Genomic DNA, 115343 nt, shown 5'->3' with positions numbered 1-115343 from the left:
CCCCGGGAAAAAACGAAGATGTTGAGGTTATCCCATCAACTAATTTCGATCATGCGATTGATGGCATCCTTAATGAGGCAGGTAAAAGCATCTGGATGTTTGGCGGGGCCAGTTTACTCTCGGCCTTTATAAAAAAGAACCTGGTTGCAGAAGTTTTGCTGTCCGTTCATCCCGTGATACTTGGGTCGGGAAAGCCACTGTTCGGCAACCTTGAGCAAAAGCTTGACCTGGAACTTATCAGCCAGCAAACGTACAACACTGGCCTTGTGCAATTACGTTATAGCATTAAGCCAAGGTTTAACATGGATATGCTTAACCTGCTTTAGTGCTTATCGCCAAAGCCAAACTCTTTGTAGGTATTTGGTAGCTCGTCGCGGTTGCTGAATGCAAAGGAGTAAGTTGCGCACCAGGTATCAAAATCGGCATCGTTTGTTTTAGAAGGGGCTATCTGTACGCAGCGGATCATGTAAATACCATCCCGGCTCGGGGTAAAGTTAAATACACCATCGGCATCTGTTTTAAACAAATCCTTGTGCACATTACCTGATGCCGATTTTATGTAAAGGCTCACATTGCCTTCCTTAAGCGGTTTCCCCTGGAAGTTTACAACAGCTGTAATATCGTCGCCGTAGCTTTTCTTGTAGGGGTTTTGTTTAAGCACAATTTCCAGTTCATCGCCGGTAACTTTGTTGTAATTACTGCCGCCGCCGTTATCAACACTAACCAGCGTCTTCAGGAAATAGCGGTATTTTTCAACCAGGTTAAGGCGAGTATCATCTTTTATTTTATCGGCAAGGTTATCGTACCCCTGCTTTTGCAGGTAAGCCACAAAGTCCTCGTGAGGTAATTCGTTCACTTCGGGTTTAAGCGTCATGCCGATAAGTACCAGCCCGTTGTTTGCAGGAGTATAGCTAAGTACCGGGGCAGCGCTGTCTTTAGCAACTTTTAGCAAGTCGGTAGGTTTAGAGCCGTCGTATATATTAAATTTGATCGTCTTTTTGGAATTGTAGCGGTCCTCGCCTTCTTTGGTAAAGTCGTCACCGCTAAGCAGGTGCACGCTTAATTTATCGCCTTTATGCAGGTAAAAGTTCTCAGGGAGCAGAAAGCTGTCAGGCGAGAATGCAACAAGGCCCGAGCCAACAAATAATACCAGCAGGATAACGTACAATTGCTTCATAGTAAATAGGAATGTTCAAACATACAAAGTTTTAAAAACTTCTTAGATTAGGGGTATGATTTTCGACCGTAAAAATATCGATAATGACGGTTTAATAACGTTTTACAAGAAACTATTATTGCCGCGTTTGGTCGAAGAGAAGATGCTGATCCTGCTGCGCCAGGGCCGCATATCCAAATGGTTCTCGGGTATTGGGCAGGAAGCTATTGCTGTAGGCAGTACGCTGGCCATGCAGCCTGATGAATACATCCTGCCCATGCACCGCAACTTGGGCGTATTTACCGCCCGAAATATCCCTATATCACGTTTAATGGCACAGTGGCAGGGCAAGATGTCCGGCTTTACACGGGGCCGCGATCGGTCTTTTCATTTTGGCACCCAGGAGTATAAGATAGTCGGGATGATCTCGCATTTGGGGCCGCAACTTGCCTTAGCTGACGGTATAGCACTGGCTGATAAACTTAGCGGGCAGCAGAAAGTGACATTGGTATACACCGGAGAAGGTGCCACCAGCGAAGGTGATTTCCACGAAGCACTTAATATCGCAGCGGTGTGGGATCTGCCCGTCATTTTTCTCGTAGAAAACAACGGCTATGCACTATCTACCCCTACTAACGAGCAATATCGGTGTGAAGCGTTAGCAGACCGGGCAATTGGTTATGGCATAGAGGGACGACGAATTAACGGTAACAACATATTGGAAGTTTATGATACTGTGAACGAACTGGCGCAGGATATGCGCCGGAAGCCGCGGCCGGCGTTGCTGGAGTGTATGACCTTCAGGATGCGCGGGCATGAAGAGGCATCCGGAACCAAGTATGTACCCCAGCACTTGTTTGAAGAGTGGCGGCAACATGATCCGCTGGATAATTTTGAGCAATACCTGCTGGATGAACAGGTACTCCGTAAGGAATGGGTGCCTTACCTGCGTGAGGAGTTCACAAAATTGATAGATATTGAGATAGAAAAGGTTTTTAACGAGCCTGATATTGTACCCCATGCTCAAACGGAGCTGAACTCAGTTTATCGTACGTATCACAAACCGGAACCTAAGCCGTATGAGGTACTATCAGGTAAAAGGTACATAGACGCTATTAGTGATGGACTAAGGCAAAGTATGCGGAAATACAGCAACCTGGTAATTATGGGGCAGGACATTGCTGAGTATGGTGGCGCATTTAAAATCACTCAGGGCTTTGTTGAAGAGTTTGGAAAAGAGCGGGTACGCAATACGCCAATCTGCGAGTCGGGTATTGTAGGTGCTGCCATGGGGCTTGCGCTAAATGGCTATAAGGCCGTGGTTGAAATGCAGTTTGCCGATTTTGTAAGCAGTGGGTTTAATCAGGTAGTAAACAATCTGGCAAAGACATACTATCGCTGGGGGCAGCATGTAGACGTGGTAATACGTATGCCTACCGGGGCGGGCACTGGTGCAGGGCCGTTTCATTCGCAATCCAACGAAGCCTGGTTTACTAAAACTCCCGGATTAAAAGTGGTATACCCGGCATTTCCTGATGATGCCAAAGGGCTGCTTATGTCGGCTATTGAAGATCCTAACCCGGTTATGTATTTTGAACATAAATATCTGTACCGTAGTACTACCGGCAATGTTCCGGACGATGATCACTATGTGGAGATAGGTAAGGCCAATATTGTAAGGAAGGGCACTAAAGCCAGTATTATCACCTACGGACTTGGCGTGCACTGGGCTATGGAGTATGCAGACAATCATCCGGAACAATCTATAGAGATATTGGATCTGCGGAGCTTGCAGCCGTGGGACAAAGAGGCGGTTGAAAAAACAGTAATGAAGACATCCAAAGTGCTGATATTGCATGAAGACACACTCACCAGCGGGTTCGGTGGTGAATTAGCTGCTTACATCGGTGAGCACTTGTTTAAATATCTTGACGCTCCTGTTATGCGCTGCGGAAGTCTTGACACGCCTATCCCTATGAACAAGGCACTGGAAGATCAATTCCTGGCAAAGGCCCGGTTGGAAGAGTTTATGGCCAGGTTACTCAGTTTTTAAGACCAGGGCCACTTTAGGCGCTTTAACCATCAATTAATTCCACCTCGGCAACAGGGCTGAACAGGTATACCCGCTTGCTGCTTACCTCTACGCATTTAAACCGTTTGCGCAGCTTTTCTCCCTTGCGAAATACCCTGCCGTCCTTCAACTTGAAAACGGCATTTACCCGCAGCTTTTCTACGGTATGTACATCTTCCTTCGGAGCGTCGTATTTTCTTAAGGAGCGATAAAGTGTAAGGTCTGAACAGCTGGACGCAGCCGGATTGTTAAGGTAACTTGTGATCGCTTGCTTAATATCGGCTGGGAAGACATCCTTTTCAAAAAAAGGCTGCATCATCCGCTTAAAGTTGCTTTTCCATTCGGTGCCGTGTGGCTTTGCTTTTTGCTTATGCTCGTTCCAGGTATGCAAATGCGCAAACTCGTGTACAGTTGTTACCAGGAAAGCGTAGGGATTAAGATCATAATTTACAGATATGCGGTGACCCTTACCACCGTAAGGTGCACGGTAATCGCCAAATTTGCTGTTACGGTTACGGGAGATCTTAAACTCACATTTAAAGTAATCTATCCAGCGGCCAATAAGAGGGGCCGCATCCGGTGGAAGATACTTTTCCAGAACTTTTACTTTATCCAATGTCTACCTCAGTATCAAAGATAATTAGAATAGCTTACAGACAAAAGCCCTGCGTTATTTTAGAAGGGTATATACCAAAAATGCAGCCCCATAAGCCAATACGGTCATGTACAGGAACTGTGCGGCCGGCCAGCGCCAGTTTTTTGTTTCGCGGTAAACCACGGCAACTGTGCTGGCACATTGCATGGCAAAAGCATAAAACATCATCAGGGAGAACGCTACTGCCATTGTAAACACCGGTTTGCCTGTTTGCGGATTACGGGCGTTCCGCATTTTGTCCTGTACAGAATCTATTCGGTCGGCATCACCTTCCACACTGTAAATGGTAGCCATTGTTCCTACGAAAACCTCGCGTGCCGCAAATGATGTAATTAGCGATATGCCTATTTTCCAGTCGAAGCCAAGCGGCTTTATTGCCGGCTCTATTGCATGCCCTAATACGCCGGCATAAGAGTTTTCGAGTTTTTCTGATGAGATAATCCGGTTCAGTTCGTCAGGTTTCACGTTGCCGGTATATTTGGGCGCGCTGTACTTTTGTTCAATCTTTTGGAAGCGGTCGCCCGGTCCGTAAGAAGATAATACCCAAAGGATAACAGATACTGCAATTATAACTTTGCCGGCTTCTAGCACAAAGGTCTTAGCACGATCGTACATAGAAAGCAACACGTTGTTCCACCGCGGCATACGATACACGGGCAGCTCCATAATAAAGTATCCACGCTCACGCGCTTTTAAAATATACTTCATTACAAATGCTACTACTATAGCCGATACCAGGCTGAGCAGGTACATGCCTGTTAGCGCAAGCCCTTGTAAGTTAAACAACCACCAAATGTTTCGGTTTGGCACTACAAGAGATATCAGCAATACGTAAACTGGCAAGCGTGCCGAGCAGGTTATAAGCGGCGTAACCATTATGGTTATCATCCTGTCTTTCCAGTTCTCTATTGTACGCGTACTCATAATAGAAGGCACCGCACAGGCAAAGCCTCCTATTAACGGCACAACAGATTTGCCATTAAGGCCTACCTTACGCATGATCTTATCCATCATGAACGTTACGCGGGCCATATAGCCGGTGTCCTCAAGGATAGAGATAAATGCAAACAGTATAGCTATCTGGGGAATAAATACCAGTACTCCGCTTAAACCGGCAACTACACCGTCTATAAGCAAATCCGCTACCGGGCCTGCTGGTAAAACGTTCCGCAGTATGCCTTCTAACCACACAAATAGATCTTCGATGAGCGACATGGGATAAGCCGACCACGCAAAGATGGACTGGAACATGAACAGCAGTACCCCAATGAATATTAAAAAGCCGAAAACTTTGTGTGTGAGTACACGGTCTATTTTATTGCTTATGCTTTCTTCGTGAGCTGTTTCGGGTGTTTTAACGGTATCGTACAGTACATCGTTGATGTAGTTGTACCGCGCTATGGTTTCAGTTGCCTGAGCTTTTTGCGAATGGAAATTATGTTTTTTCTCCAGTTCCTCTATCCGGTCGCTCTGCTGCGGTTTAAGAAACTTCAGCGTTTCGTGCTGGTGCGCCAGCTGCAAAGCAAAGTAGGGGTTGTCTGTATTTATCTCCTCAGCTATATCATCAATTAATGCTGGTGCCAGCGCGCGTACATCAATAGTATCTACCTGTAGTGCAAACTTGCTTACATATGAGATTGCTTTTTTCAGTTCATCTATGCCTTCGCTTTTACGTGCAGAAACCGGTACAACAGGCACTCCAAGCCTTGCCGACAGTAGATTAATATCAATCTGGATATTAGCTTTCTTTGCCATATCCATCATGTTAAGCGCGATTATTACAGGTATTTTAAGGTCAGCTACCTGCGTATATAGCAGCAGGTTACGTTTAAGATTGGTAGCATCAAGGATGATGACCACCATGTCAGGCGTTAATTCCGAATCTTTATCAGCTAAAACGCTAAATACAATAGATTCGTCGCGGCTTTTGGGATAAAGACTGTATGTTCCGGGAAGATCTACTATTTCGGCCTTGCGGCCATCAGGCAATTGAGAAAAGCCCACTTTCTTATCAACAGTAACGCCAGGGAAATTGCCTATTTTTTGGTTAAGGCCCGTTAGGGCGTTAAAAAGTGTTGATTTACCGGTATTGGGATTGCCTACGAGCGCTACTCTTATATCAACTTTCAATGGGCCAAAAGAACTACTGCAAAATTATTGTTGACGCTTCGAATTTGCGCAAACTTAATTGATAGCCGGAAACGTGAATAGCAATAGGGTCACCAAGTGGAGCTACCCGTGCTACAGTTATCTTTTCTCCGGGCAGGCAGCCCATTTCCATTAGTTTAACAGACATTTCAAGGTCAGTAAACTCTTTTACTGTACCTGCTTCTCCTACTGAAAGTTCTGATAAATTCATTCGCGTAAATTTGTACACAAATGTAAGCTTATTTAAAATAAATCCAAATAAGATTAGGGGGATTTTTTTAGATGATCGTCTACGATCTGTAAACTTTTTGGGTAGGCTTACGGGCGCCGAAATGCGGGCAACCACAATCTTTCTTAAAGATGCCGCATGACGAAACAACAACAGTGGCAAGTATGCCGAGCAGTATAATTTTAGCTGTTTTCATGATTTAATGCAGTTGCAGTTACCAATACGGCAAATATGCCCATGCAAGCACCAACAGTGTCGGCAAACAAGTCGGTAGCATCGCCGGTGCGCCAGGTAAATATATACATTTGTAATACTTCTATTAATGCACCATAGCTAATCAGCACAATGGTGTTCTTTATTGCTATCTCTATTCTCAAGCCCCGGGTTTTAAACCGCCTGATGCTGCCGAAGCAATAAAGCGTGGCGAGTACAAAGAACAATCCGCAATGCACCAGTTTATCAAACCCGGGAAAAAACCTTGGCGACTTATCTATCCCGCCCATAGGCAGGCTGCAAATAATCAAAATAAAGAGGGCCCACAAAATAGCGGGCCCGTAATATTTAAGCTTTCCGGTCATTAAACGCCAATTACGCCTTTATAATCGTCTGCTGATAATAACTCCTCAACCTCGGCAACGTTACTCAGTGTAATTTTTACCATCCAGCCGTCACCGTAAGGGTCGCTGTTTACCAATTCTGGCTGAGTATCTAACAGCGGGTTAATTTCAGCTACTGTACCATTTACCGGCATGAATAAGTCAGATACGGTTTTTACAGCCTCAACGGTGCCAAAAACAGCCTCTTTGGCAACATCCTGCCCAACAGTATTAATATCGATGTAAACAATGTCACCCAATTCGCCCTGAGCAAATTCGGTAATTCCTATAGTAGCAGTGTTGCCTTCAACCCTAATCCACTCGTGATCTTTCGTATACTTTAACTCGGCAGGAAAATTCATAATGTTGATTTTATATGTGTCAAAAATAACAAAACTTTGGCTATAACAATACTGCTGTTTAACAAGAATAAGCCGCCCGAAAACTAATTGTGCGAAAAAGTGTTAACTAAAAAACAAATACATAACCTACAAAATGAAAAAGATCAGTTTAGTGGCAATGATAGGGCTTGCAGCCTTGTCGTTCCAGGCATGTAACAATGCCGCAAAAGACAGTAAAGAAAGTGCCGATAGCGTTAACCAGGTTAAGGATACAACTACTACCGGTGCTACCGGTATTGCAGTTGACGAAATGGACGCTAAGTTTGCTACTGACGTAGCTAATGGCGGCCTTGCAGAAGTTGCATTGGGCAAATTGGCAGCTGAAAAAGCAACAAACCCGCAAGTAAAAGAATTTGCCAACATGATGGTAATGGACCACGGTAAAGCAAACGAAGAACTGATGGCGATTGCTAAAACCAAGAATATTACATTACCGGTTGCACCTGATGAAGAGCACCAGAAAAAAGCTACTGAGCTTGCAGGCAAATCAGGCAAAGAGTTTGATAAAGCTTATGTAGACGCAATGGTTGATGGCCATAAAAAAACTGTATCGTTACTTGAAGACGGTTCTAAAAACTGCAAAGACAAGGAACTCATGGCATTTGCTACCAAAACCTTGCCCGTGGTACAAGCACACCTGGCTAAAATAGAAGCCATCCAAAAATCGATGAAATAATCGGGTATTTAAATAAGAGAGAAAAGGGGAACGGGCGCTGCTTGTTCCCCTTTTTTGTTTATTATTTATTGCCGCGTGTATTAATAATGATAATTTTACCATTATGTCAGCACCTATTGTAACCGGTTTAATGGCCTACGGCATGTCCGGTAGAATTTTTCATGCGCCTTTCATCCATACCAACCCCAATTTTAGGTTGAAGGCGATAGTAGAACGCAGCCAGAAAAAGGCAGCGGAAATTTATCCGGATATCATCAGCTATAATTCAATAGACGATTTATTAAACGACGATGAAATTGAACTGGTTATTGTAAATACACCCAGCAACCTGCACCTGGAGCATGCCATTAAGGCCATGGAGGCCGGCAAGCATGTGCTGATTGAAAAGCCTGCTGCTGCTACAGCAGAGGAGGTAAAGTATTTGTTTGATAAAGGCCGCGAGCTGCAAAAGCATGTGATGATATACCAGAACCGGAGGTACGACAGTGGTTTTCTTTCGGTGAAAGAAGTTATCGAAAGCGGCCGTTTGGGTACTTTGCAGGAGGTGATCTTCAGGATGGACAGGTACAAAGCACAGATAGGGGTTAAAGCCTTTAAAGAAACCAAAGACGTGCCCGCAAACGGCCTGGTGTATGATTTAGGTGCACACCTGGTAGATAACACTATTGCTTTGTTTGGAAGACCGTTATCTTTTGAAAAAACCACGGGTATCTATCGTGAGGGATCAGAAGTTCCTGATTATTTCCATTTTCATCTGAAGTATCCTAATCAGCTTAATGTTTACCTAACCTCGGGCTTGCTGATAGCTGAGGAACAGCCCGGGTTTATTGTTAACGGGACCGCGGGCAGCTTTGTTAAAAACCGCACCGATGTGCAGGAAGCACAGTTGGACAAAGGCATGATGCCCGATAATGGCGAGTATGGTGTAGAACCGGCAGGAAACGAAGGTAAGCTGGTGATAATGGATATTGACAACCGCAAGTGTGTAGAAGCGGTACCATCACATAAAGGCAATTATATGCAGATATTTGATGCTGTGTATCATACCGTGCGCGAAAACGCGTTATTCCCTGTAACTGAAGAGCACATTTACTGGCAGCTGGAGCTGCTGGAAGCTTAGCATAAAGATGTTATACCAAAAGATGAAAAGACTTTTATTTGCTCTTAGCCTTATTATGGCTACCGGCTGCATTAAAGCGCAGCCACCCGTTATAGCACCTTATAAGATGCTTAAAATGGATAATACCTATACTACCAATGCAGACCTGCAAAAGAATAAGCCGGTGATGCTTATCTATTTTGCGCCGGATTGCAGCCATTGCCAAAAGCTGATCTACGACATGAAGCCGAAGATGAACAGCTTTAAGGATTTACAGGTGGTAATGATAACTTTTACGGACATTAAGATGGTTAAAGCCTTTGACCATGACTTTAACATATCGGCCTACAAGAACTTTACTATGGGCACCGAAGGTTACGGCGGCAGTGTGCAGAAGTACTACCAGATAACCACAACGCCTTTTGTAGCCGTATACGACAGGAATGGCTTCCTGGTGAAATCCTTTACGAAAGTTCCCAAGATACCCGAACTGATTGAAGCTGTAAAGAAAGTTTAAACCGAAATAACCATCAAAAGAAAAGCCCTGATCACTAATGTGATCAGGGCTTTTTTATTAAGAGCGTAAAATTAATTTTCTCCGCCGGTGTGCTCGTGAGCGCGTTCTTCACGGAACAGTTTTGCACTGTAATAATCATTGTTCATACGGCCAATGTTCATCAGCGTGATCTCTTTAGGGCACTCGGCTTCGCAGGCACCGGTATTGGTACAGTTGCCAAAGCCTTCAGCATCCATTTGCGCCACCATAGATTGTACACGGCTATAGCGCTCTGGCTGGCCTTGCGGCAATAAACCCAGCTGAGTAATTTTTGCAGATACAAACAGCATTGCCGATGCATTCTTACATGCTGCAACGCAGGCACCACACTGGATACAAGTAGCAGAGTTGAAAGCTTCGTCGGCTACTACTTTAGGGATTAGTATAGCATTGGCATCTTGCGCACCACCGGTATTTACCGAGATGAAGCCACCCGCTTGCTGTATCCTGTCGAATGCAGAACGATCTGTACCGAGGTCTTTTATTACCGGGAACGCAGCCGAACGCCATGGCTCAATGGTGATAGTTTCGCCATCGCTAAAGCTGCGCATATGTAACTGGCAGGTTGTAATAGCTCTTTTAGGGCCATGAGGACGACCGTTAATATACAATGAACACGATCCGCAAATACCTTCGCGGCAGTCATGATCAAAATAAATCGGCTCATCGCCTTTCCTGGTGAGACTTTCATTCACTACGTCCAGCATCTCCAGGAAGGACATGTCCGGAGAAATACCTTCGGCCTTATAGGTCACAAACTTACCTGATGTTTGTGAGTTTTTTTGGCGCCATACTTTCAGCGTCAGGTTCATATTTCCTTGACTCATCTTTATTGAGATTAGTGATTAAGTTGATCATTCTTCAGCAACAAAACGTCGCCTGCAGCCTGATCTGCTTACTCTTACTTGTAACTTCTTTGTGTTAACTTAACGTTTTCAAATACCAGCTCTTCTTTGTGCAGCACTTCTTCCTGGTCTTCTCCTCTAAATTCCCAGGCAGCTACATAAGCGTAATTTTCATCATCGCGCAATGCTTCACCTTCTTCTGTCTGAGACTCCAGACGGAAGTGGCCGCCGCATGATTCGTTGCGGTTAAGCGCATCGGTAACCATAAGTTCGCCCAGTTCAATAAAGTCAGCAACACGGCCGGCTCTTTCAAGCGCAGCGTTCACTTCATCGTTTTCACCGGTCAAAATCGCGTTCTTCCAGAAGTCAGCTTTTAAAGCTTTGATCATCGCTTTCGCTTTGGTCAGGCCTTCTGCGGTACGTGCCATTCCACAATACTCCCACATGATGTGGCCAAGTTCGCGATGGTATTCTACTACGGTTTTATTGCCTTTTAATGCAAGCAGCTTATTGTTGTATGCAATTACGTCCTGCTTGGTTTTTTCAAATGCAGGGTGGTTTTTATCAACTGGTTTAGGGCCGATGGTAGCCAGGTAGTCGCCCAGGGTGTAAGGGATGACAAAGTACCCGTCGCTCAGTCCCTGCATTAATGCAGATGCACCCAAACGGTTAGCACCGTGGTCGCTAAAATTACACTCGCCCATTGCATATAATCCCGGTACATTAGTGCTCAGGTTATAATCCACCCAAAGGCCACCCATAGTATAGTGCACTGCAGGATAAATACGCATTGGCTGTTTGTAAGGGTTTTCATCGGTAATTTGATAGTACATATCAAACAAGTTACCATATTTAGCCCTTACAGTGTCCTCGCCCATTCGTTCGATTGCTTCTGCAAAGTCAAGATAAACAGCCAGACCGGATGTACCAACACCTTTGCCTTCATCAGCCATTTCCTTGGCATTACGTGAAGCCACGTCACGCGGAACAAGGTTACCAAATGATGGATATTTCCTTTCCAGGAAGTAATCTCTCTCATCTTCTTTAACCTGTGCAGCGGTTATTTCTTTTTTGCGAAGTTTCTCCGCAATCTCTTTAGTTTTTGGAGCCCAAACACGCCCGTCATTACGTAACGATTCAGACATCAGCGTAAGCTTACTCTGGTGGTCGCCAGTAACCGGTATACAAGTTGGGTGTATTTGTGTGTAGCATGGGTTAGCAAAATAAGCGCCGCGCTTGTGTGCACGCCATGCAGCAGTTACGTTAGAACCGATAGCGTTTGTAGAAAGGTAGAACACGTTGCCATAGCCGCCTGTAGCTAGCAGAACCGCGTGTCCGGAGTGTGTTTCTATTGCGCCGGTGATCAGGTTGCGTGTAACGATACCTTTAGCATGTCCGTCAATAATTACCACATCCAGCATTTCGGTACGGGTGTACATTTTAACTTTACCCAAGTTTATCTGGCGGTTAAGTGCTGAAAAGGCTCCCAACAGCAATTGCTGGCCTGTTTGGCCACGGGCGTAAAAAGTACGTGATACCTGTGAACCACCAAATGAACGGTTATCCAGCAAGCCGCCATACTCGCGGGCAAATGGTACACCCTGTGCTACACACTGGTCAATAATATTAACGGAAACTTCCGCTAAACGGTAAACATTTCCTTCACGGGCGCGGTAGTCTCCACCTTTAATGGTATCATAAAACAAACGGTAAACGCTGTCGCCATCATTCTGGTAGTTTTTAGCGGCGTTTATACCACCTTGTGCAGCAATTGAGTGCGCACGGCGCGGGCTGTCCTGAAAGCAGAATGACTTAACATTGTAACCAAGCTCGGCCAGGGATGCCGCTGCTGAAGCGCCTGCCAGGCCGGTACCTACAACTATTACATCGTATTTACGCTTGTTAGCAGGGTTAACCAGCTTTAAGTTAAATTTATGCTTGCTCCATTTTTCGGCCAGCGGGCCCTGCGGAATTTTAGCATCTAAACTCATATTCTTCTTTAGATTAAAGAGGTGAGATTTTAAGCCTTTAACAGCTGTATTTCTTTCCTCTGTCGGTATTATTGTTGTCTTGAATCGTGATTTTTACCTCCCGATCCTTCTCAAGTATTATTTACTTAAACTCTGAAAGTAGTATACCACTGGCATCAACGCGAACCCTAACGGTATGATCACCGCGAACAACCAGGTACCGATAAAGTAAATGATAGGTTTATACTTCCTGTGCATCCAACCAAAAGTTTGGAAAGCACTCTGGAAACCATGCAGCAGGTGAAACGATAATGCGCCCATTGCAATTACATAGAAGGCCACATACCAAAGGTGGCTAAAGCTCCACTGTATACGGGAATGCAAATCTTTAACACGCATGATCTCGATATCGCCATCAGTAGTGAAAGAACGTTCGAACTCCTGATTAGGCGGGTTAAAGTCAACAACGGTGCGCTCGCCGGTAACCTGGTTAGTACGGTATTCTTTAAAACCAAGAATGTGCTTGTACTTATAAGTAAGCCAGAAATCGCCCATATGGATTACAATGAACAATAACAGGATAGAACCCAACAGCCCCATGTTCTTGGATGACCATGATGCAGGTGACTTTGTACGTACGGCATATTCTATGGGCCTGGCGCGGCGGTTTTTTACAGTAAGCACCAATGCATAAATGGCATGCAGGATAATAGCCAAATACAAAATGTAAGCTATTACTTCTATTGGAGGGAAGTGTGTCAGGAAGTTTGCATAGGCGTTAAAAGAGTACCCTTGGTCGTGTTTAAACAACAGCAAGTTACCACCTAAGTGCACAATTAAAAAAGTACACAAAAACAAGCCTGTTAAAGCCATGATAAGCTTCTTTCCCAGCGAGGAGTTAAAGGTTTGTTTGAATTCGCTCATTATTCGGTCATATTAATTTAGGCAAAAGTATTTATTAAAAACTAAATGATATAAATGGTTTCGGCTTAATACAGAACAATCGGTTATTTAGAAACAATCTAAAATTGCGATTCTGGATGTGTCAGTTAGATTAGCAGTAAGTTTATTTACAAGGCCGGTTCAACAACTGGTAAATTATTCTTTAATTAGGTTTACAAACCAGTATATGAAACTACACTCTGCCGCAGCCCTAATTTTGCTGCTTTTAGCCTGTAATAAACCATCCGGATTGAAGTTGACTGTCAAAGCGCCTGAGATTGCTAACGGAATTGTAATCATCAAACAGAATGGTCAGGAGGTAATAAATGAACCATTTAAGAACGGACAACTTAACCTTGCCCCGCAACTACAGTCACCCGGCTATTATACCTTAACCTTATTTAACACTGATAAGGCTATTAAGAACAACATGAGCTATGACATCTATTTAGATAATAGCGAGTATAACATAGAAGTAAATACAGCTAATCCGGACACCTATCCTAAAATAGAGACAGCATCAGCTACGCAGAGAGAACTGAGCGAGTATTATGCCGGGGAATACAAAGCTACATCCCGCATAGTTGAGCAGATAGATTCTGCAAAACGTCGGTTGGCTACAAACGAGGTTTCCCGGTTGTCTAAATCAGAGCGGAACAAGTTGTACGAGAGCGCCCGTGCGCTACAAAAGAAACAACGGGAATTACAATTAGATGTACTTAAGCAGTATGTAGATAAGCACCCAAAAACAGCAATAGGCGCGCACATTATGGCAAACCAATACTTTGTTGAGGATCCGGCGGCTTACTATGCTATCTTTCAGAAGCTAAGTGATAGTATAAAGAACAGCGACGACGGACTTAACATCAGTAACAAACTGATGCCGCTGGTTAACATGATTGCCGGAGCTGAGGCGCCGCAGATTACAGGCAACACCCCGGATGGCAAGCCGTTTAACAAAAAACAGGTTGGCAACAAAGTTATACTTGTTGAATTCTGGGAGCCCGACAACGACATGAGCCAACTGACGCACGAGCGTATTGTTCCCGGCATAATACTTACACCAGCGGATCGAAAGTATTTCAGTGTTGTAAGTGTATCGGTGGGGGACGACGCTGCTGCCTGGAAAAAAGCGATAAAAGGTAATCATGTAGCCTGGGTACAAGTGTCAGATAATAAAGGTGATGCTTCACCTAATGTAAGCAGCTGGGGTATAAAAAAGCTACCGGCGTTTTTCTTGTTAGATAAGAATTGGAAGATACTTAAACCAAATATCGCCTTTGAAGAAGTAGACACAGAAGTGCACGAGTATCTAAAAACTCACTAACTAATTGCGATCACTTTATCTTTAAGCACACCAAAAATATTGTCACTCTTTAGACTACGGATTGCAACCTTACCGGTAAACTTGCCAAATGAAGGTAGTATAGCCTGATTTTTGCCAAAAGCAAAGCAGGGTAAAGTAACGCTCTGCCGTCCGCGGCCTACAAGGCTAACGCCGGGGTGTATATGGCCGCAAAGCACATAGCCGCCGTCCTGCCTTTTGGTTGGGTCGGTTAGCGGGTGGTGCAGCATCAGGAAAGGTCCTACGCTCAGGTGCTCTGTTAATACAATATCCAGCTCCAGGTAATGCCTGTCATGTATAATGTCGTGATTGCCTTTAACTAGTATGATCTGCAGTTTGGGGAACTGCTTGCGCCATAGTACAAACCAGTCCCAATCGGCATTCATGTCGCTGTGAAAGAGGTCTCCCAGGAAGATGATCTTCTCCGGACGGTGTTCAGCAATAAGGTCCGACAGTACGGCAAGGTCATCCTGCTCCATACTTAATGGCACCGCTATGCCTGCCTTGCGAAAGTGCCCCACTTTTCCCAGATGCACATCCGCAGCTATCAGCGCTTTCTCCTGTTCCCAGTAAATAGCTTTTTGCGGCAGCAGTAAAAGATCCTGGTCTAAAAATTTAAAAGGGGTACCCGCACTCATCTTCATATCGGCGGCAAAGATACACGCCACAAGGCGGTCTCCAAAAAAGAAGATGTTCAAAAGTGTTCAGCTTTTTTTGAGCCGACGCATTTTGAACACTTTTTTAACCGCATAGAAAAGCTTTATAAAAACACCGAAATAACAGCAATAAGGCTGTTTTCTGACCATTTTTTATGCAGTCACCTTCAAAAACCGCACGTTTTTACAACGCTATTTTCACATAAATTTGCAAGTAATAGTATAAATTACAGGTTAAAAGCACCTCAATTTGGGTACAAAAAAGGCCACCTTTTGGGTGGCCTTTTATATTCAAAATTGCTCAATTACTGAACTTCAAAAACGTTGTTAAAGCTTCCGCCGTTAGGGTAAACACCGCTGATGATCAGTCGGCCGTTACGCAGGTTGGTGATCACTTTATCCATATCATCAATGCTACTGATTGGCTGCCTGTTGATAGAGGTGATAACAGAACCTACCGGAATTTCGGTATCATCGAATATACCGCCAGTACGAACCTGGGTAACCACTACACCATTGCTCACATGGAACTTAGCTTTTTGAGCCGCACTTATTGGCGCAAAGCTTGCACCCAGTTTATTGAACAGTTCTGATGCTGATTTTGACAGCGCCGCTGTTTTAGCTACAGGTGCTTCTTCTTTCAGCGTAACATCAAAGTTCTTTTCAGTACCATTTCTAAGTACGGTAACGTTAATCTTATCGCCTGGCTGTAAACGTGCAACACGCTCCTGCAGGTCTGATGATTCGTATACGGTATTACCTTCTACCTTGGTGATAATGTCGCCCGGCAGTATGCCTGCTTTTTCGGCGCCACCACCCGGTACAGTACTGTTTACGTACAAGCCATTGGTTTTGTCGGTTTTTATGCCTTGAGACTGTTCAGGGTCCGCAAGGTCGGCAAAGCCTATACCCATATAACCACGTTTTACTGATCCGTACTTTTTAATGTCATTCAACACCTTTTTAGCAAGGTTAATCGGGATAGCAAAGCCGTAACCTTCGTATGAGCCGGTGTGTGAAGCAATAGCGGCATTGATGCCTATAAGCTCACCATTGGTGTTTATAAGCGCACCGCCACTGTTACCCGGGTTAATGGCCGCATCTGTCTGGATAAAGGATTCAATACCTTTTCTTAGGGTTGGGGTTTGCTGCCTAACCGGGCCAAACGGATTCTGGTTATCGTCGTCCTCATCGTTATTGCCAATGATGTTAATGCTGCGGCCTTTCGCGCTCACGATACCGGCAGTAACAGTTGAGGTAAGTTTAAAAGGGTTACCTACAGCAAGCACCCACTCGCCAACGCGCACCGCGTCAGAGTTGCCCAATTTTACAATAGGCAAGTTGGTTGCGTTGATCTTGATCAGGGCAAGGTCGGTGTTAGGGTCGGTACCAATAACTTTGGCTTCAAACTGGCGGTGGTCGTTAGTGGTGATCTGTATCTTCTCGGCCTTAGCTACCACGTGGTTGTTGGTAACAATGTAACCGTCGGTAGAAATGATCACGCCCGAACCTGAAGCCATTTGCGGGCCCTGAGGGCGCATACGCTGGCCAAACATCTGGCCGAACATCTGTTCAAACTGGTCTTGGTCGCCGCCGGATTTTGACGCATAAGTTGTGCGGATGTAAACCACAGCCGGTGTAGCTTCTGCAGCGGCTTGGGTAAAGTCTACCGTACCGGCAGATGATGTAATAGGTGCAGCAGAACGGTTGTTAGCAAAATATACCTTTTGCTTATCTTCAAAAGACATGCCCTGGTCGTACTTGTTTTCGGCATATTTGTATACGCCTAACGCCATGGCACCGCCTGCGAAAGCGGTAAGTAGTGTTAAACCAAATCTTTTCATATTCATATATACTTTCTCTTTTATGTTACGGTTATGTATACCGTAGTGTCAAATTTAATACCATATAGACGACATAAACAATGATAAGTTATGTGCAATTTTGTTAAAAATTGTTAAATAGACCTTTACAGTTGCTTACGTTTGTTACATGTGGTTGGTCTTAAAGGAACAACAGTAATCAAAAATAGATTTTTGTGAACGCTAAATTTTATAAATACCAGGGTGCCGGCAACGATTTTATATTGATCGACAACAGGCAAAATGCTGTAAAACAGCTTGATGATGAAACTGTTGCCCGGCTTTGCGACCGCCGTTTTGGTATTGGCGCCGACGGACTTATGCTGCTGGAGAACCTGGAAGGGTACGACTTTAAGATGGTGTATTACAATGCTGATGGAAATGAAGGCAGCATGTGCGGCAATGGCGGCAGATGTATTGTGGCCTTTGCCAAGTACCTGGGCGTAATAAATGACACGACAAAATTTCTTGCCACCGATGGGGTTCATCATGCCAAAATTTCAGATGCGGGTAACTGGGTGAGTTTGCAGATGATAGATGTGGACACGATTGAGAACGATGGCAGCGCCTACGTACTTAACACAGGCTCGCCGCATTACGTAAAACAGGCTACAGAACTTAAGGTAAAAGACGTATACAACGAAGGTTACGCCATACGCAACAATGCCACTTACAAAGCTGAAGGCATTAACGTGAACTTTGTTGAGAAAGAAGGCGACGGCTATTTTGTGCGTACTTTCGAACGCGGTGTAGAGAACGAGACCTACGCCTGCGGTACCGGTGTTACCGCGGTAGCGCTTGCTATGGCCAAACATAACCAGCAGTATGGCACCATCAACACACCTATTAAAGTATTAGGCGGCGATTTGAACATCCGTTTTGATCATGACGGCGAAAAGTTTAGTAACATTTTTCTGGAAGGACCTGCCGAGTTGGTGTTTACGGGAGAGATAGCGATATAGCAGATGTTACTTCTTATGATATAATTTGTAAATTTGATATATGGAGCGGTTGATTATTAATGTACCAGAAAGTAAAAGCACCTTGGTTAAGCAAATACTTGAGGGCTTGGGCGTGGTTGTGCAAAAGGATGTTCCTGCAAAATCTGATTACAAAACGAAACTGGCGGGTATATCACCCTGGTCAGAAGACGATCTTAAGGTCTTTTCATCCTTGTTGGTGTTGTCACCAACAAGTTAAGGAACTTTTCATTTTGCTACCTGGCAGCGGTTCGTTGTTGACAACACCAACGAAGGCGGAATTATGAGGTGCTGAAACAAGTTCAGCATGACAGGATAAATGGGTCTCTGCCCAATTGTTAATAAAAATCCTGCTAAAGAATTTGGTTTCCTATAATTTCTGTTTACGTTTGAATTTTTTCTGATCGTAGCTTGCATTAATTTTTTACCTGTGATTAATGTTACGCGTCGATAGTACCAAACCCTGCCAGATAATTTATGCCATTGCCCGGCATGATTTCCTGTCCTATGTTATCGAACCGCACATTGTTCAGCTGAACCCTAACGGCGAATTTTCATTTACACATCAGCGCCTTTTTAGTAACACTGCCGAGGAGTTTACCCACTGTATAGATGATACCGACCGTAAGCTGATCAAGATACTGGAGGATATTGAGCAGGGTAACATTATTAAACGCTTCTATAAAAAACCTATTCGCCCGTTTGAATTTTTTGCGAAGGTTTTTAACGAACAGCTTTTTGAGACCATCCGCCCTAAAATAGAAAAGAAGATTGTGGAAGCGCTGGGCCTTTTAGGCAGTAGCAAAAAGCAATTATACCTCATGAGCAAAGAGGGGTACCCGGCAGGCCGGCAGGTGCACATTGCCGATGAGGCGGCAACTGTATTGTTCCACTTCAGGAGGAACGAGGAGGAGATACGTTATTTCCCCACCATTAAGTACCAGAACCTGCGGATAGAGTTCATGTTTAAGGATGCGGAGATTATTTGCAACCACCCTGCATGGATGCTGCTTGATGATACCCTTTACTATTTCGATAAAGATATTGAGGGTAAAAAGCTGCAGCCTTTCCTTAACAAACGGTACATCTCTATTCCAAAATCTTCAGAACATTCTTACTTCGAAAAGTTTGTTGCGCCACTAATAGAGAAGCACAATGTATATGCGGAGGGATTTACCATTAATACCGAAAAGTACGATGCGGTAGCGGTTGTAAAACCTATTTATGTAGAAGGCGGCACATCGCAGCTGCAATTGTATTTTAAATATGCCGGCTATGTGTTCCCTTACGGTGACGGCAGGAATGTATCTGTCCGAATGGAAAAGAACGGCGACGACTACCTTTTTCACCGCATCCGTCGCTCGGTAAGCTGGGAAAAAGGGAAGCTGTATCAGCTGGAGGGTATGGGCCTTAAAACCACATCGTCGCTGTTCCAGAACCTTGAGGTTGCAGCAAGTGACGAAGAGGGGGACCGCTCGTTCCCCATATTCGAATGGCTCAACCAGCATCATGATGAACTGGTTGAAAAAGGATTTGAAATAGAGCAGCCGGACGGCCAAAAGCGCTACGTATTCGGTGCCACCAAAATAGACCTCCAGGTAAAAGAGAACAACGATTGGTTCGACATTAATGCGGTAGTTTACTTTGGTCCGTACGCTATACCGTTCATCCAGCTAAAGAATCATATTTTAAGTCGTAAGAAAGAGTTTGTTTTGCCTTCGGGCGAGATAGCGGTAATACCCGAGCACTGGTTCTCGCAATTTGGTAACCTGCTGCATTTTTCAGAGTCAGGCGAAGACATAAAGCTTCGGCGCCACCACCTTGGTTTGGTGAGTGACCTGGGTGGAGAAATGGCAGAAACCGCCATGAACCGCAAACTGCAAAAGCTCACAGACTTTGAGGAGACAGAAGATGTTCCTATGCCTCAAAATTTTGCCGGCAGCCTGCGCCCTTACCAAAAGGCAGGCTACAACTGGTTCCACTTTTTAAAAGATTTCCATTTCGGCGGCTGTTTGGCGGACGATATGGGCTTAGGTAAAACCATACAAACACTGGCGCTGCTGCAAAAACATAAAGAAGATACCGAGGCAAATGGTGGCAAAGGCACTTCGCTGGTAATAATGCCCACATCACTGATATACAACTGGCTTAACGAGGCGAAAAAGTTTGCACCTCAGCTGCGTATTATGGTACATACCGGTGCGTTCAGGTACAAATCTGCCGATGTATTTGCCAACTACGATGCCGTGATAACTACTTATGGCATCAGCCGGATAGACATAGAAATGTTTAAAGCATTCTTTTTTGAGTATGTGATACTCGATGAGAGCCAGAACATCAAAAACCCATCTTCCAAATCGTACCAGGCCGTAAGGCAATTGAAGTCGAGGTATAAACTTATACTCAGCGGTACACCGGTAGAGAACTCGGTAAACGACTTGTGGACGCAAATGTCGTTTATCAACCCCGGCTTGCTCGGTTCTCAGCAATATTTTCACAATGAGTTTGTGGCGCCGATAGAAAAGAAGAAAGATGAGGAGAAAGCACGCAAGCTGCAGGCCATTATAAAGCCCTTTGTACTGCGCCGCACCAAAGAACAGGTGGCTACCGAGCTGCCGCCAAAAACAGAGAACCTGTTTTACTGCCAGATGAGCGAAGAGCAAACTGAGGTGTATGAGAAAGTACGATCGGAATACCGGAACGAGTTACTCCGCAGCCTGGAAGATGGGACTTACGCCAAAACGCAGATACAGGTATTACAGGGATTGATTAAGCTAAGGCAAATAGCTAATCATCCTGCCATGATAGACGCCGAATACGAAGGTGATTCGGGCAAATTTGAGAACGTAGTGCACACGCTTGCCAACGTGCTGGATGGCGGGCATAAGGTGCTTATCTTCTCGCAGTTTGTAAAACAGCTAAACATTTACCGCGAACACGTAGAGAAGGAGGGTATCCCTTACGTTTACCTGGATGGAAGCACCCAAAACCGTGGCGACGTGGTAAGGCAGTTCCAGGAAGATAAAAAGACAAGGGTGTTCCTGATCTCGATAAAAGCAGGAGGTGTAGGCCTCAACTTAACCGAAGCCGACTATGTGTTTATCCTTGATCCATGGTGGAACCCGGCTGTAGAGCAGCAGGCTATAGACCGTACGCACCGTATTGGCCAAACCAAAAACGTGTTCATATACAAGTTCATCACAAAAGACACGGTGGAGGAAAAGATACTTGCGCTGCAGCAACGTAAGCTAAGCGTTGCCCGCTCGCTGATCACTACAGAAGAAAGCTTTATTAAATCGTTATCTGCAGATGATATCCGGGAGATATTAGGGTAGGCATGCCGGTACAAAACAAAACATATACAACATTGTCTTACCAAAGCCAAATTGCTGCCATACCTCTACATTATGGGCAGACAAGCGCACGGCTTGCTGCGGCTTTTTGTAACATTGCAACAAATTCTATTTAATTGACCGCGTACGCTAAAAAGTTTCTCTCGTACCTGCTTAAAGCGGGCATACTGTTCCTGGCGGCGCTGTTCATCTACCACAAGTTCCTAACCAAAAATACCGATCTTAAACAGTTCGAGCTGTTGATATCAAAAATAAGCAGGCAGCAGGTATTGGTAACGCTTAGTGCAATAGTGCTGCTCATGTTCCTGAACTGGCTGCTGGAAAGTTTAAAATGGCAGTACCTGGCAAAGCGGCTGGTTGCAATATCTGTATGGGAAGCTATAGAAGCGGTTTTTTGCGGTCTGACCTGGGCGGTGTTCACTCCAAACCGTATAGGCGAATATGGCGGAAGGGTAATGTTCCTGCCGAGCCGAAAACGTATACATGGAGTGTTTGCAATGGCTGTTGGTGCTTTCGCACAAAACGTGGTCACCAACTTAACGGGCATTCTGGCTGGGTTGATATTCATCTATACCTATCTTAAGCTAGACCCCTGGTTATTTGCAGGGATCACAATATTATCGCTTATCGTTCTGGGTTTGTTCCTGGTGTTCTATTTTCATATCAGCTGGCTGGTTGCCCTGCTGGATCGCATTAAGTTCCTGCGCAAGTATCACCGCTTCTTTTACATAATGGGCCGCTATAACAAACGCGAATTGATAGTGGTAATGGCATACAGCATAGCCAGGTTCGCGGTGTTTACGTTCCAGTACTATTTGGTTATACATCTGTTGCTGCCCGTTATCCCATTTGGTCCAATGATGCTGACTGTAATCGTTTTTATTTTCATTCAGTCGGCCCTGCCCTCATTGGACCTTTTAGATATAGGTGTGCGCAGCTTTACTGCAGCGCATTTGTTTCTGTACATTACCACCCAGCAAATAGCTATTATTGCAGCTGTTTCGTCTATTTGGCTTATTAATCTCATTATCCCTGCGATACTGGGTTCTGTGTTTGTTCTTAAATTAAAATTCTTTGATCGTACCTAGTATCATTTCCCTTCTGCTCACCGCTGTTTATCTGGTGGTTGTAGCCTATCTTATAAAAGGATGGAGCAACTTAAAACGCCCGAAAACAGATGGCGCGCCGCTTAATACAAAAGTAACCATCCTGATAGCGGCCCGCAACGAAGAGGAGCGCATTCGATATACTATTGAGGACATCCTGGCGCAGGATTACCCCAAACACCTTACCGAAGTGATCATAGTAGATGACCATTCAACCGATAGCACTGCCGAGATCATCCGCAGCTATGCCGGCCAGGGCATTAAGCTGATGCAGCTGCAGGAGGATGAACCGCTTAATTCATACAAGAAAAAGGCCATTGCCGAAGCCATAAGCCGCTCTACCGGCGACCTGATGGTTGCAACGGACGCTGATTGCCGTATGGGTACCAAATGGCTGAGTTCTGTAGTTGCTTATTACGAGACGCATGATCTGGTGATAATATCCTCACCCGTAACTTATTTTGAAGAACGCAGCCTGTTTGAACGCTTGCAGACGTTGGAGTTTGCTTACCTGATTGGCATAGGCGGTGCATTCATCGGCAACGGTCGGGCATCTAACTGCAACGGGGCTAACCTGGCTTACCGTAAAGATGTTTTCCATGAAGTTGGCGGCTTTAAAGGTATAGATGACCTTGCCTCTGGCGACGACGAACTGCTGCTGCAGAAAATAGCCGTAGTGTACCCAAATCGCATAGGCTTTCTTAAAAACACCGATGCGGTGGTTTATACCCATGCCAAGCACACCCTGGGGGAATTTGTGCAGCAACGCAGGCGATGGGCATCAAAGTCTACCCGGTATAAGGACAAAAAGATAGTTGCGCTCGCGGTTGCTATCTGGCTCTTTAACCTTTCTATGCTGGTGAATGCATTGTTGGGTTTTTACAATATCTCGTTCCTGGTGTTATTCCTGGTGCAGTACCTGCTAAAGTATTTGTTCGAGGCAGCATACCTGTTACCGATCACCTCATTTTTTAAGCGCAGCAGCCTGGTCGGTTTGCTGGCGATACTTATTCCTGTTCATATTATCTACTTTGTGTACATAGGTTTAATGGGGAACACGCGTAAATACTCCTGGAAAGGCCGTGTAGTGCGATAGCAGCACGAAATTTGTTCTGCATAAGCAGCTAAATAATTCCGTTTGAATTAAATTTCATTACTTTAGACTGCCTAACAAATAATGCAAAATCTACAGGGTAACTCGGGAGAGGAAGAATTAATCCGGCTGCTGCTTAAACGGCAAACGGAGCTAAACTCTTTGCTCGAAATTACTAGAGCGATCAACAAGAACGCCTCTACACCCGACCTTATACGGATGCTGGAGGTAATTTTGCAGCGCTACCTGCAGGTGGGCAAGTTCAGGTTTTTGATAGAGAAGGAGGGTGTTTACAGCTGTATTTCTAAATATGGCGGACAAATAGAACGTGCCAACGTACTCAATAACACCTGGAAACACCTTAGCAAGTTAAAGGCACCCTCGGCTTTAAACAACCATAGCGACCCTATTTTAGGCACGTACAACTATTTTATCCCTATTTACCACAAAAACAAGGCACTGGCATACGCACTTATCGGTGATTTTAACACCAGCGGCGAAATGCTCAACAATGACCTGACCTTCATTCAAACGCTTATAAACGTTATTGTAGTAGCGCTGGAAAATAAAAGGTTGTTCCGCGAACGCCTCCAGACCGAACGTTTAACGCGCGAAATGGAGCTGGCAGTAGAGGTGCAAAATATGCTTATTCCTATGCGGGTGTATAAGGAAAATGGAGTTGAGGTTGGGGCTAAATACCTGCCGCACCAAACCATCGGCGGGGATTACTTCGATTTTATCAGGTTAAATGAAGACGAGTTTTTGTGGTGCATTGCCGATGTGTCGGGCAAGGGAATATCCGCGGCTTTGCTGATGGCCAACTTCCAGGCAAGCTTGCAGGGGCTGGCTGCCATTGAAGACGACCTTACCACCATAATAGAACGCCTTAACAAATTGGTTATCCAAAATACAAAAGGCGAACGTTTTATTACCATGTTCCTGGCCCGGTTTAACCAAAAAACACGGAAGCTTAATTACGTTAACGCCGGGCACAATCCAACCATCCTGTATTGCCAGGGTGAGGCGGTTCCGTTGAAGCTAGGAACAACCATGATCGGCGCGTTCGAAGAGCTGCCTTTTCTGAACGAAGGTGAGATTGATATAGAGCCGGACAGCTTATTCTTTAACTACACAGATGGCCTGATGGATCATGAACTACAGAATTATGAGGCCTGGAGCGAGGAAAAACTGCTGGAGTTTGTGATAGAAAACGGCGAACTCTCCCCCGACAACTTTAACAACGCGATGATGGAACACATCAACAACGTTATAAAAGGAAAACCTATTGATGATATTACGCTGCTTGCGGTAAAGATCACGTAAAAGCGGGGGCTTTCTTACCCAAACAGCAACCCAAACACTTCCTCTATTCTGCCTACTGGCTTTACATCTATAGTATAGCGCGTCAGGTCCAACCGCTTTTTATCTTTAGCAGCTGAAGGCATATTGTACTTAGAAATAAAGATCTGCTCAAATCCAAGCTTTTGCGCTTCCGCTATACGTTGTTCTATGCGGTTAACCGCGCGGATCTCACCCGAAAGCCCTATCTCGCCCGCAAAGCAGGTTTTTGCAGGGATGGGGATGTCCTGGTAAGAGGAAACAATGGCAGCTGCAAGGCCAAGGTCAATAGCAGGGTCTTCCACCCGTATACCACCTGTAATGTTCAGGAACACGTCCTGCGTGCCCAGTTTAAAGCCACAGCGCTTCTCTAACACCGCCAGTAGCATGCTCATCCGTTTAGTATCAAAACCGGTTGCTGTACGTTGTGGTGTGCCGTATGCAGATGTACTCACCAGCGCTTGCGTTTCAATCAGCATCGGGCGCATACCCTCTAGTGTTACTGATATCGTAATGCCGCTTAACGGTTCATCCCGTTGTGATAACAATATCTCTGATGGGTTAGATACTTCGCGTAAGCCCTCGCCAAGCATTTCGTATATACCTAGTTCTGATGCGGAGCCGAAACGATTTTTAATGGTGCGCAATATGCGGTAAACATGGTGCCTGTCGCCCTCAAACTGCAAAACAGTATCAACCATGTGTTCCAGTATTTTTGGGCCGGCTATCATACCGTCCTTAGTTATGTGGCCGATAAGGAACACCGGTGTAGCGGTCTCTTTAGCAAATCGAAGCAATTCGGCCGTACATTCCCGTACCTGCGACACACTCCCGGGAGTAGACTCTACATGCGCGGAATGCAAAGTCTGGATAGAATCAATTACTACCAGGTCCGGCTGCAGTTCTTCTATTTGTTTAAATATGTTTTGCGTGGAAGTTTCGGTAAGGATGAAAGCCCCCCAGCCCCCTGAAGGGGGTGTAGATGTCCCATTAACTCTAAAAACTCCCTCTTCAGGGGGAGGGGGGGCCAACCTCTCCGCCCGCATCTTTATCTGGTGATCGCTTTCCTCTCCGGAAACATACAACACCTTTATATTGGGCATTGTTAGCGCTATCTGCAGCATCAGGGTAGATTTACCTATGCCCGGTTCCCCACCCATCAGCACCAGCGATCCGGCGACAATGCCGCCGCCTAGCACCCGGTTAAATTCTTTATCTGGAGTAAGCAGGCGGTGCTCCTCTTTAAACACAATGTCTGCTACAGGCACTGGCTTGTTGGCCCGTTGAGATGATGTAGGCGTAGCCTTCCACGTAGGAACCGCCGCTGCCGATTTCTCAAGTATCTCTTCTACAAATGTGTTCCATTGCTGGCAGCTTGGGCATTTCCCCAGCCATTTAGGAGATTCATAGCCGCAGCTTTGGCAGAAATATGCTATTTTGGTTTTAGCCATTGTTTATATGCGCAGATTAAGATGTGCAAATATGCAGCTATTTTGCCAATAAAATTAGCAATCTTAATTGATATATAGTTTACCTGACAACAAAAGCGGAGATGCTACATTAACATCTCCGCTTTCCTTCATCCGCATGTGTTGCAATACTATAGAAAAGTTTTATCTCTTCATCGTTATTTAAGAAAAAGTGGAATCCGGTACTCTGACAGGCGGGTTGGGCTTTTGTTAGTGTTATCACCACAAATCAACCGGCAGGTTTTTCCTCGTGCTGACAATGAAAACATACTAGCAATAATGCTTACACTGGCAGATGAATACGCATGTTAAATTATTATGTGACAACAACAACAATGGCGAAAACATTATTTTGAGTTAATCGCAGCCATTAGGGCATTTATTAACGATTGATAGAAGTCGTCTCTTAATCTGGAAAGATTTATTTCACTCTCCGGGCTTTCGTATTTAATGTTCCAAAGACTTTCCTCCGGTGACATAAATGGGATAACTACAGCGTACACAACGCGCCTTATGTTGAGCGGGTGGCGAATACTAATCAGGTCTTGAGCAGAAAATATATCCTCGGGCTGCGTAGAACTTAAAGCTCGCAAAGCTACACTACACACTTGGGACCAGCCCAAAAAATCATTGTCCATCGTAAACTGAACGCACTCACTAAGTACTGCTTTAAGTTTTATAGCAGCCTCGCTAAAATTTGGTGTTGCATTAACTGTATCTTCAAAACGGAAAGGCAAATAATATCGGACATTCCACTTATATTCACTCGTGGGTACTTGTTTTGGGTACCATAAGCAATGCCAAAAATTTGAGTAGCTTTTGTATATGGCTTCTATATAGATAGTGCCAATTATATAAGACGAAATTTTTTCACTATCGTTTTTTTTCTCACGCTGTGTATTATAATTTATTGCTAACTTAAGACAGCCATCCTTTTCCAGATACTTAAACCATCTAATTGGGTTGTTTCCCACCAGATCCCCGTGTAGGCCGCTGCGTGTTACATAGTTGCGTAAAAGAATAAAGCCGACAGTTTCACAACCATTAAAAACGGTACTTTCTAAATAATTGCGTGGCACTTCTCCTGAGGCAATATAGTCGTTATAACTTGTCACTAACGACACCATTTGAGCGATAACGAGGTTCATGGGCCTTAAATATAACACAAGTTGTGAATCCGTTGGCGTTAAATAAAAAAGAGCGGCCGTTTTTATAAACGGCCGCTCTCTCCTTTATCTGCAGATAGAAAAATCCGCACTATCGGCTAAAGTTTTATCTCTTCGTCTTTACTGGAGAAAAAGTGGAACTCGGTAATCTGATAGGCAGGGTTGCTTTTTATTTTAATCCACTGGTTGTACTTAAAGTACCATTTCAGCTGGCGGTTAAAAAAGCCCTTTTTAATGTAAGCTTCTATGTACGGGTGTACACAAAGCGTAATGTTTTTCTCATTCTGCTCCTCCAGTATGTAATTGAAGTTATTCTCAATATCATCCAGCAGCAGTATGGTTGGCCGTATAGTTCCGGTTCCGTTACAGGTAGGGCAAACTTCCGTAGTTACAATGTTCATCTCCGGGCGTACGCGCTGCCGGGTAATTTGCACTAAACCAAATTTACTAGGAGGCAGTATGGTGTGCTTAGCACGGTCATGCGCCATCTCGGCCCTAAGGTGGTCAAACAAATCCTTACGGTTGGTTGGCTTGTGCATGTCAATAAAATCGACCACTACAATGCCGCCCATATCCCTAAGGCGCAACTGGCGGGCAATTTCGCGCGCAGCTTCCTTATTTACCTGGAAAGCGTTCTCCTCCTGGTTCTCCTTGTTGGCAGTGCGGTTGCCGCTGTTCACGTCTATAACGTGCAGCGCTTCAGTATGCTCAATCACCAGGTAAGCACCCCCGGCCAGATTAACCGTTTTGCCAAAGGCTCCTTTTATTTGCTTTTCGATACCATGAAACTCAAACAACGGATCCTTGTGCTTGTGCAGGCGCACAATACTTTCCATCTCGGGCGATATCTCGTGTATATACGAGCGCACCTCATCATACATCCCCTGTTCGTTGGTGTATATATGCTGAAAGTCCGGGTTTAAAATATCCCTCAGGATGGTTGATGTGCGGCCAATTTCGCCAAGCACTTTCTTAGCAGGCTCGGTGCCGGGTAGCTTGGTAACAAAGGTTTCCCATTTGGCTATCAGGTCCAGCAGGTCCTTTTGCAGTTCCTGTACACCTTTACCCTCAGATACCGTACGTATAATTACCCCGAAGTGCTGCGGCTTAATGCTTTCAACCACTTTACGGAGGCGTGTACGCTCGGTATTGCTTTTTATCTTCTTAGAGATAGAGATAACTTCCGAAAAAGGCACCAGTACAACATAACGGCCTGCTATTGAAAGATCTGAACTAAGGCGCGGGCCTTTGGTAGAGATAGGTTCTTTGGCAATTTGTACAGGTATAAGCCCGCCTTTCGCTAAAACATCAGAGATCTTGCCTCCTTTATTTATATCGGCTTCGAGCTTAAAGTTATCTAAAAGCTTTGATTGGTATCCCCCGCTACGTACCTGTTTGGTAAGCTTAAGCAGGCTTTGTACCTGCGGCCCCAAATCAAGGTAATGCAAAAAGGCATCCTTCTCATAACCTACATCCACAAAAGCAGCGTTCAGGCTCGGCATAATTTTTTTAATGCGGCCTAAATAAATATCTCCAACAGTATAATTATTGGTGATCTGCTCTTTATGGAGTTCTACAAGTTGTTTGTCCTGTAATAATGCAATAGTAGCCCCGTTGGGGGATGAATCGATAATTAATTCTTTTATCAATTGCTACTCCATTTCTTAAAATGGCGCGTTGGAGCGCCATATGTTATAAGTGGACAAAAACATACATAAAAGCCCCCTAAACGGGGGCATAAACTACTTAAAGCAGCTTATTTTTTCTTATGCCTGTTTTTTCTTAAACGCTTTTTACGTTTGTGGGTAGCCATTTTATGTCTTTTACGTTTTTTACCGCTCGGCATGATAATAATTTTTAAGTGTTAATGTTATTTTTTTAATTCCTTTATATACTCGTCAATGCGCTGCCCGGCAACCGGGTCGTCCATTAATTTTTTGCACCTTTCGTAAGCTTCAATAGCGTCCTGCTTTTGGCCAAGCTGCTTATAGCTTTCTGCCAGGTAAAACAATGGCTCCACTTCTTCTTTGGTTTGCAGCATGGTTTTAAACCTGCCTACTGCTTTGTCATACTGCCCGCTCTTCATGGCAAACATGCCAAGGTTAAGCAATGCCGCATGATTTTTTGGGTCTTGCTTTACTACATCAAGCAGTAAAGTAATACCTTGCATAGGCATACCGCCACCATTTACAAGAGCCACCCCTAAGCCGGTTTTAGCTTCAAGATCATCAGGCTTTTGTTTGGTAGCAATTTGGAAAGCTTCGGCGGCATTAGCGGCAAGGCCTGCTTGCTGCGCCTGGTCTTCAGTTGCTTTTGTTGCTTCGTTAAAACGGTTACCTGTGTTAATCCAGTCGGCAAATTCGTTGTTCTTACGGGCAAGCGACTGGTAGTAAAACGCAGCCGGTGCAGGTTGCTGTGCCTGGTCCCACAAGGTGGCCAACTGGCGCTGAAGGGCAGGCTTGTCGGCCTCGCCCGCTGCTTTCAGCTTTTCTTCCAGCGTATTTATTTGCTGAAGTTGTTCCTGCGATAGTCCTGGTTTTGCAAGTGCTGCAGCTGCTTCCTCGGTAACATTGGCAGCTTGCTGCTGTGCCGGTGCAACGCCGGCAGTGCTGTTGCTTGTTTCTTTTGGCTTTACAAGGCCCTTAACAGGCAATACATACAAATAGCCCATAGTAGCAACTACTATCGCACTTACGACTATTTGTTTTTTGTTCATACTTATTATTTGCTTGCTTTAGCAGATTTGTTGCCTGTGCGTACTTTCTCTACAAAAGTTTTAGCTGGCTTAAAGCTGGGTACAAAATGCTCAGGGATAATAATGGCAGTGTTCTTTGAAATGTTACGCGCGGTCTTTTTAGCTCTTTTCTTTACCACAAAGCTACCGAAACCTCTTACGTAAACATTCTCGCCACCTACCATTGAGCTTTTCACTACCTTGAAAAACGCTTCAACAGTTTCCTGCACGTCCACCTTCTCGATACCTGTTTTAGAAGAGATTTCAGCTATAATTTCTGCCTTGGTCATATCCTGTTTTCTTTTATTTAATTGTATAAATACTTAACTGTTTTGGGGTTGCAAAAGTATCGCTTTAAAATTAAAGATTAAAATAAATGGCGCATTTTTTTTGGAAGCGCCATCAAACACGTTTTCTGAGTTAAAATTATGATACTAAAATGGATAATGTATTTTTGTATTGAATGGATCTATCCTCCAAACTCATCACCTGGTATACCGAAAATAAACGTGATCTTCCGTGGCGAAATACAACAGATGCTTACACCATTTGGCTGTCTGAAATTATACTGCAGCAAACGCGCGTAGAGCAGGGCTTGCCTTACTTTAACCGCTTTTTAGAACGCTACTCTACCGTTACTGATTTTGCGGCTGCACCCGAAGACGATATATTAAAACTTTGGCAAGGCCTGGGGTATTACTCCCGCGGACGCAATATGCTTAAAACGGCGCAGCTGGTGCAGGAGCATTATAATGGTGTGTTCCCCGTGAAGTACGAGCAGCTGTTAAGGCTGAAAGGAATAGGCGAGTATACAGCAGCAGCTGTCTCGTCCTTTGCAGCTAATGAAGCCAAGGCCGTGGTTGACGGAAATGTTTACCGGGTGCTGGCACGCTATTATGGTATAGATGAACCCATAAATTTACCTAAGGGGAAAAAGCTGTTCCAGCAATTAGCTGATGAGGTACTTGACCAGGAGCGACCCGGATTGCACAACCAGGCAATGATGGAGTTTGGGGCAATGCTGTGTAAACCCCGTAATCCGGCATGTGGTATTTGCCCGGTAAGGCTTAGCTGTGTTGCATTTAAATTAAACTCGACAACCGCACTTCCTGTAAAAGTGAACAAGATCAAGAAGCGGGTAAGATTTTTTAACTATTTGTTAAATATAGCAGATGATAAGCTTGTACTTAATAAGCGCGACGAAAGTGGTATTTGGGCAAATATGTATGATTTACCCCTGTTTGAAAGTGACAGGCAGTTAACGCCATACGAAGTTTTAGATATAGCTGAAGTACAGGAATATTTTGGAGAAAAATTAAAAATTAAGTATAATTCGCCTGTTGTGAAACATGTTTTGACACACCAGGGGCTGTTTATACAGTTTATAGTAATTGAAGAGAAACCTATAAAAATGAAGCCGGAATGGTTTTTTACCAATGTTGCCGATTTGGAAAAATTAGCCTTGCCAAAACCGATTTTTATATTTATAAAATATTTTTTTAATTTCTAAATAATTCTCCGTTAATTTATGCCATGTCTGGAATTAATAAAGTAATACTTGTTGGTCATTTAGGAAAGGACCCTGAGGTAAGGCATTTGGAGGGCGGCGTTGCCGTTGCTAGTTTTCCTTTGGCTACTTCTGAAACATTTAATAAAGAAGGCAGAAAAGTAGAGCAGACAGAGTGGCACAACATCGTAATGTGGCGCGGTCTTGCTGATGTTGCTGCAAAATTTTTACAAAAAGGAAAACTTGTTTATATAGAAGGAAAATTACGCACCCGTTCCTTTGAAGATAAAGAGGGAATAAAAAAATACACAACAGAAGTAGTGGCTGAGAACTTTACCATGCTTGGCCGTAAAACTGACTTTGAAAGCGGCGAAAGCCGCGTTGCCAGAGCTGTAGAAAACGAAAATTTTAAGGGTGGCGACAGTGACGACCTCCCGTACTAACCAATAATTAACCTAATTAAAAGCCCTGCTATCTGCTGGGCTTTTTTATGCCGTAAAGTTTGTAACAGGGGTGTAACACTTGTTACAGTGTAAAAAAGAGAGGGGTATATGTAAATTACTGTATTTCAGTAGATTATTCTATAAGCTGCTTTGGGTAAACTGTATCACCATTTTAAAACTGTAACATGGGATTTTGTTAAATAGCTCACCAATAAGTTCTTAGATGTTTTTAAAGCCAACAAATTGTAACAGGTGTAACACGCGCGCGTGTTACACCTGTTCAAAACTAAGCCCAAACACCGAAAGGTATTTGGGCTTAATTCTTACGGCAGAGCGCGTAAGCTCATCCTGATGGTTACCGTGCACCCGGGGCGCAATGTTCCCGCAGGTAATTGGTGTACAATGTGCGCAAGTGCTGGGTAGTGCCCGGGCCTTCAGATATGCCGTGGGTACGGTTAGGATAGCTCATCAATTCAAACTGGCGGTTATACTTCACCAGCTCATTTATCAGCTGCTCGGCATTGTTGTAATGTACGTTATCATCGCCGGTACCATGTATATAAAGCAGGTTGCCTTTCAAGTTTTTGGCATAAGTTATCGGCGAACCTTTGCGGTACGCTTCGCGGCCGGCTTCGTCAACAGGTACGCCGGTATAGCGTTCCTGGTAAATGTTGTCATAATTGAGCTGGTTACCTACTGCAGCAACAGCTATGCCCGTTTTAAATATCTCCGGATATTGGAACATCAGGTTAAGTGTTGATGATCCGCCACCGCTCCATCCCCAAACGGCTACGCGGGAAGTGTCCATATAAGCACGGTCTTTAAGCATTTGTTTCATACCCAAAGCAAGGTCGCGGATGTTAAGCGTGCCTATGCCCTTGTATATAGATTTACGCCACTCGCGGCCTTTAGGTACCGGGGTTCCCCTGTTGTCTATAGAAACATATATATAGCCGTCTTTCGCCATGTTACCGGTGTACAAAAAGTTGTAAGTAGCACCAAACGCGTCTTTAACATTTTGTCCCCATGGCTCTCCGTAAACGTAAAGTACAACAGGGTATTTCTTTTTAGGGTCGAAGTTATCAGGCTTTTGCATCCAGCCGTCCATTTCAACGCCTTCTTCGTCTTTAACTTTAAAGAATTCAATATTAGAACGTGTTTTAGCAGATGCCGAGCCAGCAACAGCTTTGGCTACTTCTTCGGCACCACTAAAGGTTTTGTGCTCGGGCAGGGACACTACTTCGTTAGCTTCCTGGGTGTAATAGTTGGAGAAGGAATGTGTTGCCGCTTTACCATTCGGCGATACGTCGTAGCTGTGTGTGCCGGGCTGGCTCATTGGAGTAAGGCGCTCTGCAACTCCGCTACCATCCAGCTTTGTGCGGTAAAGATATTTTTGAGTAGCATTTTGTGGTGATGCAGAAAAATACACGTAGCCCGATTTCTCATCTACCGCGTTGATCTGCATTACATCATAGTTGCCCTTAGTGATAAGCTTCTCTTTTTTACCATCGTGGCTGATGCGGTACAAGTGGCGCCATCCGTCCTTTTCACTGGCCCACATAAATTCCTTACCATTATTAAACCAATCCCAACCGCCGTAGTAATAATGCTCCTCCCATTCAGGCAAAATGTCCAGCCAGGCTGCGTCTTTTTCCTCGTAAATGGTTTTTGCAGCGCCTGTGCTTACGTTGCACAGCATTATCTCGGTTTGGTTCTGCGCGCGGTTAAGGTGTTGGATGATTAGTTCCGAACTGTTTGCTGCCCACTCCATGCGGGGCACGTATGATTGCAGCACAGGATCGGTTGGTATATCCATCCATTTAGTACTGCCGCCTGCAGCGCTTACTACACCAATTTTGAACGGAGAAGGGGCTTCACCAGCTACCGGGTATTCAACAGGTTTAACAAACGGGTAAATCGAATCAGTAGTGTTCAGCATCAGATAGTTTCTGGTCTTGCTGGCGTCTATTTGCCAGTAAGCTATCTGTTTGCTGTCCGGGCTCCAGCGGAAACCATCTCGGCAAAAGAATTCTTCTTCGTACGCCCAGTCAAACGTACCATTTATCAGCTTTTCGGTTCCGTCAGTAGTTAGTTGTTTTATGCTGTTATCTGCAAGTGTTTCTACGTAGATGTTGTGGCCACTAACATAGCCTACCTTGGCGCCATCAGGTGAAAATTTGCCAAACATTAATGATGATGCAGGCAACTGCCCACCAAGTTTGGTGAGCTTTTTAGCAGTCATGTCATAAACCCAATAATCTCCGCGGGTTGCAAAGCGCCAAACACGTTTTGCTTTCGTATAGATGAGCGCTTTCTGTCCGTCTTCAGAAAGGTAGAAATTACGCACCGCAACAGGCTCCTGGCCGGCTGGTGTTAGCATGGCACGATTCAGTACAACCGTTTTCTTGGACGCATCACGCGCGTCCAGCATCACTACTTCGCCGTTTTGCACTTTGTAGTACTGATAGCCATCTTTGGCCCAATGAGTAGACGGAATTTGCGCAAAAGCAGTTTGCATGCTTAGTGCCATTAACAATAAAAGGAATACCCTGCCCCAATTAAGATTTTTCATCATCACTAATTTCTAATTATGGGCTGAAGATACTGAAATGAGGTATTATTTCAATACCTCACCTATCGGAGTTCCTATATTACCGCTGGGTGCCTGTATGTGCAACAGCGCTGCAAGGGTAGCTGCTATATCCGTCATGTGCGTTTCACGAACAAGGCTTCCATGTTTAATACCCCAACCCATAAACACTAATGGAATATGTGCATCGTAAGGGTTCCAGGTGCCGTGCGTGGTACCGGTGCCACCATGGCCGCCATACCAACCGGGTTTAAGTACTATTTGTACAGCCCCGCTGCGCTCGGCATTGTAGCCGTTTATAATACGTGTACGTAAATCCTGGGGAATATTTGCTGTTTGCGCCCGCTGCATATCTACTACGTAAGCAACGCCAGCCTGTTTTTGCAATAACTGGATACAATCTGCCTTAACAGCTTCTTCGCTTATCTTTTCCTTGTTTAGCGATGTATAATTAAGGTTTACCTGATAATTAGATAGTGATCTTACAAGCCCCTTCGTTTTATACTTGTTTTCCAGGGCAGTATTAAGTTGTGTTAATGCAGCGCTTTCGTCCCAATAACCTGCAGGAATGTTGTGGTCTATAAGAAAGTTGGGGTTATGAGCTGCACCGTGGTCGGCGCTCAGGAATACGCTGTAATTACCTTTGCCAAGCTTGCTGTCGAGAAAAGTAAAAAATGCCGAAAGATCTTTATCCAGGCGAAGGTAAGTGTCTTCAACCTCTATAGAGTTAGGCCCAAATTGGTGGCCAATATAATCGGTAGACGACAGGCTCACCGCCAGGAAGTCTGTTACCGTGTTCTGTCCCATTTTCTCGTTATCTACCGCGGCGCGGGCGAGGTCCAGAGTCATGGAGTTGCCGTACGGTGTATTGCGGATCATGCCCATTCGGCCTTTATATAACTCCGAAGTTTTTACCGGGAAGGTAGGCGTTTCGGCTCCTGCAAATTTGCCTTCGTATTTAGGGCTATTGTCTGCAGCGCTTTGTAAATAGGTGTTTACAGGGTAAAGTGTGTTCCAGTCCTGCTTTAGGTACTTTTCTGCAGGCTTGCCCGCATTAAAGGTATTTACCCATGCCGGAAGCGCATTCATGTAGAACGTGCTTGTTATCCAGTTGCCGCTTGCATCGTCAAACCAGTAGGCAGCGTTTGCTGCATGCCCTGCTGGCAGTATGCCGCCACGGTCTTTCAACGCTATACCGATAACTTTGGAGCGGAAGTTGGTGGCAAGCTTCAACTCGTCTGTAATGGTGCTGGCCTGCAAATTTTTGGGAGACATTTTGCCAGCTATGGAGGTGCTGCCAACAGTACTAACCGTAGTGTCTTCAGTGCAGTACATTGATCTTCCGGTAGCCTGTACAATAAAGTCGTTACCGGCAATGCCATGAATAGCAGGAACTGAGCCGGTATAAATAGAGCTATGGCCAATAGCTGTTACTGTTGGTATATAAGGTATAAGGGTATTCTCGCATGTAAATCCCTCATTAAGCATGCGCTTAAAACCACCCGCCTGGTAGCGGTCATAATATCGGTACAAGTAATCCCATCGCATCTGGTCTACAACTATCCCAACCACGAGCTTGGGCCTTGGTAAAGTAGTTTGTATTGCTGGAGATGTTTTTTTGTTTTGTGCGAAACTACCGGCTGAATACAATAGCGCGGCTAAGAGAAGATACTTAACTTTCATTGGGTAAATGTTAACAAAACGCAAATATGGGTAATGCGTTTTACATCCAATGTGATATTTATGTTATATAACCGTTTAGTAGAAAACAGCACCTCGGTTAAAAGATAAAGGCTGCCGTATGTGGGCAGCCTTTATTATGAAATTGAGTTTATGTTATTTATTAAATGCGTCGTACAAGGTTTTGGCTATCAACTCTCCACCCTTTTCTCCAGGATGCTTGCCATCAGCATTCATGTAACCCTGGTCGATAGATGCCTGGCTGAAATGAGGGAAAACGGCGGCGAGATTTACAAATGCGGTATTGTTTTCTAAAGCAAGCTGGTATAGTACGGCACCGTAGTCGGCAATCTTGTAAGCCTTTGGCTCAAGTTTTTCGTACTTTGTTTCCGGCGGGCACATTAACAATATATCACAATTAGGATGAGCCTCTCTCACCCTGTTTATTATGTATTGTACATTCACCCGCAAGTTTTCCGGTTCAATACCTAGTTCCATTTCGTTCGTGCCAAAACTTATGATCACGCCTTTCGGATTCAACACTTTTACCGCGTCTCTCCACTGATCATTTTGACCAAAGAACACAGCAATACCACCAGACATACCCGCCTTGTGAACTGTTAAATTGCCGCTTTTTCTACCCACTACGCCGCAAAAACGCTGCCCTGCTTTAAGTGACTCGATATCAAGGTTAATAACGGATCCGGCTGCTGATGTATTTACAATAACATTTGCTATGGTACTATTTGCCGCTTCGGCACTTACGGTTGTCCAGTCCCCGCCATTTACCCTGTACCGGAAACTTCCTGCACCAGGGTGTTGCTCATAGATGATGGTCATTGTATTGAGAGGGATAGTAGAAACAACATTTATAGGAGCATTGTCGATATTGCTTTTTACATCTCCGCATGGGCCAATTGCATCTGCCTGGTTAAGTGCCCACTGCAGTGCGCTATAAGTAAACGTTAGTTGAGATGGATCGATAGAACTGTCTATAGAGTTAGAGTCGCTTTCATCAAAACGGCCGAAACTGCAATAACCCGGCCCACCGTCTGAAAGGCCACTATTTATCAATTTGCCTTTCAAATTTAGGGTGTAGTAATCACCTTGAATGTAAGAGTCGCCAATTGCAACAAGGTCATAACCGATAGATGGTGTTTTCTTAAAATTTTTAAACGCTACTATCTTATCAAGATTTGCAGTTGCCGGTACACCACCACTGCCTTCATTTTTTATAATTGGCTCACCAGCTTTTTTACAACCAGTTGCAAGTAGTAAAACGGCAATAAGGGTTAAAGCCCCTGCACGGCTGCTCCATTTTTTTAATCCTTTTGTATTTAAATCAGCGCTAAATATCATTTTCATAAGTGTAAATAGTACCAGTAGATAATGAACCTATCTTGCAACAAGGGTGCGGTTAACAAAATATTTCGTCAATAAAAATAAAAAAAATTAAACGAAACCCCGGTTTAAATAATTATTTGGCAAAACTTGACAGTCGTTATCATACCACAACTTGTAATCCATTCATCTTTAAACAACAAAAGGCAGCTTATCTGTTAAATAAGCTGCCTTTGTAGGTTGTTGTATCTGATCAGAAACTTAAGGTTACAGAAGCCAGGAAGTTTCGTGTTGCCTGTGGAAAGTAGTAGTTGTAATTAACTACTTGTCCACCTTCAATATCGGGATATGTTGCGCCATTTGCCTCGTACTTTTTGCTGAATACGTTGCTAACCAGCAGGCCTAAACCAATATTTTTCACTGAGTGTACGCTGAAATTGTAACGAAGCCTTACATCATTCACAAAATAGCTGTTTAGCTTTCGGTCGGTTATAAAGCGGTTATCACCGGTCACCGGGAAACCAGCAGGGTTGGTGTTCATAGTATTATCTAAATACTGGCTGCCCACGTATTTGCTTACAAAAGCGATCTCGCTGCCTTTGAATGGAGCATAACTTAATTCGCTATAACCGGTAAACGACGGCGAGAAAGCAATATCAGTTTTCTTAAATGTTTGCCCTACCAGCGTGTTATCATCGTAGTTTGAAAAGAACTGGCCGTAATTTTTAATTTTATTGGTGCTGATGGTTGCATTAGCCGCCCAGCTAAAGTTGTCGGTAATCTTAACGCGGCCATCAAGCTCGATACCGGCGCGGTAGCTATCCTTAACATTTTGCCGTATTGGCTCGCCTACATCGTTTAAAGCACCTGTTAATATTAGCTGGTTACTGTACAACATGTAAAACAGGTTAATGCCACCTTTGAAAATCTCACTTGTAGTACGGTAGCCCGCTTCAAAGTCTTTAAGGCTTTCTGCTTTGGGCCTTGTTACCGGCGTGGAGTTAACATAGTCGTCACGGTTAGGTTCGTGGTGGCCTACGGCAAATGAAGCATAAATGTTGTTGTCGGCATTAAACTGGTAAGTTAAACCAACTTTAGGGTTGAAAAAGTTAAGTGTTGCTTCTTGCTGTGCGTTGTTTAAGTTACGGTCGAGGCCGAAGAAAGAATAAGCTACCCTCCGGTACTGCAGGTCACCATATAAAGTCACGTCTCCCGCCTTATATTCACCACGGGTAAAAATATTGAAGTCGTTCTTTTTGGCATCATCACGATAGTACTCGTAATTTGGTGTAATACCTGCGCTTTGCGCGGTATATATAATATTGCCAAAATGCGCGCCTGTGTAACGGTTGTAAGCGCCACCCAGTGTTAAGTTAAGTGCGTCTGTTGGCACATACTTAAGGGCATATGTCACGCCATAAAAATCATTATCCAACCAACGGCGACGGGCAAGGTCGGTGTTGCTTATAGTATCTGTGCCGATAACAACCGGTGTTAAGCCATAGTTAGCTACGGCTGCATCAGTCTTAAATTCCTCATAATAACCTTTGCCCTTGGTATAGTGCAACGCGCCGCTGAAGGATAGTTTGTCACTTAATTTTTGATCGTACAACAGTTGGTAATGATTCTGTGTATAATCATCTACCTGGTCTTTGTAGTATTGCCCGTCAGGCATCAACCCCAATTCGTTATACGTGCGGTTGTTGGGAATAGTATTATCACCAATAATGTAATCCGGCACGCCGTTCCAGGCCTGGTAAGTACGTTCGTAGCCCGAGAAAACATTAGCCCTCAAAGTGCTAGATTTGCCATAGTAGGCACCGCTTACGAAGAATGACTTCAAATTTGAAGAGGCCCTGTCTATATATCCGTCGCTGCGAATGCGTGATAAACGGCCATCTACACTAAAATGACCGCCCAATAATCCGGTACCCAGGTTCACAGTGTTTTTAACAGTACCGAACGAACCTGCCGATGTGCTGATATCTGCATAACCGGTGTCCCTGCGTGTTGTGGTCTGGATGTTTATACTGCCACCAAATGCACCTGCGCCGTTGGTAGATGTACCTACGCCACGCTGCACCTGGATGTTGTTGATAGAGGATGCAATATCCGGAAGGTCAACAAAGTATGAGCCCTGGCTTTCTGAATCGTTGTAGGGGATACCGTTTATGGTAACGTTTACCCTGGTAGCATCGCTGCCACGGATGCGGATACCTGTGTAACCAACTCCTGCACCTGCATCTGATGTTGTAACTACCGACGGTGTTTGGTTGAGCAGGTACGGAAGGTCCTGCCCAAAGTTGCGCTTTTGCAACTCCTGCCTGCTTACGTTTGTGAAAGCGGTGGGCGAATTTTTGCCCGCCCTTGTCGCGGTAACCGTAACCTCTTCAATACTCGTTGCGTTAGCGCTAAGTATAAAGTTGATGGTTTGGCTACCTTTTAAAACAACAGATTTGCTGTTGATAGTGTAGCCTACGTAGCTGGCTTCAATGGTGTAAGTGCCGTTAGCAAGATTGTTGAACTGATACTTGCCTGCCGCGTCCGTTACGGTGGACGAAGCAGTTTGTTTTAAGGTGATGGTTGCGCCCGGCAGTGCTTCGCCGGTTTGATTAGTAACCTTTCCGCTGATGGAAAGTTGGGCTGATGCCAGGACAGGCAGCAGCAGGGCGATAAGCGCCGCAAAAAAGTTTTTCAAAATGTTTGAACAATAAATGAGTTAAACCATCTGCTCGCCGGGATAAAACGGCAGTACACTTAACTTGTTACCTCTCCCTACGCCGGCATTACCCGGATCAGGTGTCACTCCCCGGCCCTGTGTTAGCGGAGCTACTTACTTAGTCGACTTAAGTTAATAGCTCCTCTTCAGGGGGATGGGGGGTATGGGTTTGATCTCAGCCTGTCTTTCAGTTTGATTGCTCAAAGCAAGGCACCCCTTGAGAATTATGCGGCAAAGATATATTTTTTTGTGGCCGTATGTCAAAAAAGTCAGTAAAGTCTGAAGATAAGTATGCACTTTTTACACTTAGCCCGACTTTCGGACCCCCAGACTCTCTGACTTTCCGACTAAAACCATACTTTTGCAGACTTTTTAACAAGGAAACTATGCTACGTACACACACTTGCGGACAATTAAATATCAGCAATTTAGGCGAGACAGTAACCCTCTGCGGATGGGTGCAAAAATCGCGGGACCTGGGCGGCACTACCTTTATTGATGTGCGCGACCGTTATGGTTTAACCCAATTGATATTTAATACCGATAGCGACGCGCAGCTGCGTGAAACCAGCCGCGGTCTTGGCCGCGAGTTTGTGATAAAAGTTACCGGTAAGGTGCTTGAGCGTACCAACAAGAACTTAAAAATTTCTACCGGCGAAATTGAGATACAGGTAACCGAACTTGAGGTACTTAACGCTGCAAAGATCCCTCCTTTCCTGATAGAGGATGAGACTGATGGTGGTGAGGAACTGCGTGCTAAATACCGCTACCTGGACCTGCGCCGCAACCCTATACGTAACAACCTGGTGCTTCGCCACAAAATGGCACAGGAGATACGCCGTTATTTATCTGACCTTGAATTTATAGAGGTAGAAACCCCGGTGCTTATTAAATCTACACCGGAAGGCGCGCGCGACTTTGTGGTGCCCAGCCGCATGAACCCGGGTGAATTTTACGCGCTGCCGCAATCACCGCAAACTTTTAAGCAGTTGCTGATGGTAAGCGGGTTTGACCGTTACTTCCAGATTGTTAAGTGTTTTAGGGACGAGGACCTGCGCGCAGACCGCCAGCCGGAGTTTACCCAGATAGACTGCGAGATGTCGTTCATCACACAGGAAGATATCCTGAATATTTTTGAGGGGTTAACCCGTCATCTGTTCCGCCATGTAAAAGGTGTGGAATTTGAAGATTTCCCGCGTATGCAGTACGCAGATGCTATGCGCCTGTACGGTTCCGATAAGCCTGACACCCGTTTCGGGATGCAGTTTGTTGAACTGACTGACGTTGTAAAAGGCAAAGGTTTTGGTGTCTTTGATAATGCCGAACTGGTAGTAGCTATTAATGCTAAAGGCTGCGCAAGCTATACCCGCAAGCAAATAGATGAATTAACCGAATGGTTAAAGCGTCCGCAAATCGGTGCAACAGGTTTGATCTACGCCCGTCACAATGAGGATGGCACCATCAAATCATCTGTAGATAAGTTTTATAATGAAGAAGAGCTGGCCAAATGGTCGGCAGCTTTGGAAACCGAAAAGGGCGACCTTATCCTGGTCCTTGCCGGCCAAACCGACAAAGTACGCAAGCAAATGAACGAGCTGCGCCTGGAAATAGGCGGCCGTGTAGGTTTACGCGATAAAAATAAGTTCTCGCCGCTTTGGGTGGTCGATTTTCCGCTGCTGGAATGGGATGAAGAATCTGGCCGCTATCACGCCATGCACCACCCGTTCACGTCGCCTAAGCCGGAAGATATTGCCTTACTGGACACAGCCCCCGGTGATGTACGCGCCAACGCTTATGACCTTGTAATTAACGGTACCGAAATAGGTGGTGGTTCAATACGTATCCACGACCGTGGTTTGCAATCGCTTATGTTTAAACACCTGGGCTTTTCTGCAGACGAAGCACAAAAGCAATTTGGCTTTTTGATGGATGCTTTTGAGTTTGGCGCACCTCCGCATGGTGGTATTGCATTCGGTTTTGACAGGCTGGCCTCCATATTCGCTGGCTTAGATTCTATACGCGATGTGATCGCCTTCCCTAAAAATAATTCTGGCCGTGATGTAATGATAGACTCGCCATCCACTATCGCCGAAGCGCAAATGAACGAACTAAAAATAAAAACAACTGTATCGTAACGTACAGTTTTGCCGTTACCACTCATATGAAGAAAGTTTTATTTATTCTGAGTTTCGTAATTGTTGGCTTATCTGCCTGCAAGAAAGACAAGACTATTAGCGCCAGCGAGCAAGCTGCCATTGATGATGCCGCTATTCAAACTTACCTGGCTGCTAACCCAAGCATCAATGCAACAAAAGATCCTTCTGGTGTATATTACCAGGTGCTTACTGAGGGTAATGGTACAAATCCAACATTAAGTTCTACTGTTACAGTTAATTACGTTGGTAAACTATTGGATGGTACACAGTTTGAGAGTGGCAATATTACATATGCGCTAACATCTTTAATTAAAGGGTGGCAATTTGGGGTGCCACATGTAAAATCAGGTGGCCGTATATTGCTTATCATTCCATCTGGGTTGGCTTACGGACCAAATGGATCAGGCAAAATTCCAGGTAATGCTAATCTGATATTTACCATCGACTTGCTAAGTTTTAAGTAAAAGATATTAATCCAGCATAATTAAAAGCGACGGCACCTCACCGTCGCTTTTTTGTTATTCCGAGTTTGTGCAAGGCCAATGAATTTTCGACACATTTAGCTTAACTTATGCTGCCAAATCCCTCAATATGAAAAAGCGGTATACTTTGTTACTTTCCCTGTCGGTTCTTTATGCTAACGCACAAACCTCCCAATACCTAAAAGCTGTTGCAACAAAAGCTGATGCCATGCAAACTCAAATTGTGTCCTGGCGGCGTGACTTTCACGAACACCCGGAACTAGGCAACCGAGAGGTACGCACATCCGGCATTATTTCTAAATATTTAACCTCGCTGGGTATGGAAGTGAAAACCGGTATAGCAACTACCGGAGTCGTAGGGATATTAAAAGGTGCAAAGCCCGGGCCGGTTGTTGCTTTGCGTGCAGATATGGATGGCCTGCCCGTAACGGAGCGGAATAATTTACCTTTTAAATCAACTGTGACTACCGAGTACAATGGGCAGCAGGTGGGCGTTATGCACGCTTGCGGGCACGACTCGCACATGGCAATATTAATGGGCGTAGCCAAAGTGCTGTCTGATATGAAGGGCGATTTACACGGAACAGTGAAATTTATCTTCCAGCCTGCCGAAGAAGGTGCCCCGGCAGGTGAAAAAGGTGGTGCTGAGCAAATGGTTGCCGAAGGCGTAATGCAGAACCCTAAAGTGGATGTGGTATTTGGTTTGCACATCAACTCTCAGACAGAAGTAGGTAAGATCACTTATCGTCCGGGCGGCACCATGGCAGGGGTAAGCGATATGCGCATTACAGTAAAAGGCCGCTCAGCACATGGCGCCTACCCATGGAGCAGTGTTGACCCGGTAGTTGTTTCAGCGCAGATCATAAACTGCCTGCAAAGCATTGTAAGCCGCAATGTTAATATTACGGAGAACCCGGCGGTTGTAACCGTAGGAGCGATAAAAGGTGGTACCCGCTTTAATATAATTCCGGAAAGTGTGCAGATGGATGGTACGTTACGCTATTTTACAGAAGTCGACCACAAGTTACTTACGGAGAATGTGCGGCGTATTGCCATTAAAACCGCAGAGGCTTATGGTGCAACCGCCGAGGTGCAAATACCCTATAGCAACCAATACCCGGTAACTTTTAACGATGTTGCTCTTACCCAGAAAATTCTTCCTACACTACAGACAACAGCGGGCAAAAACAACGTGCTGCTGGTACCGCCCGTAACCGGCGCGGAGGATTTTAGCTTCTTTCAGCAAAAGGTTCCGGGCATATTTTTCTTTCTGGGAGGGATGCCTAAAGGAGGGAACTCTTTAACAGCCCCCTCTCACCACACGCCGGACTTTTACATAGATGAAAGCGGATTTACCCTCGGCGTTAAAGCACTGTGTAATTTAACGCTGGATTATATGGCATCGAGCAAAAAGAAATAACACTTAGCGACATAAAAGTAAAACACGATGGCGTTTTTCAAGTACCTTAGAAGTAGCTCTCTTGATAATACAGAGATGTTTATGTCGGCAAATGAAGTCGATTATTTCCCCTTTCATATGCACGATTACTACTGCGTTTCTGTTATCACCGATGGAACGGAGGTGCTGCAAACCCGGCAATCAACCTATTACGCCACTAGTGGTTCCATTTCTATTACTCAGGCTAATGAGGCGCATAAAAACTTCTCATTAGATGAGAGTGGTTACAGCTACAAAACACTTTACGTAAATCCGGAAGTACTAAAATATTTCAATAAAGGAAAGGCTGTAAATAAACTGGAAAGAGTTATAGAAGACCAATGTATTACTAACGCTATTAATGCTTTATTTGATGGTAGTGTTATCTGCAATGCACACCTTGATGGGATAATTAAAAATCTGGCGAAATATTCAACTGGTCCTGGCGAACAAAATATAGATGTATTTACACGTATTGATGAAATGATATCTGAAGCAGGTTTTGAAAAAGTAACCTTAGATTGGCTAGCCCGCAGTTTTTGCATGAGTAAGTATCATTTTATCAGGAGGTTTAAAGCTGCAAAAGGCATTACACCTCAGGCCTATGTAACAATAAGCAGGTTAAAGGCAGCCAAGAGTTTGCTGCTAAATGGAGCGCCTGTAAAAGATGTTGCATTTGCCACCGGGTTCTACGACAGTACCCATCTGAATACTGCTTTAAAAAAGTTTTTCGGAGTAAACGCCTGTGCGATAAAAAATAGCAATATTATACATTGTACCTGAGTTGGTTAGGCCTAAATTTATAACAAAAAGTAAATGAAGGGTCTGTTGATGCTTATGTTATTGGTAAAATGTTGCTGGGCACAAACCAATAATCACCTCCGCTCTAAGGTAACTGTTGCGTATAACGTTAACCTTGAAACTTATTTTTTTGCTGAAAAGCTTGCAGTAGAACGCATTAATGATTTTGTGTTCGATCATAAAGATTGGAACTATGCACACCAGCCAATAGTTTACTATGGGTATTTACAATTTAAGAATCATGCGAATGATTCGACCGTTTTGCGGATAGCTCAATTGATCAAACAAGTTAAAGATACCTATCAGGACAACTCGCCTATAATGGACTACCTTGTCAATCAGAAAGAGTTCCCCGCTACAGGCCCGCTTTATAACTCACCACTGGTTGATGGTGATGGTAACCATCCGGAAATGACTCAGGTGCTTGCTGAACTTACCGACAGCCTAAGAAAGTTTTACTACCAAGCCAATGTTGCTTTGTTTCTTGAACAAAATAAGGCATTCTATCAAGGAACAATAGCTGAGGTGACGAAAGATGTCGATGTGGCATCATTTCCGGCATTGGAAAAGTGGTATGGCAAGAAGTTTCCTGCTTATAAGATTTTTGTGGTTCCTTCTATGCCAATTACAGCCGGCGCAGATAATTATCGCGGTACCAGTCCGCGTATCGTTTCGCCGCAGGGTTTTATACCGTCAATAGTGATGAGTTCGAACCGGATGCTTCCGATGCAAAACAGTTTGCGTGCCTATAAAAAATTCGGATTTGATAATCCGGAGGTCACTCACCTGCTAACCAAACATGAGATCGGACATACATTCGTAAACCCCGAGGTTGAGAAGTTGGCGGATCAGATCAAAAAGGACTCTGCCTTGTTTACGGTCGCACTCCAAAAATCATTAGCACCGCACTACATCAATAACTGGTACATATGTGTAGTGGAGCATTTAGTGCGGCTTGGAGAAATAAGGACTGCCGTTGCGATGGGCAACAGCAAGGAAGCAAAACGCCTGAGGAAAGTTCATATTGGTGAATATAAATGCGTGCTTTTGCCACTACTTGAAACTCAGGCGAAGAAGTATGAAGCCAATCGGCAACACTATCATAACTTTAAACAGTACCTGCCAAAGATGCTGGCTTACCTTCACTCGTTAACGCCGGTAATTATTGATCAACAGGTAAAAAAGTACGATGAGCTAAAGGAATAACAAAGACTTATTTAAACAATTATGAATTGCCTGGATGATCCGGACCATCCAGGTATAACAATAAAGCTCTCAGGTTCAAACAGAGCGCTCTAATTCACCTTCTTAAAATCATACGGGTTGTACTCCACGAAGTCGGCTACTTTTACTCTTACTCCCGTAACTTTATTATCCTGAACAAAAAACGGAAATATGGCTTTACCGAATGTTGGGTCGCTAAAGGTTACATAGAAGCGGTTGCCGCCGAGCGGCTGTAATTTGGCAAACATCTTTTGATGATGTTCAAAGCGCATTTCAAGTGTGTTGTTTTCGCCTTGTATCACTTCCATGTTGCCGTATAGCTCGTTGCTGTATTTGCCGGTGTATTTGTCCATGGAAAGCTGTGGTTTCCGCATCATAGCAACGGTATCACGCAGTTTACGGTTAGCTTCAAGGCTTGCCGCCGACTCTGCTTTGCTTTGTGCCAGGTAAACCTCGCTATAGTTGCGGAAGCGCTGTTTAAAGTATGCATCCATTATTTCCCAGCGCAGTGCATCAAAAAAGGCATTCTTGTCGGTATTGGTTAGGATAACTATGCCAAGCTTATCCTGCGGCACCAGGGTAACGGATGTAACGTAGCCGTTTACGCCACCATCATGCATCACAAGCCGGTGATTGCTGTAGTCTTGTATCATCCAGCCCAGTCCATAAAGCACATAGTTGGTCTCGCCGTTCAGGTGTCGGGTACTTCCCACTATATCCTGCGGCTGGCGGGTGGCCTGTATGGCTGCTGCGGGAATTACCTGGCGGTTCCCCACCTTGCCATCGTTAAGCAGTGCCATTACCCACTTGCCCATGTCCGCGGCAGACGAGCTGATTGACCCTGCGGGCGCCAGTCCGTCGAGGTTGGCGTAAGGGATAGCCATTAGCCGGCCGTCAACCAAAGTGTGAGGAACGGTTCTGTTCAGCGCCTTTGGCATGTCTGCGCTTAAAGCAAGGGTGTTGGTCATCCCCAGAGGAGCAAAGATGTTCTCTTTTAAATAGGCCTCCCACTGTTTACCCGTCACCCTCGGGATGATCTCTCCGGCAGTTAAAAATGCTGAGTTGGTATATCCCCAGGTAGTTCGGAAGGGGTAGGTTGCTTTCATTTGCCCCAACTTATCTATTACCTCGTGCCGGGTAAGGTTGGAGTTGTAAAAAGTAAAGTCACCCTGGAAGGTTCTAAATCCAAGCCGGTGAGAAAGGAGGTCCTTTATAATGGCCAGCTCCGCGGCAGGTTTGTTATCCAGCTTGAATTCAGGTATGTATTTGGTCACTTTATCATCTAAAGAAAGCTTTTTATCTGCCTGCAGCATAGCCAGGGCAGTGGCAGTGAAGGCTTTGGTATTGCTGCCTATCATGAACAGCGTATTCTCGTCTACCTTGTTCATTATCCCCAGTTCTTTTGTGCCGTAGCCTTTCATGAATACAATTTTGCCATCTTTTACAATGCACACCGCAGCACCCGGAATGCGCCAGTTGGTAAGCGCCCGGTTAACATAATTATCAAGGCTGTCTTTGATGAATTTGCTGCGGTCTATGTTTTGTGCAGATGCGGCAAGTGTAAAGAAGCTCAATATCAGCAGGTATACTTTTTTCATTTTTGGCGACGGTGTTAACGGGTATATAGGTGCTAATTTAACGCAAAATTTACTAACTAGTTTTATCGCGAAACAAGGATTAATTGCCCGGCGCGATTACCTTTGCCAAGCCGCAGATGGCTAACTATTTACCCATGAAAAAATATATCTCTAAATTCCACTATCTCACACAGGATCTCCCAAATCGCAGCCACGTTGAGCAAGCCCGTATAGCCTGCGAAGCAGGAGCTAACTGGGTGCAATACCGTTGCATGTCTAAAACTAACGAAGAGCTCATTCCTGAAATAAATGAGATAGCAGCTATTTGCGACGACTGGGGCGCAACGCTCATATTGACCAATCATTATCATTTACTGGATAAAGTTGACGCTCAAGGTGTGCACATCGAAGATTTTGATGCTGATTTTGCATCAATACGCCAGGCAATAGGTGATGACAAAACTCTTGGCGCTTCGGCTACCAACCCGACTTTATTGCAGCGTGTACAGGATAGCGGCGTGGTAGATTATTGCGGTTATGGCCCGTTTGCGCATACTGATACCAAGCCTAATAACAAACCACTGCTGGGCTACAACGGTTACCGCGAGCTGGAAAAGCTGAACATTGACGTGCCGGTAATAGCAGTTGGTGGTGTACAGCTAAAAGATGTAGAGCGGCTGCTGCAAACGGGTATTTACGGTATAGCAGTATCTGCGGCGGTGAATCTGTCGTTAGATCCGGCTGGTGCAGTTAAGGAGTTTTACAAAAAGATCTATTGAGTTTGGGGATAAGCCGCGTATACATGCTCGTCCATAATCCTGCTGCGTTTAATTACCGATCCCTTTAGGATGCCTTGCTTTTGATACCCTGCTTTTTCGAGCACCCGCATCGAAGCAGGATTTTCACTGAAGACAAATGCCTGTATGCATATCATGTCCAGTTGATTAAAGGCATAGCTGGTGAGCAATTTTACAGCGGTGGTAGCAATTCCTGCACCCCAGTAAGTGCGACCGAGCCAATAGCCGATCAGCGGTGTTCTGCAATATACATCTTGCCGCAAGTCCAGCCCTATCATCCCGGCAAATTCACCCTCAGTGTCTATGGCGTAAACAGTTTGAGGGTCCTCATTCATCTTTAGGTTAATGAAAAACTCGGCGTCCTCGATGGTGTAAGGATAAGGAAACCTATCTTTTAAATAGGCAGAGACGCCCTCATCGTCAGCATGCATTTGAAGCGTCGCTGCATCCTCAGGACGTAGTCGTCTTAATAGTACTTTGCCATCTTTGAGCTCCATATTGTAACAATAAGCTTATCCCGGTAAGATTATCTGCTAAACTGCTAAATTGCGGCGTATTTATGCCCGATTAAATGAAGAAACTTTTATTCCTGCCGCTTTTATTCTCCTGTGTTATTGCTTCGGCACAAAACCTTGGCCCGCTTACTATAGAAAAAATAATGCGCGACCCTAAATGGATAGGCACCTCACCATCAAACATCCGCTGGAGCGACGACAGCCGCAAGGTATACTTTTCATGGAACCCCACCAATGCCGAGCGTGACGACCTGTATTCGATAACCACCGGTAACCTTAAACCACAGCTGGTTAGTGTGAACGAACACAAAAGCCTGCCGCCCGAAAATGGACGTTGGAATAAAAATCACACTAAAAAGATATATGAGCAAAATGGAGATATCTTTCTGATTAGCCTTCCCTCTGGCAAAACCACCCAGCTCACCTATACATCTGACAGGGAGAGCAATCCTGTTTTTACCGGTGACGAAAGTGCGGTGATCTACTCAAAAGACAACAACCTTTATAAACTAAGTTTTGCAAAAGGTGAACTGGTGCAGCTAACCAATTTTGTAAAGACAGCTTCGTCAACGGGTAAGAAGGGCGGAGATAACGCGCAGGAAAAGTGGCTTAAAAAGCAGCAGCTTGAACTGTTTGATATTATAAAGGTAGAGGAAAAAGACCGCAAGCTTGATTCTGCTGAGCGCAAGGAGTTGGCTGCACGCAGGTTAAAAGAACTTGCCTTTGGCGATAAGCGTGTTGGTTCGGTACAAATAAGTCCGGATGAGCGGTTTGTTACTTACCGCCTCGTACAGCCTGCCGAAGGTGCAAAGAACGCGATTGTGCCCAACTACGTTACTGCATCAGGCTATACCGAAGATATACCTAACCGTACAAAGGTAGGCGCTCCGCAGTCCACATCAGTAAGCTACATTTTCGACCGGGAGCGTGATACCGTTTACGCCATCAGCACAAAAGAGATCCCCGGCATAAAGGACTTGCCTGACTACCTTAAAGATTACTCTAAACAACTGGAAGAACGTAAAAAAGCAAATGCCGACCGTAAGGTGGACATCAGCGCGGTAATATGGAACGATAACAGCAAGTATGCCGTTGTTGTAGTAGAATCGCAGGATAATAAAGACCGCTGGATAATGAAGCTGGATGCTGCAAGCGGTAAGCTAAGCCTGCTGGACCGCCAGCGAGACGAAGCGTGGATAGGTGGCCCCGGTACGGGCGGGTTTTTTGCCGACGGTACATTAGGTTGGTTAGACAACACCCACTTTTATTACCAGAGCGAGGCCAGCGGCTACTCGCACCTGTATGTTGCAGATGTGGTAAGCGGCAACAAAAAACAGCTTACCTCGGGGAAGTGGGAAGTGCAAACGCTGCGTTTATCAAACGACAAGAAAACCTTTTACTTCACCGCCAATATAGAGCACCCTGGCGTTACGGCTTTTTATAAGATCCCGGCTGGCGGCGGTGCACCCGTAAAACTAACCACTATGAAGGGCGGCAACGAGATTGATCTTTCGCCTGATGAAAAGTGGCTGGCTATACGCTACTCCTACTCTAACAAACCCTGGGAGCTTTACCTGCAACCGAACAAGCCCGGTGCAAAGGCGGTACAGGTAACCAATTCAATAAGTGCTGAGTTCAAAAGCTACCCTTGGCGCGAACCCGAGGTGATCAGCTTTAAGAACCGTTACGGAAGCGATATTTATGCCCGGGTATATGCCCCTAAAAACCCTGACCCGGCAAAGCCTGCGGTGGTTTTTGTGCACGGGGCAGGTTATCTGCAAAATGCGCACTACTGGTGGAGCAGCTACTTCCGTGAGTATATGTTTAATAATATGCTGGTGGATAACGGCTACACCGTTATGGACATTGATTATACCGCCAGCTCTGGCTACGGTCGCGACATTCGTACGGGCATTTACCGCCACATGGGCGGCCGTGACCTTACCGACCAGGTGGACGGTGTAAAATACCTGGTAGATAAATACGGTGTTAACCCTAAACACGTGGGACTGTACGGTGGCTCTTACGGCGGTTTTATCACGCTGATGGCGCTGTTTACCCAGCCGGATGTATTTGCATCCGGGGGGGCCATACGCTCCGTTACTGATTGGGCACACTACAACCATGGTTACACGTCGAACATCCTTAACGAACCTTTTGAAGATGAGATTGCTTACAGGCAAAGTTCACCTATCTATTTTGCGAACGGCTTAAAGGGGCGCCTGCTGATGCTGCATGGCATGGTAGACCAGAACGTAAATTACCAGGACATTATCAGGCTTACACAAAAATTGATAGAACTGCATAAAGAGAACTGGGAGCTGGCATCGTACCCGGTAGAGGACCACGGCTTTGTGCAGCCCAGCAGCTGGACCGACGAGTACAAACGCATATACAAACTGTTTGAAGAAACACTTAAGGGCAAGTAAGGCAATGGTAAGAACGGCAGGTTTACTGATGGTTATAGGCTTTGCTTTGTCGGCGTGTACAAAGCAGCGTGCTGCCTCTAACATCGTGCACATCGCCTTAACTAATAATAAACAGTCGCTTCAATTTACCGGCCTAAGCAGCGAGGTGGTGAGTGAACTGGCTCATGACTCGTCAGCGCAGGTTTGGCAGAGTCTTGTACAGGTTTATAAAATGCCTGCCGATACAGATCTGAAGGCTTACCAGAACGCGCAGCCCGGTAAATACGTTGTTGCAGACAGTGTTGTGGTCTTCACTCCGGATACGCCTTTTGTAAAAGGACAGCCCTACTTTGTACGATGGTACAGGTATGATGCTGGTAAGCAATCTTCAGACTACATCAGCGGCACTAAACAGGTGGGCAAACAGCAGTTTACCGATTTGATTTTTAAGCAATAACATTTGCAATAAAAAATAATTTGTATATTTGTATCCGAATTTAAAAAGAGGGGGCGATTTGTCCCCTCTTTTATTTTATCGTTCAAAATAAACCGACCGGGAGTTTATGAATATCGAGAAAAGGGTAACCGAGCTGGTAGAAGAAAAAATAGCCGACAAACCCAACCTGTTTTTGGTAGATGTTAAAATGCATTCCAATGGCAAGCTGATGATTTTGGTTGATGGTGACAATGGCATTGGTATAGATGATTGTGTAGCCATAAGCAGGCACGTAGGTTTTCATCTGGAGGAAGAGAACGTGATAGAGGCCGCCTACAACCTGGAGGTATCATCGCCAGGCATTGATACTCCGCTTACGCTGGAGCGCCAATACACAAAGAATATTGGCCGTAACCTGGGTATTAAAATGGCAGACGGAACCAAGCGTGAAGGCATACTTAAAGCTGCCGGCAGCGGAACGATAACGATTGACGAAACTATAAAGCAAAAAGGGAAGAAAGCAGAAGTTGTTGAAAGCGTGATTCCCACAGAAAACATATCAGAAACAAAAGTTTTAATATCATTTAAGTAAGAAAATGAGCAATATTAATTTGATCGATTCCTTCCAGGAGTTTAAAGATTTTAAGAATATCGATCGCCCAACCATGATGAGTGTGCTTGAAGACGTTTTCAGGAGCATGATCAGGAAAAAATATGGTACTGATGAAAATTGCGACGTTATCGTAAATACCGATAATGGTGACCTTGAAATTTGGCGTACACGCACCGTTATGGAAGACGGTTTCAGCGAGGACGACGACCTGGAAATTGAACTTGCTGAAGCACATAAAATAGACCCTGACCTGGAAGTTGGCGACGACTACGTGGAGCAGATCACTTTAGAGAGCTTTGGCCGCCGTGCTATTTTAGCTGCACGCCAAACACTGGTTTCAAAAATTCTGGAACTGGAAAAAGACGAAATATTTAAAAAATACAAAGACCGCGTTGGCGAGATTGTTACCGGCGAGGTTTACCAGGTTTGGAAAAAAGAAACCCTGGTGCTTGACGATGAAGGCAACGAGCTTTTATTGCCAAAAACAGAGCAAATACCTGCCGACTACTTCAAAAAAGGGGACAGTGTACGTGCTGTGGTTAGCAAGGTAGACATGCTGAATGCTAATCCTAAGATCATTATCTCGCGTACAGCGCCTGAGTTTTTACAGCGCTTGTTCGAGATGGAAGTTCCGGAGATATTTGACGGTTTGATCACGATCAAAAAGATCGTACGCGAACCGGGCGAACGTGCGAAAGTTGCGGTAGAATCTTATGATGACCGTATCGATCCGGTGGGTGCTTGCGTAGGTATGAAAGGATCACGTATACATGGCATCGTTCGCGAGTTGAAGAACGAGAACATTGACGTTATCAACTTTACAAACAACATACAGTTATATATACAGCGTGCACTGTCTCCGGCCAAGATAACATCAATTAAGCTTGACGACGAGAAAAAGACAGCGGCAGTTTACTTAAAGCCAGACCAGGTATCATTAGCTATCGGTCGAGGTGGTCATAACATAAAATTGGCAGGTAAATTGACAGGTTATGAAATTGACGTTTACCGCGAGGCAGACGAGCATGATGAGGACGTGGATATTGAAGAATTCTCAGACGAGATTGATGGTTGGATAATTGACGAGTTCAAACGCATCGGGCTGGATACCGCTAAATCGGTTCTTTCCCTTTCTGTTGGCGAGCTTGTTAAGCGTACCGACCTTGAAGAAGAAACTGTTAAAGAAGTTTTATCAATTCTGCAGGCTGAGTTCGAATAAACAGAATAAGCAAAATTAAAATCGTATTTTTGCGATAATTAGCAGAGAAAATTTAATAAATGTCAGAAGACAAATCAATAAAGTTAATAAAAGCGGTAAAAGAACTCAACATTGGGATGGGTACTCTTGTCGACTTCCTGGCTACAAAAGGCTTCAAGGTGGACAAACATCCGATGGCCAAGCTGGACAGCGACATGTACACTACATTGCTGAAGGAGTTTGCTGCGGATAAAGTAATTAAAGAAGAAGCAAAGCAAATAAGTATTGGTAAGATACGGAAGGAAGAGCCGCTAACAGCGACTGATAAACCTGCCGAAGCACCACGCCGTTCCCGTGATTTCGAGAACGAGGAGATACTTATTAAAAACACCGGGCACTATTCGGCACCTGCTGCCGAAAAGCCAAAGCCTGCTGCTGAGCCTGTTGCTGCCCCTAAGGCGGCAGAGGAACGCACAGACGGTTTGCCCGGCGTAAAGGTGGTAGGTAAAATAGACCTCAACAACCTAAATGCTAAACCGGCTGTTGCTGCTGAAAAGCCTGCCGAGCCTGCTAAACCTGCCGCTGTAGAAGCGCCTAAAGCACCGGAACCGCCAAAAGCGGCCGGACCTGTTGCAGAAGCACCGAAAGCAGAAGTGCCTGCACCCGTGGCTGAACCACCTGTTGCAGCACCTGCCGCTGTAGAAGCGCCAAAAGCACCGGAACCGCCAAAAGCGGCTGAGCCTGTTGCTGAAGCGCCAAAAGCGGAAGCACCTTCACCTGTGGCTGAAACGCCTGTTGCAGAAGCGCCAAAAGCGGAGGCACCTGTAGAAGAGGAGAACGAAGTTATTCGCGCGAATGCTGAGCGCCTGTCAGGACCGAAGATCATTGGCAAGATACAATTGCCGGTAGAAACACCTAAACGTGGTGGTCCTGTTGCTTCGTCATCTGCTAACAATCCTAACAGTGCCGAAAATAAACGTAAGCGCAAGCGTAAAGAGGGTGGAAACGCTCCTCAACCACCGCCAAGCGGAACAATCAATCCTAATCGCCCGGATTTCAGGAACCGTCCGCCGCAGCAAGGTGGCCCGGGTGGTGGAAACCGTCCCGATTTCAGGAACAACCGTAATGCTCCGCAAAGCACCGGTCCTAAAGAAGAACCAACAGAAAAAGATATACAAGACCAGATCAAGGCTACACTTGCACGCTTAAGCGGAGCAGGGAAGTCTGGCAAGTTTGCGCAGCGTGCAAAGTTCCGTCGTCAAAAACGTGATGATGTTGCTGCAAGTGCTGAAGAACTGGCAATGGAGCAGGATGCTCAGTCGAGGGTGTTAAGGGTTACGGAGTTTGTTACCGCAAACGAACTGGCCATAATGATGGATGTATCTGTAACGCAGATCATCTCTACCTGTATGAGCCTGGGTATGTTCGTATCCATCAACCAGCGTTTGGACGCCGAGACCCTGAGCATTGTTGCAGATGAGTTTGGCTACCAGGTAGAGTTTGTAAAACCACAGGACGAAGAAGCCAACCTGGACATGCCGGATGATCCGGACCAGTTGATACCGCGTGCACCTATCGTAACCATTATGGGTCACGTCGATCATGGTAAAACATCGCTGTTGGACTTTATACGCAAAACCAACGTAATTGGTGGTGAAGCGGGTGGTATAACTCAGCACATTGGTGCTTACGAGGTTACCCTCCCTGGCGACAAAGGAAAAATTACCTTCCTGGATACACCTGGTCACGAAGCGTTTACCGCTATGCGTGCAAGGGGTGCACAGGTAACAGATATTGTTATTATTGTAATAGCTGCAGACGATAGCGTGATGCCGCAAACCCGCGAGGCCATAAACCACGCGCAGGCTGCCGGTGCGCCAATCATCTTCGCTTTCAACAAAATTGATAAACCGGGCGCTAACGCCGATAAGGTACGTGAGCAGTTATCTGCCATGAACATATTGGTAGAAGAATGGGGTGGTAAATACCAAACACAGGAAATTTCTGCAAAAACCGGTTTAAATGTTGATCTGCTGTTAGAAAAAGTATTGCTGGAAGCCGAGTTACTTGAGCTTAAAGCTAACCCTAACAAACGTGCGGTAGGTACCGTAATTGAAGCAGCGCTTGATAAAGGCCGCGGAATTGTTACCACCATATTGGTACAGGCAGGCCGCCTTAAAGTGGGCGACCCGATACTTGCAGGCTGTTACAGCGGGCGTGTAAAAGCGTTGACCAACGAACGTGGCCAGCGTGTAGAATCTGCAGGCCCGTCTACACCGGTACAGGTGTTGGGTATGCAGGGTGCGCCAACCGCGGGTGATAAGTTTAACGCGCTGGATAGTGAGGTTGAAGCACGTGAGATTGCCAACAAGCGCCTGCAGTTGCAGCGCGAGCAAGGTTTGCGTACGCAGAAACACATTACGCTTGATGAGATTGGCCGCCGATTGGCAGTTGGTAACTTTAAGGAGCTTAACATTATTGTTAAGGGTGACGTGGATGGATCTATCGAAGCGTTATCAGACTCGTTACTGAAACTCTCTACCGAGCAGATACAGGTTAACATTATCTCCAAAGCAGTTGGTCAGATCTCCGAATCAGACGTATTGCTGGCTTCTGCTTCAGACGCTATCATCATTGGTTTCCAGGTACGCCCTTCAGGCAGTGCCCGTAAGCTGGCTGAGGCTGAGCAGATCGATATCAGGCTATACTCCATCATTTACGACGCGATCAACGAGATCAAGGCGGCGATGGAAGGTATGCTTGCACCAACCTTTGAAGAGAAGATTGTTGCAAACGTGGAGATCCGCGAAACCTTCAAGATCAGCAAGGTCGGCACAATTGCCGGCTGTATGGTACTGGATGGTAAGATTACCCGTAACAGCAAGATCCGCATCATCCGCGATGGTGTTGTAGTGCACACCGGCGAACTGGCTTCACTTAAACGTTATAAAGACGACGTTAAAGAAGTTAACCAGGGTTACGAGTGCGGTTTGAACATAGCCAATTACAACAACATAGAGGTAGGTGACATTGTGGAAGCCTACGAAAATGTAGAAGTAAAAAGGAAACTGGCTTAAGCAGTTCCTCTAAATATTACAGAGGCTGTCCCAAAAAGGGCAGCCTCTTTTTTTGTGCTTAAGCGATTTTTTATTTACCTGTAATAAATAGTATTACTTGCAAATAAAAGTGAAAATAGCTTGTAAAATTGGTGTGGTTTTTAAAGGTAGCTGCGGGCGTTTTGTTTAAAAAACTGCCTGATTGGTGTTGTTTCGCACTTTTTTCAAAGTTCCTGAAGGCAGTAAAAAAGGTGTTAAAATTGCATCGGCACAAAAAAAGCTGAACACTTTTGAACACTCGTCCCTAAAAACCCTTCTTCCGTATAACACCAACACGACGGGGCTTTGGCGCGATCTTGCCGGCGTCTTCTTCGTCAACATGGTACCGCCGTGCCATTTTAGCAATACGTTCTTCCATCGTTTCTGTGGTGAGCTTTTCACGGCCAAGGCTGTCAACCATTATCGGGAAAGCAAATGGCGTAGGGCGTTCAATCACCTTTAAAACAATGCTTTGCTTTTGTATACGCTGCAGGGCGGCCCTTAGGCGAAACTCTTCAAGCTGAAAGGCAAGGGCTTCATTGTAAGCCTGCCGTACCAGCAGATTGTCGGGTTCGTACTCGTTAAATACCTCAAACAACAGTGATGTAGAGGCCTGTAAATGCTTGTTCTTGATCTGCTGCCCCGGGTAGCCGGTGAATACCAACCCACCAATGTGCGCAATATCCCGGAAGCGACGCCGGGCCATTTCGTTGGCATTAAGGCTGTTCTGGATGTCTTCTATCAGGTTGTTAATGGAGAAGAAGTCGGCATCTTCCAATGCTTCTTCAATAGGGATATCTTCGTCGGTAAGCAGTTCAAACCCATAGTCGTTCATGGCGATAGAAAAGCTGGCAGGCCTTATACGCGATATGCGGTAAGCCAGCAAGCTGGCCATGCCCTCGTGTACCAGGCGGCCCTCGAAAGGGTAAAACAGCAGGTGATGACCTTCTTTGGATTTAAACGATTCTATTAAAAACTCGTGGCTTTGCGGAAGGTGCGATAATTGGCTTTGCAGATCAAACAATGGTTTTAGCGCCTTAACTTCTATATCCTGTTCTATGCCGTGTGCCACCTCGTCCAGCTTATCGCGGAATACCGCCGAAAGTTGAGATGATAACGGCATCCTGCCCCCTGCCCAGCTTGGGATTAGTCCTTTAGTTGCCTTTGATTTTTTTACATAGGCGGTCATGTCCTTCACTTTAATAAACTCCAGGCTACGACCCGCGAACCAGAAAGTGTTTCCGGGTTTTAGTTTAGAAATAAAACCTTCTTCTAAGGTGCCCAGGCTCCCGCCGCTGAGCCATTTTACACGTATGCTTAGCTCACTGGTAATGGTACCAATGCTCAGGCGATGACGCATGGCCACCCGGCGGCTGTTTACTTTAAAAAGGCCGTTTTCCACTTCCACCTTCAGAAACTCGTCGTACTGCGCAAGGGTTTTGCCACCGCTTACAATAAAGTCCAGCAGTTTGTTGTATTCATCACGGCGCATGTCTGCAAAGGCAAAGGTGCTCTTTAGTTCGGCAAACAGTTCATCAGCCCTAAAGCCATCCGAAACCGCCAGCGTTACCATGTACTGTATCAGCACATCGAAGGTAAGCAGCATCGGGTCCCGGCTCTCGAACACGCCTTTCTTTATGGCATCTTTTAAGGCGGCACCCTCCAGCAACTCAAGCGAGTGGGTAGGCACAAAGTACGCTTTAGATATCGCCCCTGGGTGGTGGCCGCTACGGCCGGCACGCTGCATAAAACGTGCTACACCTTTAGGGCTGCCTACCTGTACTACGGTATCCACCGGCCGGAAATCCACCCCGAGGTCGAGACTGGAGGTACATACCACCACCTTTAAGGCTTCGGCATGCAGTGCCTGCTCTACCCAGTTGCGTAGTTCGTTATCCAGGGAACCATGGTGCATAGCCATAATGCCTGCGTATTCAGGGTAGTTATCAATTATGGCGTGGTACCATATCTCACTCTGTGAGCGGGTATTGGTAAATATCAGCGTAGTCTTACTTTTGGCCACAATCTCCATCACCTGCGGCAGCAGCTTAACTCCTATGTGGCCAGCCCACGAGTAGTTCTCTATATTCTCCGGGATTACAGATTCTATCACCAGGCGCTTATCAATTTTAGCCCTTACCATCCTGATCTGGTCCGGTGGGAAATCGTTCCCGAGCAGTACCTCAGCTGCCTGTTCCAAATTGCCGATGGTTGCAGAAATGCCCCATATCTTGAGTTGGCGATTTAAAGATCGCAGTTGGCGGTTTGCAGTTTGCGGTTTAATCAATTCAGTTGATTGAACACTGCTTATTGCAAACTGCTGGTCGCCTGATGCCAACTTCTTCAGCCTACTCAATCCAAGTTCTACCTGTACGCCGCGCTTGGTGCCCAGCAGTTCGTGCCACTCATCGCAAACCAATACCTGCAAACCCTGGAAAACTTTTGCATATTCTTTTTGGGCAAGCATCAGGTGCAGGCTTTCAGGCGTGGTTAGCAGTACTTCGGGTAGTTTTCTCTTCAACGAGGCTTTATCTGCGGCAGATGTGTCGCCGGTACGGGTAAGTATCCGCCAGGGCATACCCAATTCGTCGCATACTTCCTGCATCGCTTTGCGGATGTCGTTAGTGAGTGCGCGAAGCGGCGTGATCCACAGCATCAGCAAACCGTTGTTGTTTTTGGTTTGATAAGTGTCTGGATGCTTGTTGATGAAATCGGCGAGGAATGGCAAAAACAGCGCAAATGTTTTACCACTGCCTGTAGGCGCATTTAGCAGACCGGAGTAGCCGGAGAGGTAAGCTTCCTCCATCTCACGCTGGAACGGAAACTGTTTCCATTGCTTCTGTTTATACCATTGCTGAATGACCTGCTGCCCTTTTGAATTCATCGTGCTAACAAAACCCCTTTTCTGAAGTTATATATCAACCGTAAAATACTCAAAATGTTATAATATGAAAATCTGCGGATATATACTGGTGTTTACAGTTGTTTTTTTTACAACTGCCTGCAAGCAAAAAAGCGGAAAGCAGATGGCTGATGTGCCCGACACCACCGAAGTTAAAGCAATACCAGCAGAGCAGTTAATAGAACCCGGCGTAAGCATTGGGCATATAAAGCTTAATAGCAGCCTTGATTCGGCAGCCAGTACACTTGGCCGGCCGGATTGTAGCGATGCAGCTATGGGTAGTGCCCTTTATACCTGGTATGCAGACCATGATACCACCAAATACAAAACCAGCATATTTGCTCACCGCAACATGGGGGGTAAGGATGAAGCCGTACAGCGGATAAAAAAAATATTGGTGACCTCACCCTGGTTTAAAACCTCAGAGTACATCAGCACAGGAAACACGCTGGCCGACATCAAAAAATACTACACCCTTAAACAAGGAAATAACCACAATGCGCAGGGGCAAACTATACAAACTTATACAGATACAGAAAAAGGAATTTCTTTCGAGATCAATCCCTCCGGTAAGTGCGTGGGCATACTGGTGTATCAGCCAAACTCATCTGCCGACGCGTCTATAAATATGCACTAGCAAACTACTTCGATACAATATTAAACAAGAATGCCCGGTACAACCGGGCGTTCTTGTTTAGGTTACTTCTTTTCAGGCATCAATATCAGCTTGATAAGGTTACTGCTATTGAGGTATTTTAAAGCAGTTGCCTTAGTGCTTGCCGGTGTCACCTGGTCCAGGTGACTTACATGGCTCAAGATATCGTCGGGGTTTTGGCCGTTTTGCGCGGCTGCACCCAGGTATCCTGCCCAAAAAATGTTATCCTTAAGCTGCACCTGGGTAGAGCGCGCTTCTTCAGCTACAAACTTTTGAATATCGGCAGGCTGTGCTCCGTTAAGCTTCAGTTTGCTTATCTCATCCATTGTTGCAGCAATAAGTTTATCAACATTGGCGCTGCCGCAGGTAAAGTATATTGTAACGGTGTACCTAGCGGATGGCAGCTTGTTGTAAGCAAAACGCACCCCCGGCGCGTAAACGCTGCTTTCCTGCTCCCGCAAGCGCTCCGTTAGCTTAATGTTGAGCACCTCTTCAAGGGCATCCATCTGCAGGTTGTTTGGCTCGCTGTAGTCGTATTTGCCGCTAAACACCAGCTGAACAGTAGCTTTATCATCAATGCCCTTATAAACTGTTTTGGTGATCTGTCCTTCCGCTGGGTGGATATTGAGATCACGGTACGTTTCTTTTTTATTAGTTGAAGGAAGGCCACCTAAATAAGCCTCTATGTAAGGTTTTAACACTTCCGGGTCAAAGTTCCCCACGAAGGTAAAAGTAAACCCGCTGGCGTCACTAAAACGATCTTTATAGAAGTTGTACGCCTTGTCCAGCGTTGCTGCGTTCAGGTTTGCAGTGGTGGTAACCATGGAGCGAAAGTTATTATTGCTGAGTGCAGCCGCAACCGTATCCTGGAACACGCTACCGGGATCTACCCCACGGGTGGCCAGTATAGAACGTGTTTGGTTGATGTTGCCCTTCCAGATATCGGCATCTTTGCGTGGCTGAGTGAAATACAGGTAAATAAGCTGCATTGCTGTCTCAAAATCTGCAGGAGAGGCGTTAGCGTTTATACCTTGTGTGATATCGCTGATGTACGGGTTTACACTAACGTTTTTACCTGCCAACATTTTATCCAGCATGCCCTGATTAAAATCGGCAATACCGCTGCTGCCTATTATCGGCGCTGCCAGGTTGGCTGATGTAAAGTCCTGGTCGTTTGCAAGGGAGGTTCCGCCAAAGCTGTAGCCGTTTATTAATACCTGGTTGTTCTTAAAGTCAGTTGGTTTAAGTATCACCTTTACGCCGTTTTGCAGCACGTAAGTGGTAGTTCCTATGGCTTCATCTTTAACTTCGCTTACTACTTTAGATCCTTCAGGCTTTTTCTCCATTAATGGACGAGTGGTAACGTTGTCCACGTAAGCCGTAACGTTTGCACCTGCGGAGCCAATCCACCCCAAAATTGTTTTGTCTGAGGGTAGTTTATCTTTATCAGCTTCCGGGCCTTCAACTATAATCACCCGATTTTGGTCACTAATGAATTTACCTGCTAAACCGTTCATTTCGGCAGTGCTAATGCGATTGATGTTCTCTGCTATAAAAGTATATTCAAACGCTATACCCGGTATAGCTTCACCGTTTAGGAAATTTTGACTGTATTCGCGTATAAAGCTGGTAGAATTGGTTTTATCGCGCTCATTGTATGCGTTTTGTATCTGCACCAGCATAGCTTGCTTGGCACGTTCAAGTTCGGTAAGCGTAAAGCCAAATTTACGGGCGCGCTCTGTTTCGCCAACTAATACTTTAACAGCATGCTCCAGGTCGCCTGGCTTTGATACCACGGTAGAAGAGAACGCGTCCTGATTGCCAATAGTAGCCGCATAGTTTGCACGCGCGTACAGGAACGGCGGCTCGGGCTTCTGCTGCAGCTCGTTAAGGCGCTCGTTGATCATGTAGTTAAACAGGTTCACGCGCAGGCTTTGCATGTAGTTTGCCTGTGTGCGGATGGTTGTTTTAGGGTGTTTAACAATTATTTGCGCCAGCGTATACGGGAACTCTTTATCTGTAGCAATCTTCACTACGGTGCCGGGCGTTGGCGGTACGGCGTAAACTACCCTTGGCTTTTCTCCAGCCGGATTTGCCAGCGACGAAAATTTATTTTTAATGTATTGTTCAACAGTTTTTACGTCAAAGTCGCCAACGGCAATTACTGCTTGCAGGTCTGGCCGGTACCAATCCTTGTAAAAGCTTTTTATGGTTTCGCTGGTAAAAGATTTTATAATGTCTTCTTTGCCGATAGGCAGGCGGGTAGCGTAGCGCGAGTTATTGGCAATTACCGGCAACGTTTGCTGGCTTAGTCGTTCCTGCGCGTTCTTGCCCCGAAGACGTGCTTCTTCAAGCACAACGCCGCGTTCTTTATCAATTTCAGAAGGATCAAAGCTGATCTGTCCTGCCCAGTTGGCTAAAATATTAAAGCCTTGCTGAAAGACCTCTGCGCTATCTGTAGGTAGCGGCAGCTGGTAAACTGTTTCGTCAAAAGATGTATATGCGTTAAGATCGGCGCCAAATCGTACGCCCGATTTTTGAAGGTAGTTTACCAGGTTGTTCTTAGGGTAGTCGCGCGTGCCGTTAAAGGCCATGTGCTCTACAAAGTGTGCAAGGCCCTGCTGCGCATCAGTCTCCAATACGGACCCTGCTTTTACTACAAGGTAAAGTTCGGCGCGGTTCTTAGGCTGCTCGTTATGACGGATATAGTAGGTTAAGCCGTTGGGCAGTTTGCCAATAAGCACGGATGGGTCTACCGGTAGTATGTTGCCGCGTACCTGGTCTGCCACGGGTACGGGTTTTTGTTTAGGGGATGGTGTAGGCTTTCTTTTAACCTGTGCAAAGCTGCCGCCGGCAATAAGCAGCGCCATTGCGGTTAAAGAAAGTTTTCTGTTAAAGTTCATAAATTAATTAAGAATGAGAGTGCTAAGATGCAAAACGAAAAATGGCTTTACAAATTGTTTTGGCTGATAAACACCTCTGCTGACGAAATTTTAGCATTTTAAAATACGGTTAAGTTTTACCATGTTTACCTGTGATAAGTTACCGGGCTCTCCTGGTACAACAATTATAAATGTCTGCAAGCGAAAATAAATTAATTACCGTTGAAGAGCAGTTCAAGCTGATGGCTGACGCAGCGCCGATACTGATGTGGTTAGCCGGAACTGATAAGCTTTGCTACTTTTTTAACAAAGGCTGGCTTACGTTTACCGGCCGTACAATGGAAGAGGAATATGGCAACGGATGGACAGCAGGCATACACCCCAATGACTTGCCGCAATGGCTGGAAAGTTATACAGTGTCGTTTGATACACGTAAGGAATTCAAGATTAAATATCGGTTGCGCAGGCATGATGGCCAATATCGTTGGATGCTGGACAAAGGCTCGCCAAGGTACACTGCTGATGGTACGTTTGCAGGTTACATAGGCTCTTGTACCGATATTGAAGAAGTAGCCGGTTTGCGGTCATCGACAGACAATATCACTCCGGCCGGAAGTTCATCGTTCGTAGCAACATTAGGTGATAAACTTGCAATCTCGAATGAGGAGCTCGCGGCAAGTAACGAGGAACTGGCATCAATGAATGAAGAGTTGAATGCTGCCAACGAACAGTTACAACTATCCCGGGAAGAACTTAGGGTTATTAACGCGAGCCTTGAAGGAAAAGTAGTGGCACGCACAGCAGAGCTGATAGCGGCCCAGTTGGAAGCGCTTAACCAGCGCGACCGTTTAAAGCGTTTCTTTTTACAGGCACCGGCGGGTATCTGCATCATGACCGGACCTGACCTGGTTTTTGAGCTGGTGAACACGTTTTACCACCAACTTTTTCCGGGCAGGGAACTGCTGGGTAAACCGGTACTGGAGGCCGTGCCCGAAATAAAGGATCAGCCTATATGGGACATTTTGCAAGGCGTTTATCATACCGGGACAACCTTTGAAGGTAACGAACTGCTGATACCGATGGCCCGCACCGATGATGGCCCTGTTGAGGAACGGTACTTTAATTTTATCTACCAGCCACAGCGTGACCTCCGCGATAATGTGAACGGCATACTGGTTTTTGTTATAGAAGTAACGGATACCGTATTAACAAAACGGGCAATACAGCGCAGCGCCGAGCAGTTTCAAATGCAGCTGGATGTGATGCCCCAAATCGCGTGGACCAACAAGCCCGACGGGGAAGTTGATTTTTATAATCAGCAGTGGTACAATTACACCGGCCTCGATTTTGAACAAACTAAAGCATGGGGATGGCGAGAGGTTATTCACCCTGATGACCTGCAATACAACCTGGACATGTATGGTAAGATACTAAGCGGGAACACGGGCGGCGAGTTTGAGATAAGGGAAAAGCGGGTAGATGGTGTTTACCGCTGGCACCTTGTACGGATGTTGCCCCTGAAAAATGAACATGGTGAATTAATAAAGTGGATGGGGACGGCTACCGATATACAGGACCTGAAAATGCTGCAGGCACAAAAGGACGATTTTATAAGCATTGCCAGCCACGAGCTTAAAACGCCGGTAACCAGCCTGCGTGCCTCGTTGCAGTTGCTCAACAGGATGAAGGATAACCCTGTTCCAAATATTTTTCCGAAGCTTATAGACCAGGCAAACCGCAGTGTTGAGAAGATTGTTGAACTGATTGATGACCTGCTGGATGCCGGCCGGCTAAACGAAAGCCAGCTAACCATCAACAAAAAACGCTTTAGAATAGCCGAGTTGATGGAGAACTGCTGCATGTATATCCGCAACGGTGGTAAGTACGAGCTGATTTTTCAGGGGGATAAAGATCTGGAGGTATACGGCGATGAACACCGGATAGACCAGGTGCTTAGTAATTTCATTAACAACGCCGTTAAGTATGCACCGGAATCAAAAGAGATATACCTTATTGCCGAAAGGCATGGCGACCACATAAAAATTGCTGTAAAGGATAACGGGCCTGGTATAGCACCAGACAAAATACCACACTTGTTCAGTAAATATTATCGCGCGGAGTACACCGGCTCCCAATTCTCGGGGCTTGGACTGGGTTTATACATCAGTTCGGAAATCACTAAAAGGCATGGTGGGAAAATTGGGGTAGACAGCCAGCTGGGGCATGGCAGCACTTTTTGGATTTTATTACCTGCAGCTTAACTGCCAACACGTTGCATTAGCGCGTGTAAACATTTATCTTGGCTTTCTGTTACCTGGAAATTCACGGCCGATCGTATGCACGAAATCTTGTTGCTTTGCCTGGGGCTTATCCTCAGTGTATGTTTTCTTATCGTACTGGCAAAAAAGCTGCGCATAGCTTATCCTATATTTTTGGTAATAGCGGGGCTGGCCATCAGCTTTATCCCGGGCATCCCGGTAATTAAGATTGATCCTGATATGGTATTTCTTGGCATATTGCCACCCATATTGTACGATGCCGCCCAGAACACCTCCTGGAAAGCGCTTTGGAAATGGCGTCGTATTATCATCGCTATGGCTTTGGGGTTTGTGCTATTCACTGCAGGCACGGTGGCCTGGGTAAGCTGGCTTATCATTCCCGGCTTTACACTGGCACAGGGATTTTTGCTGGGCGCTATTATCTCCCCGCCTGATGCGGCTGCGGCTACGGCCGTACTACAGTTTGTGAAATTGCCTAAAGGCATGGTATCCATATTAGAAGGCGAGAGCCTGCTTAATGATGCCACTAGCTTAACCGTGTTCAGGTTTGCACTGGCAGCTATCATCAGCAGTAATTTTGTGTGGTACAATGCTGCAGACGGTTTTGTGGTAGTGGTAATATCGGGCATTGCTATAGGCCTGCTGCTGGGGTTTGTATTTTATGCCATTTATCGCTGGCTGCCAACCAACAGCAACCTGGATATCGCCTTCGCGCTGGTACTGCCGTATATTATTTATCTCGCTGCAGAAACGGTGCACTCCTCGGGCGTTTTGGCAGTGGTAAGCGGGGGCTTGTTCGTCTCCTATAAAAACCATTACGTACTTACACATAGCAGCAGGCTTAAAGCAAATGCCGTATGGCCCTCTATCGTGTTCATTTTAAACGCGGTCATATTTTTTTTAATAGGCCTTCAATTACCGGCGATCATCGGCGGTATAGGGTCAATGTCGTTTTTGGACGCGCTCAAGATCTCTCTTATTATCACCGGGGTTGTTATTGTCTCCAGGCTGATATCGGCACTGTTTGCGGGTTGGTTCACCAGTTTTATTGGTAAATACATCACCGTGGCGCAAAGAAAACCCGGATGGCGAAATCCCCTCACTTTGAGTTGGATAGGCATGCGCGGTGTGGTATCGTTAGCATCCGCCCTGGCTATCCCGCTCATGATCAATGGGCACGCTTTTCCGCACCGTCAACTTATATTATTTATCACCTTCGTGGTCATTATTGTTACGCTTGTGGGCCAGGGATTTACCTTACCTGCTGTAATAAAGCTTGTAAAACCAGAGAACCTGCCGGATGAAATGACCGAAGAACACCAGGTGGTTAAAATAGAGCAAAAGATGCTGGCAGAAGCAGAAAAGGTACTTGGCGGGAAGTACAAGGACGATGTAGGTGCAAACGACCTGCTGAGCTGCAGGCTGGATATCATACGCTATAAGAAAGAACTGTATGAAGGCGCAGCGGGTGATGACCAGAAGCTGGCTGAGGCCAACAAAATGTTTAAGCGGTTTAAAGCCGTAATGGTAGACGTAATAGAAAGTGAGCGCAGCGCCCTCCACGCGTTCAGGACCACAGACGGGTACGATGATGATGTTATTACCAGAATTGAGAACCGGCTGGACCTTGAAGAAGAGGGGCTACAAGGTGAAGGCGATTAAAACTGTTAAATTATTAATCGGTTAAAAGAGAATACTAATTTTGGCGGGTAAGTCGCCATCCTGCATATGAAATTAAAACTGATATTACCCGCGCTGCTACTGTCTGCTGGTGTTTACGCACAGCAGGCTAAACCGGATACCGCTGCAAAAGCTCCTGCCGCAAAAGAAGACTTTAGTGACGATTGGGCCGACCTCCGACACTATGCGGCCGAAAACAAAACACTGCCTGCACCAACAAACAAGCGCGTTGTATTTTTGGGGAGCTCTATATTTGAGCGTTGGAAAGCGTTGGTGCCATCGTATTTTACCAACCCCGATTATATTGACCGCGGCATAAGCGGGCAAATAGCGCCGCAGTTGCTGCTGCGTTTCAGGCAGGATGTTATCAACCTTAAACCTAAAGCAGTAATTATACTGGCGGGCAGTAACGACATTGCCGGTTCGCAGGGGCATGTAACTACGGAAAGGATAATGGACAATGTGGCCAGCATGGTAGAACTAGCCAAGCTGCATCATATAAAAGTTATCCTGTGCGCTTACCTGCCGGTGTTTGATTACCCATGGCGTAAAGGCCTGCAGCCTGCAGAAAAGATTATAGCCCTTAACAAAGCTGTTAAAGCTTACGCCGCCGCAAATAATTTGATCTTGCTTGACTATTTTACACCTCTGGTGGACAGCCGCAACGGGCAAAAGGCCGAACTGACACTGGACGGCGTGCACCCCAATGTAGCCGGTTACCAGATAATGGCAAAAGTAACCGATGAGGCCATTGCTAAGGCATTAAAGTAAACCGATATTATAGCACCACTACTATGAAAATAGCCACTTATAATGTAAACGGGGTCAATGGCCGTTTGCCCGTACTGCTGCGCTGGCTTAATGAGAGCGCCCCTGATATTGTTTGTTTACAGGAGCTGAAAGCCCCGCAGGAAAAGTTTCCGGAGCAGGAGATACGTGATGCAGGGTATAACGCCATTTGGCATGGGCAAAAAAGCTGGAACGGCGTGGCCATACTGGCAAAAGGTATGGATATAGAGGAACGCAGCAGGGTGCTGCCCGGTGATCCCGAAGACCTGCACAGCCGGTATATTGAGGCTAACGTGAACGATATTATTATTGGTGGCTTGTACCTGCCCAATGGCAACCCCGCGCCCGGGCCAAAGTTTGACTATAAGCTGCAATGGTTTGACCGATTGATAAAACACGCTGCCGAACTGCTAAAGCTTGAATTGCCGGTTATCCTAACCGGCGATTATAATGTAATGCCAACTGAACTGGATGTTTATAAGCCCGAACGTTGGGGTGAGGACGCCCTCTTCCGCCCGGAAACCCGTGCGGCATTTAAAGCGCTTACAGACCAGGGCTGGACGGATGCTATACGCAAGCTATACCCGGATGAGGTGATCTATACCTTCTTTGATTATTTCCGCAATGCTTACGGGCGTAATGCCGGCTTACGCATAGACCACTTTTTGCTGAGCCCTACCCTGTCGCCACGGCTTAAGGCCGCGCAGGTAGACCGCCATGTACGTGGCTGGGAAAAAACCAGCGACCATTGCCCGGTATGGATAGAGGTAGCAGATAAGTAAGATTGAAATTACAGCAAAGCAATGGACATAAAAGGGTATCTGACAAGGCTAAAACTTACGACGGACTCATCAGAAGTAAGCGATGTAGAGAATAATCTGGCAACAATTAAAAGTGCTATCGATATCAACTCATTACACGATCAGTCGGCAGCAATGATCTATCAGCTATTTAAAGAATACGATGGATATTTGATCTACTTACGTTTTGGCGATTACCAATTCTATGACAAGATTGAAGACAAGAAAGGTACTAATGTTTTTGCCGGGAGTTCGGGGTCACAAATAGCCTTTACAGCCCCAGAGGCTGAAGTAATAGAATACGATTTAGATGAATGGTCGATATTAGACTATTGTGCGCAAAACACAACCAGCTTCCTTTTAGCACTGCTTCCGGTAATTAAATTTTTAAAACTGGAAATTAAAGAGAGATCTTTAATGAAGAAAAAAGAGCTTCTGGAAAGTGCAATTGTTGCTGCCGGAGGTAAAAGATATAAAAGATTTTACGAACAATTCTTTGGGGATTGGTTATAGGTATTTACCCTTTTCCCAAACGGTTTTATCTCAGTGATTAATTCAAACAGGCATTTGATTGTTGTTAATCTGTAAAGTCTAATGGATACATCTAAATGGGGTAAATCGATAAATCTGCTGAAACAACCGCCACAAACAATGGTTAATACTTTAAATAACAGCAGTATGAAAAGGTATTTTGTGATTGGCGGATTGTGTTTAAGCATGGCGTTAGTAGCATGCGGTGGTAAAAGCGAAAAGAACAGCGGTGCAGATACCAGTTCGATGAGTGTGGACCCATCGGGCGGCGGAGACGCGACAGGTAGCGGAGCCACCGGCACCACTGCAGATACCCTGGGTATGCACTCTACTGATACATCGTCTACCGCGGCGACAAAAGGTACAGGTAACGCAGCGGATACCACCCGAAAGTAAACTTGCCATAAGGCAGGAAAGTTAGGCTGGTTTAGCGGCACACTGGTAATCTTGTACATTTGCTGCATGGCACACGTATTGGATAACCCCACATGGAATGCGCTGATATCAAACAACCGGCATTTAGGTGGCGGGAACGACCACGTAAAGTATTTTGATGCGGACGTTTCGCCCTTTGTAGCGTTGCGCGAAAATACCGAAGAAAACTTTCGTGAACTTTACAACGTGATCCCCGCAGAACGGTCGGTATTGTTTATGACTGCCGGGACCACGACCATCCCGGACTTCTGGAAAGCAATAGCAACTATTCCGGGTTACCAAATGGTCCATACGGGAGGCACACCAGAGCCAAACAACCTGGTAGCAGTTAAAGATCTTACGGCAGAGCACATACCCCAGATGCTTGCCCTTACAAAACTTACCAATCCTGGTCCGTTTGCGCAACGGACAATAGAATTCGGACACTACAAAGGCGTGTTCAGCGAAGAAAAGCTGGTAGCCATGACGGGCCAGCGTATGCACGCTGGAAATTACATGGAAGTAAGCGCCGTTTGCACACACCCGGATCACCTGGGAAAGGGTTATGCGCGGCAATTACTGCTGCACCACATCATCCGTATAAAAGCAGAAGGTGGTACACCCTACCTGCACGTCCGCGACGATAATGCACGCGCTATAAAGGTATACGAGGACATGGGCTTTGTTACCCGTATCCCTGTAACTTTTTACTTCATGCGCAAGCGGGTATAACAAAAAAGCCACGATGTATGCCGTGGCTTTTTTTGTATATTTATGTGGCTTTATGGTTGGCCCGCGCCGCCTGATGAGCCGTAAACCTGCCCGGTAGCGTAGCTTGCATCTGCAGCGGCAAGCTGCACATAAATTGAGGCAAGTTCTGCCGGCTGGCCCGGTCTCTTGAAGGGTGTTTGACCGCCAAACTGTTTTAGCTTTTCCATAGTAGCGCCACCGCTCACCTGTAATGGTGTCCAGATTGGTCCAGGTGCTACACCGTTCACTCTTATGCCTTTAGACGCAAACTGCTTTGCCAGTGACTTAACAAAGTTCATGGTAGCTGCTTTGGTCTGTGCATAATCATACAGGTCTGCGGACGGATCGTAAGCCTGTTCTGATGTGGTACCAATAATGGCAGAGCCCGGAGGCAAATGCGGTAATGCCGCTTTGATGATCCAGAATGGCGCATATATATTGGTCTTCATGGTAGCATCAAAATCTTCGGTGCTGATATCCAGTATAGACGGTTTGGTTTGCTGGCGGGCTGCATTGCTCACCAAAATATCTAAACCGCCCAGCTCTCTAACAGCAGTGTCCACAAGCTTCTTGCAAAATGCCTCGTCGCGCAGGTCGCCTGGTATAGCTACTGCCTTACGGCCTTCCGCTTTAATCAAAGCAATTACTTCTTTTGCATCCGGCTCTTCAGAAGGGTGGTAATTAATAGCTACGTCGGCACCTTCGCGTGCATAAGCAATGGCTGCCGCACGGCCCATGCCAGAGTCTCCACCGGTTATAAGTGCTTTGCGGCCTTTAAGCCTGCCGGTACCTTTGTAGCTTTTCTCGCCGTGGTCTGGCCGTGGGTTCATCTGGCTTGCCAGTCCCGGCCATGGCTGCGACTGCTCCTGGAACGGTGGCTTAGGGTATTTTTGAGTTGGGTCTTCCAGTGGTGCCGCTGTGCTGCCGCTATCAAAGGCTGATGGTCCACCGGCTCCAAAAACCGGCGTTACGGCAGCCGTGGCAACTGCTGCGCCTATGCCGCCAATTACCTGGCGACGGGTTAGTTTATCCTGTTCAATCATGGTCGATGTTTTTAATTATTGATTAAATAACCCGCCGTATGTAGATAAGTTTTTATTTCTTTAGAAAAATTGGGAATGACGTGAAGTGTCTGGATCTGATTTCTGCGAACAACTGCGGAGTGCCCAATGTATTGATAGTCAATGCTTAAATCCCTACAGAAAAAAGTGTGGTTTTTGGAGGTTTTTGCTCATGAAAATCGCCTTTAATGGGTGGGTCTTTAGATCTGATTTCATTATATTTGATATGTTATAAACCACCTGTTTCTATAAGTAAAGTTTGAGCGTACTGTCAGCCACTTGCGTTAGCCGGTATGAGCTTGCATATAGAAGTTATTGTATATTAAACCTTTATATAATTTGAAAAAAATTATACTATGCCTGTTGATGTGTGTGGCAGCTGTTTGTGCAAAGGCTCAAAAGGTGCTGGATGTTGATAATCAGTTAGATCAGCACAAATTTACGTTCAACGACGTGGCAGTGCTGGAAGACAGAACCGGCAAGCTCAACTTCGCCGATGTGACAGGTAAAGCATTGGTATTCAAGAACAATCAATCTTTGTATCCGAGCAATAATGTTAATGCGTCCACCTATTGGATGCGTGTACGCGTCAGATTTGACGAGGCACTGGAAAGTAATACTCGTTTAATAGAATTCTTCGATCAGACTACAGATGAGGTAACTGCCTATTTACCAGACACAAATGGTACATACAAAGAGGTGAAGTCCGGCGCGAACATGGGTTTTAGCAACCGCCTTTTTCACCATAAAAATTTTGAGTTCTTACTAAAAAATGCCACTAAGGGGGAACATGTATACTATTTTAAGGTAAGGTCTCATAACCTGGTGAACATTATAATGGTGTATCGTACGGTAGGCTATTTTGTGCGGTACGCATTGAATGAGTACCTCGGTTATGGGCTGTTTTATGGCATGATACTAATCTTTTGCTTCCACAACTTGCTGATGTTCATTGCTGTACGCAGGAAGCATTACTTGTTTTATGTGTTCTACGTTATAAGTGTTGGCCTCTATGAAATGAGTGCTGACGGGATTGCTTTTCAGTACTTGTGGCCGGATATGCCGGTAATAAACCATTATGGCTATGGCGTGGCGCTGTACCTGATCAGCTTTTTCGCATTGGTATTCAGCAAAGAACTTTTGCAGGTAAAATACCGTGCTCCTTTATTTAACAAGTTGATTAACTGGGTAATTGTACTGAGATCGGTGTACTTCCTGTACTGCCTTATGTTTGCTAAAGGGCTGTTTGTTTACAAGTTTGTGGAAGTAATACCACTATCCGTATGTTTTGCGGCAGGTATTTACATCTATGGAAAAGGGTTTCAGCCGGCGCGGTTTTTTGTTTTAGCCTACTCCATATTGTTTGTAGGCTTTATAATTAAAGCACTTACCGCTCTAAAACTCCTTACCTTTTTACCATCCGCGGTAAGTTATTATAGCTTAAGCGGCTGTTTTGTGATGGAAATGGTGCTTTTATCGTTTGCAATTGGCGACCAGGTACGGTTATTCAAAAAGGAGAAAGAAGCAGCTGATAACGAAGCAATGCGGCAAATGAAACTAAACGCCGAGCTAAAGGATTCTATTAACCGAGAACTTGAATTGCAGGTCGCTATCCGGACAAAGGAGGTGGTGGAAAAATCGGAGAAGTTGCAATTGCAGAAAGAGGTAATTGAGCGCCAGAACCGACAACTATTGACTGTAAACAGGCAGTTGGAATTGCAGGCTGAAGAGATATCAAGAATGAATGTGCTGCTGGAGAAAGACAATGTTGAACTTAAAACCAGCATTGAACGTGTTACCGAATCGCGAGCACTTTCTGCCGAGCTAAACTTTGAAGAATTTAGTGCCAAGTACCCCGACCAGGAAACCTGTTTTGGTTTCTTATCATCGTTAAAGTGGAAGGACGGCTACTCTTGTACCCGCTGTGAGAACACAAGTTATTGCGGCGGCCGGCTGCCGCACAGCCGACGGTGTACCAAGTGCAGTTACGAAGAGTCAGCTATTCACAATACCATTTTCGAGAACAACCGAATCCCGATAAATAAAGCCTTTTACATCACCTACCTCATGTACATCACTAATGGTACGATATCATCGCACCAATTGTCGGAGAAGCTGCAAATTAGGCAAAGTACCTGCTGGACATATGCTATGCGCATAAAGAAAGTAATGCAGGAGAAAAAGCGGTCAAAGTTAAAGGGCGATCAGCAAGGCTGGAGCACGCTGGTGGTATGATCACCAGACCAAAGGGTGCCGCGCCGGTAAATTACGAATAATTTCCGGCACTTCAGGATCGTGGTCTAGCTTTACCCAGGTGTTTAGCCAGGCAGCATTGCCATAAGCCTCTGCGCCGAAAACCAGTGAGGGTTGTGCAACCGGCCAATTGTCCCAGTACATAACGTCTTTATTAAACGACCAGCTGCTTTTGTCTTTTATAAACGGGTACAGGAACTCTATGCCTTTCTTTATGGATTTGCCATCGGCTGTAGAGTACAGCCAAAGATTATCCTGCCTGGTGCTCAAAATTTTGCAAATGGTGGCCATTGCATCAAGGTTAAAAATTGAATACCCATACGGCTTTGTACGCTTAAGTTCCAGCGGAAAGCTACCATCTGCAGCCATTTGGTTGGGCAATAGATCATTCTTAAAGCGCTTTCTGCAGAACGTTGTTAATGCTTCATTGCCGGTGAAACGTGCAAAGCAGGCAACCTGCATTACCCAGCAAGTACCATGATTATTGCGGGCATTCATTTCGTCTTTCCCGTATTTGCTGTTAACCAACCAGTAAAGATAATTTTCGAACCAGCTTTTTATAGCAGATGTTGTACGCTTATCAATTAAACCGGATGGTTGCATAGCTATAATTCCTTGTACCACTTCCATAAGGTGAATGGTGTCTATTATGCCTATTCCCCTTCCGGTGGCAACACCTTTTATGGCTTGTGCATATTGCAGGTTCGGGTTCATCAGCGTTGCCGAATCTATAAACCAGGCTCGCAGATGTTTAACAGCCTGCAGAACGTATTTTTTATCATGAGTGATTTTATAAGCCGAGGCCAGTGCGCCTATTACCCTACTGAAGCGGATCATGGCTTGTCTGTGCGCAACAAAGTTATCGGGATTAGTTACACCATCTTTTTGTATGTAAGCGCCGTTAGGATCGGCAGGGTTTGGCCACCAATAATCACCTTCCGAATAGAAGTCATGTACGCCACCGGTGCTCCTGTCGCTGACTTGTGCCGTTATGGTAGCCGGCTGTTGTTCCATTGCCCAGGCTGCCTCCTTGAGGATGTATGGACGTAGGGTAGCCGCGATCCGATCCTCCATATCGTTAGACTGATTAAAGCCGGAAAGTGCTAACATCATTGGAATGATCAGCAAGAACTTATGCTTCATTGTTTATAAACTTAAGGTTGCGGTAGGTATCCCTTCGCTGCTCACTGCTATTGCAGACTTTCCCTTGTTCAACTTTACGGAGATCAGCGCGTGCCCGTTATATACTTGTACTTTGCGTGAACCTGTTGGTGTGCCGAGGTCGTCTATCAGCTTACCGTCACCCGCAAGTGAGAAGCTCACCCAGTTTGTTGCATCCAGGCACTGTACACCCTTAGCATCGTACAAGGTGGCCTGTATAGTTGCAATGTCTCCAACTACGTCAGCTTTGCTGAGTACAAGCTTTGCCGCCTTACTCCATTTGGCTGTTTGATAACGTTGAGAAACGGTGTCAGAAACAATCATCTTTCCCTTATAAGCTACAACCCTCAGTTTATTATTACCCTCTTGATAAGGCACCATCCAGCGAAGCCCCGCTGCCGGGAAATCCTGTGAATTGCGTTGTTTTATGCCATAGCTTTTACCGTTTACAAATAGTTCAGTGCGGTCGGCATTGGAGTAGACCTTAACCATTTTGAGCTCATTGGCATCTCCCCACCTAACCGGCCAGCTATGGCCATAAATATGCACCATCGGCTTTGTGGCCCAGTACGACTGAAAAACATAGTAAGATTCTTTTTTAGCAAGATCGCGGTCTACAACACCTTTTTGGTTCATGTAAGGCACAGGATTATCCGGCCGTATGGGAGTAGAAAAATCTTTAAACACCCAAAATGCTGAACCCGTTAGCCAAGGCATGGTTTCCTGTTCCTTAAGGTGCCAGTCAAACAGGTTGCATATATAACTTTCACTCCAGTCCCCATCTTTAGAAACCCTGGCAGCACCGCCTATCAAAGATGCATCCCCCTTACGTTCGTCATTACCGCTACCCGCTTTAATTGCAGCAAGTGCTTTGTCCGGGTTTTCCGAATGCCTGCCCGCGTGGCTATCGCCGCCCCATTCAGCATGGAAGAAGTGTGGTACTTTGTTAAATTCCTCTTCAGATGTTTTCTTGTATTCGGTATAAACGCCCCTGTACCAGCCAGCCCATATTGATGGTGAGTATACGTCCGGTATGTCTTTACAGAAATCGCAGCGGCGAATAGTTGTTTTGCGGGATGGATCAAGCTTATGTGCAATGTTGTTCAGCTCGCTCATGAATGTGCGGATCTTTTGCTTGTCAAACTTCTGGAAATCTCCTTCCCAGTCATTTTCATTTCCAAGCCCCCAAAGAATGATAGATGGATGGTTATAGTGCTGCGCAATCATATTGCTGAGCATGGCCCGTGCCTGGGCCTTGTACTTGTCGCCACCCAAGCCGCCGCGGCACCAGGGTATTTCTTCCCACACCAAAATTCCAAGGCTATCGCAAAGCTGTAATATTCTGCGAGATTGCTGGTAGTGCCCCAACCTGATAAAATTTGCGCCCATGTCTTTTATCATTTGCATTTCGGCCAACATCATACTATCGGTCATGGCTGCGGCTACGCCTGCATGGTCTTCATGGCGGTGGGTGCCCCGCAATAGCAAACGTTTACCATTCAGGTAAAATGGCCCTTTATCTGCAAAAAGGAAGCTTCTGAAACCAACCTTTTCGGCGTGAGTAAATGTTTGGCCCTGATGTTTTGCCGTTATCTCAACCGTGTACAGGTAAGGGTCTGTTACGGTCCATAAATGTGGGTTCTTAACAGTAAGCTTGCTCAACTCGTAAGTCGCTGAATCAGTTTTTACTAAATTGATGTCGATAGGCTGTTTGGCAACTATCTTCCCAACTGTATTTTTTACCACTATTTCACCGGAAATATTTCCGCCAGCAGCAGGATGGTAAAAGGTGAATATAGGATTGATATAGCCTGATTTTACATCTGCCGACATACTTGTTTTAGCATGCAGCTCACCTACGCTTACCGCAGGCAGGTAAAGCAGGTTAAGGTGACGGTAAATGCCACCATAAACATTAAAATCTGATAGCTGGGAGGGTATAGTTTCCAGATCGCGGGAGTCATCACATCGTATCTCCAGCGGTATTTTGCCCTTGAAACGTTTTTGAAAAGCAGGGTCTTGCTTAAACTCTTCTATTGCGTCGGTGATGTCTACTGTCCATTCATCGTACCCGCCCAGGTGGCTGCCCACCTTTTTAGTGTAGATGTAAACATCCGACTTCTGTCCCGCACCCTCAAAGTGTAAAACTGTTCTTCCGCCCGGGTATGGGTTGTTTATGCTAAGCTGCGTGCGGTACCAACCCGGCCCTTGGTAATAATTTACATCCGGGTCAACAGCATCCCGCATGTTAAAGCAATGCGGAAGGGTCACCTTTTCCCAAAGCGGCAGCGTTTCCGGTCCGCCGGCTGTTTGCGGGCGAACGGCTTCCCAAACGCCGCCAAGGTCGCCTTTAACAAACTCCCAGTTATTTTGAAGTCGGGTTTTTTGCTGAGCCCACCCGGTAGATATTGTTGTGCATAATACAAGTAAGATGGTAAGACGTAGGTGGATTTTCATGGTCGGGAATGTCAAAAAAGAAACATCAACGGGTCGTTGCCTTCCGGGAATTTTCTATCAAAAGCTTTGAGCTTTAGATCTGGGTAAACAACGCGTGCGGTATGTACCATCCGCCTGATGTTACCGTATTCGTAGCCGCCTATTTCCTGGTAGGGCCATGCTTGTTCGCCTGCGGCATAAGGCAGTAAAAACTCCAGTGCTGTTTTTATGCCCTTGCTGCCATCGACAGTTTTATTATAAAGATCAATGTTCAATTGCTGCGCAATAAAGGCGAGCCGGTACCAGGCCATTAAGTTCATGTTGGAGTAGTCCCACGCGCGGGTGCGGGCCAGTTCAAGCGGCTGGCGGCCATCTGCGGTAAATTGTTTAGCTATGCGGGGTATTGTATGGTCGGTGATTTCTTTTCTGGCTGTCGCCTCGTCACCAGAGAACAGCGTATACACCACTACCTGTACATCAAACCAGGTGCCGTGGTTGTTTAGTTCTTTTTGCTCGGCTTTGCCATTTTTGCTGGTAAGCAGCCATTGCGTGTACGCTTTAAACCAATCCTTCAATCCATTAACTAAATTAGCGTCCAATCCGTTCTGCAACAGCGTTACCGCGTCTGGAATCGGCAGCAAGCGGTTTGTTTCTATAATGCCGATGCCCCTGCCTTCATTTACTCCCGGCACATATTGCGCGTAATTAAGATTAGGGTTCATGGCTGTTGCGGGATCAATAAACCAGGTCTTTAACAATTGGCCTGCTTTTTTTGCATATGTTGCTTTTTTGCTGAAGTGATAAGCTAGCGCCAGCTTTTTGACTGCAGATGCCATTTTCTCCATCTGCGCGGCATCGTGAAGTTCGTAAATTTCGGGGTTGCGCCGGCCGTCTTTGCGTATGTAAGGCTTTCCGTCGGCTTTGCTGGAATCAGGCCACCAGTAGGGAGCCTGGCTAAGGTAATCATGCGGATTGTTGCCTGGAGCTGTCTTTTTCTTATCGAAAGTTACCGACCACGGCCCTTGCGTTAACAGCGAGTCGGCTTGTTTCAGCAAGTTGTTTACCTGTATTACAGCATTATGATCATGGGCTCGATAAAGTTGATTGGTCTTTTCCAAATCGGCCATGCTGAACAGGTGAACCCGGTTGGTACCGGCCGTGCTTTGCGCACAGCCGATGCAACCGAAAACCAAAATTAAAATCAACGTATTAATCAATCTCCCCACACTGCGGGATAGGCTGCAGTTAACCAATCTAAAACCCACCGCACGCATTTGAAGTATTTTTACTGAACTCATTCAAGAGGTACTATTTTTTCAGTGATATTACATATCGGGCCAGGTCTGCCATTGCCTTGTCATTCTCGTAACCTGCAGGCAATCGCCCGTTCACATATTCGTTATAGAGCCATGGGTCACCCACTGCAATAACACACCCTTTACCATGCTTACTAATTGCTGCAATGGCGGCGCCAGTTTTTGCGGTTAATAATGGCTTTGCATTGCCGGATAAGCCAATGCTGCACACGTCTTTGAGGAAAACCTTAGTTGCTGTTTTAAATACCTTATTGTTTTTAATGCTGATGGCGCCATCGTTAAAATGTGCATCATCTATAACATGGTTTTGCATATCGTTGTTAAAGTGCATGCCAAACTTTGCAGCCAGGATGTTGAAGTGCTGCAGCTCGGTATTAGCGCTGTCATTAGCCATTAACAAAAGCACGCCTCCTTTTTTTACCCATGCAGCAATAACGTCGGCATCGGTAGGGGTAATGTAATTAGGGCTTGCGCTTTCTTTCCTGGTGTCTGGGTCAACAATAATGTATACGCTTACATTCTTCAGGTTTTCTGCTGTTGGTGCAACAGGTATCGAATCGAGCTTTGCGCCGAGTTTGTCAAACTCCTTACCCCATAAAGAGAAACCCGAATTGCTTTGGTCCTCCCAGGTGTAGTGGAAACGCTGCATTGCACCGTTGGCAGTTTTCTTAACCTCACGGTTAAAATAGTAATCTAAAGCCACCGTTTGCGCCCGGATGTTACAGGCTAAACCTAAGCTTATCACAATGCTTAACAGCAATTTTTTGATCACGATAGTAAAGTTATGTGCGTGCAGGTTTATAACTGGAAATAGTAGATGCACACCCAAAAGTATTGGCGCAGAGGCGTTAATTACAGGTTAACGCTTTATTTATTTACGAAATCGTTTTCGGTATGTGGCAGAAAAAGGGGGCTTACACCTCCCGTGGCGCTGTTGATTTTCTCACAAACAACTGCGTTGGAAGGGTGACGGTTTCAAACTCGGTAACCGGCCGTTTGCTTAGTATCAGGTTTAAAAGCATTTCCGCAGCTTTCTGGCCCATCTCAAAGGCGGGCTGATACACAGATGTCAGCGGCGGGTTTAGCGCGTCTGCAAGCGTAGTGTTGGTGTAACCTACAAGCGCTATTTGCTCTGGTATTTTTATGCCCAGCTTGTTCAATAAAAGCAGCGTGGTGGTGGTAATCCTGTCAGACGTGGTGAAAATGGCATCCGGGCGTTCTTTAAGCGCCAGGAGCTCGTTTAAGGAGTTCTCTATCTCACCAATGTCGCGGCCACCGTGCGAGCAATGTTTAATATACTCGGGTGGTACAGTAAGGCCCGCATCTTTAAGCGCCTGGTTATATCCTGCAAGCCGCTCTTTGGTAATAGAGATGTTGGGCGGACTGGTTATATGCGCTATTTTGCTATACCCGGAATCTATCAGGTGTTTCGTTGCATCATACCCTCCTTTAAAGTTATCAGCAATAACTTTATGCGTATCTATCTCATTACTTATTCTGTCAAAAAAGACGATTGGCAACCCTCGTTTGTGCAAAAGTTTGAGATGCTCAATATCCTTTGTTTCTGTAGAGAGCGATATGAGCAAACCGTCAAGGGAATGGTGCGCCAGCTGATCTACGTTCTTAACTTCCATCTCATACGATTCATGTGTTTGAGTGAAGATGACGTTAAACCCTGCCTGGTAAGCAACCGACTCGATACCGTTGATCACCTGGGAAAAGAATTGATTTTCGATAGTAGAAACAACAATTCCAATAGATTTACTGTGCCCTTTTTTAAGGCTTTGCGCTATTGGATTAGGCCGGTAGTTGTTCTTTTCGGCATATTCAACAACCAGCTTTTTGGTCTTTTCGCTTATTTCGTAGCTATCCCTTAAGGCTTTGGATACCGTTGATACTGAAAGCTGTAAAGCCCTGGCAATGTCCCTTATCGTAATCGCATTAAAATTCATATATAGTAACTGTCCCTGCTCCTCCGAGTCTTTGTTTGCAGTTACCAATGTAATAAAAATTTAGTAATGTCAGGCTATTATAAACCAAAGGGATCAGCGGATATCTTCTATCTTAACAGCATCCATGTCGGTATAGTCGGTATTCTCACCCGCCATACCCCATATAAAACTATAGCTCGCCGTGCCAGATCCGGAGTGTATGCTCCATGGAGGTGATGCCACTGCGCCATAATTGTTTACCAGTATATGCCTGGTTTCGTGCCCTTCGCCCATATAATGAAATACCCGCTGCCCGTCCGGAACATCAAAGTAAAAGTAAGCTTCCATACGCCTGTCATGTACGTGTGCCGGCATGGTGTTCCAAACACTTCCGTTATGTAAAATAGTAAGGCCCATCACCAGCTGGCAGCTTTTTATGCCATCGGCATGTATGTATTTGTTTATAGTGCGGTCATTGGCGGTCTCCGCGCTGCCTGCCTTCACTTTTGCTGCTTTTTCAAGCGTCATCAGCTCAGTTGGGTATGTATGATGTGCAGGGCATGATAAGATGTAGTAAACCGCAGGCTTGCTGGCATCAGCACTGCTAAAGCTGACTTCTTTTGCGCCTTTGCCTATATACAGGCAGTCCAGCTTCTTCATTTCATAGCGTTGCCCGTCGGCTGTTACCGTACCATCTCCACCAACATTAATGATGCCTATCTCGCGTCGCTCCAAAAAGTAGGTTGCCCGCAGGTTCGGATAGTTAGGTAGTTGCAGGGTCTCGTTCACGGGTTTTGCCCCACCTATTATCATGCGGTCATAGTGCGTGTAAACACAGTTTAGCTGATTGTCTTGTACCAGGTCTTCTATTAGGAAGCGTTCCCTGATTTTGTCGGTTTGGTAAGTTTTAAAATCTTCGGGGTGTACACTGTGTAATACTTTCAAAGCAATGGTATTTAAGTTGCAAAATAACAGCAGGCAATTCTAACGCAATGAGGTTTTAATAAAAAGAAACCCGGATGTTATTTCTACGAAAACGTTGTAGCCGCGCTGTTGCAGGTTTACTAAAACGTTGTAGTAGAAATATAGGTCGGTTTCGGGGCTTTCTATTGCATTACATCGTATAATTGGAGTTAAATACGGTGTAAGAGCACATCAAAATACCGTTAAACCAATTGTAAAAACCTATAAATTATGATAACTAAGTACACCACTAAGTTATTAATTGTTTGTGTTTTGTTGCTTTCGGCAATGCTGTCTGTTAAAGCGCAGGATACATCAAAAACTACAGTGACGCGGGGGCAGGCCAACAAGTGGCTTAAAGGAAGAAGCTGGGCCAACGGCACAACGCTTAAGCCGCATGCTTCTGTTAACGCCGCGGAGTTTTACCGCCAGTATCATGCCGCTCAAACCACCTGGGATAAAGCTTTTCAGTTTATAAAAGAGCATGATCTTGCTAACCTGGCACCGGGCAAATACCCTATCGACGGAGATAACGCCTATGCCAGCATAACAGAAGCGCCGTCAAAAGAGCTGGATAAAGCAAACTGGGAATCGCATAAAAACTATATCGACCTGCAATATGTGATAACTGGTAAAGAGAAGATTGGAGTTGAGCAGGTTGCTAAAGCAACGGTTACCAATGCTTATGATACAGCCAAAGATGTGGCGAACTACACGACAGAGGGTAAGTACTATAGAGCAGAGCCCGGAACGTTCTTCCTGTTTTTCCCTCAGGATGCACACCGGCCTAACATAAAGGTGGATGGCTTTGACACAGTGAAGAAGCTGGTGATCAAAATTAAGGTTGCAAACTGATGATGATGAGAAAAATCGCCATAGCACTTCTGCTAACGGGAGCAGGTACAAACGCCCTTGCCCAGCAAGACTATAAGCCCGCTTTTGTTTTTGCGCAGCATCAGGCAGATGTAATGCTGAAAGAAACTAACAAAGCAAAGAATCCCGATAAGCCCAACCTGGTATCGCCACGTACACTGGGCAGAAACGGAGAACTAGTACTGGTGCCTACCCGCGATTGGTGTAGCGGTTTTTTCCCGGGCAATTTGTGGTTTTTGTACGAGTACACTGGGGCCGAAAGCTGGAAACAAAAGGCTGTTCCGTTTACCACGTTAATGGAGGCGGAGAAGGCCAATGCCGGAACGCACGATATGGGCTTTAAGCTTTATAACAGCGTGGGGAATGCTTACAGGCTTACACATGATGCCCACTACAAAGATGTTGTATTAGAAGCGGCGAAAACGCTTGTAACAAGGTTTAATCCTAAAGTAGGCTCTCTTAAGTCGTGGGACAACCGGAAGGAATGGAAGTTCCCGGTAATCATAGATAATATGATGAACCTGGAATTGTTGTTCGAGGCAGCCAAACTCAGCGGCGATAAACGCTTTTACAACGTAGCTGTAACACATGCCAATACTACCATGAAGAACCACTTCAGAGAGAACTACAGCTCTTACCACGTGGTAGACTATGACCCTGAAACCGGAGCGGTTTTACACAAGCAAACGCACCAGGGTTTTGCAGACAGTTCATCGTGGGCAAGGGGGCAAGCGTGGGGGCTTTATGGTTTTACAATGTGTTACCGCGAAACCCATAATAAGGCTTACCTGCAGCAGGCAGAGCAAATTGCCAGGTTCATCTTTAGCAACCCTAACATGCCTGCTGATCTGGTTCCTTATTGGGATTATGACGCTACTGATATAAAAACTCAGCCAAGAGATGCATCAGCAGCGGCGGTTACTGCGTCAGCATTGTACGAGCTAAGCACCTACAGCAAAAACGGTAAAAAGTATAAAGCTACTGCTGATAAAATAATAAAGAGCCTGCACACCGCTTATCAGGCGCAGCCAGACAGTGCCAGGGGCTTTATGCTGCTGCACAGTACCGGCCATTTACCCGCCAAGAGCGAGATAGATGTGCCAATAATTTATGCTGATTACTACTATCTGGAAGCATTATTAAGACAAAAGCGTTTAACTGAAAAGAAGCCGGTGATTAATGCAGCCGGTACTTTAAAGAACTGATATGATACAGAGCACGCTATTTCAATTTGAGGAAGACACCGACTGGCATAACGTTGCACCTGGCGTTAAGCGTAAAGTGCTTGGGTACGACGATAAGCTGATGATGGTAAAAGTTAAATTCGACAAAGGTGGCCGTGGCGAGCTGCACAGCCATCCGCATGCCCAGGTTACTTATGTGGAAAGCGGCGCGTTCGAGATGACCATGGGAGATACGGTGAAGATCATCCGCAAAGGCGACAGTTACTACGCCCCGCCCTACACTGTACACGGTTGCCTGTGTTTGGAAGATGGTATGCTGGTAGATGCATTTAGCCCCGTTAGGTGGGACTTTTTAAATACAAATGCCAATAATTACACGCTATAAGTAAAACCAAAATGAGTTTAGAACAAACATGGCGTTGGTACGGCCCTAATGATCCCGTATCTCTTTCTGACATTAAGCAGGCAGGTGCTACCGGCATTGTTACTGCATTGCACCATATGCCTAACGGCGAAGTATGGCCGGTTGAAGAAATACAAAAACGTAAACAAATTATTGAACAAGCCGGCTTGTATTGGTCGGTTGTGGAAAGCGTTCCTGTACACGAGGATATAAAGAAGCGTAAAGGCAACTATCTGCAATACATTGAGAATTATAAAGCCTCGTTGCTTAACCTAGGCCAATGCGGGATTGATATTGTTTGTTACAACTTTATGCCCGTGCTGGACTGGACACGCACCGATCTGGATTACCCAATGCCGGATGGCTCAACCGCGTTAAGGTTTGATATGGTTGCATTCGCGGCATTTGATATTCATCTGCTGAAACGCACCGGAGCGGAAGAAAGTTATCCGGAGATCATCAGAGATAAAGCCCGGCAGTATTTTGGCGGGCTTTCTGCAGCAGAGGCTGAGCTGCTGGTAAAAAACATTATAGCTGGTTTGCCCGGTGCTGAAGAGGGTTATACGATACAGGAATTTGCCGATGTGCTGGCTACTTACGAGGGGATAGATGCAGCAGCCCTAAAAGCCAACCTTGCTTACTTTTTACAGCAGGTGATTCCTGCAGCGGAACAAGCCGGAGTGCTGATGTGCATCCATCCGGACGATCCGCCTTATGATATACTTGGTTTACCGCGTGTGGTAAGTAATCAGCAAGACATCCTGGACTTATACAATGCTGTAGACAGCCGGCACAACGGTTTAACATTTTGCACCGGATCCTTTGGTGTGATAGCCAGCAATGACCTGCCGGCAATGGTAAAACGCCTTGGCGACCGTATCCACTTTATTCACTTGCGCAGCACTAAACGTGACGAGTTGGGTAACTTCCACGAAGCTGACCACCTGGACGGGGATGTGGATATGTACGAAGTAATGAAGGCCTTGCTGGAAGAACAACAAAAACGCGATGCGAGTGGCAGGAAAGACATCCGCATGCCTTTCCGCCCGGATCATGGTCATAAAATGCTGGATGATCTGCATAAAAAAACGAACCCCGGTTACTCTGCTATAGGTCGTCTACGCGGCCTTGCCGAACTGCGTGGGCTGGAACTGGGTATTAAAAAAGCATTTAACTACTAACTCTGGTATGAAGAAACTGGCTGCCATTTTCTCTTTGTTAATAGCATTTGTTGCTCAGCTGAATTCAGCGCAGGCGCAACGTACTATAATTAATTTGGATAAAGGCTGGCAGTTCGCTAAAGGAGCGTATGGATCCCCATCTGAAAAAGCTTCAACAGTTTCTTTGCCTCACACCTGGAACGCGAAAGACGTAATGGATGATGAGCCAGGTTACTATCGCGGCCCGGCAGTTTATACAAAACAAGTGCTTATTCCCGCAGCGGATAAAGGCGGCCAGGTTTACCTGTACATCAATGGCGCAAACCAGGTAGCAGACATTTACCTGAATGGCGAAAAAATAGCTGCTCATAACGGCGGGTACACGCGCTTTAATGTAAACCTAGGCAAGTATTTAAAGTATGGTCAGCAAAATGAGCTGGCTATTGCTGTAGACAATGCTTACAATGAGAACATCCCGCCGCTTACAGCCGACTTCACTTTTTTTGGCGGGTTATACCGCGATGTCTATCTCGTAAAAACAAACACCACCCATTTCAATACAGACTTTGCTGCAGATGGCGTCTTTATCTCCACGCCAAACGTTTCCGCAGAAAAGGCGATATTAAAGGTCACTGGTAAGGTCACCTCGGTACAAAAAAGTAAACTTTTGTTAAGCACGGTAGTGCTCGACAAAACCGGCAAAAAGGTTGCTCAAAAAAGTGTGGAAATTGAGGGAAATGGATCAGAAAATTCCTTTGAAACGGAACTGCCGGAAATTGCGGCCCCGCATTTATGGACACCCGAACATCCCTACTTATACCGGGTAGTCTCTACCATAACCGATGCAAAAACGGGGAAGGTACTTGACAAAGTAACCGAACCTTTGGGCCTGCGCTGGTATAAGTTTGATGGCGAAAAAGGTTTTTTCCTCAACGGTAAGCCATATAAGTTGATGGGGGTGAGCCGCCATCAGGACTTTGAAGGCCTCGGTAACGCGCTTACGGCTAAATACCACGTGCACGATGTTGCTATGATTAAGAAAATGGGCGGTAACTTTTTACGCGTAGCCCATTATCCGCAGGATAAAAAAGTACTTGACGCATGCGACAGCCTGGGCATATTAGCATCTGTAGAAATACCGGTAGTAAATGCCATTACCGAAACGCCGGAGTTTACGCAAAACAGTAAAAACATGCTGATGGAGATGATTAAACAAAACTTTAATCACCCAAGTATTGTAATTTGGGCTTACATGAACGAGGTTTTGCTCCGGCCAAAGTATGGTAACGACAAGCCGCGTCAGCAAGAATATTTTAAAAACGTACGGTTGCTGGCAGCGCTATTGGATAGCATAGCACGTAAAGAAGACCCGGCGCGATACACCATGATCGCATGCCACGGCGATTATAATCGCTATAAACAAGCTGGCATAGTTGACGTGCCAATGCTGATAGGCTGGAACTTATACCAGGGATGGTACAGCGGAAAAACAGAGGACTTTGGAAAATTCCTTGACAAATTTCATGGGGATTATCCTAAATTACCTATGCTGATCACGGAGTATGGTGCCGATGCAGACTCAAGAATACGGTCGTTAACACCAGAACGCTTTGACAAAAGCATAGATTACGCCGTAGATTTTCACAAGGTTTATCTGGATGCTATAATGACCCGCCCTTTTGTTAGCGCCGGAATAATATGGAACCTGGCAGATTTCAGTTCTGAAGAACGGGCCGAAACTACGCCACATATAAACTCAAAAGGCTTGCTTACGCAAAACCGTTCGCCGAAAGATGTTTATTTTTTATATCAGGCGAATCTTCTTAAAACACCTTTCCTGAAAATATCTAACTGGAACAACAGGGCTGGCCTGGCAGATAGCTTAACCCCCAGGACCTCCACACAACTAGTAAGGGTTTTTACTAATCAAAAATCTGTTTCGCTTAAGCTGAACGGCAAAACGCTTGGTACAAAAACCACGGAAAATGGTATAATAAGCTGGAGCGTGCCTTTTGTAAATGGCGTTAATCAGTTGACAGCAACTTCTCCATCTGGTGGTAAAGCAATTCGCGACGATGTAGCTGTAAAGTTTAACCTTTTACCAGCCAATCTGAAACAGCAAAGTTCAAAAGCGCTGAATATTAATGTCTTACTGGGATCAAAAAGGTTTTTCTACTCATCGGCAGGAACCGAATGGATGCCGGCACCCATATATACCAAAGGAGGTTTTGGCTACACAGGAGGAACTCCGTTCAAACTTCCCGGTAATGGCCGGGTAGGTTACGGTACCGATCGCAACATAAATAAAACTTCAGACGACCCGATTTATCAAACGCAACAAGTCGGTATAAAGTCTTTTAAAATGAATGTGCCCGACGGAAATTATCAGCTTACACTCCACTTTGCCGAACTAACTACCGACAAACAAACGGAAGCTTTAGCTTACAATTTGGATAATGCGGATAAAGGAACCCGCCTTGAAGACAGGGTATTTACTGTTGAAGTGAATGGCAGGGCAGTACTCCAAAATTTTTCAATTGCCGGTAAGTATGGTCCGCTGACTGCAGGAGCAGAAAAATTTACAGTAATTGCTTCAGATGGCAAAGGTATTAATATTGTATTTGTACCTGTAAAGGGCGAACCGGTTTTAAACGCTATACAACTCACCGCCAGGTAGCTTAAGCCCACCTCTATAACAGCTTTTTATGTTTTTTCCTTAGCTATCGTCTTACTTTAGTCAGTTATTGATAGGCGCTATTATGATGTAAAACAGCTACTTGCTCCTTTGTAATTACCCCCTCATACACAAACTTGCTCTGAAATAGGGTAATATACATTCGTATAGTTCAACGTTTACCTTCTCGCATTTAGCATCGCACTTTAGGCGATAATCATGTTTCCTGCTTTGCTTAGTTGAAATTACCGCAATAAGGCTAAGCCTTTTACTGCAAATAGCCCAACCGCAAACTTCCACTAATGTAGCCAGGCATTTAAATAGGATTATTGGATGAAATTTTGTTAAGATATCAGCTCAAAATGTAAAGTCACAGGCAGAATTTATCAACAACAAACCTGCAAAAAGCCTGATCAAGCTTTTTAATGCAGTTAATCTACTCCCATTATTTTCATTTGCGTATTAAGCAAAAAAAACAGGCATTAAAACAGCGGTTTTATAAGCGTTTTTTCATCAAAAAAGCGGTTTTAATATGGTTTTTATACAGTAATGAAAGGTCATCAAAATAGTTGATTTTTTTTCATTTTTTTTCTTGTGAAGCAAGCGTATTGCAGTTTTCGGCCTTGTAAGTAGTTACGAGCATAAACCCTGTATAAACAGGTATTTACGCTGTCTATGGCTTGTGATTAAAGCGTATCACAAAATTAATAACTGTCTTATTATCAGTTGTTTACCTATTGCATTTAATAGCCTTCTCACGCTACATTTACAGTTCCAATTACCAGTATTTAACCAATTAAAAACCGGAACTAAGCATGATGTAGTGAACTCCAGATCGCAGGTATCTGCACACGCAAAATCGACAAACCAGGTTTGTCGATTTGACCATCCGCAGCTGAAATGCTGCTTAGTAAATCAGGAAACAATAATGATAGATTATGAAAAGAAAACTTACTTTAATTATTGCTCTGCTCCTTACAACTTTCACGGTGTCCTTTGCGCAGGAACTTACCGTAAAAGGTGTGATAAAGGATAGCAAGGGCGTTACAATTCCCGGTGTTACCGTAAAAAATAAAACAACGGGCACCGGGGTAATGAGCGACGTGAACGGCGCTTATACCATAAGCGCGGCTGGCAATGGTACGCTTGTGTTCAGCTTTATAGGCTACACCACTCAGGAGGTACAAATTAACGGGCGTACAACTGTTGACGTAACTTTGGCAGATAACAGTAAACAACTTGACGAGGTAGTGGTAATTGGTTATGGCACCCGTGCACAAAAAGATGTTACCGGTGCTATTACCAGTATAAAAGCCGATAAGTTTGAAAATGATAACCCACAAAGCGTTACAGATGTAATTCGTGGCGCTGTTCCCGGTATATCTGTAGGTCTTAATACATCACCTAAGGGTGGCGGTGTTGGCGATTTGCAATTGAGGGGACAAGCTAGCCTTTCAGCAAATATCCGTCCGCTTATTGTGTTGGACGGTGTAATTTACTTTGGTGAACTTGCCGATATTAACCCGAATGACATAGACCGCGTAGATGTACTGCGTGACCCGAGTGCTCTTGCAGTTTATGGTGCCCAAGCCGCAGGTGGTGTTGTAGCTATAACTACCAAAAAAGGCAAAAAAGGTGGTTCTGTAATCACGCTTAATGGCAATGTTGGTGTTGCTCAATTGCTGCAGAACCAACAGTATTACCAGGGAGAAGATTTCCTGAAATGGAGAGCAGATGTACAGCGTAGTGCCAACTCATCTAATCCATATTACTACTATAGCGATCCGCGCGCCCTTCCCAGTGGGGTAACTGTAGATCAGTTCCTGAACGGGGCTACAGGTGATCCGGTTACAGTGTATCTGCAGCGTTTAGGGTTATTCGGAAATGAAATAGCCAATTATCAAAACAACAAAGTTACAGATTGGTCAAAGCTTATCTTTCGAAACGGTTTACGCCAGGATTACACAGCAAGTTTATCTGGTCGAGGCGATAATGTTAGCTACTATTTTTCAGGCAACTTTACAAAGAACGAGAACCTGATTAAAGGCGGACAGTACAACAATACCCGTTTCCGTGTTAACCTGGAAGGCAAAGCAGCAAAGTTTCTTACTATAGGTGTTAACGCGCAATACGCCGTACGTGATGAAGGCGCATCAGCCGGATCGCTTTCGGGCCAGTCTATAGATCGTACCGAGGCCGATTGGACGCAAATTATAGCCTCCTCTCCTTACGGCGACGTTTACAACGCAGACGGCAGCCTTCGTAGGATTGACACCGATGACAGCGGCTTAAATCAGCGTAACCCTTTCCTTGGGCAGCAATACAACCAGAACGTGAACGTGCAAAACGTGCTGTTTTCTACATTGTTCACCAGGGTTGATCTGCCTTTTGGATTTAAATACACGCTTAATTTTTCTCCGCAGTTTGAGTCCTATCGCAACTTTTTTTTCCGGCCTGTGGCTAACCCCAACGAGTTGGCGGGAGGTACCGGTCAGCGTACGATGGAAACCAGGTACCGTTACAATTTGGACAATATCCTGACCTGGAATAAAACGTTTGGAGTACACGCTTTCGACGCGACCTTCCTGCTAAACAAAGAAAAATACCAAACCTGGTATACAAATACATCAAACACTCAATTCAGCCCTAGCGATGTATTGGGCTACCACAACATTGGTGCAGGTACACTACCTATTGAAAGCAGTGACGACCGGGTTTATAATGCTGATGCTTTAATGGGGCGTCTTAATTATACCTTAATGGGTAAATACAACATTACAGGTACTGTGCGTCGTGATGGTTTCTCTCCTTTTGGCTTGAAACAACCCAGGCAGACCTACGGCGATGTTGCCGTTGCATGGACTTTCAGCGACGAAGGGTTCTTTAAAAAGGATGCTTTTAAGTGGCTTAACTACGGTAAACTCCGTGTAGGCTATGGTTCAAACGGTAACCGCTTATCAAGCGGCACAGCAGACCCGAGCCTGGCTCTTGCAACTATTGTTGCAGGTAAGTATCCTACAGTTACGCCAGGCGGCGTGGTTGTTAATAACAACAGCATCTATGTAACGTCATTGCAAAACAACGATCTTACGTGGGAACGTGTTACAGGCCCCAACCTTGGGTTAGACTTTGCTATACTGAACAACAGGATAAGTGGTTCGGTAGATGTTTACAGCCGTAAAACTACCAATCTCATTGTTAACCGCTCATTAGCAAGCATACAAGGTTTAGTTACGTCTAATCTGCTTACCAATATAGGCCAGGTAAACAACAAAGGTATCGAGGTTCTGCTGGAAGGCAAGGTCATGAAAAGCCGCAACTTCAATTGGAATGCTACTGGTACATTTTACATGAACCGTAATAAAATAGTTCACCTCTATGGTGAATACCAGTCAACCGATGCGAACGGTAATACAGTAACGCTTGAGAATGATGATCGTGGTAACGGCTGGTTTATCGGCCGCGACGTAAATGTTGTTTGGGACTACAAGATACTTGGTGTGTGGCAAACTCCTGATGCTACCGAGGCTGCTAAGTACGGTGCTAAGCCAGGTGACTTTAAATTGCAGGACATGAACGGCGACTTTAAATTCACGAACGATGATAAAGTTTTTCTTGGTACAACTAATCCAAAGTTTACATGGTCGTTACGTAACGATTTCAACTTCCTGAGAAACTTTGACTTTTCCTTCATGCTGGTATCAAGCATTGGCCAGTTGAGGCAGTACAACCAGGCAACTAACAATGCGGGCAGCGTTGGCTACGGGCGTATGAACTCTTATGTGCTCCCTTACTGGACGCCGGACAATCCGATTAACGATTACGCAAGGCTAAATTCAGGCTCTTCCGGTACTACTATTAACGTTTGGCGTAAAGCCTCGTTTGCAAGGCTGCAAACTGTATCGTTAGGTTACACCTTCAGCCCGGCACTAATCAAACGTGCGGGTATGTCCAGTGCTAAGTTGTTTGTTAATGCTACTAACGCAGCAGTAATATCCAATTGGCCGCTGTGGGATCCTCAAAACAACGGTCCTACACCACGCTACTTGTCAGCTGGTTTCAACGTGACTTTCTAATGTAAAAGAGATAAGAAAATGAAAATGATTAATAAGAACATAATAGCAGGATTTGCAATTGCTGCGATAGTTGCAGCAAGCGGATGTACCAAACGCAGCGAGCTTGTTCCAGAGGCTCCATCTAAGTTTACGCCAGGCAATACGCTAAATTCTCCGGCAGCTTTTAGGGCAGCATTGCTAAACTTAAACCTTAGTGTTAGGTTTGAGTTCTTTGGTGATGCAGCGCCGCTTTTAACAGAATCGTTATTTACCGATGCGGCAGTTGAAGGAACAACAGATAAGACTACACCGGCTCAGGACTTAAACGTACGAATAACTCCAACCGCTAACCTTAACAGCGATGACTACAATAAAATAGGGCGCTACTGGCAGGTTTGGTGGCAAGGTGTGCATGATGCCAATGTAATTATCTCCAGAATAAATGATGCAACATGGTCATCTGAAGACGAAAAGAACAAGGTGCTGGCGGGTGCATACTTTCATCGTGCTTACCGGTACTACCGCCTGGTGCATGAGTTTGGTGATGTGCCGTTGGTGTTAAAAGAAGAAACCGGCGTCAATACCGGCTATTTTACCACCCAGCGCATGGTAATTCTAAAGCAAATGAAAGCCGATCTTGATTTTGCTGTAACTAAATTAGTAGATAATGGCAATAAGGGCGAGCCTTCCAGGGGTGCTGCAGGCCACTTGCTTGCAAAAATAGACTTAGCATTAGGCTTGTTTGATGAGGCTATTGCAGCATGTAACCTCGCTATTAACGGGCCTTATGCATTGATGACCAACCGGTTTGGTATAGTTGCAGGCGATGCATCAAAAAACGTGATTTGGGACCTTCACCGCCCTGAAAACAAAGCTATTGCTGCAAATACAGAAGCGCTTTATATTGTTGTTGACCGGGAAACGCTGGACGGTGCTACTGCCAACGGATCGCAGGTGATGCGTAACTGTGTGCCCATGTGGCATAATGGTACCATCTTAACCCCGGGTGCGTTAAAACCGGGTATATCCGATAAGATTACTGAGGAGTTTCCGCTTACGTTGTGGTATGGCCGTGGTATTGGCCGCTTGCGCGGTACACCTTATGCTACCAAATACATCTGGAACGATAACACCGACCTGCGCCACGCCAAAGGCATGTGGATGGACATGACCGATCTGGTTTACAACAACCCGGCCATCAAAACTTCTGACCCTACCTGGTATGGTAAAAAGCTGGAGCAATACACCGCAGATAACGTAAACAAACGTTTCCTGAATGGTGCTAAGGATACCATCCGCGCGTGGTTTGGCTGGCCGCACTACAAAGTATTCATCGGTTCTGGTCCTACTGCTGTAGATAAATGGTGGAGCCCGCCACGCGGTACCAACACCGACTGGTATGTGTTCCGCCTGGCAGAGACCTACCTGCTGCGCGCCGAAGCTTACTGGTGGAAAGGCCAGAACGCCCAGGCTATGGACGATATTAACAAAGTGCGCGCACGTGCAAAAGCACAGCCGCTTACAGATGCAAGCGCTGTAAACATCGGTACCATACTGGATGAGCGCCAGCGCGAACTGTACTGGGAAGAGCCGCGTAAAACCGAGCTTACCCGTATGGCGTTCATATTTGCGCAAACAGGTAAGGCTGCGTATAATGGTAAATCGTATAATGTGGCCTCGTTCTCTACCAATAACTTCTTTTACGACAGGATTATGGAAAAGAACGATTTCTACAAGAACCCAAATGTTATAACCAACTCGGGTAACCATTACACTATATCGCCGTACCACGTGCTGTGGCCGATACCGCAGAACGATATAGACCTGAATATAAACGGTCACATCAATCAGAACAAAGGCTACGCCGGATCTGAAAGCAATATTGCGCCGTTGGATAAGGTACAATAAATACAGTCCCCCAAACCTTTCACCAGCCGGGTAAGCGCAAGCTTGCCCGGCTTTTTTATTTATCAGATGCAGCTAAAAAGTAACGGCTGCATCAATAACGCGTGCTTAGTATATTATTAACTTTGATGTTTAATTAAACGCGCCGGGAGTAAACCCTCTGCCGTTAATAAATTCCTACTTTTACTTAAACCGGCAACAAGCTTTAACTATACACAATGGCCAGCAAAAGCGTTAAGCAACAACCCAAAATAAAACCCGAAACCTTACCTAAGTCAGAAGAAGGGTCTTCTAAAACAAAAAAGAGCAGGTCGTTTCCTATTGTAGCCATAGGTGGCTCGGCTGGTGCGTTCCCATCATTTGAGAAGTTCTTTACGCATATGCCTGCAGACAGCGGAATGGCATTTGTGATCATCATTCACCTGGACCCCGACCACAAAGGGCAGGTTGCCGAACTGATACAAAAATTTACCAGCATGCCCGTTGTAGAGGCTTTTGATGGAATTGCCGTAGAACAGGATAAGGTTTACATTATACCGCCCAATAAAGATATGGGCATACACAACCGCAAACTGCTGCTGTTGGCCCCAAGCAAGCCCAATGGTTACCGCCAGCCTATAGACTACTTTTTGCAGAGCCTTGCCGACGATCAATGGAACCGTGCCGTTGGTATCATCTTCTCGGGGATGGGGTCTGATGGTGAGACGGGTATCCGCATGATAAAGGAGAAGCTGGGGATGGCCATGGCGCAGGACCCTGATACCGCGCAGTACAACAGCATGCCGTTGGCCGCCATTAGCACCAACCTGGTAGACTATGTGCTCTCGCCCGAGGAAATGCCGCTTAAGCTGATCCAGTACCTTAACCACCCGGTACTTACCGAGGAGGCAAGCGACCAGGTGCGCACCGCCATACAAAACTCCAACTCTATACAAAAAATACTGATGCTGCTGCGATCGCAAACCGGGCACGATTTTTCTCTTTATAAAAAAAGCACCATCACCCGCCGTATCGACCGCAGGATAGCCTACCACCAGCTGCCGGATTACATTAGCTACGTTGGTTTCCTGAGAGAGAACCCGCCCGAAATAGATGTTTTATTTAACGAGTTGCTGATAGGGGTTACCAAATTTTTTAGGGATGCCCCGGCATTTGAGTCGCTTAAGAACAAGATGTGCGCGCTCATCAAACATAAAAAGCACGGCGATTCTTTACGGGTTTGGATAGCCGGCTGCTCCACCGGCGAGGAGGCGTACTCCGCTGCAATGCTGCTGATTGAATGCCTGGAGGACATGAAGAAAAAAGAGTGGCCTAAAATACAGCTGTTTGCCACCGACCTGGATGCCGAAGCTATTGACCACGCGCGCAACGGTATCTACTTTGATAATATAGTAGCAGATGTGTCTGAACAAAGGCTCGAGAAGTTCTTTACCAAACGGGATAATACTTACCAGGTAAAAAAGGAGCTGCGGGACATGATCGTTTTCGCGCAGCATAATTTAATAAAGGACGCGCCCTTTACCCGGCTGGACCTGCTTTGCTGCCGCAACGTAATGATATACCTTACTACCGAACTGCAAAAAAAAATCATCCCTATATTCCACTACGCGCTTAATCCTAACGCCATAATGTTTATGGGCCCTGCCGAAACCATCGGCGGCTTTACAGATATGTTTGTATCAACAGACCCCAAGTGGAAGCTGTACGAACGCAAAGAAGGCAACCCGCTGATGGGGAAAATGATAGATTTTCCGTTCCATGTAGCTAAACAATATCCGCTTATCTCCAATAAAATGGATGACCCCGAAAAGCTGGCCAGCAAAAGCTCGGTAGCCGACACCTTTAACCGCATACTGCTCGAGAAATTTACGCCGTCATCTGTACTGGTGAACGACAAAGGAGACATTTTGTACACCAACGGCAAGACAGGTAAGTTTTTAGAGTTGCCGAACGGCGAGGCAGCAATGAACATACATAAAATGGCCCGCGAAGAACTGCGATATGTAGTAGGCAACCTTATACACCAGGCCCGTGCACAAAAGGAGCACGCAAGCATAAACGACATAAAACTAAAAGAGGGTAACAAGGTACGGCTCATCAACCTTAAAGCCATGCTGTTGGAAGAGACCGGGCTGCAGGGCCTCGTGCTGGTTATTTTTGAAGATAGAGGACTGGTCAATAAACCGTCCCGGTCTAAAAAGGCCAGCGAGCAGCCGTCAGGCATTGTAGAGGAGTTGGAAAAAGAACTGGTATACACTAAGCAGCAGCTTAACAGCACTATAGAACAGATGGAAACATCGTTAGAGGAGCTAAAGTCTACCAACGAAGAGCTGCAGAGCACCAATGAAGAATTACAGAGCACTAACGAAGAATCGCTCACGACAAAAGAGGAAATGCAGTCCCTCAACGAGGAACTGATGACCATAAACATGCAGTATCAGGCCAAGGCAGATGAGCTTACCCGCATGAACAACGACATGAAGAACCTGCTGGACTCTACCGAGATCGGCACTATCTTCCTGGATAACAACCTGGATATTTTGAGGTACACCCCGCAGGTACGCAAGCTGTTTAACCTTATCCCTACAGACGTTGGCCGGCCAATAGTACACGTGGTATCAAACTTTGATAACGTTACGCTGGAGAATGATATTAAAGAAGTGATAGAAAAGCTTACCAACAAAGAGATAGAGGTAAAAACCAAGACCGATGAATGGTACCGGGTACGTATAATGCCTTACCGTACGCTGGACAACTTTATATCCGGCGCGGTGCTAACCTTTACACTTATTACCAGCTACAAACAGTTAGAGTATAAACTTGAAACGCTTAGCAGATATACCGATGATGTTGTTAATGTAGTTACTGATGCTGTAATACAGTTAGACGGCGAATATAACGTAAAAGTAGTGAATAAAGCTTTCCTGGACACCTTTTCTATGCCGGCGCAAGATGTAAAAGGCCACGACTTCATTGCAATATTATCTGCCTACACTAAAACAGACAAGGTATTGAAAATGTTAAATAAAAGCCAAAAGACACATACGCCCGAATCTGCGCAGGTCACCTTACAAGGCAGCGTTAATGGGAAATATAAGTTTACAGCCGTTCCGCTGCGCGATTTGAAAACAGACCAACCGTCGCTTACATTATTAACAATAACTAAAGAACAGGATTGAAGCCCAAATCAGGCATATCAAATAACATGTTACCCGGTCGGCTGAGAGATATGGCAGAGCGGGCGGTTGATAACGCGGGCGAAAACAACGCTACAGGCGCAGAGCAGGATGTACAAGCGATATTACAGGAGCTGCAGGTACACCAGATAGAGCTGGAAATGCAAAATGACGAGCTGAAGCTTGCCAACGAAGAGTTGGAATTGCAGCAGCTAAGGTTCTCCAGCATTTACAACCTGGCGCCAATAGGGTACTTCATCCTAAACAGCTCGGGCGTAGTAACTGATGTTAACAATGCCGGGCTAACCTTGTTGGAAACCGGCAAAATGGGGCTTGCCTCCAAGCGGCTGATACAATTTGTTGTGCCCGTGCATACGGATGTTTTTTACCGCTTTTATCATGAAATGTCTATAAGGCGGGCGCGCGAGAGCTGCCAGCTTACCATGCGGTCGCAAACCGGGCGCGAATTTCACGCGCAGATAGAAGGCATTGCAATAAAGGCTGCTTTGGGCGAGCAGCCGCAATATTACGTAGCTATTATTGATATAAGCGAAAGTATAGAAGCCCGGCGGGCGCTTGCCGAAACCAAGGACAGGCTACAGCTTTCGCTAGAGGCATCCGCGGCGGGTACCTGGGAGCTCGACCTGGAAACTATGGAGTTTTACCTGGACGAATTTAACCGTAATATTTTAGGCGGAATGCACGGCAACGGATTTGACAGGGGATATAAAAACTTCATCAACATTTTGCACCCGGAGGATAGGGAAATGGTTGACCACTGCTTTCGTAACTCCATTAACTTTGATAAAGAGATTGATGTAGTAACCCGCATTATGAATGCTGAAGGAGGGTTATCTTACGCCAGTATACGGGGGCATGTTATACATGAAGCTGGCAACGTTAAAAGGCTGGCCGGTATAATTATAGATATAACCGAAAAGCGCCGGATAGAAGAGGAGACCATTAAACTTAAGCGCAACCAGCAGAACGAAATTAGCCTGGCCACCCTTACTGCCGAGGAGAACGAGCGCAGGCGCATCAGCGATTCGCTGCACGACAGTGTAAGCCAGCTGTTATATGGGATAAAAATAAAGCTGGGCTTATTGAATTCTGGGCGGCCGCTGAATAACGAGCAGCAGGATATCAACTTGCTGATAGACCAGGCAATTGCAGAAACCAGGAACATTTCCTTTGAGCTTGCGCCCTCTATTTTGACTGATTTTGGGCTGCCGGCTACTATTGAGGAGCTGGCTAAGCGGCTGTCATCATCAAAAATGCATATTCAAACCCGGGCCACCGGTTTTCATCAGCGGCCTGATATTGTGCTGGAAACAAGCATCTTCCGTATTATACAGGAACTGCTTAACAATTGCATGAAACACTCAGGCGCTAGCCAGGTTAAAATAGAGATAAAGAAAAATAAACACATAGAAATACACGTAAAAGACAACGGGGTAGGCTTTAGGTATAAAGAGAACGAGAGGGCAGTATCCGGGTCGGGGCTAAGCAGTATTAAGAACCGGGTAAACCTGTATAATGGCAAGCTGGACGTGCAGTCGGCCCCGGGCAAAGGTACCGCTGTAAATATCACCCTTAATTTTTAAGCTACCCGGGAGAGACCGTAGATAAATGGAACCACAAAGAATAGTTGTTGTAGGGACATCCGCCGGTGGTATTAAGGCTGTGAATCAGTTGATGAAGAAATTCCCGGCTGACTTGCCTGTTGCGATATTTGTGGTGATACACATGTCTAAACATTCGCAGGCCCATGTAATTAAAGAACAGCTGCAAAAAAGCACAGCATTTACTTGCCGGGTACCTACAGATGGCGAGCAGATACAAGCCGGCCACTTATATATAAGCCCGGCAGATGTGCACATGCTGGTAAAACCAGGTGAAGTAAGGTTAGTGCTGGGGCCGCATGAAAACCGCTGGCGCCCATCAATAGATGTGTTGTTCCGTTCGGCAGCGGTTGCCTACGGTGCAGCCACCATTGGCATTATACTAACCGGCTTGCTGGATGATGGAACATCTGGCCTGGCTGCCATAAAGCGCAGCGGCGGGATGGCTATTGTGCAAGACCCTGCAGAGGCAGAGTACGACGATATGCCGGTAAGTGCCATCAGCAATGTAGAGATAGACAATCAGGTGTTTTTGGAAGATATGGGCTACATAGTGGCCGATATGGTGGCAAAGCCGGTTAAAACTTTGCCAATACCAGAGGACGTGAAAATTGAAGCCGATATAACTGAGCGTATGGCGAGCAAAATTACCGACATGGAAAAAATTGGCACCCATAGCAACTTCACCTGCCCTGATTGCGGAGGCGGCCTATGGCGGATTAAGAACGATAACTTCCCCAGGTACAGGTGCCACACCGGCCACGTTTATACCGAGGCGGCGCTGATGCAAAGGCAGGCCGAAAACATGGAAGAATCTATATGGGTATCTATACGGATGCTGGAGGAGCGGCGCAACCTGCTGCTGGGCATTGTTTGGCGGGAAGAGAACGAGAATACCGGCAAGCAATATGCAGAGTATAAAGTTCGGGCCGAAGAGTTGAGCATACATATAGAACGGCTAAAAGGCCTGCTTATATCTATGACCAGGACCGAGTCTGACGATGAGGGGCATTTATAATCATTCACATTTAAATAGAATTAATAGCCGGCCCTCTTAATTGTTGTAAAACGAAATCAAAAGCATTAAAATGATCAACATTATACTGGCAGAGGACCATAATATTGTAAGAAACGGCATAAAGTCTTTGCTGGAGAAAGAGCAGGACCTAACTATTGCCGGCGAAGCGGTTAACGGCCGGCAGGTTATAGATTTGCTTAACAATGGCACAAAGGCGGATGTTATACTGGCCGACATGAACATGCCCGAAATGGGAGGGCTTGAGTTAACGGAACACATAAAAAAGAACTACCCGGCAGTTAAAGTAATTATGTTAACCGCGCTGGATCATGAGAAATACGTGATTAAGGCCTTCCAGGCAAGCGCCAGTGGTTACATGCTTAAAAATGTAAGCGCTGCGGAACTTATATTTTCCATAAAACACGTGTGCGATGGTAACCAGTACATTTGCTCAGAACTGTCTACAAAGTTTTTAAAACGACTGCTTACCATACCCGATCCTGCATCGTTGCAGCCCATGCATGATATCGACCTCTCTGCTAAAGAAATAGAGATACTTGGGCTGATTACCGAAGGATACACCAACCAGGAGATAGCCGACAAGATTTTTGCAAGTAAACGGACAATAGAAAGCCAGCGACAAGCCCTAATAGACAAGACTGGCTCCCGTAATACCGCCGCACTTGTGCGATACGCAATAATTAATGGGATAGTAAATTAGTTCTCAAAAACATTAATATTTAGGTATAATTTTATATTAATAATTAATTTTTTGGTAAAATTTGGGGTATCTGCGTATAAATACGCTCTTAGTAAAAATCGTCCGCTGTAAATTTGTACTATAAATTTATAGTAATAGCCCCAATGCCGTCTATGTTACACAGGTTAAACAGCCCGTTAGCTGCTTACCTGCAATCTGCGTTATTGTATCCATCTGTTTGTAAAACATGCTGTAAGGTGATAACCACCTTAAAACAGTGTGCAGCCTGAAATTGTTAAAGAGCGATAGAGCAACTAATGGAAAAGAGGATTTTGATTGTTGACGATGACGCCGCTATACTGGACGTACTTAACGAGGCGCTGTGCGGCGACGGATTTAGTGTAAAAATGGCTGAGGGCGGCGATGACGTTTTTAAGCTGATTGACGAGTACCAGCCCGACCTGGTGATTATTGATTACATATTGAACGGTATTAACGGCGGCGAAATATGCCACCAGATTAAAACCAATAGGAAAACCAGCTATCTGCCGGTGATCATTTTGTCGGCACATCCAAGGGTGATTAGCTCGTTGGGTTATTACAACTGTGATGAATTTATAGCAAAGCCGTTTGACCTTGATTATTTGTTAAGCAAGGTACATGGCCTGGTAGAGCATGCCAGTACTAAATAGAAGAGATTTCAATACCATCATACCAATGAATCAGACATCATGTATAAACAAAGTGCTTTTAGTAGGACACGTTTACGACGACGCTAAGTGGCTTAAAGTAGAAAACCAGCAGTACCTGTTTTGCAAGTTGGTTACCCAGGAAACGATCAGCAAAAAAGAAGGCCCGCATATGGAGTACCATCAGCTGCTGGTACCCGGAAGCATCGTAAGCTCTGAAGTAGAGTTTGCAAAGGGCGGCGTGCTGTATGTAGAAGGCAAAGTACAAACAACAGCCTTTAGAGATGCTAATGGTGTTAAGCGGTATAACACTGAAATTTTGGTAAGCCGCTACAACACCATGAACAGTGTTTTGCAACCTGTAGCTTAAACCTTAAAAGCAAATATATTTTAAAATAGCTGTTTTTATTGCTGCGATTTGGTGTGGAATTTAAAGCAGGGTGTATGTAAAAACGGCTTAAAAAGTGTAACCAGGCGCTTTTTTTAATGTTTTACGGTAACCACCAAACATGTGTTCAAATTGCATGGGCACAAAAAAAGCTGAACACTTTTGAACACTGTCGGCTAAAATCCGGGTAAAATTGTTGAAACAAAAAAGGCTTTCCTTATTAAGAAAAGCCTTTTAACTTTTGTAGCGGGAGCAGGACTCGAACCTACGACCTTCGGGTTATGAGCCCGACGAGCTACCAACTGCTCCATCCCGCATTGTTTTGTATTTACATAACGGTCATAACCTCCGAAATGTTTGCTCCGATTATCAAAAAAGCAATCTCGCTTTGTTTTTAATTGGACTGCAAAGATATAATTCGTTTCTTTGCAGTCCAAAAATATTTTAATTTATTTTTTTATGGCGCATAAAGCAGGTTTTGTAAGTATAATTGGTAAGCCCAATTCGGGTAAATCAACCCTTATGAATGCTTTGGTGGGAGAAAAGATGTCTATCATCACCCCAAAAGCACAGACAACGCGCCACAGAATATTAGGTATTGTTAACGAACCCGAATACCAGATCGTGTTTTCTGATACGCCGGGGATCATTAAACCGCACTACGCGCTTCACGAAAGTATGATGCACCAGGTAGAAGGTTCAATAGAAGACGCCGACCTGATATTGCTTGTAACAGACATCAAAGAGGAGTACGACGAGCAGGACGTTTTGAAAAAGCTGGAACGCTCGGATGCACCTGTTGTAATACTTATTAATAAAATCGACCTCAGCAACGAGGAAGAGGTAAAAGAAAAGGCTGCTTACTGGCAGGAAAAACTCCAGCCAAAAGCAGTGTTCGCGATATCTGCCCTGCATGATCATAATATAAAAGCCATAATGGATTTTATATTGGAGTACCTGCCTGAGCATCCCCCATATTATGAAAAGGATGCTTTAACAGACAGGAACGACCGCTTCTTCGCATCGGAAATGATACGTGCACAGATACTGAAACAGTACAAAAAGGAAATACCTTACAGTGCAGAGGTGGTTGTAACAGCATTTGTGGAAGGTGAGAAACTGCACCGGATAAGTGCCGAGATCATCGTTGAACGCGATTCTCAAAAGAACATACTAATTGGCGAAGGCGGAAAAATGCTGAAGATTGTCGGCACCTACGCCCGCCGGGACATGGAAGAGTTTTTCCAGCGTAAAGTATTTCTGGAAATGTTTGTTAAGGTTATTCCTGATTGGCGCAGCAAGAAAAATTACCTGAAGAAGTTTGGGTACGAATAGGTGCAACAGAATCAAGATGTAAGAATCAAGATTCAAGATGAAAAATTAAATAATGAATTCAATAATTAAGACCGGATACCGACTTTTGTAAAGTTGTCCTGATTCCTGACTCTTAATTCTTCACTCTCAATAATCATGAGTAACATAGTAGCTATAGTAGGTCGCCCGAATGTTGGTAAATCTACCCTGTATAACCGCCTTACCGAAACCCGTAAAGCCATTGTTGATGACTTTAGCGGTGTAACACGCGACAGGCATTATGGCGTATCAGAATGGACAGACCACAAGTTCACCGTTATTGATACAGGCGGCTATGTAGCCAATTCTGAAGATGTGTTTGAAGCTGCTATACGCGAACAGGTGATCATCGCCATTGAAGAGGCAAGCGTTATCCTGTTTATGGTGGATGTTACCACGGGTATTACCGATTTGGATGACGAGATAGCCACCTTATTGCGCCGCAGCCAAAAGCCCGTATTTGTAGTAGTTAACAAATTGGACAACAACAGCCAGTTGGCTGATTCTACCGAGTTTTACAGCCTGGGCCTTGGTGAGATCTATACCATATCGTCTATGACTGGCTCAGGAACGGGGGAATTGCTGGACGAGGTAGTTAAGCACTTCGAGGACGTGGAACTGGAAGAAAACGCCCGCCCTAAGTACGCCATTATCGGCCGGCCTAATGTCGGCAAATCCTCTATCATAAACTCATTAATCGGCGAGGAGCGTAACATAGTTACACCGATTGCAGGTACCACGCGCGATTCTATTCACATACATTTTAACAAGTACGGGCATGATTTCATGCTGATTGACACTGCCGGTTTGCGCAAGAAAACCAAGGTGAAAGAGAACATCGAGTTTTATTCGGTAATGCGTACTATTAAAGCGCTGGAAGAAGCAGATGTCGTAATTATAATGATTGATGCCGTTGAAGGTTTTGAAGCGCAGGACATGAACATTTTCCACCTGGCAGAAAAGAACAAGAAGGGCATTGTTATAGTAGTTAACAAGTGGGATTTAATTGAGAAAAACAACAAAACCGTTAAGGTTTTTGAAGAAACCATACGCGAGAAAACAGCACCTTTTACCGATGTGCCAATCGTATTTACTTCTGTAACCGAGAAACAGCGTGTGTTAAAAGTTATCGAAACTGCTAATCAGGTCTATTACAACCGCGCACGAAAAGTGCCTACCTCAAAACTTAACGATGTGATGTTGCCGATTATTGAGAAATATCCGCCGCCATCTATCAAGGGCAAGTACGTTAAAATTAAGTATGCTACGCAGATCGCCGGAACATCGCCTATGTTCGCTTTCTTTTGCAACCTGCCACAGTATGTTAAAGAACCATATTATCGTTTTATAGAAAATCAACTTCGTGAGAACTTCGAGTTTTCGGGTGCACCAATACAGGTTTGGTTCAGGCAGAAGTAAAAGCGGCATTATACATTATTTTATAGCGATGGTTATATCATCGCTATTTTTGTTTGTAGACGATCCTGAAGCTTAAGCTATAATTTTTAGTATTTTTACTTAAGATTATGCAAGCTACTTCTAACAAATACAACGATAATTTTCAAAAAGCCCTTGCGGGACTTAATCCCGAACAATTGGCGGCTGTAAATAAAATGGATGGCCCGGTATTGGTGGTTGCCGGCCCAGGTACGGGTAAAACACAGATATTAGCTGCCCGGATTGGTAAAATACTGACCGATACGGATGCTCGTCCAAGTGAGATTCTTTGCCTAACCTATACAGACGCCGGCGCTGTAGCCATGCGCAAGCGCCTGTTCCAGTTTATTGGTCCGGATGCGTATCGTATTAACATCTACACTTTTCACGCTTTTTGTAATGACATTATACAGGAGAACCTGGAGTATTTTGGCAAGCTAAACTTAGAAGCATTATCCGATCTAGAATCTGCTATGTTGTTTCGTGAACTGGTGGATGAGTTTTCCAATGATCACCTGCTTAAGCGTTTTACAGGTGATATCTACTATGATGCTCCCCGGTTAAAAAGCCTTTTCTCCACCATGAAGCGCGAGAACTGGAGCCGCGACGTAATAGAGAAAGCCGTAAAAGAATACCTGGAAGATCTGCCAAACCGCGAAGAGTTTATATACAAACGAGCTAATGCAAAAGCAGGGATAAAAATAGGCGATCCTAAGCAAAAGGAGATAGATAAGGCTAACGAAACCATGAGCAAGTTGCTTGCTGCGGTAAGCGAGTACGATAATTATATCGCTAAAATGAAGCACCGTGGCAGGTATGATTATGACGACATGATCATGTGGGTGTTGAAAGCGTTCCGCGAGAATGATGAAATGCTACGCAAGTACCAGGAACGGTATCAGTACATTTTGGTAGATGAGTTCCAGGATACCAGCGGATCGCAAAATGATTTGTTAAGGTTCCTGCTGAATTATTGGGATACGCCCAACGTTTTTGTGGTAGGTGATGACGACCAGTCTATCTTCAAATTTCAGGGTGCTAATATGAAAAACATCCTTGATTTTGCAGGTGACTATGTAGATACGCTTTATACTGTAGTACTTAAGCATAACTATCGCTCAAATCAGCACATCCTCGATATTTCTAGAGCGCTGATCAACAACAACCGCGAGCGCCTTACCACTCAGTTGAGGCTTGATAAGAACCTTCGGTCGTCACATCCCCGCTTTGAAGAGCTGGTTGTAGAGCCAATGATTAAGGAATATGAGAACCCCGCGCAAGAGCTGGTTGACGTAGCCATGCAGATAAAGCGGCTGGTGGCGAAAGGTATTCCTCCGGGTGAGATTGCCGTAATATACCGTAACCATAGTCAGGTAGAAGATCTGCTGACCTTTTTGGAATCTGAAAAGATTGCAGTAAATACCAAGCGCAAGATTGATGTGCTCAGCATTCCCTTTGGCGAGAAGATAACCAACATCCTGCGGTACCTGGCCATGGAACTTGATTCGCCTTACAGTGGAGACGAGCTGCTTTTTGAAATCCTGCATTACGACTTCTTTAACATTCCGCCTATTGAGATCGCAAAAGCTAGTGTAGCAGTTTCAAAAGCAAACTTTGCAACGGTACGGAAGGATGAGCCCGTTACCAGTTTGCGCCGCTACATACACGAGTTGCGGGTGAATCCGCAGACCGATCTGTTTGGTACACAGCCAAACTTGCCTATGAAGTACCTTATCAATAACATTGATGAGTTGCTTAGCTCGGCCGTTAGTATCACGCTGCAGCAACTTTTCCAGGAGGTGATCTCCAAGATGGGCATTTTGAAGTACATTATGCAGCAGCAGGATAAAGGCACGCACATGCAAATGCTTACCAGCTTTTTTGATTTTTTAAAAGATGAAAGCCGAAAGAACCCGGAGATTAAACTTGCTGATTTAATTGCTACCATAGAACTGATGAAGAAGAACAACATCAGAATGGAGCTAAATAAAACTATTTTCAGTGATAATGGCATTAACTTCCTTACCGCACACGGTTCAAAAGGATTGGAATTTGAGCACGTATTCTTTATTGGCTGCGATAAAAAGACCTGGGACAGTAAAGGGCGCAACAGCGGCTTCAGCTATCCTGATACATTAACCAGCGCCAAATCTGACGAAGAAGCACTGAAGGAAGAAGCACGCCGTTTGTTTTATGTAGCCGTTACCCGGGCTAAACAATGCCTGAACATATCCTATGCGGCAAAGGACGCCAAAGGTAAAGATCAGGAAGCGTCGCAATTTATAGGAGAGATACTGGCCGAGTCGCACTTACAACCTATGTACCCAAAGGTCGCAGAAGACGACATGATAGGGTTTATAGCTACACAGTTTAACCTTGAAGACAAACCGGTGGTTGAATTGCTGGATAGAAACTATATTAATCAACTGCTGCAAAACTATACTTTATCAGTTACTCACCTGAGTAATTACCTGGATTGCCCGTTGAGATTTTACTTCCAGTGTTTAATAAGAGTACCGTCAGGAAAAAGTCCGTCGGCCACTTTTGGGCAAGCCGTGCACTGGGCCTTGAACAAGGCTTATCGCAGGTTGCCTGAATTTGGTAACGAGTTTATGCCGACAGAGGAGTTTTTAAAAGAGTTTCACTGGTACATGTACCGCAACCGCGACTCTTTCACAAAAGCAGATTTCAAGTTGCGTGTGGATTACGGGGACAAGATATTGCCAGCATATTACGAATTGAATGCACCTAACTGGAACAAGGTTGCAGTTACAGAACGCAGTATAAAGAATATTGAGGTGGAAGGTGTGCCGATAAAGGGCAACCTGGATAAGATGGAGTTTGACGGGAAAGATGTAACCGTGGTAGATTATAAGACCGGCCGGGTGCGCAACGCCAAAGATAAACTGCTGCGACCAACAAACGACAACCCTTACGGCGGCGATTATTGGCGGCAGGCTGTATTCTATAAAATTTTGGTTGATAACGACCGCACAAACGAATGGCAGGTAGTGAATACCGTGTTCGATTTTGTTGAGCCGGTGAACGATGAGTACTTTAAAGAAAAGATTGTCATCTCTCCGCAGGACATAGAAGAAGTAACAGGCCAGATCACCTCTGTTTATCAAAAAATAATGAATCATGAGTTTGATAAAGGCTGCGGCAAAAAAGAGTGTGACTGGTGCCACTTTGTAAAGAGCAATTTTAAACAGCCGGGTAACATTTTAGAGACAGTAGAAGGCGAGGACGCCGAATAATTAAATTGCCATATGAAAAAGATTGCCACTCTGCTGTTAATGTTTATTGTTTTCTCTGCTTCGGCACAAACCGTTGTTAAACAGGATGCAGGTATTAAGCAAATGGTAGATGAGGTATCGTCAAAAAACATTGAAGCTATAGTACGTAAGCTGGTAAGCTTTAAAACCCGGCATACGCTAAGCGACACCACCAGCAAAACTACGGGCATAGGTGCCGCACGCAACTGGGTAAAAGCAGAGTACGAGCGGTACGCGGCAGCATCAAATGGCAGAATGAAGGTAGAGTTTGACGCTTTTGTACAGCCGCAAGGCCGTAGGCTTACTAAAGCCACTCCGATGAAGAATGTACTGGCAATACTTAAAGGTACCGATACTGCCGATCACCGGATCTATATTATTTCCGGCCACTATGATTCACGGGCAACAAAGGCAATGGATTCTGCTTCCTTTGCTCCCGGCGCCGTTGACGATGCTTCGGGAACAGCTGTTTCCATGGAGCTTGCTCGCGTGATGTCGAAGCGTTCTTTCCCGGCGACAATAATCTTCATGGCAGTTGTTGGTGAAGAACAAGGGCTTTATGGGTCTGCCAATGTAGCTAAACGTGCCAAAGCAGAGGGCTGGCAGGTAGATGCCGTGCTGAACAATGATATAGTGGGAAATACTTACGGCATGGAAACAGGGCTAAAAGATAACCGCAGTGTACGTGTTTTCAGCGACGGTGTGCCGACTGCCGCTACCGAAAAGGAGATTGCCGCACTAAAATCGCTAGGTGGAGAGAATGACGGAACGTCCCGCCAGTTAGCCCGCTATGTGAAAGAAACAGGCGAGCGCTATGTAGATCAGCTGGATGTAAAGCTCATTTACCGGACAGACCGTTACCTGCGTGGTGGCGACCATCTGCCATTCCTTGAACAAGGCTTTGCAGCCGTACGTGTTACGGAGATGAACGAAGACTTTAATCGCCAGCATAAGGACGTACGAAAAGAGAACGGTATCGAGTACGGCGATCTGCCCGATTTTGCAGATTACGACTACATACAAAAGGTAGCCCGAATGAACCTTTCGGTGTTGGCTAACTTGGCCTTGGCTACCGCACAACCGCGCAATGTAGGTATCATCACCAGCGACCTTACGAACAAAACAAAGCTAAAGTGGGATGCGCCAAAAGGGAAAGCTCCCGCAGGTTACTATGTGCTGATGAGAGAAACGATCAGTCCGTATTGGGAAAAGAAGTTTTTTGTAACAGATACCAAAGCAAAGCTTGGTTACTCAAAAGATAATTACCTGTTTGCCGTACAAGCGGTGGATGCAGCAGGTCACGAGAGCTTGCCCGTGGTTCCAAAACCAGTGAGCTAATAGTCAACCGATAAATAAGACGAGCGGACTAATGATCCGCTCGTCTTGTTTATTTACTTCAATTACTTTTAAATAAATACCCTTGATATTACTTTACACTCCGGCGTTGTACAATATAGTATCCAAGTACAAATACCACTACTGATATAACGACACTCACGTAAACATCCTGAGTAAAAACATCTATAACCAGGTCGTTAGCTTTGCCTTTATTGGTCTTTATCATTGTTTTAAGAGCACCAATCGGGTGCGAATAAGGGAAAAGGTAGGCATATTGCCAGTTGTTGGATGCCAATATAACTCCTGTTATAGTTGCGACAAACCCTAGTCCCATTGGTTTTAAGAAGTCGCTCCAAAGCAAGCTAAGCAAAAACTGTATAGATAATATGCCAAGTGCAGAAAGGAACAGTTTAAAGTACACCTGTGCTATTTCTGCTTCCATGTGATATTCGTTAAACTTCAACTCTGGCTTTAAAACACTTAAAAAGTTACCAAAGGCTATAGTAAATACAACAAATAGCGTGAGGCACAAAAAAATCAAAAACAGAGCATAGAAATACTTGGCGCTGTATACTGCCCATCGCGAAATAGGCAGGCTAAAAATGGTCTTCCAGGTATCGGCTTTGTGCTCCACGTTGTTTACTGAATAAGCAATAAATATGGTGAACATAGGCAAAAGCAATGAGCCCATGCTGCTGAGGCTAACTGCAGAAAACTGAACCCACAGTGTCATTGCAGGGGCCATAGCAAATTTCTCGCTCTTGGTAAAAAATGCCAGAAAAGCAAGAATGCTAATAACAAGCGGCAATATTACAGCACCCCAAAAGCCAGCTGTTTTGCGGCTCTTGTAGAATTCAGACCGGAATGATAATAAAAATCCTTTCATCGTGATCAGGCTTTTTGAGTTATGGACAGGAATAGGTTTTCCAGGTCTTTATGTTGTTTATTAATGCTGTACACCGTAATGCCCTCGCGATTAAGTAGCGCATTTATATCTCCCATTTGCTTCTTAGATATAAATGGAACCGTAAGGCTTTCGGTGTTAATGGCGGAAACAGTATAGCCATTTTTGGTGAGCAGGTTGCCGGCATCCGCGGTGTTTTCTGTTTCGATGAATACCTGCGGCTGGCTGATCTCTTCAAGATCGGTTATGCTACCCTGAAAAAGCATCTCACCGTTATTAATAATACCTACGTGTGTAGCCATACGTTCTATCTCGCCAAGCAAGTGGCTGCTGATGAAGACAGTTTTGCCGTGCTCTCGGGTAAGGCGGATAAGCAATTCGCGTATCTCTATAATTCCGTTTGGGTCCAGACCGTTGGTAGGCTCATCAAGGATCAACAGCTTAGGGTCGCTTAATAGTGCAAGTGCAATGCCTAAGCGCTGTTTCATCCCCAACGAATACTGCCTGGCTTTTTTGCTGGCCGCATTGGTGAGTTTTACCAGCGCCAGCATTTCATCAACACGTGCCTCTTTAACCCCAAGGAGCATGGCCCGGTTAATAAGATTCTCGCGTCCTGTAAGGTGCCCGTAAATAGCGGGCTGCTCTATAAGCGAGCCTATTTTAGAAAGTATATCTATCCGGTTGGTTTGCAGTTCCTGCTCAAAAACAAAAATGCTGCCTTCATCTGTTTTAAGCAGATTGAGCAGCATTTTAATAGTAGTGGTCTTGCCGGCGCCATTTGGCCCTAGGAAGCCATAGATACTTCCTTCCGGTACTTGTAATGATAGTGCTTTAACAACCTGCTGGCTACCAAAGCTGAACGATAATCCTTCGGTGCGGATTACCATACGTTTTCTTTAGATATTGATGCAACCGTTTTTACTAATGCAACGCCTTTAAAGAAAAGCGATTTAGCCTGAGCAGCAGACGTATGTGCAGCAGTAAATTTTTCTGTTTTTTGTTCGAACTGGTAGCTTACCCCCATTACAATGGCAAATAATACAGGTGCCAGCAGTAAGATAAATGGGTTTGAGTTGGAAACTAACTTTTTCATTGTGTGATTGATTTTGATACTACAAAGGAATACTAAATGCACCGGGTGGTAAAATCAATTAGACCAACAGCCACTAATTGTAGATGAACGCCAGTTTTGGTGATTAAACCCTGTTCATCGATTTTAAAAGCCAGTTGGTCGATTAATGAGTTGTTACCAGCATAATATCAGCAGCAATTCGAAGCTAAATATTACTTTAGTTGCGGTTAGTACGTATATATATTTGATGAAAAAAAGCTGGCAAATTTTCTGGCATGTACTTTTTTGGGTGGCCATGATCTCCTTTTTCATGTTTATTGCCCATAACAATGCGCGCATGTCTATGCAAACCATTGTGGTCCTCTTTGCTGTGTTCGGGTTAATTAATATCGGGATATTCTATATTAACTACCTGGTACTGATGCCTCGATTTCTTGATAATAAAAAGTACAAGACTTACACCCTTGCTCTGGTAATTACAGTTGTCGTGTTTGGTTTAGCCAAGTACGGGGTGGCATTTGCATTTAAGCACGACGTGCTTATGCGCATGAAGGATAAAGTGGTGATCGGCTTTTGGTCGTATTTTACCAGTACTATATTTACTACCCTTATCTTTATTTTTTTAAGTACCGTTCTTAAGTTCACTATAGATTGGTTCCTGAACGAACGCGTACAGCGCGACTTAGAAAACCAGCGCCTGAGTGCTGAACTATCCTTTCTTAAATCGCAGATCAATCCGCATTTTTTATTTAACTCGCTTAATAGTATTTACTCGCTAGCGTATCAAAAAAGCGACACCACGCCGGAAGCTATTCTAAAGCTGTCAGAAATAATGCGGTATATGCTTTACGAGTGTAATGATAACAAGGTTGACTTAGCAAAAGAACTGCAGTACCTGCAAAACTACATCGACCTGCAAAAAATTCGTTTTGGTAACAAGGCATTTATCAATTACGAGGTTAACGGCGAAGTTACCAATCAGCAGATAGTGCCGCTGCTGCTTATATCTTTTATAGAGAATGCTTTTAAACATGGCGTGGCTAATGATCCAGCCTCACCCATTACTCTTCGGATAAATCTTACCGATGGTCACTTGTACTTTTTTGTGCAGAACAAAAAACACAGCCATAATCGTGATGCATCCGGTGGTATAGGGCTTATAAACGTTCGACGCCGGTTAGATCTCCTGTATCCATCTAAATATAATTTAGAAATTAGGGATGAGGACGACACTTACACTTGTCAATTATCATTAGTTTTATAGCCATGATTAAATGCCTTGTAGTTGACGACGAGCCGCTGGCCCTCCACATACTGGAAGACTATATCTCCAAAGTGCCTTTCCTACAATTGGTAAAAGCTACCACTAACCCAATTGAAGCACTTACCATGGTGCAGGATGGTAGTATTGATCTGGTTTTCCTTGATGTACAAATGCCCGAGCTCACTGGCATACAGTTTCTTAGGATTGCCAATGGCAAAACAAAAGTTATATTAACTACAGCATATCCGCAGTACGCGCTGGAAGGGTACGAGCTTGATGTGATCGACTACCTGTTGAAGCCTATTGCTTTTGACCGGTTTTACAAAGCGGCGCAAAAGGCGCAGTCTATTATTTGCCCGGTCACCAAACCAGTGCCAGTTGCAGCAGAGCCCGTGCAGCAGGACGATTTCATGACGGACTTTACATTCGTGAAAACAGAGCATAAAATCCAAAAGGTTTACCTGCACGATATCCTGTTTATAGAAGGCTTAAAAGATTACGTTTCTATTTTCACGCCCGGCGAGCGCATTATCACACTCCAGGGTATGAAAAAGATGGAAGATGCATTGCCTGATAGGCATTTTATGCGTGTACATAAGTCCTATATTGTTGCCATCAATAAAATAGATAGTATAGAGCGCTCCCGCATTTTCATCGGCGACAAGATCATCCCGGTAGGCGACACCTACCGCGACGAGTTCTTTAGAATAATTGACGGGAAGAATATCTAGCGTAATTGATGCTGCTCCCCCTTTAGGGGGTTGGGGGGTAAGAGGTTAGGGTGCTCATTATTCTTATTTCCTTCGGATAATAATTATTTATCCTGTTCGGCAACAGCTTGGCCCAACCCAGCGCATGCCCTTCGTAAGTCATCAAACTCCATCCTTTATCATTAACAGCTATATCAATATTGTCTCTGCGGAGGTATTGTATCACCTGCTCCTTGTTTAATGGGGTAGATAATACAGTAGCCTTATTAATAAGTAAACTTAGTGCCAGCTCGTGATCGGGGACTAGGTCTTTACCGGCAAGCTTACCAATACGCACGCCAGACTTCTTTATATATAGATGCCGGTGCAGCAAGTTCAGGCTTTCTTTATGCTCGCGGTTTATGGCCAACCAGTCCTCAGCTACCTTAAACAGGTAAAAACTATCCGGATTCTCAAGGTAACTATTGACCTGGTCCATTTCTTTGGCAGGTAACTTTTGCTGGGCGTTGTTTTTGTAGTTGCTTTGCCCGGTGCTGCTTTCGCGCTTACGCAGGCAGGCTGCAAACAGACCCTCGCCCTGAACCTTGCCCGGGTAAAACCGGTATCCCCATGCTTTTTGGTTTGGCGATTGCGTTTCTACAATACCCCACTCCTTATATATAGGTATACGTACGGTCTCCAATTTAAACGTTGTGCATAGCCAGTCTAAAATATCCTCATTCTCCTGGTGCGAGTAAGAGCAGGTGCTATATATAAGGTAACCATCTTCCGTAAGGGCCGGATAGATGTCTGCCAGTATACGTTCCTGCCGTTGATGGCAAAGGTTTACATTTGCTTCGCTCCACTCGCTCATAGCATCGGGGTCTTTCCTGAACATTCCTGATCCCGAGCAGGGTGCATCAACCAATACTACGTCAAAAAAGTTTTTTAATGAGGAGTAATCCCGTGGATCGTTACTGGTTACTATTACGTTGCTCGTTCCCCACCGGCTTAGGTTGTCAGTTAATATAGGTACACGTGTTTTTATAATCTCGTTTGCCACCAGCAGATCACTGTTTTGCAATGCCGAATTAAGCAACGTGCTTTTTCCACCTGGCGCTGCGCAAAGGTCAAGCACCTTTATGGGTTCGTCCTTGTTTGGTCTTATAGTATTTAATATATGGTCGATGAACATTGATGACGCCTCCTGTACATAATAACATCCGGCGTGAAACAGGGGGTCGTATGTAAAAGATGGGCGGCTATCCAGGTAAAAACCATCTGTACACCAAGGCACCTGTTGCCCTGTTTTTGTTTCAGATGGTTTAAATGGATTAAGCCTGATGGAGGTTAAAGATGATTCATTAGCATGTGCGTCAACAAAAGTCTGTATTTCGAAGCCCTGCTCGCTGGCTAACGAATCTAAAAAATGCGGAGGAAAGATGTTTTTTTCCATATCAACATCAAACTTACACAAAAAAGCAGCGCCTTTTTCCGGCGTTTTCAGAAGCCGCTAAGAGCGAAATGCGGCTTTTTACGCGTTTTTAGGCCGTTTTTTCTAGATGGAGAATCCAGTTTGCAACTCATGTAGGCCTTATTACCACAGTAATTGGGGTTGTTTAATATTAGTTTACAACGAGTTATGTTTTGTTTTAATTATTTTAAAATTCTTTTGTGCCGGGAGGGTGTTTCTGCTTACATTTGTATCCGCTCAAATAGAAAGGGCGTCGTTTTTTGAAGGTTTAGCAAATAAAAATTAGTTTCAAAAAAAGTGAAAATAACACTTGACAGGAGTTAAAAATATTTGCACCTTTGCACTCCGCAAATGAGGCAACGAAATTGCGGTAGTTAATTGAAATAGGGGAACAGAAAAGAGCAAAAAAATTAAAAAATAA

At 45.2% G+C, this 115343-nt stretch carries 89 protein-coding genes and 1 tRNA gene (1 of these 90 running past the window's edge); 53 read left to right on the top strand and 37 right to left on the bottom strand.

All coding sequences use genetic code 11. The features are described from left to right. Positions 1-326, top strand: partial view of a dihydrofolate reductase family protein gene (locus DYU05_RS19220; RefSeq protein ID WP_117384782.1) — the 3' portion only. The gene continues 220 nt to the left of window position 1, outside the view; 326 of the gene's 546 nt are visible here — the last part of the coding sequence; the start codon falls outside the window, past its left edge; its stop codon occupies positions 324-326. Here the strand turns inward: DYU05_RS19220 and DYU05_RS19215 are convergent. Next, positions 323-1177 carry a DUF4198 domain-containing protein gene (locus tag DYU05_RS19215; protein ID WP_117384781.1) on the bottom strand — a complete coding sequence of 285 codons (855 nt, stop codon included), beginning with the start codon at positions 1175-1177 and terminating at the stop codon, positions 323-325. The two genes, DYU05_RS19220 and DYU05_RS19215, sit on opposite strands and share 4 nt — an antisense overlap. Positions 1178-1232: 55 nt before the next feature. On the opposite strand from DYU05_RS19215, the gene DYU05_RS19210 reads away from it, so the two are divergent. Continuing rightward, positions 1233-3209, top strand: a complete 1977-nt coding sequence (locus DYU05_RS19210) for an alpha-ketoacid dehydrogenase subunit alpha/beta (protein WP_117384780.1) — start codon at positions 1233-1235, stop codon at positions 3207-3209. Between the two features lie 22 nt (positions 3210-3231). Here the strand turns inward: DYU05_RS19210 and DYU05_RS19205 are convergent, their stop codons facing one another. The 6 genes from DYU05_RS19205 to gcvH all read right to left on the bottom strand — a co-directional run bounded on the left by DYU05_RS19205 (position 3232) and on the right by gcvH (position 7217). Further along, positions 3232-3843, bottom strand: a complete 612-nt coding sequence (locus DYU05_RS19205) for a SprT-like domain-containing protein (protein WP_117384779.1) — start codon at positions 3841-3843, stop codon at positions 3232-3234. Between the two features lie 54 nt (positions 3844-3897). After that, positions 3898-6012, bottom strand: a complete 2115-nt coding sequence (gene feoB / locus DYU05_RS19200) for a ferrous iron transport protein B (RefSeq protein ID WP_117384778.1) — start codon at positions 6010-6012, stop codon at positions 3898-3900. A 13-nt stretch (positions 6013-6025) separates the two neighbouring features. Then, positions 6026-6241: a FeoA family protein gene (locus DYU05_RS19195; RefSeq protein ID WP_117384777.1), complete on the bottom strand. Its 216-nt coding sequence runs from the start codon at positions 6239-6241 to the stop codon at positions 6026-6028. Between the two features lie 79 nt (positions 6242-6320). Further along, positions 6321-6455 (bottom strand): hypothetical protein, encoded by a 135-nt coding sequence (locus DYU05_RS21450; protein ID WP_262511264.1) that lies wholly within the window; start codon positions 6453-6455, stop codon positions 6321-6323. Then, positions 6442-6762 (bottom strand): VanZ family protein, encoded by a 321-nt coding sequence (locus DYU05_RS19190; RefSeq protein ID WP_165852112.1) that lies wholly within the window; start codon positions 6760-6762, stop codon positions 6442-6444. Before DYU05_RS19190 ends, DYU05_RS21450 begins: the two co-directional genes overlap by 14 nt. Before the next feature lie 74 nt (positions 6763-6836). Next, positions 6837-7217 (bottom strand): glycine cleavage system protein GcvH, encoded by a 381-nt coding sequence (gene gcvH / locus DYU05_RS19185; protein ID WP_117384775.1) that lies wholly within the window; start codon positions 7215-7217, stop codon positions 6837-6839. 133 nt (positions 7218-7350) lie between these two features. On the opposite strand from gcvH, the gene DYU05_RS19180 reads away from it, so the two are divergent. From DYU05_RS19180 to DYU05_RS19170, 3 genes are all read left to right on the top strand, one after another. After that, a complete protein-coding gene (locus tag DYU05_RS19180) occupies positions 7351-7932 on the top strand; it encodes a DUF4142 domain-containing protein (protein WP_117384774.1) in 582 nt (193 codons plus the stop codon). 103 nt (positions 7933-8035) lie between these two features. Further along, positions 8036-9052, top strand: coding sequence for a Gfo/Idh/MocA family oxidoreductase (locus DYU05_RS19175; protein ID WP_117384773.1), 1017 nt, complete (start codon positions 8036-8038; stop codon positions 9050-9052). Between the two features lie 22 nt (positions 9053-9074). Beyond that, positions 9075-9548, top strand: a complete 474-nt coding sequence (locus DYU05_RS19170; protein ID WP_165852111.1) for a TlpA family protein disulfide reductase — start codon at positions 9075-9077, stop codon at positions 9546-9548. 71 nt (positions 9549-9619) lie between these two features. Here the strand turns inward: DYU05_RS19170 and DYU05_RS19165 are convergent, their stop codons facing one another. The 3 genes from DYU05_RS19165 to DYU05_RS19155 form a co-directional block, all read right to left on the bottom strand. After that, entirely contained in the window at positions 9620-10414 is a 795-nt protein-coding gene (locus DYU05_RS19165) for a succinate dehydrogenase/fumarate reductase iron-sulfur subunit (RefSeq protein WP_117384771.1), read from the bottom strand. A gap of 74 nt (positions 10415-10488) precedes the next feature. Beyond that, positions 10489-12423 (bottom strand): fumarate reductase/succinate dehydrogenase flavoprotein subunit, encoded by a 1935-nt coding sequence (locus tag DYU05_RS19160; RefSeq protein WP_117384770.1) that lies wholly within the window; start codon positions 12421-12423, stop codon positions 10489-10491. Between the two features lie 117 nt (positions 12424-12540). Then, on the bottom strand, positions 12541-13326 hold the full coding sequence (locus DYU05_RS19155; RefSeq protein WP_117384769.1) for a succinate dehydrogenase cytochrome b subunit: 786 nt from the start codon (positions 13324-13326) through the stop codon (positions 12541-12543). Positions 13327-13531: 205 nt separating this feature from the next. Between DYU05_RS19155 and DYU05_RS19150 the strand changes: the two genes are divergently transcribed. Further along, on the top strand, positions 13532-14671 hold the full coding sequence (locus DYU05_RS19150; RefSeq protein ID WP_117384768.1) for a thioredoxin-like domain-containing protein: 1140 nt from the start codon (positions 13532-13534) through the stop codon (positions 14669-14671). On the opposite strand, the gene pdeM is transcribed toward DYU05_RS19150, so the two are convergent. Both pdeM and DYU05_RS19140 read right to left on the bottom strand, forming a co-directional pair. Beyond that, a complete protein-coding gene (gene pdeM, locus DYU05_RS19145) occupies positions 14668-15387 on the bottom strand; it encodes a ligase-associated DNA damage response endonuclease PdeM (RefSeq protein WP_235854065.1) in 720 nt (239 codons plus the stop codon). The two genes, DYU05_RS19150 and pdeM, sit on opposite strands and share 4 nt — an antisense overlap. Before the next feature lie 263 nt (positions 15388-15650). Beyond that, complete coding sequence (locus DYU05_RS19140; protein ID WP_117384841.1) at positions 15651-17189, bottom strand: Do family serine endopeptidase; 1539 nt, start codon at positions 17187-17189, stop codon at positions 15651-15653. A gap of 194 nt (positions 17190-17383) precedes the next feature. Between DYU05_RS19140 and dapF the strand changes: the two genes are divergently transcribed. From dapF to DYU05_RS19110, 6 genes are all read left to right on the top strand, one after another. Then, a complete protein-coding gene (gene dapF, locus DYU05_RS19135; RefSeq protein WP_117384766.1) occupies positions 17384-18169 on the top strand; it encodes a diaminopimelate epimerase in 786 nt (261 codons plus the stop codon). Positions 18170-18209: 40 nt separating this feature from the next. Continuing rightward, the gene (locus tag DYU05_RS19130; RefSeq protein ID WP_117384765.1) at positions 18210-18407 is read left to right on the top strand and encodes a hypothetical protein; all 198 of its coding nucleotides are present in this window, start codon (positions 18210-18212) and stop codon (positions 18405-18407) included. Between the two features lie 217 nt (positions 18408-18624). Further along, positions 18625-21522: a DEAD/DEAH box helicase gene (locus tag DYU05_RS19125; protein ID WP_117384764.1), complete on the top strand. Its 2898-nt coding sequence runs from the start codon at positions 18625-18627 to the stop codon at positions 21520-21522. Positions 21523-21656: 134 nt separating this feature from the next. Continuing rightward, positions 21657-22628: a lysylphosphatidylglycerol synthase domain-containing protein gene (locus DYU05_RS19120; protein WP_117384763.1), complete on the top strand. Its 972-nt coding sequence runs from the start codon at positions 21657-21659 to the stop codon at positions 22626-22628. Further along, on the top strand, positions 22615-23742 hold the full coding sequence (locus DYU05_RS19115; RefSeq protein ID WP_235854064.1) for a glycosyltransferase family 2 protein: 1128 nt from the start codon (positions 22615-22617) through the stop codon (positions 23740-23742). Before DYU05_RS19120 ends, DYU05_RS19115 begins: the two co-directional genes overlap by 14 nt. 81 nt (positions 23743-23823) lie before the next feature. Then, positions 23824-25062, top strand: a complete 1239-nt coding sequence (locus DYU05_RS19110; RefSeq protein WP_117384762.1) for a PP2C family protein-serine/threonine phosphatase — start codon at positions 23824-23826, stop codon at positions 25060-25062. A 14-nt stretch (positions 25063-25076) separates the two neighbouring features. Here the strand turns inward: DYU05_RS19110 and radA are convergent, their stop codons facing one another. From radA to DYU05_RS19085, 5 genes are all read right to left on the bottom strand, one after another. Continuing rightward, on the bottom strand, positions 25077-26528 hold the full coding sequence (gene radA, locus DYU05_RS19105) for a DNA repair protein RadA (RefSeq protein ID WP_117384761.1): 1452 nt from the start codon (positions 26526-26528) through the stop codon (positions 25077-25079). Between the two features lie 365 nt (positions 26529-26893). Further along, positions 26894-27694, bottom strand: a complete 801-nt coding sequence (locus tag DYU05_RS19100; protein ID WP_117384760.1) for a hypothetical protein — start codon at positions 27692-27694, stop codon at positions 26894-26896. 116 nt (positions 27695-27810) lie between these two features. Next, a complete protein-coding gene (locus DYU05_RS19095) occupies positions 27811-29361 on the bottom strand; it encodes an Rne/Rng family ribonuclease (protein ID WP_117384759.1) in 1551 nt (516 codons plus the stop codon). A gap of 221 nt (positions 29362-29582) precedes the next feature. Further along, a complete protein-coding gene (locus tag DYU05_RS19090) occupies positions 29583-30428 on the bottom strand; it encodes a tetratricopeptide repeat protein (RefSeq protein ID WP_117384758.1) in 846 nt (281 codons plus the stop codon). A 5-nt stretch (positions 30429-30433) separates the two neighbouring features. After that, entirely contained in the window at positions 30434-30736 is a 303-nt protein-coding gene (locus DYU05_RS19085; protein WP_117384757.1) for an HU family DNA-binding protein, read from the bottom strand. A 173-nt stretch (positions 30737-30909) separates the two neighbouring features. Here DYU05_RS19085 and mutY point away from each other — a divergent pair, with 173 nt between their 5' ends. Further along, positions 30910-31956, top strand: a complete 1047-nt coding sequence (gene mutY, locus DYU05_RS19080) for an A/G-specific adenine glycosylase (RefSeq protein ID WP_117384756.1) — start codon at positions 30910-30912, stop codon at positions 31954-31956. Between the two features lie 23 nt (positions 31957-31979). After that, positions 31980-32396 (top strand): single-stranded DNA-binding protein, encoded by a 417-nt coding sequence (locus tag DYU05_RS19075; protein WP_117384755.1) that lies wholly within the window; start codon positions 31980-31982, stop codon positions 32394-32396. Between the two features lie 355 nt (positions 32397-32751). Here DYU05_RS19075 and DYU05_RS19070 read toward each other — a convergent pair whose 3' ends face one another. The 4 genes from DYU05_RS19070 to DYU05_RS19055 all read right to left on the bottom strand — a co-directional run bounded on the left by DYU05_RS19070 (position 32752) and on the right by DYU05_RS19055 (position 40705). After that, positions 32752-34971 carry a S9 family peptidase gene (locus DYU05_RS19070; RefSeq protein WP_317127859.1) on the bottom strand — a complete coding sequence of 740 codons (2220 nt, stop codon included), beginning with the start codon at positions 34969-34971 and terminating at the stop codon, positions 32752-32754. Between the two features lie 42 nt (positions 34972-35013). Further along, positions 35014-36669: an alkaline phosphatase PafA gene (pafA, locus tag DYU05_RS19065; protein ID WP_117384753.1), complete on the bottom strand. Its 1656-nt coding sequence runs from the start codon at positions 36667-36669 to the stop codon at positions 35014-35016. A gap of 153 nt (positions 36670-36822) precedes the next feature. Then, positions 36823-38031 (bottom strand): SGNH/GDSL hydrolase family protein, encoded by a 1209-nt coding sequence (locus DYU05_RS19060; protein ID WP_117384752.1) that lies wholly within the window; start codon positions 38029-38031, stop codon positions 36823-36825. 229 nt (positions 38032-38260) lie between these two features. Continuing rightward, positions 38261-40705 (bottom strand): TonB-dependent receptor, encoded by a 2445-nt coding sequence (locus tag DYU05_RS19055; RefSeq protein WP_117384751.1) that lies wholly within the window; start codon positions 40703-40705, stop codon positions 38261-38263. 407 nt (positions 40706-41112) lie between these two features. Here DYU05_RS19055 and aspS point away from each other — a divergent pair, with 407 nt between their 5' ends. The 5 genes from aspS to DYU05_RS19030 all read left to right on the top strand — a co-directional run bounded on the left by aspS (position 41113) and on the right by DYU05_RS19030 (position 46809). Beyond that, complete coding sequence (aspS, locus tag DYU05_RS19050; protein WP_117384750.1) at positions 41113-42861, top strand: aspartate--tRNA ligase; 1749 nt, start codon at positions 41113-41115, stop codon at positions 42859-42861. 26 nt (positions 42862-42887) lie between these two features. Next, positions 42888-43346, top strand: a complete 459-nt coding sequence (locus tag DYU05_RS19045) for an FKBP-type peptidyl-prolyl cis-trans isomerase (protein ID WP_117384749.1) — start codon at positions 42888-42890, stop codon at positions 43344-43346. Between the two features lie 127 nt (positions 43347-43473). Next, on the top strand, positions 43474-44784 hold the full coding sequence (locus DYU05_RS19040; protein WP_117384748.1) for an amidohydrolase: 1311 nt from the start codon (positions 43474-43476) through the stop codon (positions 44782-44784). A 27-nt stretch (positions 44785-44811) separates the two neighbouring features. Then, positions 44812-45585 (top strand): AraC family transcriptional regulator, encoded by a 774-nt coding sequence (locus DYU05_RS19035; protein ID WP_117384747.1) that lies wholly within the window; start codon positions 44812-44814, stop codon positions 45583-45585. 33 nt (positions 45586-45618) lie between these two features. Further along, positions 45619-46809: a DUF4932 domain-containing protein gene (locus DYU05_RS19030; RefSeq protein ID WP_117384746.1), complete on the top strand. Its 1191-nt coding sequence runs from the start codon at positions 45619-45621 to the stop codon at positions 46807-46809. Positions 46810-46898: 89 nt separating this feature from the next. On the opposite strand, the gene DYU05_RS19025 is transcribed toward DYU05_RS19030, so the two are convergent. Beyond that, complete coding sequence (locus tag DYU05_RS19025) at positions 46899-48425, bottom strand: serine hydrolase (protein ID WP_117384745.1); 1527 nt, start codon at positions 48423-48425, stop codon at positions 46899-46901. Positions 48426-48559: 134 nt separating this feature from the next. Here DYU05_RS19025 and DYU05_RS19020 point away from each other — a divergent pair, with 134 nt between their 5' ends. Then, the gene (locus tag DYU05_RS19020) at positions 48560-49183 is read left to right on the top strand and encodes a thiamine phosphate synthase (RefSeq protein WP_117384839.1); all 624 of its coding nucleotides are present in this window, start codon (positions 48560-48562) and stop codon (positions 49181-49183) included. Here the strand turns inward: DYU05_RS19020 and DYU05_RS19015 are convergent. Then, a complete protein-coding gene (locus DYU05_RS19015; RefSeq protein WP_117384744.1) occupies positions 49177-49698 on the bottom strand; it encodes a GNAT family N-acetyltransferase in 522 nt (173 codons plus the stop codon). The genes DYU05_RS19020 and DYU05_RS19015 overlap by 7 nt on opposite strands. A gap of 74 nt (positions 49699-49772) precedes the next feature. Between DYU05_RS19015 and DYU05_RS19010 the strand changes: the two genes are divergently transcribed. The 5 genes from DYU05_RS19010 (at position 49773) to infB (ending at position 57448) form a co-directional block, all read left to right on the top strand. After that, a complete protein-coding gene (locus DYU05_RS19010; RefSeq protein ID WP_117384743.1) occupies positions 49773-52145 on the top strand; it encodes a S9 family peptidase in 2373 nt (790 codons plus the stop codon). Next, positions 52120-52581: a hypothetical protein gene (locus tag DYU05_RS19005; RefSeq protein WP_133300266.1), complete on the top strand. Its 462-nt coding sequence runs from the start codon at positions 52120-52122 to the stop codon at positions 52579-52581. Before DYU05_RS19010 ends, DYU05_RS19005 begins: the two co-directional genes overlap by 26 nt. Before the next feature lie 106 nt (positions 52582-52687). After that, a complete protein-coding gene (gene rimP / locus DYU05_RS19000; RefSeq protein ID WP_117384741.1) occupies positions 52688-53152 on the top strand; it encodes a ribosome assembly cofactor RimP in 465 nt (154 codons plus the stop codon). A 4-nt stretch (positions 53153-53156) separates the two neighbouring features. Continuing rightward, the gene (nusA, locus tag DYU05_RS18995; protein ID WP_117384740.1) at positions 53157-54392 is read left to right on the top strand and encodes a transcription termination factor NusA; all 1236 of its coding nucleotides are present in this window, start codon (positions 53157-53159) and stop codon (positions 54390-54392) included. Positions 54393-54451: 59 nt separating this feature from the next. Continuing rightward, a complete protein-coding gene (gene infB, locus DYU05_RS18990) occupies positions 54452-57448 on the top strand; it encodes a translation initiation factor IF-2 (protein WP_117384739.1) in 2997 nt (998 codons plus the stop codon). A gap of 283 nt (positions 57449-57731) precedes the next feature. On the opposite strand, the gene DYU05_RS18980 is transcribed toward infB, so the two are convergent. Next, the gene (locus DYU05_RS18980; RefSeq protein ID WP_117384737.1) at positions 57732-60350 is read right to left on the bottom strand and encodes a ligase-associated DNA damage response DEXH box helicase; all 2619 of its coding nucleotides are present in this window, start codon (positions 60348-60350) and stop codon (positions 57732-57734) included. Between the two features lie 64 nt (positions 60351-60414). On the opposite strand from DYU05_RS18980, the gene DYU05_RS18975 reads away from it, so the two are divergent. Beyond that, positions 60415-61005, top strand: a complete 591-nt coding sequence (locus DYU05_RS18975; protein WP_117384736.1) for a hypothetical protein — start codon at positions 60415-60417, stop codon at positions 61003-61005. A gap of 62 nt (positions 61006-61067) precedes the next feature. On the opposite strand, the gene DYU05_RS18970 is transcribed toward DYU05_RS18975, so the two are convergent. Then, a complete protein-coding gene (locus DYU05_RS18970; protein ID WP_117384735.1) occupies positions 61068-63926 on the bottom strand; it encodes a M16 family metallopeptidase in 2859 nt (952 codons plus the stop codon). 170 nt (positions 63927-64096) lie between these two features. Here DYU05_RS18970 and DYU05_RS18965 point away from each other — a divergent pair, with 170 nt between their 5' ends. From DYU05_RS18965 to DYU05_RS18935, 7 genes are all read left to right on the top strand, one after another. Continuing rightward, complete coding sequence (locus DYU05_RS18965; RefSeq protein WP_117384734.1) at positions 64097-66166, top strand: PAS domain-containing sensor histidine kinase; 2070 nt, start codon at positions 64097-64099, stop codon at positions 66164-66166. Positions 66167-66241: 75 nt separating this feature from the next. Then, complete coding sequence (locus DYU05_RS18960; protein WP_117384733.1) at positions 66242-67846, top strand: Na+/H+ antiporter; 1605 nt, start codon at positions 66242-66244, stop codon at positions 67844-67846. 66 nt (positions 67847-67912) lie between these two features. Further along, entirely contained in the window at positions 67913-68635 is a 723-nt protein-coding gene (locus tag DYU05_RS18955) for an SGNH/GDSL hydrolase family protein (RefSeq protein WP_117384732.1), read from the top strand. A gap of 23 nt (positions 68636-68658) precedes the next feature. After that, on the top strand, positions 68659-69435 hold the full coding sequence (xth, locus tag DYU05_RS18950) for an exodeoxyribonuclease III (RefSeq protein WP_117384731.1): 777 nt from the start codon (positions 68659-68661) through the stop codon (positions 69433-69435). Positions 69436-69456: 21 nt separating this feature from the next. After that, a complete protein-coding gene (locus DYU05_RS18945) occupies positions 69457-69966 on the top strand; it encodes a hypothetical protein (RefSeq protein WP_117384730.1) in 510 nt (169 codons plus the stop codon). Between the two features lie 165 nt (positions 69967-70131). Next, positions 70132-70380, top strand: a complete 249-nt coding sequence (locus tag DYU05_RS18940; RefSeq protein WP_133300265.1) for a hypothetical protein — start codon at positions 70132-70134, stop codon at positions 70378-70380. Positions 70381-70446: 66 nt separating this feature from the next. Then, positions 70447-71130 (top strand): GNAT family N-acetyltransferase, encoded by a 684-nt coding sequence (locus DYU05_RS18935; RefSeq protein WP_117384728.1) that lies wholly within the window; start codon positions 70447-70449, stop codon positions 71128-71130. A 50-nt stretch (positions 71131-71180) separates the two neighbouring features. On the opposite strand, the gene DYU05_RS18930 is transcribed toward DYU05_RS18935, so the two are convergent. After that, a complete protein-coding gene (locus DYU05_RS18930) occupies positions 71181-72191 on the bottom strand; it encodes an SDR family oxidoreductase (protein ID WP_117384727.1) in 1011 nt (336 codons plus the stop codon). A gap of 357 nt (positions 72192-72548) precedes the next feature. Between DYU05_RS18930 and DYU05_RS18925 the strand changes: the two genes are divergently transcribed. Then, the gene (locus tag DYU05_RS18925) at positions 72549-74444 is read left to right on the top strand and encodes a 7TM diverse intracellular signaling domain-containing protein (protein WP_235854063.1); all 1896 of its coding nucleotides are present in this window, start codon (positions 72549-72551) and stop codon (positions 74442-74444) included. Here DYU05_RS18925 and DYU05_RS18920 read toward each other — a convergent pair whose 3' ends face one another. The 6 genes from DYU05_RS18920 to kduI all read right to left on the bottom strand — a co-directional run bounded on the left by DYU05_RS18920 (position 74445) and on the right by kduI (position 82251). Further along, the gene (locus DYU05_RS18920) at positions 74445-75605 is read right to left on the bottom strand and encodes an alginate lyase family protein (protein WP_117384725.1); all 1161 of its coding nucleotides are present in this window, start codon (positions 75603-75605) and stop codon (positions 74445-74447) included. 3 nt (positions 75606-75608) lie between these two features. Further along, the gene (locus DYU05_RS18915; protein WP_117384724.1) at positions 75609-78080 is read right to left on the bottom strand and encodes a glycoside hydrolase family 2 TIM barrel-domain containing protein; all 2472 of its coding nucleotides are present in this window, start codon (positions 78078-78080) and stop codon (positions 75609-75611) included. A gap of 11 nt (positions 78081-78091) precedes the next feature. Then, the gene (locus tag DYU05_RS18910; RefSeq protein ID WP_165852110.1) at positions 78092-79264 is read right to left on the bottom strand and encodes an alginate lyase family protein; all 1173 of its coding nucleotides are present in this window, start codon (positions 79262-79264) and stop codon (positions 78092-78094) included. Between the two features lie 103 nt (positions 79265-79367). Continuing rightward, positions 79368-80147: a hypothetical protein gene (locus tag DYU05_RS18905; protein ID WP_117384722.1), complete on the bottom strand. Its 780-nt coding sequence runs from the start codon at positions 80145-80147 to the stop codon at positions 79368-79370. Between the two features lie 142 nt (positions 80148-80289). Beyond that, on the bottom strand, positions 80290-81327 hold the full coding sequence (locus DYU05_RS18900; protein WP_117384838.1) for a LacI family DNA-binding transcriptional regulator: 1038 nt from the start codon (positions 81325-81327) through the stop codon (positions 80290-80292). A gap of 93 nt (positions 81328-81420) precedes the next feature. After that, positions 81421-82251: a 5-dehydro-4-deoxy-D-glucuronate isomerase gene (gene kduI, locus DYU05_RS18895; protein ID WP_117384721.1), complete on the bottom strand. Its 831-nt coding sequence runs from the start codon at positions 82249-82251 to the stop codon at positions 81421-81423. Between the two features lie 249 nt (positions 82252-82500). Between kduI and DYU05_RS18890 the strand changes: the two genes are divergently transcribed. The 13 genes from DYU05_RS18890 (at position 82501) to DYU05_RS18830 (ending at position 102098) form a co-directional block, all read left to right on the top strand. Further along, positions 82501-83124, top strand: a complete 624-nt coding sequence (locus DYU05_RS18890; RefSeq protein ID WP_117384720.1) for a YhcH/YjgK/YiaL family protein — start codon at positions 82501-82503, stop codon at positions 83122-83124. Continuing rightward, complete coding sequence (locus tag DYU05_RS18885; protein WP_117384719.1) at positions 83124-84347, top strand: glycoside hydrolase family 88 protein; 1224 nt, start codon at positions 83124-83126, stop codon at positions 84345-84347. The genes DYU05_RS18890 and DYU05_RS18885 overlap by 1 nt, the downstream gene beginning before the upstream one ends. Position 84348: 1 nt before the next feature. Next, positions 84349-84711, top strand: a complete 363-nt coding sequence (locus DYU05_RS18880; protein WP_117384718.1) for a cupin domain-containing protein — start codon at positions 84349-84351, stop codon at positions 84709-84711. Positions 84712-84722: 11 nt separating this feature from the next. Then, positions 84723-85910 (top strand): mannonate dehydratase, encoded by a 1188-nt coding sequence (uxuA, locus tag DYU05_RS18875; RefSeq protein WP_117384717.1) that lies wholly within the window; start codon positions 84723-84725, stop codon positions 85908-85910. Between the two features lie 7 nt (positions 85911-85917). Beyond that, positions 85918-88566, top strand: coding sequence for a glycoside hydrolase family 2 TIM barrel-domain containing protein (locus tag DYU05_RS18870; RefSeq protein ID WP_117384716.1), 2649 nt, complete (start codon positions 85918-85920; stop codon positions 88564-88566). Between the two features lie 935 nt (positions 88567-89501). Continuing rightward, positions 89502-92639 carry a SusC/RagA family TonB-linked outer membrane protein gene (locus DYU05_RS18865; protein ID WP_117384715.1) on the top strand — a complete coding sequence of 1046 codons (3138 nt, stop codon included), beginning with the start codon at positions 89502-89504 and terminating at the stop codon, positions 92637-92639. An 18-nt stretch (positions 92640-92657) separates the two neighbouring features. Then, on the top strand, positions 92658-94526 hold the full coding sequence (locus tag DYU05_RS18860) for a RagB/SusD family nutrient uptake outer membrane protein (RefSeq protein ID WP_117384714.1): 1869 nt from the start codon (positions 92658-92660) through the stop codon (positions 94524-94526). 215 nt (positions 94527-94741) lie between these two features. Next, positions 94742-97702 carry a CheR family methyltransferase gene (locus DYU05_RS18855; RefSeq protein ID WP_117384713.1) on the top strand — a complete coding sequence of 987 codons (2961 nt, stop codon included), beginning with the start codon at positions 94742-94744 and terminating at the stop codon, positions 97700-97702. A gap of 50 nt (positions 97703-97752) precedes the next feature. Then, the gene (locus DYU05_RS18850; RefSeq protein WP_165852109.1) at positions 97753-99303 is read left to right on the top strand and encodes a PAS domain-containing sensor histidine kinase; all 1551 of its coding nucleotides are present in this window, start codon (positions 97753-97755) and stop codon (positions 99301-99303) included. A 25-nt stretch (positions 99304-99328) separates the two neighbouring features. Beyond that, positions 99329-100339: a chemotaxis protein CheB gene (locus DYU05_RS18845; protein WP_117384711.1), complete on the top strand. Its 1011-nt coding sequence runs from the start codon at positions 99329-99331 to the stop codon at positions 100337-100339. A 70-nt stretch (positions 100340-100409) separates the two neighbouring features. Further along, the gene (locus DYU05_RS18840) at positions 100410-101060 is read left to right on the top strand and encodes a response regulator (RefSeq protein ID WP_117384710.1); all 651 of its coding nucleotides are present in this window, start codon (positions 100410-100412) and stop codon (positions 101058-101060) included. Between the two features lie 296 nt (positions 101061-101356). Then, positions 101357-101731, top strand: a complete 375-nt coding sequence (locus DYU05_RS18835) for a response regulator (protein WP_117384709.1) — start codon at positions 101357-101359, stop codon at positions 101729-101731. Between the two features lie 25 nt (positions 101732-101756). Then, on the top strand, positions 101757-102098 hold the full coding sequence (locus DYU05_RS18830; RefSeq protein WP_165852108.1) for a single-stranded DNA-binding protein: 342 nt from the start codon (positions 101757-101759) through the stop codon (positions 102096-102098). Positions 102099-102360: 262 nt separating this feature from the next. Here DYU05_RS18830 and DYU05_RS18825 read toward each other — a convergent pair. Next, positions 102361-102433, bottom strand: a tRNA-Met gene (locus DYU05_RS18825). Between the two features lie 142 nt (positions 102434-102575). Between DYU05_RS18825 and era the strand changes: the two genes are divergently transcribed. The 4 genes from era (at position 102576) to DYU05_RS18805 (ending at position 109519) form a co-directional block, all read left to right on the top strand. Then, a complete protein-coding gene (gene era / locus DYU05_RS18820; RefSeq protein ID WP_117384707.1) occupies positions 102576-103451 on the top strand; it encodes a GTPase Era in 876 nt (291 codons plus the stop codon). A 135-nt stretch (positions 103452-103586) separates the two neighbouring features. Beyond that, positions 103587-104888: a ribosome biogenesis GTPase Der gene (der, locus tag DYU05_RS18815; RefSeq protein WP_117384706.1), complete on the top strand. Its 1302-nt coding sequence runs from the start codon at positions 103587-103589 to the stop codon at positions 104886-104888. Positions 104889-104995: 107 nt separating this feature from the next. Continuing rightward, entirely contained in the window at positions 104996-108163 is a 3168-nt protein-coding gene (locus DYU05_RS18810) for an ATP-dependent helicase (RefSeq protein ID WP_117384705.1), read from the top strand. 12 nt (positions 108164-108175) lie between these two features. Then, entirely contained in the window at positions 108176-109519 is a 1344-nt protein-coding gene (locus DYU05_RS18805) for a M20/M25/M40 family metallo-hydrolase (protein ID WP_117384704.1), read from the top strand. 88 nt (positions 109520-109607) lie between these two features. Here the strand turns inward: DYU05_RS18805 and DYU05_RS18800 are convergent, their stop codons facing one another. The 3 genes from DYU05_RS18800 to DYU05_RS18790 are packed head-to-tail and all read right to left on the bottom strand — an operon-like array spanning position 109608 to position 111516. Next, positions 109608-110405, bottom strand: a complete 798-nt coding sequence (locus tag DYU05_RS18800; RefSeq protein ID WP_117384703.1) for an ABC transporter permease — start codon at positions 110403-110405, stop codon at positions 109608-109610. A 5-nt stretch (positions 110406-110410) separates the two neighbouring features. Then, positions 110411-111310, bottom strand: coding sequence for an ABC transporter ATP-binding protein (locus tag DYU05_RS18795; protein WP_117384702.1), 900 nt, complete (start codon positions 111308-111310; stop codon positions 110411-110413). Continuing rightward, positions 111304-111516 (bottom strand): hypothetical protein, encoded by a 213-nt coding sequence (locus DYU05_RS18790; RefSeq protein WP_117384701.1) that lies wholly within the window; start codon positions 111514-111516, stop codon positions 111304-111306. Before DYU05_RS18790 ends, DYU05_RS18795 begins: the two co-directional genes overlap by 7 nt. A gap of 226 nt (positions 111517-111742) precedes the next feature. On the opposite strand from DYU05_RS18790, the gene DYU05_RS18785 reads away from it, so the two are divergent. Then, positions 111743-112759, top strand: a complete 1017-nt coding sequence (locus DYU05_RS18785; RefSeq protein ID WP_117384700.1) for a sensor histidine kinase — start codon at positions 111743-111745, stop codon at positions 112757-112759. A gap of 2 nt (positions 112760-112761) precedes the next feature. Then, positions 112762-113490, top strand: a complete 729-nt coding sequence (locus DYU05_RS18780; RefSeq protein ID WP_117384699.1) for a LytR/AlgR family response regulator transcription factor — start codon at positions 112762-112764, stop codon at positions 113488-113490. A 22-nt stretch (positions 113491-113512) separates the two neighbouring features. Here the strand turns inward: DYU05_RS18780 and DYU05_RS18775 are convergent, their stop codons facing one another. Then, positions 113513-114904 (bottom strand): methyltransferase RsmF C-terminal domain-like protein, encoded by a 1392-nt coding sequence (locus tag DYU05_RS18775; protein ID WP_117384698.1) that lies wholly within the window; start codon positions 114902-114904, stop codon positions 113513-113515. Positions 114905-115343 lie beyond the last annotated feature (439 nt).

Source organism: Mucilaginibacter terrenus, from assembly GCF_003432065.1.
GTDB lineage: Bacteria > Bacteroidota > Bacteroidia > Sphingobacteriales > Sphingobacteriaceae > Mucilaginibacter > Mucilaginibacter terrenus.
Note: the sequence above shows the minus strand (reverse complement) of the source record. Positions and strands in the feature narration are given on the sequence as shown.

Coding starts and splice junctions, on each gene's coding strand:
- DYU05_RS19215 (WP_117384781.1), bottom strand. CDS start 1,177: ATGAAGCAATTGTACGTTATCCTGCTGGTATTATTTGTTGGCTCGGGC.
- DYU05_RS19210 (WP_117384780.1), top strand. CDS start 1,233: ATGATTTTCGACCGTAAAAATATCGATAATGACGGTTTAATAACGTTT.
- DYU05_RS19195 (WP_117384777.1), bottom strand. CDS start 6,241: ATGAATTTATCAGAACTTTCAGTAGGAGAAGCAGGTACAGTAAAAGAG.
- DYU05_RS21450 (WP_262511264.1), bottom strand. CDS start 6,455: ATGAAAACAGCTAAAATTATACTGCTCGGCATACTTGCCACTGTTGTT.
- DYU05_RS19190 (WP_165852112.1), bottom strand. CDS start 6,762: ATGGGCGGGATAGATAAGTCGCCAAGGTTTTTTCCCGGGTTTGATAAA.
- gcvH (WP_117384775.1), bottom strand. CDS start 7,217: ATGAATTTTCCTGCCGAGTTAAAGTATACGAAAGATCACGAGTGGATT.
- DYU05_RS19180 (WP_117384774.1), top strand. CDS start 7,351: ATGAAAAAGATCAGTTTAGTGGCAATGATAGGGCTTGCAGCCTTGTCG.
- DYU05_RS19175 (WP_117384773.1), top strand. CDS start 8,036: ATGTCAGCACCTATTGTAACCGGTTTAATGGCCTACGGCATGTCCGGT.
- DYU05_RS19170 (WP_165852111.1), top strand. CDS start 9,075: ATGAAAAGACTTTTATTTGCTCTTAGCCTTATTATGGCTACCGGCTGC.
- DYU05_RS19165 (WP_117384771.1), bottom strand. CDS start 10,414: ATGAGTCAAGGAAATATGAACCTGACGCTGAAAGTATGGCGCCAAAAA.
- DYU05_RS19160 (WP_117384770.1), bottom strand. CDS start 12,423: ATGAGTTTAGATGCTAAAATTCCGCAGGGCCCGCTGGCCGAAAAATGG.
- DYU05_RS19155 (WP_117384769.1), bottom strand. CDS start 13,326: ATGAGCGAATTCAAACAAACCTTTAACTCCTCGCTGGGAAAGAAGCTT.
- DYU05_RS19150 (WP_117384768.1), top strand. CDS start 13,532: ATGAAACTACACTCTGCCGCAGCCCTAATTTTGCTGCTTTTAGCCTGT.
- DYU05_RS19140 (WP_117384841.1), bottom strand. CDS start 17,189: ATGAAAAGATTTGGTTTAACACTACTTACCGCTTTCGCAGGCGGTGCC.
- DYU05_RS19130 (WP_117384765.1), top strand. CDS start 18,210: ATGGAGCGGTTGATTATTAATGTACCAGAAAGTAAAAGCACCTTGGTT.
- DYU05_RS19125 (WP_117384764.1), top strand. CDS start 18,625: ATGTTACGCGTCGATAGTACCAAACCCTGCCAGATAATTTATGCCATT.
- DYU05_RS19110 (WP_117384762.1), top strand. CDS start 23,824: ATGCAAAATCTACAGGGTAACTCGGGAGAGGAAGAATTAATCCGGCTG.
- radA (WP_117384761.1), bottom strand. CDS start 26,528: ATGGCTAAAACCAAAATAGCATATTTCTGCCAAAGCTGCGGCTATGAA.
- DYU05_RS19100 (WP_117384760.1), bottom strand. CDS start 27,694: ATGAACCTCGTTATCGCTCAAATGGTGTCGTTAGTGACAAGTTATAAC.
- DYU05_RS19090 (WP_117384758.1), bottom strand. CDS start 30,428: ATGAACAAAAAACAAATAGTCGTAAGTGCGATAGTAGTTGCTACTATG.
- DYU05_RS19085 (WP_117384757.1), bottom strand. CDS start 30,736: ATGACCAAGGCAGAAATTATAGCTGAAATCTCTTCTAAAACAGGTATC.
- mutY (WP_117384756.1), top strand. CDS start 30,910: ATGGATCTATCCTCCAAACTCATCACCTGGTATACCGAAAATAAACGT.
- DYU05_RS19075 (WP_117384755.1), top strand. CDS start 31,980: ATGTCTGGAATTAATAAAGTAATACTTGTTGGTCATTTAGGAAAGGAC.
- DYU05_RS19070 (WP_317127859.1), bottom strand. CDS start 34,971: ATGATGAAAAATCTTAATTGGGGCAGGGTATTCCTTTTATTGTTAATG.
- pafA (WP_117384753.1), bottom strand. CDS start 36,669: ATGAAAGTTAAGTATCTTCTCTTAGCCGCGCTATTGTATTCAGCCGGT.
- DYU05_RS19060 (WP_117384752.1), bottom strand. CDS start 38,031: ATGAAAATGATATTTAGCGCTGATTTAAATACAAAAGGATTAAAAAAA.
- aspS (WP_117384750.1), top strand. CDS start 41,113: ATGCTACGTACACACACTTGCGGACAATTAAATATCAGCAATTTAGGC.
- DYU05_RS19045 (WP_117384749.1), top strand. CDS start 42,888: ATGAAGAAAGTTTTATTTATTCTGAGTTTCGTAATTGTTGGCTTATCT.
- DYU05_RS19040 (WP_117384748.1), top strand. CDS start 43,474: ATGAAAAAGCGGTATACTTTGTTACTTTCCCTGTCGGTTCTTTATGCT.
- DYU05_RS19035 (WP_117384747.1), top strand. CDS start 44,812: ATGGCGTTTTTCAAGTACCTTAGAAGTAGCTCTCTTGATAATACAGAG.
- DYU05_RS19030 (WP_117384746.1), top strand. CDS start 45,619: ATGAAGGGTCTGTTGATGCTTATGTTATTGGTAAAATGTTGCTGGGCA.
- DYU05_RS19025 (WP_117384745.1), bottom strand. CDS start 48,425: ATGAAAAAAGTATACCTGCTGATATTGAGCTTCTTTACACTTGCCGCA.
- DYU05_RS19020 (WP_117384839.1), top strand. CDS start 48,560: ATGAAAAAATATATCTCTAAATTCCACTATCTCACACAGGATCTCCCA.
- DYU05_RS19015 (WP_117384744.1), bottom strand. CDS start 49,698: ATGGAGCTCAAAGATGGCAAAGTACTATTAAGACGACTACGTCCTGAG.
- DYU05_RS19010 (WP_117384743.1), top strand. CDS start 49,773: ATGAAGAAACTTTTATTCCTGCCGCTTTTATTCTCCTGTGTTATTGCT.
- rimP (WP_117384741.1), top strand. CDS start 52,688: ATGAATATCGAGAAAAGGGTAACCGAGCTGGTAGAAGAAAAAATAGCC.
- nusA (WP_117384740.1), top strand. CDS start 53,157: ATGAGCAATATTAATTTGATCGATTCCTTCCAGGAGTTTAAAGATTTT.
- infB (WP_117384739.1), top strand. CDS start 54,452: ATGTCAGAAGACAAATCAATAAAGTTAATAAAAGCGGTAAAAGAACTC.
- DYU05_RS18980 (WP_117384737.1), bottom strand. CDS start 60,350: ATGAATTCAAAAGGGCAGCAGGTCATTCAGCAATGGTATAAACAGAAG.
- DYU05_RS18975 (WP_117384736.1), top strand. CDS start 60,415: ATGAAAATCTGCGGATATATACTGGTGTTTACAGTTGTTTTTTTTACA.
- DYU05_RS18970 (WP_117384735.1), bottom strand. CDS start 63,926: ATGAACTTTAACAGAAAACTTTCTTTAACCGCAATGGCGCTGCTTATT.
- DYU05_RS18965 (WP_117384734.1), top strand. CDS start 64,097: ATGTCTGCAAGCGAAAATAAATTAATTACCGTTGAAGAGCAGTTCAAG.
- DYU05_RS18960 (WP_117384733.1), top strand. CDS start 66,242: ATGCACGAAATCTTGTTGCTTTGCCTGGGGCTTATCCTCAGTGTATGT.
- DYU05_RS18955 (WP_117384732.1), top strand. CDS start 67,913: ATGAAATTAAAACTGATATTACCCGCGCTGCTACTGTCTGCTGGTGTT.
- xth (WP_117384731.1), top strand. CDS start 68,659: ATGAAAATAGCCACTTATAATGTAAACGGGGTCAATGGCCGTTTGCCC.
- DYU05_RS18945 (WP_117384730.1), top strand. CDS start 69,457: ATGGACATAAAAGGGTATCTGACAAGGCTAAAACTTACGACGGACTCA.
- DYU05_RS18940 (WP_133300265.1), top strand. CDS start 70,132: ATGAAAAGGTATTTTGTGATTGGCGGATTGTGTTTAAGCATGGCGTTA.
- DYU05_RS18935 (WP_117384728.1), top strand. CDS start 70,447: ATGGCACACGTATTGGATAACCCCACATGGAATGCGCTGATATCAAAC.
- DYU05_RS18930 (WP_117384727.1), bottom strand. CDS start 72,191: ATGATTGAACAGGATAAACTAACCCGTCGCCAGGTAATTGGCGGCATA.
- DYU05_RS18920 (WP_117384725.1), bottom strand. CDS start 75,605: ATGAAGCATAAGTTCTTGCTGATCATTCCAATGATGTTAGCACTTTCC.
- DYU05_RS18915 (WP_117384724.1), bottom strand. CDS start 78,080: ATGAAAATCCACCTACGTCTTACCATCTTACTTGTATTATGCACAACA.
- DYU05_RS18900 (WP_117384838.1), bottom strand. CDS start 81,327: ATGAATTTTAATGCGATTACGATAAGGGACATTGCCAGGGCTTTACAG.
- DYU05_RS18890 (WP_117384720.1), top strand. CDS start 82,501: ATGATAACTAAGTACACCACTAAGTTATTAATTGTTTGTGTTTTGTTG.
- DYU05_RS18885 (WP_117384719.1), top strand. CDS start 83,124: ATGATGATGAGAAAAATCGCCATAGCACTTCTGCTAACGGGAGCAGGT.
- DYU05_RS18880 (WP_117384718.1), top strand. CDS start 84,349: ATGATACAGAGCACGCTATTTCAATTTGAGGAAGACACCGACTGGCAT.
- uxuA (WP_117384717.1), top strand. CDS start 84,723: ATGAGTTTAGAACAAACATGGCGTTGGTACGGCCCTAATGATCCCGTA.
- DYU05_RS18870 (WP_117384716.1), top strand. CDS start 85,918: ATGAAGAAACTGGCTGCCATTTTCTCTTTGTTAATAGCATTTGTTGCT.
- DYU05_RS18865 (WP_117384715.1), top strand. CDS start 89,502: ATGAAAAGAAAACTTACTTTAATTATTGCTCTGCTCCTTACAACTTTC.
- DYU05_RS18860 (WP_117384714.1), top strand. CDS start 92,658: ATGAAAATGATTAATAAGAACATAATAGCAGGATTTGCAATTGCTGCG.
- DYU05_RS18855 (WP_117384713.1), top strand. CDS start 94,742: ATGGCCAGCAAAAGCGTTAAGCAACAACCCAAAATAAAACCCGAAACC.
- DYU05_RS18850 (WP_165852109.1), top strand. CDS start 97,753: ATGGCAGAGCGGGCGGTTGATAACGCGGGCGAAAACAACGCTACAGGC.
- DYU05_RS18845 (WP_117384711.1), top strand. CDS start 99,329: ATGGAACCACAAAGAATAGTTGTTGTAGGGACATCCGCCGGTGGTATT.
- DYU05_RS18840 (WP_117384710.1), top strand. CDS start 100,410: ATGATCAACATTATACTGGCAGAGGACCATAATATTGTAAGAAACGGC.
- DYU05_RS18835 (WP_117384709.1), top strand. CDS start 101,357: ATGGAAAAGAGGATTTTGATTGTTGACGATGACGCCGCTATACTGGAC.
- DYU05_RS18830 (WP_165852108.1), top strand. CDS start 101,757: ATGAATCAGACATCATGTATAAACAAAGTGCTTTTAGTAGGACACGTT.
- era (WP_117384707.1), top strand. CDS start 102,576: ATGGCGCATAAAGCAGGTTTTGTAAGTATAATTGGTAAGCCCAATTCG.
- der (WP_117384706.1), top strand. CDS start 103,587: ATGAGTAACATAGTAGCTATAGTAGGTCGCCCGAATGTTGGTAAATCT.
- DYU05_RS18810 (WP_117384705.1), top strand. CDS start 104,996: ATGCAAGCTACTTCTAACAAATACAACGATAATTTTCAAAAAGCCCTT.
- DYU05_RS18805 (WP_117384704.1), top strand. CDS start 108,176: ATGAAAAAGATTGCCACTCTGCTGTTAATGTTTATTGTTTTCTCTGCT.
- DYU05_RS18800 (WP_117384703.1), bottom strand. CDS start 110,405: ATGAAAGGATTTTTATTATCATTCCGGTCTGAATTCTACAAGAGCCGC.
- DYU05_RS18795 (WP_117384702.1), bottom strand. CDS start 111,310: ATGGTAATCCGCACCGAAGGATTATCGTTCAGCTTTGGTAGCCAGCAG.
- DYU05_RS18790 (WP_117384701.1), bottom strand. CDS start 111,516: ATGAAAAAGTTAGTTTCCAACTCAAACCCATTTATCTTACTGCTGGCA.
- DYU05_RS18785 (WP_117384700.1), top strand. CDS start 111,743: ATGAAAAAAAGCTGGCAAATTTTCTGGCATGTACTTTTTTGGGTGGCC.
- DYU05_RS18780 (WP_117384699.1), top strand. CDS start 112,762: ATGATTAAATGCCTTGTAGTTGACGACGAGCCGCTGGCCCTCCACATA.
- DYU05_RS18775 (WP_117384698.1), bottom strand. CDS start 114,904: ATGGAAAAAAACATCTTTCCTCCGCATTTTTTAGATTCGTTAGCCAGC.